The sequence below is a fragment of the Ruegeria sp. CDSC085 genome (assembly GCF_059610465.1).
In genome coordinates this window covers 114,549-213,099 of the sequence record NZ_JBXWNR010000007.1, presented here as the reverse complement: position 1 = coordinate 213,099, position 98,551 = coordinate 114,549, and the positions used below count along the sequence as shown (strand labels likewise).

Annotated in this window: 98 protein-coding genes, 2 pseudogenes and 1 riboswitch (1 of these 101 running past the window's edge); of the genes and pseudogenes, 60 read left to right on the top strand and 40 right to left on the bottom strand. The window is 57.1% G+C overall.

The window, feature by feature from the left end; translation table 11 throughout:
- Both AC2FJB_RS12725 and AC2FJB_RS12720 read right to left on the bottom strand, forming a co-directional pair.
- Positions 1-210, bottom strand: a pseudogene (locus AC2FJB_RS12725) (hypothetical protein); the annotation flags it as partial.
- A gap of 54 nt (positions 211-264) precedes the next feature.
- Positions 265-990, bottom strand: a complete 726-nt coding sequence (locus AC2FJB_RS12720) for a uroporphyrinogen-III synthase (RefSeq protein ID WP_496818426.1) — start codon at positions 988-990, stop codon at positions 265-267.
- A gap of 86 nt (positions 991-1,076) precedes the next feature.
- Here AC2FJB_RS12720 and tsaD point away from each other — a divergent pair, with 86 nt between their 5' ends.
- From tsaD to AC2FJB_RS12695, 5 genes are all read left to right on the top strand, one after another.
- Positions 1,077-2,174, top strand: coding sequence for a tRNA (adenosine(37)-N6)-threonylcarbamoyltransferase complex transferase subunit TsaD (gene tsaD / locus AC2FJB_RS12715; protein WP_496718955.1), 1,098 nt, complete (start codon positions 1,077-1,079; stop codon positions 2,172-2,174).
- Positions 2,171-3,133, top strand: a complete 963-nt coding sequence (locus AC2FJB_RS12710; protein ID WP_496718956.1) for an NAD(P)H-dependent glycerol-3-phosphate dehydrogenase — start codon at positions 2,171-2,173, stop codon at positions 3,131-3,133. The genes tsaD and AC2FJB_RS12710 overlap by 4 nt, the downstream gene beginning before the upstream one ends.
- Before the next feature lies 1 nt (position 3,134).
- The gene (locus AC2FJB_RS12705; protein ID WP_299642010.1) at positions 3,135-3,404 is read left to right on the top strand and encodes a YciI family protein; all 270 of its coding nucleotides are present in this window, start codon (positions 3,135-3,137) and stop codon (positions 3,402-3,404) included.
- Positions 3,404-3,826, top strand: coding sequence for an EVE domain-containing protein (locus AC2FJB_RS12700; protein ID WP_496718958.1), 423 nt, complete (start codon positions 3,404-3,406; stop codon positions 3,824-3,826). Before AC2FJB_RS12705 ends, AC2FJB_RS12700 begins: the two co-directional genes overlap by 1 nt.
- A 310-nt stretch (positions 3,827-4,136) precedes the next feature.
- Positions 4,137-5,291 carry a hypothetical protein gene (locus AC2FJB_RS12695; RefSeq protein WP_496718959.1) on the top strand — a complete coding sequence of 385 codons (1,155 nt, stop codon included), beginning with the start codon at positions 4,137-4,139 and terminating at the stop codon, positions 5,289-5,291.
- A 219-nt stretch (positions 5,292-5,510) separates the two neighbouring features.
- Here the strand turns inward: AC2FJB_RS12695 and AC2FJB_RS12690 are convergent, their stop codons facing one another.
- The 4 genes from AC2FJB_RS12690 to AC2FJB_RS12675 form a co-directional block, all read right to left on the bottom strand.
- Positions 5,511-5,852 carry a DUF2853 family protein gene (locus tag AC2FJB_RS12690; RefSeq protein WP_117871196.1) on the bottom strand — a complete coding sequence of 114 codons (342 nt, stop codon included), beginning with the start codon at positions 5,850-5,852 and terminating at the stop codon, positions 5,511-5,513.
- A 140-nt stretch (positions 5,853-5,992) separates the two neighbouring features.
- On the bottom strand, positions 5,993-6,742 hold the full coding sequence (locus AC2FJB_RS12685; RefSeq protein ID WP_496718960.1) for an extensin-like domain-containing protein: 750 nt from the start codon (positions 6,740-6,742) through the stop codon (positions 5,993-5,995).
- 13 nt (positions 6,743-6,755) lie between these two features.
- A complete protein-coding gene (ahcY, locus tag AC2FJB_RS12680; RefSeq protein ID WP_299899763.1) occupies positions 6,756-8,144 on the bottom strand; it encodes an adenosylhomocysteinase in 1,389 nt (462 codons plus the stop codon).
- Between the two features lie 103 nt (positions 8,145-8,247).
- Positions 8,248-8,562 (bottom strand): hypothetical protein, encoded by a 315-nt coding sequence (locus AC2FJB_RS12675; RefSeq protein WP_117871202.1) that lies wholly within the window; start codon positions 8,560-8,562, stop codon positions 8,248-8,250.
- Positions 8,563-8,768: 206 nt separating this feature from the next.
- Here AC2FJB_RS12675 and AC2FJB_RS12670 point away from each other — a divergent pair, with 206 nt between their 5' ends.
- Entirely contained in the window at positions 8,769-9,362 is a 594-nt protein-coding gene (locus AC2FJB_RS12670) for an HD domain-containing protein (RefSeq protein WP_117871205.1), read from the top strand.
- Between the two features lie 50 nt (positions 9,363-9,412).
- The gene (locus AC2FJB_RS12665; protein WP_117871207.1) at positions 9,413-10,126 is read left to right on the top strand and encodes an SGNH/GDSL hydrolase family protein; all 714 of its coding nucleotides are present in this window, start codon (positions 9,413-9,415) and stop codon (positions 10,124-10,126) included.
- 76 nt (positions 10,127-10,202) lie between these two features.
- Here the strand turns inward: AC2FJB_RS12665 and AC2FJB_RS12660 are convergent, their stop codons facing one another.
- From AC2FJB_RS12660 to AC2FJB_RS12650, 3 genes are all read right to left on the bottom strand, one after another.
- On the bottom strand, positions 10,203-10,574 hold the full coding sequence (locus AC2FJB_RS12660) for a VOC family protein (protein WP_496684811.1): 372 nt from the start codon (positions 10,572-10,574) through the stop codon (positions 10,203-10,205).
- A gap of 101 nt (positions 10,575-10,675) precedes the next feature.
- Entirely contained in the window at positions 10,676-11,230 is a 555-nt protein-coding gene (locus AC2FJB_RS12655) for an ActR/PrrA/RegA family redox response regulator transcription factor (RefSeq protein ID WP_117871212.1), read from the bottom strand.
- Between the two features lie 80 nt (positions 11,231-11,310).
- Positions 11,311-11,940, bottom strand: coding sequence for an SCO family protein (locus AC2FJB_RS12650; protein WP_496718961.1), 630 nt, complete (start codon positions 11,938-11,940; stop codon positions 11,311-11,313).
- Positions 11,941-12,030: 90 nt separating this feature from the next.
- Between AC2FJB_RS12650 and regB the strand changes: the two genes are divergently transcribed.
- The 10 genes and pseudogenes from regB to AC2FJB_RS12600 all read left to right on the top strand — a co-directional run bounded on the left by regB (position 12,031) and on the right by AC2FJB_RS12600 (position 24,637).
- Positions 12,031-13,428 carry a sensor histidine kinase RegB gene (regB, locus tag AC2FJB_RS12645; protein WP_496718963.1) on the top strand — a complete coding sequence of 466 codons (1,398 nt, stop codon included), beginning with the start codon at positions 12,031-12,033 and terminating at the stop codon, positions 13,426-13,428.
- Between the two features lie 66 nt (positions 13,429-13,494).
- Positions 13,495-15,003 carry a PAS-domain containing protein gene (locus AC2FJB_RS12640; protein ID WP_496718964.1) on the top strand — a complete coding sequence of 503 codons (1,509 nt, stop codon included), beginning with the start codon at positions 13,495-13,497 and terminating at the stop codon, positions 15,001-15,003.
- Between the two features lie 41 nt (positions 15,004-15,044).
- Complete coding sequence (tsaE, locus tag AC2FJB_RS12635; protein WP_496718965.1) at positions 15,045-15,518, top strand: tRNA (adenosine(37)-N6)-threonylcarbamoyltransferase complex ATPase subunit type 1 TsaE; 474 nt, start codon at positions 15,045-15,047, stop codon at positions 15,516-15,518.
- The gene (locus AC2FJB_RS12630) at positions 15,515-16,519 is read left to right on the top strand and encodes an aminoglycoside phosphotransferase family protein (protein WP_496718966.1); all 1,005 of its coding nucleotides are present in this window, start codon (positions 15,515-15,517) and stop codon (positions 16,517-16,519) included. Before tsaE ends, AC2FJB_RS12630 begins: the two co-directional genes overlap by 4 nt.
- A complete protein-coding gene (locus AC2FJB_RS12625; protein ID WP_496718967.1) occupies positions 16,516-17,202 on the top strand; it encodes a nucleotidyltransferase family protein in 687 nt (228 codons plus the stop codon). Before AC2FJB_RS12630 ends, AC2FJB_RS12625 begins: the two co-directional genes overlap by 4 nt.
- Positions 17,195-20,119 (top strand): double-strand break repair protein AddB, encoded by a 2,925-nt coding sequence (addB, locus tag AC2FJB_RS12620; RefSeq protein WP_496718968.1) that lies wholly within the window; start codon positions 17,195-17,197, stop codon positions 20,117-20,119. The genes AC2FJB_RS12625 and addB overlap by 8 nt, the downstream gene beginning before the upstream one ends.
- On the top strand, positions 20,116-23,472 hold the full coding sequence (addA, locus tag AC2FJB_RS12615; protein ID WP_496718969.1) for a double-strand break repair helicase AddA: 3,357 nt from the start codon (positions 20,116-20,118) through the stop codon (positions 23,470-23,472). Before addB ends, addA begins: the two co-directional genes overlap by 4 nt.
- Positions 23,473-23,523: 51 nt before the next feature.
- Positions 23,524-23,853: pseudogene (gene trxA, locus AC2FJB_RS12610) on the top strand (thioredoxin); the annotation flags it as partial.
- A gap of 74 nt (positions 23,854-23,927) precedes the next feature.
- The gene (locus tag AC2FJB_RS12605) at positions 23,928-24,278 is read left to right on the top strand and encodes a Lin0512 family protein (RefSeq protein WP_496718970.1); all 351 of its coding nucleotides are present in this window, start codon (positions 23,928-23,930) and stop codon (positions 24,276-24,278) included.
- Positions 24,275-24,637, top strand: a complete 363-nt coding sequence (locus AC2FJB_RS12600) for a Lin0512 family protein (protein ID WP_496718971.1) — start codon at positions 24,275-24,277, stop codon at positions 24,635-24,637. The genes AC2FJB_RS12605 and AC2FJB_RS12600 overlap by 4 nt, the downstream gene beginning before the upstream one ends.
- 62 nt (positions 24,638-24,699) lie before the next feature.
- Here AC2FJB_RS12600 and AC2FJB_RS12595 read toward each other — a convergent pair whose 3' ends face one another.
- Positions 24,700-24,894, bottom strand: a complete 195-nt coding sequence (locus AC2FJB_RS12595; RefSeq protein ID WP_117871234.1) for a DUF1127 domain-containing protein — start codon at positions 24,892-24,894, stop codon at positions 24,700-24,702.
- Between the two features lie 197 nt (positions 24,895-25,091).
- Here AC2FJB_RS12595 and hslV point away from each other — a divergent pair, with 197 nt between their 5' ends.
- Complete coding sequence (hslV, locus tag AC2FJB_RS12590; protein WP_117871236.1) at positions 25,092-25,649, top strand: ATP-dependent protease subunit HslV; 558 nt, start codon at positions 25,092-25,094, stop codon at positions 25,647-25,649.
- Here hslV and AC2FJB_RS12585 read toward each other — a convergent pair.
- Positions 25,641-26,882: an MFS transporter gene (locus tag AC2FJB_RS12585; protein ID WP_496718972.1), complete on the bottom strand. Its 1,242-nt coding sequence runs from the start codon at positions 26,880-26,882 to the stop codon at positions 25,641-25,643. The genes hslV and AC2FJB_RS12585 overlap by 9 nt on opposite strands.
- A 191-nt stretch (positions 26,883-27,073) precedes the next feature.
- Between AC2FJB_RS12585 and hslU the strand changes: the two genes are divergently transcribed.
- The 3 genes from hslU (at position 27,074) to AC2FJB_RS12570 (ending at position 30,797) form a co-directional block, all read left to right on the top strand.
- On the top strand, positions 27,074-28,381 hold the full coding sequence (gene hslU, locus AC2FJB_RS12580; protein ID WP_117871240.1) for an ATP-dependent protease ATPase subunit HslU: 1,308 nt from the start codon (positions 27,074-27,076) through the stop codon (positions 28,379-28,381).
- Between the two features lie 77 nt (positions 28,382-28,458).
- Entirely contained in the window at positions 28,459-29,580 is a 1,122-nt protein-coding gene (locus tag AC2FJB_RS12575) for an alpha/beta hydrolase (protein ID WP_371415312.1), read from the top strand.
- The gene (locus AC2FJB_RS12570) at positions 29,577-30,797 is read left to right on the top strand and encodes an MFS transporter (RefSeq protein ID WP_496718974.1); all 1,221 of its coding nucleotides are present in this window, start codon (positions 29,577-29,579) and stop codon (positions 30,795-30,797) included. The genes AC2FJB_RS12575 and AC2FJB_RS12570 overlap by 4 nt, the downstream gene beginning before the upstream one ends.
- On the opposite strand, the gene AC2FJB_RS12565 is transcribed toward AC2FJB_RS12570, so the two are convergent.
- Genes AC2FJB_RS12565 through AC2FJB_RS12555 form a run of 3 tightly spaced genes read right to left on the bottom strand, consistent with a single transcriptional unit; the run spans position 30,794 to position 33,077 of the window.
- The gene (locus AC2FJB_RS12565) at positions 30,794-31,381 is read right to left on the bottom strand and encodes a Smr/MutS family protein (RefSeq protein WP_496718975.1); all 588 of its coding nucleotides are present in this window, start codon (positions 31,379-31,381) and stop codon (positions 30,794-30,796) included. The genes AC2FJB_RS12570 and AC2FJB_RS12565 overlap by 4 nt on opposite strands.
- Positions 31,381-32,421, bottom strand: a complete 1,041-nt coding sequence (gene mltA / locus AC2FJB_RS12560; RefSeq protein WP_496718977.1) for a murein transglycosylase A — start codon at positions 32,419-32,421, stop codon at positions 31,381-31,383. Before mltA ends, AC2FJB_RS12565 begins: the two co-directional genes overlap by 1 nt.
- Positions 32,418-33,077, bottom strand: a complete 660-nt coding sequence (locus AC2FJB_RS12555; RefSeq protein ID WP_117871246.1) for a Tim44/TimA family putative adaptor protein — start codon at positions 33,075-33,077, stop codon at positions 32,418-32,420. Before AC2FJB_RS12555 ends, mltA begins: the two co-directional genes overlap by 4 nt.
- A 108-nt stretch (positions 33,078-33,185) precedes the next feature.
- Between AC2FJB_RS12555 and AC2FJB_RS12550 the strand changes: the two genes are divergently transcribed.
- Positions 33,186-33,686, top strand: a complete 501-nt coding sequence (locus AC2FJB_RS12550) for an FxsA family protein (protein ID WP_496718978.1) — start codon at positions 33,186-33,188, stop codon at positions 33,684-33,686.
- 54 nt (positions 33,687-33,740) lie between these two features.
- Positions 33,741-34,241, top strand: coding sequence for a protein-export chaperone SecB (gene secB / locus AC2FJB_RS12545; protein ID WP_299643158.1), 501 nt, complete (start codon positions 33,741-33,743; stop codon positions 34,239-34,241).
- A 24-nt stretch (positions 34,242-34,265) separates the two neighbouring features.
- Here secB and dnaQ read toward each other — a convergent pair whose 3' ends face one another.
- Genes dnaQ through AC2FJB_RS12525 form a run of 4 tightly spaced genes read right to left on the bottom strand, consistent with a single transcriptional unit; the run spans position 34,266 to position 37,000 of the window.
- A complete protein-coding gene (gene dnaQ / locus AC2FJB_RS12540; protein ID WP_496718980.1) occupies positions 34,266-34,988 on the bottom strand; it encodes a DNA polymerase III subunit epsilon in 723 nt (240 codons plus the stop codon).
- Positions 34,981-35,574 (bottom strand): dephospho-CoA kinase, encoded by a 594-nt coding sequence (coaE, locus tag AC2FJB_RS12535; RefSeq protein ID WP_496718981.1) that lies wholly within the window; start codon positions 35,572-35,574, stop codon positions 34,981-34,983. Before coaE ends, dnaQ begins: the two co-directional genes overlap by 8 nt.
- The gene (locus tag AC2FJB_RS12530) at positions 35,571-36,404 is read right to left on the bottom strand and encodes a shikimate dehydrogenase (protein WP_117871256.1); all 834 of its coding nucleotides are present in this window, start codon (positions 36,402-36,404) and stop codon (positions 35,571-35,573) included. The genes coaE and AC2FJB_RS12530 overlap by 4 nt, the downstream gene beginning before the upstream one ends.
- Positions 36,401-37,000 (bottom strand): Maf family protein, encoded by a 600-nt coding sequence (locus tag AC2FJB_RS12525; protein ID WP_496718982.1) that lies wholly within the window; start codon positions 36,998-37,000, stop codon positions 36,401-36,403. The genes AC2FJB_RS12530 and AC2FJB_RS12525 overlap by 4 nt, the downstream gene beginning before the upstream one ends.
- 404 nt (positions 37,001-37,404) lie before the next feature.
- On the opposite strand from AC2FJB_RS12525, the gene AC2FJB_RS12520 reads away from it, so the two are divergent.
- The 7 genes from AC2FJB_RS12520 to AC2FJB_RS12490 all read left to right on the top strand — a co-directional run bounded on the left by AC2FJB_RS12520 (position 37,405) and on the right by AC2FJB_RS12490 (position 44,777).
- Positions 37,405-37,854, top strand: coding sequence for a CopD family protein (locus AC2FJB_RS12520; protein ID WP_299899799.1), 450 nt, complete (start codon positions 37,405-37,407; stop codon positions 37,852-37,854).
- A 122-nt stretch (positions 37,855-37,976) separates the two neighbouring features.
- On the top strand, positions 37,977-39,248 hold the full coding sequence (rho, locus tag AC2FJB_RS12515) for a transcription termination factor Rho (protein WP_117871260.1): 1,272 nt from the start codon (positions 37,977-37,979) through the stop codon (positions 39,246-39,248).
- 31 nt (positions 39,249-39,279) lie between these two features.
- Positions 39,280-40,566 carry a tRNA uridine-5-carboxymethylaminomethyl(34) synthesis GTPase MnmE gene (mnmE, locus tag AC2FJB_RS12510; RefSeq protein WP_496718983.1) on the top strand — a complete coding sequence of 429 codons (1,287 nt, stop codon included), beginning with the start codon at positions 39,280-39,282 and terminating at the stop codon, positions 40,564-40,566.
- A 12-nt stretch (positions 40,567-40,578) separates the two neighbouring features.
- On the top strand, positions 40,579-42,447 hold the full coding sequence (mnmG, locus tag AC2FJB_RS12505) for a tRNA uridine-5-carboxymethylaminomethyl(34) synthesis enzyme MnmG (RefSeq protein ID WP_496718985.1): 1,869 nt from the start codon (positions 40,579-40,581) through the stop codon (positions 42,445-42,447).
- Positions 42,447-43,064: a 16S rRNA (guanine(527)-N(7))-methyltransferase RsmG gene (gene rsmG, locus AC2FJB_RS12500; RefSeq protein WP_496719075.1), complete on the top strand. Its 618-nt coding sequence runs from the start codon at positions 42,447-42,449 to the stop codon at positions 43,062-43,064. The genes mnmG and rsmG overlap by 1 nt, the downstream gene beginning before the upstream one ends.
- Positions 43,057-43,860, top strand: coding sequence for a ParA family protein (locus tag AC2FJB_RS12495; protein ID WP_299899808.1), 804 nt, complete (start codon positions 43,057-43,059; stop codon positions 43,858-43,860). Before rsmG ends, AC2FJB_RS12495 begins: the two co-directional genes overlap by 8 nt.
- A 20-nt stretch (positions 43,861-43,880) precedes the next feature.
- A complete protein-coding gene (locus tag AC2FJB_RS12490) occupies positions 43,881-44,777 on the top strand; it encodes a ParB/RepB/Spo0J family partition protein (protein WP_496718986.1) in 897 nt (298 codons plus the stop codon).
- Here the strand turns inward: AC2FJB_RS12490 and AC2FJB_RS12485 are convergent.
- The 4 genes from AC2FJB_RS12485 to rph are packed head-to-tail and all read right to left on the bottom strand — an operon-like array spanning position 44,767 to position 47,591.
- Positions 44,767-45,120, bottom strand: coding sequence for a YbaN family protein (locus AC2FJB_RS12485; RefSeq protein ID WP_117871270.1), 354 nt, complete (start codon positions 45,118-45,120; stop codon positions 44,767-44,769). The genes AC2FJB_RS12490 and AC2FJB_RS12485 overlap by 11 nt on opposite strands.
- Before the next feature lie 2 nt (positions 45,121-45,122).
- A complete protein-coding gene (gene hemW / locus AC2FJB_RS12480; RefSeq protein WP_496718987.1) occupies positions 45,123-46,277 on the bottom strand; it encodes a radical SAM family heme chaperone HemW in 1,155 nt (384 codons plus the stop codon).
- Entirely contained in the window at positions 46,267-46,881 is a 615-nt protein-coding gene (gene rdgB / locus AC2FJB_RS12475) for an RdgB/HAM1 family non-canonical purine NTP pyrophosphatase (protein WP_117871274.1), read from the bottom strand. Before rdgB ends, hemW begins: the two co-directional genes overlap by 11 nt.
- The gene (gene rph, locus AC2FJB_RS12470; RefSeq protein ID WP_117871276.1) at positions 46,878-47,591 is read right to left on the bottom strand and encodes a ribonuclease PH; all 714 of its coding nucleotides are present in this window, start codon (positions 47,589-47,591) and stop codon (positions 46,878-46,880) included. Before rph ends, rdgB begins: the two co-directional genes overlap by 4 nt.
- A 112-nt stretch (positions 47,592-47,703) precedes the next feature.
- Here rph and hrcA point away from each other — a divergent pair, with 112 nt between their 5' ends.
- The gene (hrcA, locus tag AC2FJB_RS12465; protein WP_117871278.1) at positions 47,704-48,768 is read left to right on the top strand and encodes a heat-inducible transcriptional repressor HrcA; all 1,065 of its coding nucleotides are present in this window, start codon (positions 47,704-47,706) and stop codon (positions 48,766-48,768) included.
- A 10-nt stretch (positions 48,769-48,778) separates the two neighbouring features.
- The gene (locus AC2FJB_RS12460) at positions 48,779-49,342 is read left to right on the top strand and encodes a nucleotide exchange factor GrpE (RefSeq protein WP_496718988.1); all 564 of its coding nucleotides are present in this window, start codon (positions 48,779-48,781) and stop codon (positions 49,340-49,342) included.
- 56 nt (positions 49,343-49,398) lie between these two features.
- Here the strand turns inward: AC2FJB_RS12460 and mutS are convergent, their stop codons facing one another.
- Entirely contained in the window at positions 49,399-52,011 is a 2,613-nt protein-coding gene (gene mutS, locus AC2FJB_RS12455) for a DNA mismatch repair protein MutS (RefSeq protein WP_496719076.1), read from the bottom strand.
- 162 nt (positions 52,012-52,173) lie between these two features.
- Between mutS and AC2FJB_RS12450 the strand changes: the two genes are divergently transcribed.
- Both AC2FJB_RS12450 and AC2FJB_RS12445 read left to right on the top strand, forming a co-directional pair.
- On the top strand, positions 52,174-54,429 hold the full coding sequence (locus AC2FJB_RS12450) for an NADP-dependent malic enzyme (protein ID WP_496718989.1): 2,256 nt from the start codon (positions 52,174-52,176) through the stop codon (positions 54,427-54,429).
- Between the two features lie 3 nt (positions 54,430-54,432).
- Positions 54,433-55,305, top strand: coding sequence for a ribokinase (locus tag AC2FJB_RS12445; protein ID WP_117871287.1), 873 nt, complete (start codon positions 54,433-54,435; stop codon positions 55,303-55,305).
- On the opposite strand, the gene msrA is transcribed toward AC2FJB_RS12445, so the two are convergent.
- From msrA to AC2FJB_RS12425, 4 genes are all read right to left on the bottom strand, one after another.
- Positions 55,302-55,973: a peptide-methionine (S)-S-oxide reductase MsrA gene (gene msrA, locus AC2FJB_RS12440; RefSeq protein ID WP_496718990.1), complete on the bottom strand. Its 672-nt coding sequence runs from the start codon at positions 55,971-55,973 to the stop codon at positions 55,302-55,304. The two genes, AC2FJB_RS12445 and msrA, sit on opposite strands and share 4 nt — an antisense overlap.
- Positions 55,974-56,165: 192 nt before the next feature.
- Complete coding sequence (locus AC2FJB_RS12435; RefSeq protein ID WP_117871291.1) at positions 56,166-56,447, bottom strand: SCP2 sterol-binding domain-containing protein; 282 nt, start codon at positions 56,445-56,447, stop codon at positions 56,166-56,168.
- A gap of 79 nt (positions 56,448-56,526) precedes the next feature.
- A complete protein-coding gene (locus AC2FJB_RS12430) occupies positions 56,527-56,931 on the bottom strand; it encodes a DUF1810 domain-containing protein (RefSeq protein WP_117872921.1) in 405 nt (134 codons plus the stop codon).
- Between the two features lie 32 nt (positions 56,932-56,963).
- A complete protein-coding gene (locus AC2FJB_RS12425; RefSeq protein WP_117871293.1) occupies positions 56,964-58,190 on the bottom strand; it encodes an argininosuccinate synthase in 1,227 nt (408 codons plus the stop codon).
- A gap of 141 nt (positions 58,191-58,331) precedes the next feature.
- Between AC2FJB_RS12425 and AC2FJB_RS12420 the strand changes: the two genes are divergently transcribed.
- Both AC2FJB_RS12420 and ilvA read left to right on the top strand, forming a co-directional pair.
- Positions 58,332-59,099 carry a hypothetical protein gene (locus tag AC2FJB_RS12420; RefSeq protein ID WP_496718991.1) on the top strand — a complete coding sequence of 256 codons (768 nt, stop codon included), beginning with the start codon at positions 58,332-58,334 and terminating at the stop codon, positions 59,097-59,099.
- 57 nt (positions 59,100-59,156) lie between these two features.
- Complete coding sequence (gene ilvA / locus AC2FJB_RS12415; RefSeq protein WP_496718992.1) at positions 59,157-60,383, top strand: threonine ammonia-lyase IlvA; 1,227 nt, start codon at positions 59,157-59,159, stop codon at positions 60,381-60,383.
- Here the strand turns inward: ilvA and AC2FJB_RS12410 are convergent.
- A complete protein-coding gene (locus AC2FJB_RS12410) occupies positions 60,380-60,709 on the bottom strand; it encodes an Hpt domain-containing protein (protein ID WP_299639179.1) in 330 nt (109 codons plus the stop codon). The two genes, ilvA and AC2FJB_RS12410, sit on opposite strands and share 4 nt — an antisense overlap.
- 163 nt (positions 60,710-60,872) lie before the next feature.
- Between AC2FJB_RS12410 and AC2FJB_RS12405 the strand changes: the two genes are divergently transcribed.
- Positions 60,873-62,147, top strand: a complete 1,275-nt coding sequence (locus AC2FJB_RS12405; RefSeq protein WP_496718994.1) for a PP2C family protein-serine/threonine phosphatase — start codon at positions 60,873-60,875, stop codon at positions 62,145-62,147.
- On the opposite strand, the gene AC2FJB_RS12400 is transcribed toward AC2FJB_RS12405, so the two are convergent.
- Positions 62,144-62,587: an NUDIX hydrolase gene (locus tag AC2FJB_RS12400; RefSeq protein ID WP_496718995.1), complete on the bottom strand. Its 444-nt coding sequence runs from the start codon at positions 62,585-62,587 to the stop codon at positions 62,144-62,146. The genes AC2FJB_RS12405 and AC2FJB_RS12400 overlap by 4 nt on opposite strands.
- Positions 62,588-62,663: 76 nt before the next feature.
- Between AC2FJB_RS12400 and hslO the strand changes: the two genes are divergently transcribed.
- From hslO to AC2FJB_RS12360, 8 genes are all read left to right on the top strand, one after another.
- A complete protein-coding gene (gene hslO / locus AC2FJB_RS12395) occupies positions 62,664-63,650 on the top strand; it encodes an Hsp33 family molecular chaperone HslO (RefSeq protein ID WP_117871305.1) in 987 nt (328 codons plus the stop codon).
- Complete coding sequence (locus AC2FJB_RS12390; RefSeq protein WP_117871307.1) at positions 63,625-64,239, top strand: CoA pyrophosphatase; 615 nt, start codon at positions 63,625-63,627, stop codon at positions 64,237-64,239. Before hslO ends, AC2FJB_RS12390 begins: the two co-directional genes overlap by 26 nt.
- Positions 64,236-65,390, top strand: coding sequence for a CCA tRNA nucleotidyltransferase (locus AC2FJB_RS12385; protein ID WP_496718997.1), 1,155 nt, complete (start codon positions 64,236-64,238; stop codon positions 65,388-65,390). Before AC2FJB_RS12390 ends, AC2FJB_RS12385 begins: the two co-directional genes overlap by 4 nt.
- A 192-nt stretch (positions 65,391-65,582) precedes the next feature.
- Positions 65,583-67,421: an ABC transporter ATP-binding protein gene (locus AC2FJB_RS12380; protein WP_496718998.1), complete on the top strand. Its 1,839-nt coding sequence runs from the start codon at positions 65,583-65,585 to the stop codon at positions 67,419-67,421.
- Positions 67,418-69,250 (top strand): ABC transporter ATP-binding protein, encoded by a 1,833-nt coding sequence (locus AC2FJB_RS12375; protein WP_496719000.1) that lies wholly within the window; start codon positions 67,418-67,420, stop codon positions 69,248-69,250. Before AC2FJB_RS12380 ends, AC2FJB_RS12375 begins: the two co-directional genes overlap by 4 nt.
- Before the next feature lie 39 nt (positions 69,251-69,289).
- On the top strand, positions 69,290-70,519 hold the full coding sequence (locus AC2FJB_RS12370) for a class I SAM-dependent RNA methyltransferase (RefSeq protein ID WP_496719001.1): 1,230 nt from the start codon (positions 69,290-69,292) through the stop codon (positions 70,517-70,519).
- 21 nt (positions 70,520-70,540) lie between these two features.
- Positions 70,541-71,326 carry an ion transporter gene (locus tag AC2FJB_RS12365; protein WP_496673593.1) on the top strand — a complete coding sequence of 262 codons (786 nt, stop codon included), beginning with the start codon at positions 70,541-70,543 and terminating at the stop codon, positions 71,324-71,326.
- Positions 71,327-71,385: 59 nt separating this feature from the next.
- Complete coding sequence (locus tag AC2FJB_RS12360) at positions 71,386-71,904, top strand: L,D-transpeptidase family protein (RefSeq protein WP_299639158.1); 519 nt, start codon at positions 71,386-71,388, stop codon at positions 71,902-71,904.
- Here the strand turns inward: AC2FJB_RS12360 and AC2FJB_RS12355 are convergent.
- The 7 genes from AC2FJB_RS12355 to cysQ form a co-directional block, all read right to left on the bottom strand.
- Entirely contained in the window at positions 71,901-73,340 is a 1,440-nt protein-coding gene (locus tag AC2FJB_RS12355) for a nodulation protein NodH (protein WP_496719002.1), read from the bottom strand. The two genes, AC2FJB_RS12360 and AC2FJB_RS12355, sit on opposite strands and share 4 nt — an antisense overlap.
- 6 nt (positions 73,341-73,346) lie before the next feature.
- Entirely contained in the window at positions 73,347-75,047 is a 1,701-nt protein-coding gene (locus tag AC2FJB_RS12350) for a DUF5927 domain-containing protein (RefSeq protein ID WP_496719003.1), read from the bottom strand.
- The gene (locus AC2FJB_RS12345) at positions 75,044-76,030 is read right to left on the bottom strand and encodes a glycosyltransferase family 2 protein (RefSeq protein WP_299900053.1); all 987 of its coding nucleotides are present in this window, start codon (positions 76,028-76,030) and stop codon (positions 75,044-75,046) included. The genes AC2FJB_RS12350 and AC2FJB_RS12345 overlap by 4 nt, the downstream gene beginning before the upstream one ends.
- Positions 76,031-76,214: 184 nt before the next feature.
- Positions 76,215-77,258 (bottom strand): glycosyltransferase family 2 protein, encoded by a 1,044-nt coding sequence (locus tag AC2FJB_RS12340; RefSeq protein WP_254683744.1) that lies wholly within the window; start codon positions 77,256-77,258, stop codon positions 76,215-76,217.
- A gap of 7 nt (positions 77,259-77,265) precedes the next feature.
- Positions 77,266-78,249 (bottom strand): UDP-glucose 4-epimerase GalE, encoded by a 984-nt coding sequence (galE, locus tag AC2FJB_RS12335; RefSeq protein WP_299899844.1) that lies wholly within the window; start codon positions 78,247-78,249, stop codon positions 77,266-77,268.
- A gap of 70 nt (positions 78,250-78,319) precedes the next feature.
- A complete protein-coding gene (locus AC2FJB_RS12330) occupies positions 78,320-79,120 on the bottom strand; it encodes a 3-deoxy-manno-octulosonate cytidylyltransferase (RefSeq protein ID WP_496719004.1) in 801 nt (266 codons plus the stop codon).
- A complete protein-coding gene (cysQ, locus tag AC2FJB_RS12325; RefSeq protein WP_496719005.1) occupies positions 79,120-79,917 on the bottom strand; it encodes a 3'(2'),5'-bisphosphate nucleotidase CysQ in 798 nt (265 codons plus the stop codon). Before cysQ ends, AC2FJB_RS12330 begins: the two co-directional genes overlap by 1 nt.
- A 122-nt stretch (positions 79,918-80,039) precedes the next feature.
- On the opposite strand from cysQ, the gene AC2FJB_RS12320 reads away from it, so the two are divergent.
- On the top strand, positions 80,040-80,864 hold the full coding sequence (locus AC2FJB_RS12320; protein ID WP_496673574.1) for an ABC transporter permease: 825 nt from the start codon (positions 80,040-80,042) through the stop codon (positions 80,862-80,864).
- On the opposite strand, the gene AC2FJB_RS12315 is transcribed toward AC2FJB_RS12320, so the two are convergent.
- A complete protein-coding gene (locus AC2FJB_RS12315) occupies positions 80,861-81,463 on the bottom strand; it encodes an alpha-ketoglutarate-dependent dioxygenase AlkB family protein (protein ID WP_496719006.1) in 603 nt (200 codons plus the stop codon). The two genes, AC2FJB_RS12320 and AC2FJB_RS12315, sit on opposite strands and share 4 nt — an antisense overlap.
- 212 nt (positions 81,464-81,675) lie before the next feature.
- On the opposite strand from AC2FJB_RS12315, the gene dnaK reads away from it, so the two are divergent.
- The 14 genes from dnaK (at position 81,676) to radC (ending at position 94,172) form a co-directional block, all read left to right on the top strand.
- A complete protein-coding gene (gene dnaK / locus AC2FJB_RS12310) occupies positions 81,676-83,583 on the top strand; it encodes a molecular chaperone DnaK (protein ID WP_496719008.1) in 1,908 nt (635 codons plus the stop codon).
- Positions 83,584-83,764: 181 nt separating this feature from the next.
- Positions 83,765-84,478 (top strand): FkbM family methyltransferase, encoded by a 714-nt coding sequence (locus AC2FJB_RS12305; RefSeq protein ID WP_496818402.1) that lies wholly within the window; start codon positions 83,765-83,767, stop codon positions 84,476-84,478.
- A gap of 3 nt (positions 84,479-84,481) precedes the next feature.
- On the top strand, positions 84,482-85,630 hold the full coding sequence (dnaJ, locus tag AC2FJB_RS12300; RefSeq protein WP_496719010.1) for a molecular chaperone DnaJ: 1,149 nt from the start codon (positions 84,482-84,484) through the stop codon (positions 85,628-85,630).
- Between the two features lie 240 nt (positions 85,631-85,870).
- Positions 85,871-85,976, top strand: a riboswitch (TPP riboswitch).
- Positions 85,977-86,020: 44 nt separating this feature from the next.
- On the top strand, positions 86,021-86,824 hold the full coding sequence (thiD, locus tag AC2FJB_RS12295; RefSeq protein ID WP_496719011.1) for a bifunctional hydroxymethylpyrimidine kinase/phosphomethylpyrimidine kinase: 804 nt from the start codon (positions 86,021-86,023) through the stop codon (positions 86,822-86,824).
- Complete coding sequence (locus tag AC2FJB_RS12290; RefSeq protein WP_496719012.1) at positions 86,821-87,798, top strand: FAD-dependent oxidoreductase; 978 nt, start codon at positions 86,821-86,823, stop codon at positions 87,796-87,798. Before thiD ends, AC2FJB_RS12290 begins: the two co-directional genes overlap by 4 nt.
- Complete coding sequence (thiS, locus tag AC2FJB_RS12285; RefSeq protein ID WP_117871347.1) at positions 87,782-87,976, top strand: sulfur carrier protein ThiS; 195 nt, start codon at positions 87,782-87,784, stop codon at positions 87,974-87,976. Before AC2FJB_RS12290 ends, thiS begins: the two co-directional genes overlap by 17 nt.
- A gap of 2 nt (positions 87,977-87,978) precedes the next feature.
- The gene (locus AC2FJB_RS12280; protein WP_496719014.1) at positions 87,979-88,743 is read left to right on the top strand and encodes a thiazole synthase; all 765 of its coding nucleotides are present in this window, start codon (positions 87,979-87,981) and stop codon (positions 88,741-88,743) included.
- Positions 88,740-89,336: a thiamine phosphate synthase gene (locus AC2FJB_RS12275; protein WP_496719015.1), complete on the top strand. Its 597-nt coding sequence runs from the start codon at positions 88,740-88,742 to the stop codon at positions 89,334-89,336. Before AC2FJB_RS12280 ends, AC2FJB_RS12275 begins: the two co-directional genes overlap by 4 nt.
- Positions 89,333-90,298 (top strand): HesA/MoeB/ThiF family protein, encoded by a 966-nt coding sequence (locus AC2FJB_RS12270; RefSeq protein WP_496719016.1) that lies wholly within the window; start codon positions 89,333-89,335, stop codon positions 90,296-90,298. Before AC2FJB_RS12275 ends, AC2FJB_RS12270 begins: the two co-directional genes overlap by 4 nt.
- Before the next feature lie 20 nt (positions 90,299-90,318).
- Entirely contained in the window at positions 90,319-91,254 is a 936-nt protein-coding gene (locus AC2FJB_RS12265) for an ABC transporter substrate-binding protein (RefSeq protein WP_496719017.1), read from the top strand.
- Positions 91,251-91,925, top strand: coding sequence for a thiaminase II (tenA, locus tag AC2FJB_RS12260; RefSeq protein WP_496719018.1), 675 nt, complete (start codon positions 91,251-91,253; stop codon positions 91,923-91,925). Before AC2FJB_RS12265 ends, tenA begins: the two co-directional genes overlap by 4 nt.
- A complete protein-coding gene (locus AC2FJB_RS12255; protein WP_299899871.1) occupies positions 91,922-92,650 on the top strand; it encodes an ABC transporter ATP-binding protein in 729 nt (242 codons plus the stop codon). The genes tenA and AC2FJB_RS12255 overlap by 4 nt, the downstream gene beginning before the upstream one ends.
- Positions 92,647-93,381 (top strand): ABC transporter permease, encoded by a 735-nt coding sequence (locus AC2FJB_RS12250; RefSeq protein ID WP_117871362.1) that lies wholly within the window; start codon positions 92,647-92,649, stop codon positions 93,379-93,381. Before AC2FJB_RS12255 ends, AC2FJB_RS12250 begins: the two co-directional genes overlap by 4 nt.
- A gap of 35 nt (positions 93,382-93,416) precedes the next feature.
- On the top strand, positions 93,417-94,172 hold the full coding sequence (radC, locus tag AC2FJB_RS12245) for a RadC family protein (protein ID WP_496719019.1): 756 nt from the start codon (positions 93,417-93,419) through the stop codon (positions 94,170-94,172).
- 3 nt (positions 94,173-94,175) lie between these two features.
- Here radC and AC2FJB_RS12240 read toward each other — a convergent pair whose 3' ends face one another.
- From AC2FJB_RS12240 to secA, 3 genes are all read right to left on the bottom strand, one after another.
- Positions 94,176-95,732, bottom strand: coding sequence for a phosphate ABC transporter substrate-binding/OmpA family protein (locus AC2FJB_RS12240; RefSeq protein WP_496719020.1), 1,557 nt, complete (start codon positions 95,730-95,732; stop codon positions 94,176-94,178).
- Between the two features lie 24 nt (positions 95,733-95,756).
- Positions 95,757-96,674, bottom strand: a complete 918-nt coding sequence (locus AC2FJB_RS12235) for a hypothetical protein (RefSeq protein ID WP_496719021.1) — start codon at positions 96,672-96,674, stop codon at positions 95,757-95,759.
- Positions 96,675-96,773: 99 nt separating this feature from the next.
- On the bottom strand, positions 96,774-98,551 hold the 3' portion of the coding sequence (secA, locus tag AC2FJB_RS12230) for a preprotein translocase subunit SecA (protein WP_496684862.1). 940 nt of this gene lie beyond the right edge of the window; 1,778 of the gene's 2,718 nt are visible here — the last part of the coding sequence; its start codon lies beyond the right edge, outside the window; its stop codon occupies positions 96,774-96,776.

Here is a 98,551-nt window from a genome sequence, read left to right as displayed (position 1 = left end):
TTCGGCTTCGGCTTCGGCTTCGGCTTCGGCTTCGGCTTCGGCTTCGGCTTCGGCTTCGGCTTCGGCTTCGGCTTCGGCTTCGGAAAAGTCTTCTTCTACGTTTTCAGCCGGGTCAACAGGCGCATCGCCCTGTTGCAGTTCGGTTTCGACGACGTCATCCGCCTGAGGGCTTTCCACCGGCTTTTCTTCGGACTTTTTCTTACCAGCCACCGCAATATTCCTCTTATCGAATCCAAATTCAGATGAATAACAGCCCAGGTCAAGTTAATCGGGGACCGCGCCGCCCTCAACCCGCAACGCATGTTTTGCAAGCTTTTTAACAGCCTTACGCATTTTCTTTGGTGTCGGCATCTTCGCGATCTTCAGGCCCGCATAGTCCAACGAATAAAGGGGATCAGCCGTGGCCTGACTGATTGCAGCCAGCCACAATGGCGCTGATCCAGCCCAAATATCGGCAAAATGTCGCGCCGTCCTTGGCGAAAAAAGCGGAGCGATTATCGGCGAATCTCCATCTGCCGCTTCGACCGCCTCGGGTGTTAGCGGCAACAGTCTTTGTTGGTAGACGGGCTGTTCCCGCACGGCCAGACCAGATTCGGTCAGTCGACCGGCAACATCGCCACGCGTGTGCTCACCCCTCAAATGCAACAACGGGCTTTTGGGCCGCCGCTTGAGCAGATGTCCCACCAGCTCCTCTGCCGTGGCCCCGACCATCTCGGCCTGCCAACCGTACCCTTTCGCTGTGCCAGTTGTTGCGGGCCCGACGCAGAACGCAGGCAGGGTGCGGTCAACACCTTTCGCGGCCGCCGCGTTCACGGCATTGGCCGAGGTGAAAATCAATCCCTGCACTCCCTCGGTCTCAACGGCAACCGGCAGAGGCCGGATTTCCATGATCGGGGAATAGATGACCTGAACCCGTGATCTGGTGCGGGTCGGCAACTGCGCAACGAACCTTTCAGAGGCGGCGCGCGGGCGGGTCATCAACAAATACAACGTGTGGCCCCTTGGCCCTTCAGGATTGTTTGCATCCGCGCAGGGTGATACCCCGCCGTAAGATCATGATGCAACGGATCAGGGTGATGGTGCAAACACTTACCGTACTGGGATTGGAAAGCAGCTGTGACGATACGGCCGCAGCCATCGTGCGCCAAATGGCGAGCGCCGAAGCCGAAATCCTGTCATCCGTTGTGCATGGCCAAACCGATCTGCACAGTGCTTATGGCGGCGTCGTGCCCGAGATCGCAGCCCGGGCACATGCAGAAAAGCTGGATGTCTGTGTCGTGCAAGCACTGGAAGCCGCGGGGCTTTCACTGAGGGACATGGACGCCATTGCCGTCACCTCAGGGCCGGGTCTGATCGGAGGGGTCATGTCCGGCGTGATGTGCGCCAAAGGGCTCAGCGCGGCCACCGGTCTGCCGCTGGTGGGTGTCAATCACCTTGCCGGTCATGCGCTGACACCACGCCTGACAGACAACATAGCCTTCCCCTACCTGGTGCTTCTGGTGTCGGGCGGACATTGCCAATACCTGATTGCCCACGGGCCCGAGCAGTTTACCCGCCTTGGCGGTACTATTGACGATGCGCCGGGTGAAGCCTTCGACAAAACCGCCCGCCTGCTGGGCCTGCCGCAACCTGGCGGCCCTTCCGTTGAGGCCGAGGCGCGCGCCGGTGATCCCAACCGCTTCCAGTTTCCAAGGCCGCTTCTCGACCGGCCCGGTTGCGATCTGTCCTTCTCTGGGTTGAAAACTGCGTTGATGCGGATGCGAGATCAAATTGTGGCCGAAAAGGGCGGCCTGACTCGTCGGGACCGCGCAGACCTGTGCGCTGGATTCCAGCAGGCGATTGTGGACACGTTGGCCGAAAAGACCCGACGCGCAATCGATCTGTATCTGGAACACAGCCCGGCCGATCCCGTGATTGCTGTTGCTGGAGGGGTTGCCGCAAATTCGGCCATTCGGTCCAAACTAGAGTCTGTTTGCGCCAAAAATAACACCCGATTTACAGCACCTCCGCTGGCGTTGTGCACGGATAACGCCGCGATGATCGCCTACGCGGGTCTTGAGCGTTTTCGTTCCGGGGCACAGGATGGGCTGGACCTGACCGCCCGACCCCGCTGGCCTCTGGATCAGCGCAGCCCGGCGATGCTGGGCGGCGGCAAGAAAGGGGCCAAGGCATGAGCGTATCCGTTCTGGGTTCCGGTGCGTTTGGCACTGCCTTGGCGATCTCGCTGGCAGGCAACGGGCCGGTGACTCTGTGGTCAAGAAACGCCAGCCAGGCACAGCAGATGCGCGAAATGCGCGAAAACTTAACCCGGCTGCCCAACATAGCCTTGCCCAAGGACATCGCTGTGACCGCGGACATTGCCGATGCGCTCAAAGCCGAAATGCTTTTATTGGCTGTGCCAATGCAGAAATTGCGCAACGCTTTGCAAGATCACGCCCCTGCACTGCGTGGCAAGACTCTGGTGGCCTGCTGCAAGGGAATTGAACTGACCTCGGGGCTTGGACCTGTCGCGGTCATCAAGGAGGTTGTCCGGGATGCCCGCATCGCTTTGCTGACCGGGCCCAGTTTTGCGGATGATATCGCGCACGGCCTGCCCACCGCGTTGACGCTGGCTTGCGAGGATACGGAACTTGGCAAGGCGCTTCAGACCGAACTGACGACGGCGAACCTGCGCCTCTATCGCACCACTGACGCGATCGGCGCTGAACTTGGCGGTGCGCTGAAGAATGTCATGGCCATTGGCTGCGGGGCCGTCATCGGTGCAGGTCTTGGAGACAGCGCCCGGGCAGCCTTGATGACCCGCGGGTTTGCCGAGATGCAACGCTTTGCCGCGATGCGTGGCGCGCGTCCCGACACCCTGATGGGTTTGTCCGGGCTAGGAGATCTTGTGCTGACCTGCTCGTCCGAACTGTCCCGAAACTATAGTTTTGGCCTTAGTTTGGGCCTGAATCAGACCTTCGACAGCCAAACGACGGTCGAAGGCGTCGCCACCGCCCGCGCCATGTCGGACATAGCCGCCAAGGAAGGGCTGGATATGCCCATCAGCGCCACTGTGGCGGATCTGAGCTATGGCGCCTACAGTGTCACCGAGGCCATTCAAAACCTGCTCAATCGACCCCTCAAGGAGGAATAACATGCTGATCGCCCTCATCGCTCGTGACAAACCCGGCGCGTTGCAAACCCGATTGGACAACCGCTCGGCCCACCTGGCCTATATCGAAGAAACCGGCGTCGTGTCACAGGCCGGACCACTGCTGGACGGCGATTCCATGATCGGCTCTTTGATAATCCTCGACGTGGAGGATCTGGCCGCAGCACAGTCTTGGGCCGATAGCGACCCCTACGCGAAGGCTGGTTTGTTCCAATCGGTCGAACTGATCGCGTGGAAAAAGGTGATCGGTTGATGGCCTATTGGTTGTTCAAATCGGAACCGTCGACCTGGAGTTGGGATCAGCAAGTCGCGAAAGGTGATGCGGGCGAGGAATGGGACGGCGTTCGCAACTATCAGGCGCGTAACTTCATGCGTCAGATGGACGTTGGGGACTGGGGGTTCTTCTACCATTCGCAAAAGGACAAATCCGTAGTTGGAATTGTCGAGATCTGCGCCGAGGCCCACCCCGACAGCACCACAGACGACGAACGCTGGGAGTGTGTGGACATCAAGGCCGTGCGGCCTTTTTCCAAACCCGTAACATTGGACCAGATCAAGGCGGACGAGCGTCTGGCGAATATGGTGCTGGTGAAGAACTCTCGCTTATCGGTGCAGCCCGTGACCGAGGATGAATGGCGGATAATTTGCATGCTGGGTGAAACGCAGCCTGACTGAATGGGAACATGTCGTCAGGTGCAGAACTTCTCAAACACCTGACAAGATGCTATGTTTCCATGGGCTTTGCCGAGTGGGGGCATGTCGATCGCGTATACTGCAATCGCGTACACTTGGCAGTGTTCGTATAAAATTCGGTCTCTCTTGAAAGCATGAACCCATGTCTGACGAAGAAGGCGGCAATGGGATATTCGAAGACGCTGTTGCTGCGAAGAATTCAAAAAATTGGGAAGCGCGCCTGAAAGAGGCGCGCGAAAAGCGTGCAAAAGTGCTTAGCGGAGCACAGGACGAAGCGCAGGAAAGGCCCGTTTTGAAACCTTCCGAGACAGAGTATCTGTCCCGGCCGGACGAAACCAAAATCGAAGAGATCGTATCAGACCGGGTCCGTTCCCTGCATTTGGAAGAACCAAAAGTCAGGAAAAGGCCCTTAGTTAGAGCAGGTATTGTTCTGGCCGCCTTGGTTTGCGGCGCAGTCCTGCAATGGGGTGTCACCAATATTGCCGGAATCTGGCGCTCTACAGAAGGAAAGACCCCAGCAAGCCTGGATGCGTCGACGGAGAATCTTCCTGAAATCGAGGAGCTGCTTTCAGACAGGGCGCCGATTGTCAGAAACGCAAGGCCGCCGGACACACTAGACACACAAACAGAAGAGGAACTTACCGATTCAGCGGCTCCGGAGGTCGCGCCCGTTTCCGCCCTCGCAATCGCCGAAGAGACCGGGGATTCGATCACTGACACGCCTCTCGACCAGAACGCCTCGGTTGAGGCAGTTGTGACGCCACCGGTTCCTGCTGAAGACCTATCGGGTACGGACGCGGTGAAACCAGGGCCCCTAGTCCCAGACCAGGAACCGGCCGCATCTTCGTCTCCGCCAGCGATTTTCATACCGGCACAACTCGAGCCAATCTTGGCCGCCGCTTTTTCTGCCGATACTCAAACCTTGTTTCCAGCTCCTGTCGAACCTCCGTGGCGGCACGCTAACCGGTCGAACAAAGACAGCTTTTCACAGGCATCCTTGATACTATATGATCCCGTCCCGCAAGAGATCACGTTGTCAGCGGTCCCGTCTTTTGCAGAGGTAAAACCGCTTTTGCCTGTACAACCCCCCATTGATCTGGAAGTTTCGCTTTTTGTCCCGTCGAGAGTGTCACAAGAAGCCAGCAGCCGGGCTTTCGAATTGCTTACACAGGGTCGTGCTACAGTTGTATCAACGGACCGCGTGGGATTCCGCGTCAGAGAAACACAGGTTCGATTTTATCATCCAAGCGATGCTGAAAATGCGGCGCTGGCGGCTGATGCTCTTGACGGTGTTTTAAGAGACTTCACGAATTCGGGCAACAAAACCCGCCCGGGACGGATAGAGGTTTATCTGGCAGGCAGCGGCGGTGCTTCGCAAGAGGGATCGGACCAGCAGCCTACTGAATTCGATAGCTTCATTGCGCGCATTCTTGGCGAACTCAGATGAGTAATGAGGGAAGGTTCTGACGATACAGAACCTTCCCTACCCCCGCGTGCTCCCTACTCACCACACGCGTATGGAAATATCTGGTTCTGACCGTCCTGGTCACATGTTGAGCTTAGCCCAATCGCCTGCTGCGTTTCAAACGCCGAGTCTCTAAATAACAACTCAAATTAAGTACGCCCGCCGAAATCTGAGCGGGCGTTTTGTGAATTTCCGTCCAGATCAGCTGTAAACGGCTTCTTTTCCGAAATGCTTGGTCAAAATGTAGTACACAACGGCGCGGTACTTGTTGCGCTCGGACTTGCCGTAGGTTTCCATCGCTTTGTTGATCCCTTCCATCAGCTCGGGGCCATCTGCCAGACCCAGCTTTTTGATCAGAAAGTTGTTCTTGACGGTTTCCAGTTCAGAGTCCTGGCTGGCCGCAACAGTCGCCGCATCTGCGTCATAGATCGCCGGACCACAACCGATGGTGACCTTGGTCAGCAGGTCCATATCTGGGTCCATGCCGCATTTGGTTTTCAGGTCTTCTGCGTATTTGGCGATCAGCTCGTCGCGCTTGCCCATATCCTAGTCTCCTTGATCCGTTTACCCGGCACTTTTCACCGATGGTCGGAAGACTAGCCGCGTCTCGGGCTTTTCCAAAAGGAAAAAAAACTGCGATTTCTCCCCCCTGGTCAAAGTCTGTAAGTTTCTTGCTGATAAGCCTAGCGGCAATAGCCCCACCCTGGGCCTTGCAAGTGGAAATGATCCGCGTGCAAGCGATTGAAATCGGGCCCAAGAACCACACGAAACCAACCGCAGGCCTCGCGCCAGATCTGCCGTAAAAAAGCGGCTTCTGGACCGGAGTCCAGCCAGTTGGACAACAAGGTCAGCGTCCGACCATCAACGGTATCCACACCGACAATATCAATCGAATCCGCGCGGGCATGGCTGCTCCATCCGCTGTTTTCACCCTGTGCGGTGCGCATAGGACGGCAATTGTAACTGCCGACGTGGCGCAATCGGGAAACGTTGGTCCCAAGCAGATCGCGTGCGGCGGGCTGCACGACGTGATGTTCCCACATGGTCAGGCGCAAAGCCGTGGCGCAACTGGTTTCAACATCCTTGATCCCTGATGTCACCAATTTGGTCAGAAGACCCCGACCGGCTATGCCGCAGTTCTGATCGACAATCAGATCCTCCATCGCCTCGAAACGAACACCTGCGTCTTCCAGAGCAGCCCGGCACTGTACGTCGCTGGCCAGTGCGCGGTTCAACTGGAACTTTGTGACAGGTGTGACCGGGGCGGTCACTTTCAGATCGCGCAACGGGTTCCAATGTGACGGCACCGGCGTTTCGGGATGCGCCAACACCCACCAGACACCACCGCCCAAAAGGATCACAACTGCCGCCAGCCTGAGAACGAAAGACGCCGCCGAGTACAAATACCGGCGGCGCCCAGATTTCTGCGTCATACCAAGACAGCGATCAGTAGCGGTAATGCTCCGGTTTGTACGGACCTTCCGGTTTGACACCGATATAAGCAGCCTGATCCGCGTCCATCTGGGTCAGCTTCACGCCGATTCGATCCAGATGCAGGCGGGCCACTTTCTCATCCAGATGTTTGGGCAGGATGTAGACCTTGTTCTCGTACTGGTCACCCTTGGTGAACAGTTCGATCTGGGCCAGAACCTGGTTGGTGAACGAGGCCGACATCACAAAGGATGGGTGCCCAGTGGCGTTGCCAAGGTTCAGCAGACGGCCTTCGGACAGCAGAATGATGCGGTTGCCCGAGGGCATCTCGATCATGTCCACCTGCTCCTTGATGTTGGTCCATTTGTGGTTTTTCAGGCTGGCCACCTGAATTTCGTTGTCGAAATGGCCGATGTTGCCAACAATCGCCATGTCCTTCATCGCGCGCATATGCTCGATGCGGATCACGTCCTTGTTGCCGGTGGTTGTGATGAAGATGTCCGCGCTGGCGACTTCGTCTTCCAGCAAGGTCACTTCAAACCCGTCCATCGCAGCCTGCAGTGCACAGATCGGGTCAACTTCGGTGACTTTCACACGGGCTCCCGCGCCGCACAACGACGCCGCCGAGCCTTTGCCCACATCACCGTAACCGCAGACCACGGCAACCTTGCCAGCCATCATCGTGTCGGTAGCGCGACGGATACCGTCGACCAGCGATTCCTTGCAGCCGTATTTGTTGTCGAATTTCGACTTGGTGACGCTGTCATTCACGTTGATCGCCGGGAACGGCAGTTGACCTTCCTTAACCAGCTGATACAGGCGGTTCACACCGGTGGTGGTTTCCTCGGACACACCCTGGATCTGGTCACGCATCTTTGTGAACCAGCCGGGGCTTGCCGCCATACGCTTGGCGATCTGCTTTTTGATCACCTCTTCCTCTTCCGAACCCGGAACAGGGATGATGTCTTCACCCGCTTCGGCACGAGCGCCGAGCAGGATGTAAAGCGTTGCGTCACCGCCATCGTCCAGGATCATGTTCGGGCCGTCTTCGAACAGGAAGGACTTGTCCAGATAATCCCAATGCTCTTCCAGTGTCTGGCCCTTGATCGCAAAAACGGGAATACCAGCTTCGGCAATCGCGGCCGCCGCGTGGTCCTGGGTCGAGAAGATGTTGCACGACGCCCAGCGCACATCCGCGCCCAGCGCCACCAGTGTTTCGATCAGAACGCCCGTCTGGATGGTCATGTGCAGCGAACCTACGATGCGGGCACCCGCCAGAGGTTTGCTTTCGCCGTATTCCGTGCGCAGGGACATCAGGCCCGGCATCTCGGTTTCGGCAATATCCAGCTCTTTGCGGCCAAAGCCAGCCAATGAAATGTCTTTAACGATATAGTCCCCGGCCATCAGGTGCTCCATTTTCCGGTAATTCACAGTCCTGGCTGCCCCTAGCATTCCTTGGGGCAGGTGGCAACTTTGAAGACTGTGATCGGAAACGTTATGGCCAATATTAGCTTGGTGTGCCTTCAATTTCGATCTTCGGTATCGCTTCAAAAAAATCTGTGCCAACGGCAACAATACAACTGATACCGTTCGCATTGGTTACCAAAACGGTATAGCTTCCCGTTTCCTTCGAGGTCCAAACCTCCATCACCGATTGTGCGCCACGTGTTTTTTGCAGACCGCCAAAGGCTAATTCCTCGGCATAGTTCTCCTGCAATTTGGATATGATGTCATTTCGTGCCGCACAATTCTGGGCAAAGGCGGGCGGCGCGGTGGCGGCCATTCCGAAGGTCAGTGCGATTGCGAATAATCGTTTGAACATAGGATGCTCCTTTCGATACGTGTTTCAGTTCGAGAGGGGCACACTGGGAGGAGAATGCACCCCCCTTAGTCCTTAATGTCGGGATCCTACCGCGCCGTTTCAAAGCACGAACGCTCAAGAAAATGTTGGCAGCATGTGATCCAGACAGGTACATCATACCATAAAAACGCGAATTGAACGTGACCCACTTCACAAGGCATGGCAGAATGGCAACACAACCCAGAGCGTGGCAAAGGATGCTGTCGGGTCGCAGACTGGACCTGCTGGACCCGACACCGGTGGATATCGAGATTGAGGATATCGCGCATGGTCTTGCCTTTGTCGCTCGCTGGAACGGTCAGACAAACGGCGATTTCGCCTATTCCGTGGCTGAACACTCCCTACTGGTTGAAGAGATTTTTGGTCGCGTTGCCCCCAAGGCCTCGGTGAAGTGGCGATTGGCCGCCTTGTTACATGACGCGCCCGAATATGTGATCGGCGATATGATTTCCCCTGTGAAGTCCGCCGTTGGTCCGGACTACGGCGCGCTGGATGACCGCCTGGCGGCGGCGATCCACATCCGGTTCGGCCTTCCTGCGCAGGTGCCGAAAACGGTGAAGCGCCAGATCAAGAAGGCCGACAAGATCAGTGCCTGGATGGAGGCCACACAAATCGCTGGGTTTTCCGAGGCCGAAGCCACAAAATTCTTTGGCCGCCCTGACAGGGAGGTCATGGCAGGTCTACAGATCAGGTTGCGCCCTCCGGTCGAGGTGCGGCACGCCTATACAACACGACACGCAGAGCTGATCGCACAGGTCTAAAGGGCGGTTTCAGCATGAGTTGAGTGGTTAAAGGAGATGGTGAATCAGGGATGAAAAAAAGGACCGGGAACCGAATTTTGCTTGTCGCCAACCTCGTTCTGACTCTTGTACTTGCGGCGGTGTTGGTCAAAACCGGGTATCTTTCGAAGACAGTCCGCAAATTCACCGGCGCGCATGTCCCGGTCACGGAAACCGATCACTACAAACTCATGGTCTGGCTGCACGAGCGGCCGATATCTCAGGCATTGGCCTCACCGGATATTCAAATCGCTTTCATCGGTGATTCCATCATCGAGGGGTGGTTGACCAGTAACATCCTACCCAACTCGCTGAACCTTGGGATCAGCCGCGACACCACCCCGGGCCTGATCGCACGGGCAAAACCGGAACTGATCGCTCATGTTCCGACATGGTATCTGGGAATCGGGGTCAATGACGCTCTGGCGGCCACACCTCCGGAGGAGATTGCAGGGTATGTCGCACAGTTGAAGACCATGTTCATGCCCGCCGAAAGGTTGATCTGGCGTGCTGTGTTGCCTGTCACTGATGCAAGCTGGACCGCGGAAATGGAGGCGTTTCGAACTGCCTTCAACACGGCTGCACTACAAGCCTGTCAGGAAATGGCGAACTGCACATTTCTGACCCCGCCGGACGGGTACGACGAGAACATTGTCAACTGGACGTCAGACGGGCTGCATCCTAACTCAATCGGATATCGTCAACTGGCGCAGCAGCTCTGCACAGAAGTCTCGTGCTCACCTTAATACTCCTGCAAGGAGACACTGTTGCACTACCCGGCGAACTGTCTGAAGCTTGGATAGGGTTTGTGATCTCCCTGTTTCAGCCAAAGACGTAAAAGCAAAGCTTATTGCCGTCCGGGTCGCGCACATATGCGCCATAGAATCTGTCGGGGACACGTTGACCGGGTTCGCCTTCGTCCACCGCACCCAGACTGATTGCCTTGTTGTAAAGTTCCATGGCCTCATCCTTGGAGTCGGCTGCAAAGGCGACCATGTTGCCATTTCCAATGGCGCAGGCATCACCGTCGTAGGGCTCGCACACCGCAAGCATCGGCGCGTCGGGTTTGTTGCCAATGAACGCGATCCGGCCTGCGTCTATAACCACTTTCGCACCCTTGTCCGCGAATAGGCTGGTATAGAAGTCCTTAGCGCGCTCCATGTCCGAAACGCCAACGGTTACATATCCGATCATCGAGTGGTCCTGTTCTGACAAAATTTTCCAGATATGCCGAACAATCCCCGACGGGACCCAAGGTTACAAGTCACTAAACCGTCATCGAGCACCCCGCCGACTTAACGAGGGCTGCGTTTCGCCAGTATCCGCTGCAACGTCCGCCGATGCATATTCAACCGCCGCGCGGTTTCGGAGACATTCCGGTCACACAGCTCATAAACGCGCTGGATATGTTCCCAGCGCACACGGTCCGCGCTCATGGGATTTTCAGGCGGCGGGGGCAGCTCGTCGCCCTTCGCCAGCAGCGCGTTCGTGATATCGGTCGCGTCCGCAGGCTTTGACAGATAGTCGGTCGCGCCGATCTTGACCGCCGCCACGGCAGTGGCGATGGCGCCATATCCGGTCAGAACAACAACACGGCTGTCGGGACGTTTTTCCCGCAATACTTCGACTACGTCCAAACCGTTGCCATCCTCAAGTCTCAAATCAACAACAGCATAAGCCGGAGGGCGGGCGGTGGAAATTGCGCGGCCAGCGGCGACGGATCCCGCGGTTTCAACTTCGAAGCCGCGCTTTTCCATAGCCTTGGCCAAACGTCTCAGAAACGGCTCGTCATCATCAACCAAAAGCAGGGATTTATCAGGGCCGATGTCAAGCTGAGAAGTATCTGCCATATGTTGGGTCTTTCGCTATTTCATGCTTTTGGCTCGAACATGAGTAATAGCAGCGCGGGAACAAAGGTCAAACAACCTTGTTACGACGCGCCCTGATCCAGAAAGCATTCAACCCTGTCCGCCATCTGTTCGGCCGTGTCCTCGCGCTTGAAAAACTCCAGAAATCCGTCTTCGGGTGTAACCAGATAGGTAAAGGTGGAATGGTCAACCAGATAGAATTCGTCGCCTTTGTCATGCGCCTTGTAATAGGTTTTGTAGGCCTTGCTGGCAGCCTTGACCTGTTCGGGCGAGCCGGTTAGCGCGATCGTCTTTCCACCGAGGTTGAAGGCATAGTCGGCCATCACTTCGGGCGTATCACGATCCGGGTCAATTGAGATGAACAACGGTGTCACCGACAGTCCGCGCTCGGCAAGAGTATCGACGGCCTCGGCGTTGCGGGACATATCAAACGGGCAAACGTCCGGGCAGAAAGTATATCCGAAATAGACCAGTGTCGGTTCGGTAATCACATCTTTGTCCGTGACCGTCTCGCCCTTGCCATTCACCAGTTCAAATGGCCCGCCAATTGCGGCGGAACCCCCGGCGATCTGGCTGGACCGGCATTGTGCGAACTTGTCATCGGACCCGCCGCCCGACGTTAGAAGCCACATGGCCCCAAGTCCGCTAGCCAGAGCAAGGGTTGCGAGAATTGCGTACAGTAGGCGGGTCATTTCGATTATCCGGTCGCAAGGGGTTGTTGATCGTTCCGGCCGGGACACCTATCAAGATGACCAGCCGATGCAACAGGACATAAGCGACCGATGGCAGAATCCAATCAGACTTTTTGGCGCGGCCAGGGACGCAGCAGCTGGATTCGGCTTCGGACCCTGATCCTTTTGCGATGGGTGGCCATCATCGGTCAGCTCACTGCAATCACGGTGGCGCAGCGATACTATGACGTGCAGCTGGAACTGGGCCTGTGCTACCTGGCCATCGGAATTTCGGTCATGGGCAACCTGACTGCCATTTTGCTGTTTCCGCAAAACAAGCGCCTGACCGAGTTTGAAAACTTCCTGATGGTTCTGTTCGACCTGCTGCAACTGTCAATCCTGCTGTATTTGACAGGCGGGCTGAACAATCCGTTTGCATTGCTTCTGCTGGGTCCGGTCACGATTTCAGCCAATGTCATGAGCACGCGATCGACCCTGATCGTCGGTGCCGTGGCAATCGTTCTGACTACTGTACTGGCAGAATTTCACCTTCCGTTACGGACAAGCCTCGGGCTTGTTCTGGATATCCCGGATATCCTTCTGTTTGGAAACTGGGCCGCAATCATCATCGCCATTGTCTTCATCGGCGCCTATTCCCACCGGGTCAGTTCCGAAGTCCAATCCATGTCAGAAGCACTGGCCGCCACGCATATGGCGCTGGCACGCGAACAAAAACTGACCGATCTGGGGGGCGTCGTTGCCGCTGCCGCGCATGAGCTGGGCACACCTTTGGCGACGATAAAACTGACCAGCGCAGAATTGATCGAAGAACTGGACGATCGCCCGGACCTGAAAGAAGATGCCGCTTTGATCCGCGAGCAGGCAGACCGTTGCCGTGACATTCTGCGCGACATGGGGCGGGCGGGCAAAGATGATCTGCATCTGCGGCAGGCACCGCTTTCGACAGTGGTGAACGAAGCGGCCGAACCACATGTCGGCCGAGGCAAGGCGGTTCATTTTTCCGAAGGCCCGGCGCAGGACGGGGATGTGCAGCAGCCCTCGATCCTGCGAAAACCCGAGATCATTCACGGATTGCGCAACCTGATTCAGAATGCCGTGGATTTTGCCCGCGCAAATGTCTGGGTCGAGGCCGAATGGACCGACGGCCGGATCACCGTCAGCATCATGGATGACGGGCGGGGATACCCGCCCCACATGATCGGACGAATTGGCGATCCCTTTATGCGCCGCCGACGGGCGGAATCCGATCAGAGAACACGCCCGGAATACGAAGGCATGGGCCTGGGATTGTTCATCGCCAAAACCCTGCTGGAACGTAGCGGCGCCGAGCTGGAATTCGCAAATGGTTCTGACCCTTACCAGCATCTGACTGACAACCCGGATCGGCGTGGTGCCATCGTCAAGGTGACTTGGCCTCGCAAATTGATTGACGCCCAAAAAGGCGACACACCCGTCCCTTCCGGTTCCAACACGCGCTTTCAGGTGTGAATTAAGAGACCGTTAACCAATAGCGCGCATAGTCAGCCCGGGTTTTGTTCAGGCTTGGGGGATTTGATGGCCGATTGGATCATTCTGGCCACAATCAGTCTTGTTTCGTGCTGTTTCGCCGTTCTGTGGCTGCTGCCGCGCCGGGCACAGCGCGACAAATCTTTTGACTTATTTTCAAATGCTTCTCTGTTTGACGCCGTATTTCTGTTTGATGGTGACCAACTGATCAGCCATTCTGATTTCGCGCTGGCCGGGTTAGAACATGTTGGAAACTGGCAGGACTTGCGGCGCCTGTTGCAAAGGGATTTCCCCACTTTCCCGGAAACTCCTGACAAAGTGCGCGATCGGGGCAATCTTGTGGTATCTGCCATTGACTGCACGATCGAACGAGAAGTCGTGTGTGAGTGGATTGACGGTGTCGTCCGCGTTCGACTTTGCGAAAGCGCAAAGGCCTCCTCAGCAGGATCGGCCACCCCAAGTGAACCGACCCGTCTGGCAATGGATCTGGCCCCTTATCCGGTATGGTTGGTCGGCAACGACAATCGGGTGCAGTGGTGCAATGCCGCCTATGTCACACTTGTTCAAAAGGCACGTGATCAGGACGCCGATCTGACTGCGCCGCTTTTTGCAAGCCCGGAGGATGCGGCAAGACCTACCGGAAAAACGCGCGTGTCGGTGGATGTGGCGGACACTGATCGCAAGCTTTGGTTCGATTTGACTCGGATCGAACACGAGAACGGTCATCTGTGTTACGCTGTTGACGTCAACGCGATTGTCGAGGCGGAAACCGCCCAGCGCAAATTCGTGCAGACCATGACCAAGACCTTTGCCCAATTGTCCATTGGTCTCGCCATTTTTGACCGCAATCGGCAACTGGCCCTGTTCAACCCGGCCCTGATCGACCTGACCACGTTGCCACCTGATTTCCTCAGTTGCCGCCCCAGCCTAAGCAGTTTTTTCGACCGTTTGCGCGATCAACACATGATGCCGGAACCCAAAAACTACCGCAGCTGGCGCCGTCAGATGAACGACCTTCTCGAAGCAGCAGAAGATGGAAACTATCACGAGACGTGGTCGCTGCCATCCGGGTCGGTCTATTCCGTCAGCGGGCGCCCTCACCCGGATGGTGCAGTGGCCTTTCTGTTCGAGGACATCACCGCGGAAATCACACTGACGCGGCGCTTTCGATCGGAAATGGATCTGATGCAGTCCATTCTGGACAAACTGGCGGACGCAATTGCTGTCTTTGCAGATGACGGCACGCTGGCCTTTACCAACTATGCGTATCAGAAGCTGTGGGGAGACGCGCAAGAGATCGGCTTCCAAAGCGAAACGGTCACCGATGTCACGCGACGCTGGCAAGACCTCTGTGTCGCGACGCCGGTTCTGGGTGAGGTCCGGGATTTTGTCGAAATGCGGGAAAACCGCGCCGAATGGACAGCCGAAATCCAGATGAGGTCCGGCATAACCGTGGATTGTACCGTCACACCGGTTCATAACGGCGCGACAATCGTCCGGTTTACCCAATCCGAGTTTGCCTCGAAATCCACCGCGATGGAACAGACCAGCGCCTGAACCGGGTTGCAGCCGGTCAGGCGCAAGGCCATTGTGGCGGCATGACACAGACCGCCCGATCTCTGACTTTCAAATCGCCCGAAGAAACCGCCGTTTTCGCAGCGCGAATGGGAATGTCACTGTGCCCGGGCGATGTCGTTCTGCTGGAAGGCTCGATCGGCAGCGGCAAAACACATTTCGCGCGCAACCTCATTCAGTCATTGATGGCTGAGCCCGAAGATGTGCCCTCGCCAACTTTCACTTTGGTCCAGGCTTACGACACGCCACCAGGTGAAATATGGCATTGCGACCTGTATCGTCTGAGCGCGGCGGAAGAAGTTGACGAACTGGGCCTGACGGAAGCTTTTGATACAGCAATTTGCCTTGTGGAATGGCCGGACAAGCTGGGAGCTTTGGCACCCGAGACTGCGTTGAAGCTGACGTTTGAAACAGACCCTAACAATACCGAATTCCGCCGTGTGACCCTGTCTTGGACTGCTCCGAAATGGGCGGAAAAACTGGAGAGAACTGCATGACGAACAGGACGGTCCTGGCCGAAGCCCTGATTGCACAAACCCCCTGGGCCGGGGCAAAACGTACGCCGCTGGCAGGCGATGCCTCGAACCGGAGATACGAACGGCTGATCGATCCGCCCGGCGGGCGCACTGCGGTTTTGATGGACGCGCCACCCGAAAAAAGTGACGATGTTGAACCCTTCGTGCGAGTTGCCGAATACCTCCGATCGGTTGGTTTGAGCGCGCCGGAAGTCTACGCAGAAGATACCCGGTACGGTTTTCTGTTGCTGGAAGATCTGGGTGATGATCTTTTTGCGCGTGTCGTGAAAAAAGACCCGGGCAAGGAGCGGAAATTGTACCGGGCCGCCACCGACGTGTTGCTCCACCTGCATCAGGCGCCTTCTCTTTCCTTGCCGTCTTATGATCCGTCCCTCATGACGGAACTGGCTTCATTGGCCTTCACAAAATATGCGGCCGGTATCCTGGGAACATTTGACGAAGACACCCTGGACCGGTTCGAACACAGGTTCGCGGACATCCTGCATCGTGAAACATCCGGTGCGAAGGTGGTCATTCTCAGGGATTATCACGCGGAAAACCTGTTGTGGCTGCCGCAGCGCGAAGGCGTGAAACGTGTCGGGCTGCTGGACTTCCAATTGGCCATGCTGGGGCACCCGGCCTACGATCTGGTGTCTCTGCTACAGGATGTACGCCGAGATGTCTCGGCCGGGATCGAAATGCAGATGATCAACCACTACATCTCTGCGTCAGGTATGGACGACCATGATTTCCGCACGGCCTACAGTGTATTGGGGGCCCAGAGAAACCTGCGTATCCTTGGCGTCTTCGCACGTCTGGCGACGGAATATGGCAAGCCTCACTACGTGGACATGATCCCGGCCGTCTGGGCACATCTGATGCGCGATCTGGATCACCCTGCCCTTGTTTCGGTGGCGCCCCTGCTGCACGAAGCTTTGCCCAGACCCACTCCGGAAAACCTGGCCAGGTTGAGAACGCAATGACCGGATCGCCATTTGCCGTAATGCTGTTCGCAGCCGGGTTCGGCACCCGCATGGGCGCGTTGACCAAAGACCGACCCAAGCCATTGATCGAAGTGTCGGGCCGACCACTGATTGATCATGCGCTTGGCCTTGTCGAAGATCTTGACCCTGTCCGTACTGTCGCCAACCTGCATTATCACGCTGATCAGCTCGCAGCGCATCTCCGTCCCAAGGGTGTTCTGCTGTCTCGGGAGGACTCTGAAATCTTGGAAACAGGCGGCGGATTGCGGGCAGCTTTGCGAATGTTGGGCACCGACCCCGTATTCACGTTGAACACCGACGCGATCTGGTCCGGGCCAAACCCTTTGACCCTTTTACAGAAAGCTTGGGACCCGAGCCGTATGGACGCGCTGCTGATGTGCGTTCCTGTTGGGCGAACTGTTGGTCATATTGGATCAGGTGATTTCACGGCCGAAAAAGGCGGACGGATCACGCGTGGTCCCGGTTTGGTTTATGGTGGGGCACAGATCCTCAAGACCGATGGATTGCATTCGTTCTCGCAAACTACATTTTCGCTCAACCTGCTTTGGAACCAGATGCATGATCGGGGTCGACTTTTTGCGGTCGAATACCCCGGACGCTGGTGTGATGTAGGCCGCCCCGAAGGCATCGCTCTGGCCGAGGGTTTGCTGGCTGATGTTTGAGTCTGGTACCCTGCCCCGAGTTTTTGCCGTGCCCCCCGGTACGGATTTCCCAAAGGCATTGGTCGATGGCCTGCGGCAACGCTGTTCTGGCCCGCCCGAAGCTTTGGCGCGGGTAGAGTTGGTTCTGAACACAAGACGCATGGAGCGGCGCGTCCGCGAACTGTTCAATCAGGGGCCGCCGTGCCTTCTGCCCCGTCTCTCGTTGGTGACGGACCTGGGCGAAAGCGTTGATCTGGCGCAAATTCCACCAGCCATCCCACCCCTGCGGCGGCGTCTTGAATTGACCCAGCTGGTATCCAAGCTGCTGGAACAACAGCCGGATCTGGCCGCCCGATCCTCAGTCTTCGACCTGTCCGACAGTCTGGCCGCACTGATTGACGAAATGCAGGGCGAGGGCGTGTCGCCCGAGGCGATCCGGCAGCTGGATGTCAGCGACATGTCCGGACACTGGGCGCGGGCACAGGCTTTTATCGGCATCGCGGATCATTTCATCGACACCGAGGAGCAGACGATGGATGCACAGGCCCGCCAACGCCGCGTGGTCGAAAGCCTGATCGCACGATGGCAGATTGCCCCCCCTCAACACCCAGTCATTCTGGCGGGCTCTACCGGGTCCCGTGGCACCACCCTGACGTTGATGGAAGCCATCGCGCGCCTGCCACAAGGGGCACTGGTGCTGCCTGGGTTTGATTTCGATCAACCGGATCACGTTTGGCAGGGTTTGGATGATGCGTTGACGTCTGAAGATCACCCACAATACCGTTTCCGCAAGTTGATGCGCGCGCTGGAACTTGCACCGGGTCAGATCACCCCATGGACGGATTTTTCGGCCCCCTCATCCGCTCGTAACCGACTGGTATCCCTGGCTTTACGTCCGGCACCCATCACCGACGCCTGGATGATCGAAGGCCCCAAATTGGCCGATTTGGAAGGCGCGTCCAAAGACCTGACGCTGGTCGAGGCGCAATCACCCCGCGCCGAGGCATTGGCCATCGCCCTGCGACTGCGGCTAGCTGCGGAAAAAGGACAGACCGCTGCTCTGATCACGCCGGATCGCATGTTGACCCGCCAGGTCAGCGCCGCGCTGGATCGGTGGAACATAGTGCCGGACGACAGTGCGGGCCTTCCGCTGCAACTTTCCCCGCCGGGTCGTTTTCTTCGTCATGTGGCCAACCTGTTCACGCGCCGTCTGGAGGGTGAGACGCTGCTGACCCTTTTGAAGCACCCGCTTTGTCATGACAGCGGTGAACGCGGAAACCATTTGCTGCTTACGCGTGATCTGGAGCTTGACCTGCGCCGCCACGGCCCGCCCTTTCCTGACAGCGCAAGCCTCACTGCTTTTGCAGTGCGTAAAGAAGCCCCGGAAAGCTGGGTCAAATGGGTCGTGTATCACTTCTGCGACCAGCAGATCACCAATGAACTGCACCTCGCAGACTGGGTGGAGCGTTTGATGGAACTGGCCGAGGCGATCTCGGCTGGCAGCACGGGTGAAACAGGTACTCTGTGGGAAAAAAACGCAGGCCAAAAGGCGCTGGAGGTAGTGAATTCACTCAGGGCAGAGGCGGAGCATGGCGGCCTGATGACGGCCCATGATTTTTCCGATCTGCTGGGCGCTTTGCTTGCGGGTGAAGAGGTTCGTGACCGGGATGCGCCGCACCCGCACATCATGATCTGGGGCACGCTCGAGGCGCGGGTGCAGGGTGCCGACCTGCTGATCCTTGGTGGGTTGAATGAAGGAAGCTGGCCAGAGGCGCCAACACCTGATCCCTGGCTGAACCGGCAGATGCGTGACAAAGCGGGTTTGTTGCTGCCCGAGCGCCGGATCGGCCTGTCTGCGCATGACTTCCAGCAGGCCATCGGCGCACCAGAAGTGTGGTTGACCCGCGCGACCCGCTCGGATGATGCCGAGACGGTTCCGTCACGTTGGCTGAACCGGCTGACCAACCTATTGCAGGGTTTGCCGGGTCAGGGTGGCCCCGAAGCTCTGGCCAAAATGCGCGCTCAGGGCGAAAAATGGCTGAACTGGTCCGAGGCTCTGGAAGATGCGCCGCCTGTCGACCCCGCACCGCGCCCATCTCCGCGTCCACCGGTCGCCGCACGTCCGCGCCGTCTGTCTGTGACGGAGATAAAAAAGCTGATCCGTGACCCATACGCGATATACGCCAAACATGTGCTTCGTCTGAAACCGCTTGATCCGCTTGTGCAGGCCCCCGATGCCTTGCTGAGAGGGATTGTGATTCACGAAATCCTTGAGCACTTCATCAAGGACAGTGTCCTCGACAGCGCTTTGCTGACGCGGGAAAACTTCCTGAAACGGGCGCACACCCTGTTGGATCAGCATGTCGCCTGGCCGACCGCCAGAAAACTGTGGCTGGCCCGGTTGGAACGGATCGCGGAGGACTTCCTCGGTGCGGAGCTCGCGCGCCGGACTGATGGTGGGCCGGTGGCGTTTGAGGCGGCGATGAAGCAGGTGCTGAACCCTCTGGATTTCACCATTGTCGGGCGCGCGGACAGGATCGATTTCAACCGCCGGGGCGCGTTGCGGATCATCGACTATAAAACCGGCGCACCACCGACGGAAAGCCAGCAATCCAAATTTGACAAGCAGTTGCTGATCGAGGCGGCGATGGCCGAGCAGGGCGGGATTGAGGGCCTTGACCCGACAGGCGTGGCCGAAGCCATCTTCATCGGTATGGGTGGTAGTTACAAGGAGGTTACCGCGCCCTTGGAAAAAGAACCGACCGACAAGGTTCTTGCCGAGCTGAAAGAGTTGATTTCCGCTTATTTAGAGCCTGATCAGGGGTTCTCGTCCCGTCGTATGCTGCACAAGGATTCAGATATCGGCGATTATGATCACCTCGCTCGGTTCGGCGAATGGGACCGTACAGCCGAAACATGCCCTGAGGACCTGACATGAGCCCGCGCAACGATGCAAATGAACGGCAAGTGCAGGCCGCGCGCCCCGATGCCTCGACCTGGCTGGCGGCCAATGCCGGATCGGGCAAGACACGGGTTTTGACGGACCGGGTGGCGCGTTTGCTGCTGGACGGAGTCCAGCCTCAGCACATCCTGTGCCTGACTTACACCAAAGCCGCCGCCAGCGAGATGCAGAACAGGTTGTTCAAGCGCCTTGGTGAGTGGGCAATGCTGGATAACAGCTCTCTGCTGGAACAGCTGACCGACCTCGGTGTACCCGGTGAAATCAGCTCGGACAAGCTGGCGCAAGCACGCACCCTGTTTGCCCGCGCCATCGAGACGCCAGGTGGTCTGAAAATCCAGACCATCCACTCGTTCTGCGCCTCGTTGCTGCGAAGATTCCCGCTCGAGGCTGGTGTCAGTCCGCAATTTTCCGAGATGGAAGACCGCGCAGCAACCTTGTTGCGAGAGGAGATTGTCGAGGATTTCGCCGAAGGCCCTCAGGCCGGGTTGATTGAAGATGTGGCCCGGTTTGTAACGGATACGGGTTTTGACAAACTGACTGCTGCAATCACGCAAAAGCGCAATTTGTTTGCACAGCGACTGGAATGGTCCGACCTGCTGCACCGCTTCGGTTTGCCCGCCGAGTTTGATGAAACAAGTCTGCTTGAGCGGGTTTTTCTTGGTGGCGAAGTCGAGCTGATCCGATCCATGCTGCCCGCTTTGACCGAAAGCGGCGGCAACAACGCCAAGGCCGCCGTGAAACTGGCTGGGTTCAACGAAGCGCGGTTGGCACATCTACCCATGTTGGAAAGCGTGTTTCTGACGGGGAAGGGCGCAAAGGAACCCTTCACGGCCAAACTCAACGCTTTTCCGACCAAACCCCTGCGCGAAGGTGTGCTGGCCGACCGGATGCCGCAGCTCGAGGCCTTCATGCTGCGGATCGAAGCCGCACGAGAACAACGTCTGGCGCTGGTCGCGTCCCAGAAAACTGCTGTATTGCACCGCTTTGCCGCTGCATTCCTGCCGGAATACGAACGGCGCAAGCAACTGCGCGGCTGGCTGGATTTCGACGACTTGATCCTGCGCGCACGGCAGGTGTTGAACGATCCGGCAGTGGCCGAATGGGTGCTGTACCGACTGGACGGGGGCATCGATCATATTCTTGTGGACGAAGCGCAAGACACCAGCCCCGATCAATGGGACGTGATAGAGAAACTGGCACAGGAATTCACCAGCGGGGAAGGGGCCCGATCCGGGGTTGAGCGCACAATCTTCGTCGTCGGCGACAAGAAACAATCGATCTATTCCTTTCAGGGCGCCGATCCACAGGCCTTTGACAGAATGCAGGAAGAGTTTGGCCGGAAACTCGCTGAATCAGGCTCTAAACTGTGGGATTCGACGTTGGAATACTCGTTCCGATCCTCCAGCGCGATCCTGACTCTGGTCGATATCCTGTTTGAAAACCGCTCTGATGCGGGGTTTCGCAAGGACAGTCAACACCGTGCTTTCAAGGCCGATCTGCCAGGTCGTGTTGATCTGTGGCCCGTTGTCGAAAAAGTTGCAGATGCCGAAGACGGGGATTGGACCGATCCGGTTGATCGTCCTGGCGCACGTCATCACACCGTCATTCTGGCCGAGAAGGTTGCACAGTCGATCAAAGACATGATCGAACGGGGCGAGACGATCCCGGAAGATGGCAATCCCGGCCAATTCGTTCGTCGAAAAGTGCAGCCAGGGGATTTTTTGATCCTTGTGCAACGCCGCTCGGACCTGTTTGCCGAGATCATCCGTGCCTGCAAGGCGCTGCACCTGCCCATCGCCGGAGCAGATCGGCTGAAAGTGGGCGCTGAACTGGCGGTCAAGGATCTTGCGGCATTGCTCAGCTTTCTGGCCACGCCCGAAGACAGCCTGTCCCTGGCAACGGTTCTCAAGTCCCCCTTGTTCGGATGGTCCGAGCAGCGGCTTTTCGACCTGGCGCACCGACGAAAAGAGCAGTTCCTTTGGGCCGCACTGCGTAACCGAGCGGAGGAGTTCCCCGAAACACTGTCCGTGCTGAATGATCTGCGTAGCCAGATCGACTTTCTGCGCCCCTATGATCTGATCGAACGTATTTTGACCCGCCACGACGGACGGCGCAAATTACTGGGCCGATTGGGGGCAGAAGCCGAAGACGGCATCAATGCGCTGTTGTCCCAGGCACTGGCCTATGAGCGAACGGATATCCCCAGCCTGACGGGGTTTTTGGTCTGGATGCAAACCGACGATCTGGAAATCAAAAGACAGATGAGCGGTGTCGGCAACATGATCCGCGTGATGACTGTGCACGGATCAAAAGGGCTGGAAGCTCCGATTGTCATCTTGCCCGATACGGGCAGGCGCCAGCCGCCACGTGATTCTGAGATCATGGTGGCCGGAGGAACTCCGCTATGGAAAGTTTCGGCGGATGTTTCGCCAAGCCTGATCACTCAGGCCCGGAACGAGGCGCGCAACCGCGAGGAAAATGAACGGCTACGGCTTCTGTATGTGGCTCTAACGCGGGCCGAAAAATGGCTAATTGTGGCCGCTGCCGGCGAGTTGGGGAAAGACGGCAACAGCTGGTATCAGATGGTCGAGGCGGCCATGGATCAGGCCGGGGCCGCGCAGGTACCGGGTACCGATATCCGCCGCCTGTCCCACGGGGATTGGGAGGCGCCGCCTTTGATCGATCAGCCGAACGCTGACGTTGGGCCAGTCGGTTTGCCGGACATGTTTCACCATCCGGCTCCGGACCCGGTTGCACCTGCAAGCGCGCTCAGCCCTTCGGACTTAGGCGGCCCAAAGGCATTACCCGGTGATGCCGGCCTGGATGAAGAGGCGGCCAAACTGCGTGGAACCTATCTCCACCTTCTGCTGGAACACCTTCCCGTGGCAGAGAAAGACGTTTGGCCAAAGCTTTGCGCCCGGTTGCTACCCGATATGCAGGAAACGGACCGGCAAAAGATTTTGAACGAAGCTGCATGTGTACTGACAGCGGAAAACCTACAGCCCGTATTCGCACCTGACACGCTCGCCGAAGTGCCCATAACTTCCGATCTGAACGGGCAGCGGATGCATGGGGTTGTCGATCGTCTGATCGTATCGGATACCGAAGTGCATGTGATTGATTTTAAATCAAATACCATCGTTCCGAACCTCGCGGAAGAATGCCCCGACGGGCTGTTGCGACAGATGGGGGCATATGCTTATGCGCTGGCTCAGATCTATCCGGACCGCAGCATTCGAACCGCCATTTTGTGGACACGCACGGCAAGCCTGATGTGGTTGCCACACGATCTTGTGACAGATGCACTGGCCCGCACCCAGATATCTTGACCTTACCCGAAGCGGCACCTACGTTCTGTTCCCAAGTTTACCCCATTCAGGAGACAGAATATGTCGACCGTAGCCGTTACCGACGACACCTTTGACGCCGAAGTCAAGAATTCGACCGTTCCCGTGGTCGTGGATTTCTGGGCCGAATGGTGTGGCCCCTGCAAGCAAATTGGCCCCGCGCTGGAAGAACTGGCAGCCGAGTATGGCGACAAGGTAAAGATCGCCAAGGTCGATGTGGACAGCAACCCAAACGCGGCGGCCGCTATGGGCGTGCGCGGCATTCCGGCACTGTTCATCTTCAAGGACGGTCAGGTTGTTTCGAACCGCGCGGGCGCGGCCCCCAAAGCCGCCCTGCAAAGCTGGATCGACGAATCCATCTGATCTGGTCCTAACAGATTTTCTCGAAGGCGCCTCAGATCGGGGCGCCTTTTTTATTGAAGACATCGGAGACACCAATGGCTAAAACGCGGGTCCTTGTAGAATTCGGGATGGGCACATCCCTGCGCCGGATGGACTATACCAAGGCGTCACTGCGGGCGATCAAGGATGCGCTTTGGCACAACTCGGTCAGCATGGCGGAACTGTTCGGGTTCCCGAAAGAGGCGATGATCATTGATGCCGAAATTGGGGTTCAGCAACCGGATCAGGTGGACATCGACGCGCTGAAGGCTGTCTTCCCCTACGGTCAGCCGAACATAACAATCACAAAAGGGGGATTGGACATCGCAAAGCCCCACAGTGACGGGCACACGGTCATTGCCAACGCCGCCCTGATCGTTTCCTTCGACATGGAGCCCGCACAATGAGTGAAAAACGCATCATTCTGGAGATGGGAACGGGAAACGACCTGTACGGCCAGGACTATACCAAGGCAGCCCGCCGCGCGGTGCAGGATGCCTTGCACCATTCCTCCATCACGTTGTTTTCGAAACTGGGGATTGATCATTCCGAAATGCGTGTCAGCGTCACGATCGGCGTGCAGGATCCTGAACAGGTGGATTGCGGCCTGGTAGCTTCTGACCTGCCGCGGGGCAGGGCCGAGGTTCGCGCAGTCAAAGGTGGGCTTGACGTTGTCGATGAAGAAGCGGGTACGCGGCACGTGGTTGCAACCGCGGCGATCGAGGCTTTTCTGCCTGATCTTTCCGGAAAATACGTTCGAAGCTGAACAAAGAAAACGCCGCTCGGAAAACCGGGCGGCTGTCTCGAATGGACGGTCTATTGGAACGATCAGATATCGGCGATATCTGCGCGGCTCAGGCCGATATCGTCCAACTGAGCGTCGCTGAGTTCCGACAGGAGTTTGCGGGTTTTGCGGGATTCTTTCCATTCAACAACGGTGTTGAAGACATTGGTGAACGTGTCCACTACGTGCAGGATGGTAGCTGCTCCGAGCGGCGCATGAATGTTAGCTGTGGTTGCCATGTGCGCAGTCCTTTGTGATGAAACAGCCGACCCGTTGTCGGTTGTGAGCCTCATGTAGTCCCGCGCGCCCGGACTCACAATTGCTGGTCCGGTAACCCCGGATTGCGTTTTTTGCATATCTTTTGGGCAATTGAAGAACGGGTTGCGCCAACCTCTGGCCCGGCCCATATATACCGCCAGCGAAAACGGAGACGATCATGGCAGACAACGACTTTCCCGGTTGGCACGGCACGACGATCATTGGCGTCAAGAAGGGCGGTCAGATCGTCATAGCCGGTGATGGGCAGGTCAGCCTGGGTCAGACCGTGATCAAGGGCACGGCGCGCAAAGTGCGCCGCCTGTCCCCCGGGGGGTCCGAAGTTGTCGCTGGCTTTGCCGGTTCGACGGCCGATGCCTTCACGTTGCTTGAGCGGCTGGAGGCCAAGCTTGAGGCAACACCAGGCCAGCTTGCCCGCGCTTCGGTGGAATTGGCGAAGGACTGGCGCACTGACAAGTACCTGCAAAAGCTTGAAGCAATGCTGATCGTCACGGACGGTAAAGATCTTTTCGTGATCACCGGCGCCGGCGACGTGCTGGAACCTGAACACAACGTGGCCGCCATCGGGTCCGGGGGAAATTTTGCTCTGGCCGCTGCGCGCGCGCTGATGGATAGTGACAAGTCGGCGGAAGAGGTCGCGCGTCAGGCAATGGCCATCGCGGCCGACATCTGCGTCTATACCAACGGCAAACTGACGGTTGAGACAATCTCAGGCTAGCAGCGCCGAGATTTCCTTGCCTTTCCAGCGGCGATGCATGCCGATCAGGCCAATAATCGCTGCGACGATCACGATGTAATAGGGCACGCGGATATCGATGCTCATCAATCCGCCCCCTATCAACGACATGATCCCTCCCGCAAGGCAGAACACCGCGGTGGTCACGCCCATGACCCAGCCCTGATCCGCTTCGCTGACGCTGGAAGAGAAAAGCCCAAGCACGGTAGGGTAAGCGATTCCGAACAAGAAATAGAAGAAAAAGACCGGCACATAACTGAACATGCCACTTGGGCTGAAGGCGAAAGCGAATCCGCAAATCACCATGACGATGAGTGACGTGTAGATAATCGCATACTTGCTGAACTTCTCCTGGGCGGGTCTCACCAGGAACGTGCTGGAAAAGGCCAGCGCGACGCCGATGACGACCATCGCCATACTACCACCGATGACTCCGTATCCGAAGGCACTTGTCAGGAAATTGTCGACAAACACGTAGAAGGTGACGTTGGCGATCATGAAGAACGAATAGACAGGCAGGATCTTCAATACCATCGGGTGACCGCGCACTGCTATCAGGCTGTCAGTTATGTCACGGGGACGGAATACAAAGGGTGCACGATCCGCTCGGGTATCCTGGAAGAAAAACAGGACCAGAAAGATTGCTATCATCACAAGGACAAAAGCGCCATAAAATGGCGTTCTCAGCGTGGCGAAGCCGCCCAGCAGGGCGGCGTCTGATAAGACCGCGCCGATGATCGGCCCACCCACGAGGCCAAAGCTGACGCCCGTCACGATATAGCCCATGTTCCGATCCCGGTCTGTCGCGTCGGTGCTTCCGTCGATCATCGCCGCTTGCGCAATGGGTTGGTTGCCCGCAGTAAACCCGGTGATCGAACGCCCGACGATCAGCAGAAGAAGGCTGTTGAGGTAAAGCGCGGCAATGGTCAGGGCATATCCGGCCAGCGCGCCACCGAGGCACACAAGCAAAGCGTTCTTGCGCCCGATCGAGTCCGATACTTTCGAGACATAGACAACGCCCAGAAACCATGACAGGAAAAAGCATCCGATCACGAGGCCATAGTAAAAATGCCTGCGCCCCTCGGGTGTGTTTTCGGGCAGAAACCCTGATTTCGTTTCCATGATCAGCGAGTTGATGATGGGAAAGACCAGCCCCTGTCCGATCAGATCCACAAATACCACAAACAAAAGGGTAATCTTGGCGATATTTGTCATGTCTCACGCTCCTGGCCTTCAAACCCTCGATATACCGTAGCAGACGGATCCCGCATTCCCCAAGCAAAGCATTTGCAAACCTGAGCCTGCATTGCTAACCACCGCGGCCATGAATACTGGCTTGGTTGTTTTCGCCCGTACCGTGATTACCTAAGCCGCATGACTCAAATGCCGACCGAAAGGACTGCCCTTTGACCGACCTGACCCCGCGCGAGATTGTCTCGGAACTGGATCGCTTCATCATCGGGCAGAAGGATGCCAAGCGTGCCGTGGCCGTCGCCCTGCGCAACCGCTGGCGCCGCAAGCAATTACCGGATGACATCCGGGAAGAGGTCTATCCCAAGAACATCCTGATGATCGGCCCCACCGGCGTCGGCAAGACCGAAATCAGCCGCCGTCTGGCGAAACTGGCCCGCGCGCCGTTTATCAAGGTCGAGGCCACCAAGTTCACCGAGGTTGGATATGTCGGTCGCGATGTGGAGCAGATTGTGCGCGATCTGGCAGACGCTGCCATCCTGCAAACCCGCGAGTTCATGCGCGAAGACGTCAAGGCCAAAGCGCATCAGGCTGCCGAAGACCGCGTGATCGAAGCAATTGCAGGCGCGGATGCGCGCGAAGGCACGCGCGAGATGTTCCGCAAGAAGCTGAAATCGGGCGAGCTGGACGACACGGTGATCGAACTGGAACTGTCCGACACCTCAAGCCCGATGCCGATGTTTGACATTCCGGGGCAGCCTGGCGGTCAGATGGGCATGATGAATCTGGGCGACATTTTCGGCAAGGCCTTTGGCGGACGCACCGTCAAGAAACGCCTGACCGTCGCAGAAAGCTATGATTTGCTGATCGGGGAAGAGGCCGACAAGCTGCTGGATGACGAAACCGTAACCCGCACCGCGCTGGAATCAGTCGAACAGAACGGCATTGTGTTTCTGGATGAGATCGACAAGGTCTGCGCCCGTTCCGACGCACGCGGCGGCGATGTCAGCCGGGAAGGGGTGCAGCGCGACCTTCTGCCGTTGATCGAAGGGACAACCGTCTCGACCAAGCATGGTCCGGTCAAAACGGACCATATCCTGTTCATTGCATCGGGTGCGTTTCACATCGCCAAACCTTCGGATCTGTTGCCGGAATTACAGGGGCGTCTGCCGATCCGGGTCGAACTGCGCGCTCTGACCGAAGAAGACTTCGTGCGCATCCTGACCGAAACCGACAACGCGCTGACCCTGCAATATACTGCTTTGATGGCCACCGAGGAGGTAACAGTCAGCTTTACCGAGGACGGCATCGCGGCACTGGCGAAGATTGCAGCTGACGTGAACCAGAGCATCGAAAACATCGGCGCCCGGCGGCTCTACACTGTTATGGAGCGGGTTTTTGAAGAACTGTCCTTCGCGGCGCCAGACCAAGCCGGTACGGAAATCACTGTTAACGCGCAATTCGTCAGTGACAATCTTGGAGAATTGACCAAGTCCTCTGATCTGAGCCGTTACGTTCTGTAACACGGCCAGCCGTTTTTTGCCGTTGTTCTCGACTTGCCATGCTGGACGTTAGGCAAGAATAGGATAGCGTGTCCACGATTCACCCCGAGGTCTGGCCCGTGCTGCGCTATTTCATCATTCTGTTCGCATCCCTTTCGCTCTGCGCCTGCGTCGACCGGACGGTGTCCGAGGTCGTGCCCGATGCCGTGAACATCGGGACACCTGAAACCATCTTCGCAAGTACGACCCGCGCGCGTGAGGCCGATGGATCCTTTGGATTCCGACGCGGTGAAACACTCAAATTTCTCGAAACTACGGTTTCGATCCCACCAACGCATACTCCGGGTACGCTCCGTTTTTCCTACGCAAACCCGAATCCGCAGAAAGAGTTCGTTCTGGCAGATGTCACCGAGTTGGATGGGCCTGGTGGATTACGCAAACATCTGCGGGGTAAGGATGACGTCACGATCTTTGTGCACGGCTACAACTCGACCCAGACCGAAACGATCTTTCGCGCAGCTCAGCTGACGCATGACATCGGCCTCCCCGGGTCAACGCTGGTGTATTCTTGGCCAAGCCGTGCGACGGGTTATGGGTATGCCTACGATTTGGACAGCATGTTGTTTGCCCGCGACGGTTTGGAACAGACTATCCGCGAGCTGAAAGCCATGGGTGTCAAACGCGTTATTCTGGTGGCGCATTCCATGGGCGGTGCGTTGGCGATGGAAATGATGCGACAAACCGAACTACAAGAACCCGGATGGGCCAACCGAAACATCGATGGGGTCGTGCTGATCTCGCCCGATCTGGATCTCGATCTGTTTCGCTCGCAGATGAAACGTATCGAAAACCCGCCCGATCCTTTCCTGGTAATGGTGTCCCAAAAGGACAAGATCCTGAACATCTCGGGCCGTTTGCGTGGCACTGATGAAGGTAAGCGGTTGGGTAATATCAGCTCGATTGACTCTCTCGAAGAATTCCCGATCAGCGTGATCGACACGACGGCATTCAGCAGTGACGCGGCATCCTCGCATTTCGTTGCCGCAACCTCACCGGCCTTGTTGTCGATCCTCAACTCGTTACGGCGTGTCAACAATACCTTCGGGCGGGAAGACCGGCCGGCAATTGATATTCTGGTGCCACCCAGCGAGCGAAATCCCGACGGTGCCACTGAAATTGTTCTGACAGATACCGGACAGGCACAGGTCAGCTCTCCGTGACGCGGTTTAAGCTGCGTCGGTATCTTCTGGACAATGCCACCTGGCTTGGCGGAGGCGTTCTCCTGACTTTTTTGTCCAGCTTTGGGCAGACATTCTTCATTTCGATCTTTGCCGGTGATATCCGCGCGGAATTCGGTCTCGGCCACGGTGCCTGGGGTGGGCTATACACATTGGGCACAACCCTGTCGGCCATCGTGATGATCTGGGCCGGAGGGCTAACGGACATCTTTCGCGTCCGGGTGCTGGGTCCGGCGGTTCTGACAGGGTTGACCCTGGCCGCCCTTGCCATGGCTCTGAATACCTGGCTGCTGCTGTTGCCAGTGGTGATTTTTTTGCTGCGTCTTCTCGGTCAGGGGATGAGCACGCATCTGGCCGCGGTCGCCATGGCGCGGTGGTTCACGGTCACGCGGGGCAAAGCACTTTCCATTGCATCCATCGGCTATGCCATCGGTGAGGCCTTGCTGCCCCTGATCTTTGTTGCGGCCATGGTTTACCTGGACTGGCGTTGGCTTTGGGTCATCGCGGCGGCGGTGACCGCCTTGGGTATTCCCGTGTTGATGCGGCTATTACGCGAGGAACGAACACCGCAAAGCCTTGCCAGCGAATCCTCTGCCATTGGCATGCAGGGTCGCCATTGGAGCCGTCGCGACGCGCTGTTTAACCCCTTGTTCTGGTTCATGGTGCCCGCCGTGCTTGCGCCTTCTGCATTCATTACCGCGTTTTTCTTCCATCAGATCTATCTGGCTGACGTCAAAGGCTGGCAGCATATTCAACTGGTCGCTCTGTTTCCGATCTTTACCGGAATATCACTGCTATCGATGTTTTCTGCGGGCTGGGCATTGGACAAATGGGGCACTGCGCGCATCATGCCATACTATCAGCTTCCGATGGCGGTTGGGTTTGTGGTTCTGGGCATGACTGAATCAATCAGCGGCGCGACGATTGGGTTGGTTTTTCTGGGCATGACGGTCGGCGCAAACAGTACTTTGCCCAGTGCGTTCTGGGCAGAATTCTATGGGACCCAGCATATCGGAGCCATCAAGGCGATGGCTGCGGCTGTCATGGTGCTGGGGTCAGCCATCGGACCTGGGTTGACCGGCGTTCTGATTGACCTTGGTATTTCTCTGAACACTCAGTTTTTCTGGATTGGAATGTTCTTCGTGCTGGTATGCGTTCTGATTTGGGTCGGTATTTCCCGCGCCCGTCGTGACCTTTAGCGCACGCGCCTGAGATATACGTAATAAGCCCCATCTCCGCCGTGGCTTATATGAGCAGGTGTGACCTGCATCACCGCCTGGGCCAGCGGTGGGATAGACAACCAGTGAGGAACCTGGTTTCGCAGAACACCGCGCGGCGTCGGAATCGGACCGGGCTCGTCCCGATCCTTGCCTTTGCCGGTCACGACCAAAACCAGACGCTTACCCTGTGCCTGCGCGCTCAGGACAAATCGAATCAGCGCCGGATGGGCCGAAGCGACCCGCATACCGTGCAGATCCAGCTTGCCTTCGGGTTTCAGCTTGCCGCGCTTCATCCGGCCAAAGGCCTTATTGTCCATCTGAACCGGTGCTTTGCGCAGCGCATCCGTCACCGAAGGCTTCAGATCATTCGGTTTCGGTTTCACCTGATGGGCCTGTCCAAGTTCGAATGACTCAAACCGGGGTTTCGGCGTTTTCTTGGGCTTGGGTTTCGGCAGGGAAGTCGGATGGACCGTCTGCGGGATTTCCGGATGCAGCCGCTCGGCCTGTTTGGCGACCTTCCGCCACAGCTCGATCTCTTCGCCGGTTAGTTTGCGCCGGGTCATTAGAATTCATCCGGTAGCAGGGCATAGGCACGCTGGATGGGCAGCAACACCACCATCCGGCCCGGATCTTTCAGCTTGCCCGCAGCCTGCCCGGCCTCGTCCCCTGTTCCGAAAAAGATATCGGCCCGTTGTGCGCCCTTGATGGCAGAACCAGTATCCTGCGCAATCATCAGGCGGCGAATCGGTTCGTTACCGTCCTTTTCCACCCAAACCGGCGCGCCCAGCGGCGTATAGGCCGGGTCGGCAGCAATGCTGCGCATGGTCGTTACGGATCGGTTCATGGCACCCAGCGGCCCAAGCTCGGGCGCGACGCGTGAAACTTCGCGGAAAAACACGTATGATGGATTGTGGAGCAGCAATTCCGCACCGGCCTCGGGATTCTTGCGCACCCAGGCGCGGATCATCTGCGCGCTGACCTCATGCGCGCCAAGAATGCCGCGCCGCACCAGTTCCACACCAATTGACCTATAGGGGTGACCATTCGCGCCGCCATATCCGACGCGCAAGGCGCCGCCATCCGGCAATCGAACGCGGCCCGAACCCTGGATTTGCAGAAAAAACAACTCTACGGGGTCATCGACCCAGGCAATCTCAAGCCCGCGGCCTTGCATCACATCACTGGTCAGAATTTCTCGCCGGCTCAGCCAGGACCCCTCAGCGCGGGCCTCGGGCGGCATCTTGTAGATGGGGTACCTGAAACGATCCGTCCGGGTACGCGCACCATCAAGCTCGGGTTCGAAATACCCTGTGAACAAGGCTTCCTCGCCATCTTCAACCAGAACAGGGCGAAAGAAGAGTTCAAAAAACGCCCTTGCCGCTTCCGCATCATAGGTTCTTGCCACACCGCACAGGGCCCGCCAATCGGGATCTTTCAGATCCCCGCAGGTGTTCAGAAAAACCGAAAGGGCTGCACCGTGGTCATCCTCGGCCCAACCACGCAGATCATCGAACGACAGAATGGATCGCGTTGCCTCGGCCCCGGCAGCGCTGGCAATGGTCATTGCACCGACCAGTAAAAGCGACCGGAGCGTGGCAATCATGCGTCCGTGGCAACAAGCAGCCAGTTTGGATCGTCCTTGCCCATCACTCGGGCAAAGGTCCAACTGTCCTTTTGGCGTTTCACGGTATTGGGGCTGCCTTCTACGATATCGCCACCGCGATCCCGCACAACCGAAGTCAGCTCACCCACGAATTTCATGGTGATCTCGGCCTGATTGGTATCCTTGTCGAATTTGACATCCGTCAGGGCTGTTTCTCGGACACCGATAAACTCAGCCTCGATCGTCAGGCCCTGATCTTCTCGTGCAGAGACACCCGCAACGAAGGACTCAAAAACTTCCTCCGACAGGAATGGTTGGATCTCATCCAGATTTCCCTTTTCATACCCCATCAGGATCATTTCATAGGCACCGCGCGCACCCTGAACAAACTCGCTGACGGAAAAACTGGGTTCAACGCGTTTCATCGCTGCCAGTGTTTGCGCCTGTTCGCTGTCTTCCGGGACATGGTCGGTGATGTCATGATCCGGGCCGCCTTCGATCACTTCGAAATCGCGGCGCGATTTATGCGCTTCGGGTTGCTGCTGCACGGGTGGTTTTTCAAAACCTTCACGCGTGCCCAATACGCTCTTGAGGCGCAGGATCAGGAAAACGGCAATTCCGGCCAGGACCAGCAACTGGATCATGGGTTCGTTCATTTCATCCTCTTTTCAGGACCGCGGCTTTGTATACGCGGCCTCATGCCACTATGTAGGTGACCGTAGGTGGCAAGTCCACAGCCCGGCCTAATGGAAAGGATAACGCAAATGTATCTGTTCTTGGCATTTTTGTTGGTGCCCATCATCGAGATCGCGCTGTTTATTCAGGTCGGCGGGTTGATCGGCTTGTGGCCAACCCTTGCCATCGTAGTACTGACAGCGGTTTTGGGCACGGTTTTGGTGCGGACACAAGGTCGCATGGCGTTGGGAAACCTGCAACGGTCGTTTGCCGAACTTGACGACCCGACCGAACCGCTGGCGCATGGTGCAATGATCCTCTTGTCGGGCGCTTTGTTGCTTACGCCGGGATTCTTCACTGATGCCATTGGATTTGCGTTGCTTGTTCCGGGCGTGCGGGTCGCGGTTTTCAGGTACCTGAGATCGAAAGTCACCGTTTCCCAGTTTCAGATGGGTCAGGGCCCCGGTTTTCAGTCACGGGGAAATCCGCTCGATCAGGGTGACATCATAGACGGCGACTTCACCGAAGTTCGCCCGAAAAATGATCCGTCAAAACCGTCTAAATGGGTCGAGGGCCCCCACCGGCATTGAGGTGCCGCCCCCAACTTGATAAGCAGTGGCGAATTTCATTTTTGGAGTAGATCCATGGCCGAAGAAAACGCTGCAGAAAACACTGCGGCCAAAGCCGCCCCGCAAGTTCAGATGCGTGTTCTGGGGCAGTTCATCCGCGACATGTCCTTTGAGAACGTGATGGCCCAGAAGGGTGTTTCCGGTGACGTACAGCCCGAAATCGCGGTTCAGGTGAATCTGGACGCCAAAAAACGCACGGCAGACCACCAGTTCGAAGTGTCCGTCAAGCTGAACCTGACATCCAAAGCCAAAGGCCTGGAAGACGTTCTGTTCCTGTGTGAGCTGGACTATTGCGGCCTGTTCCACGTGGAAGGTGTGCCGGAAGACCAGCTGCACCCGTTCCTGATGATCGAATGCCCGCGGATGCTGTTCCCGTTCCTACGCCGCATTGTCAGCGACATCACCCGTGACGGCGGTTTCCCACCGGTGAATCTGGACAATATCGATTTCGTCGCCCTGTATCGCAACGAAGTGATGCGTCGTCAGGCCGAACAGTCCCAGAAGACAGACGCCTGAGGTTTTGGCCCGTGCCTGACCGGATCAGGCGCGGGTCCACAGGGCGCTGTCGCCCAGTTTTTCCACGAAAGCTTCATGTGCTGCGAGCTCATCCTCGGTAATTCGGGATGGCAGCGGTATGGCACGTGGTGTCGGTCGCCAATCATCACTGCCACCTGCCGCAGAGGATGCAGATGTCGACAGGCCAAAATCGGGCTGTCGTCCTCCGATCAGTTCAAGATAAACCTCTGCCAGGATTTCAGAGTCGAGCAACGCGCCGTGCAGAACACGGTTCGAGTTGTCGATATTGAAGCGGCGGCAAAGCGCGTCCAATGAGGCCGGAGAGCCGGGAAACCGTTTGCGCGCTATCGCCAGCGTATCCAGCGCCTGTTCCATCAGGATGAGCGGGGCACCCATCCATTTCAGCTCGGCATTCAGGAACTTCATGTCGAAAGATGCATTGTGGATCACCAACTGAGCATCGCCAACGAATTCACGAAAAGCGTGACCGATCTTGGCAAAAACCGGTTTGTCTTTCAGCGTCACTTCACCCTTTTCCGGCGGACGCGGGTTTTCCAACAGGTCCGGGCCGATGCCATGCACACCAAATGCCTCTTCCGGCATCGAGCGTTCAGGGTTGATGTAAACGTGATACGTCTCACCCGTTGCGACGTGATTCCACAGTTCAACCGCGCCGATTTCCACGATCCGATCACCGCTTTCGGGATCGAATCCAGTGGTTTCTGTATCGAGTACAATTTCACGCATTTGCCATCCCCGCCCGTATCTGCCTGACCACATCCTGCACCTGCGCGCGAGCGTGGTCCAGAGTGTCAGTCACGATCACGTAATCCGACCGCGCGCATTTCTCGTCATTCGGCATCTGTTTGTCACGGATTTGCTCGAACTGCGTCTCAGTCATTGTACCCCGTTCCATGACGCGCCGCTTTTGCTCGCTGGCCGGGATCGAAACACACGCCACCGCGTCCATTGCCGCGTCACCGCCCGTTTCAAACAGAAGCGGAATATCGAACACCAAAATGTCGTTTGTCGCGTCTTCACGAAATGCTGCGCGGTCAGCAGCGACCAGAGGGTGGACGATAGCTTCGATGGTTTTCAGCGCAGCAGGATCGGCGGCAATAATCCGTTTCAACGCATCCCGGTTGACCGCACCGTCCAGAATGGACGACGGAAACGTTCGTTCCATGGGGCCAACGGCCGCGCCACCCTTGGAGTACAGGCGATGCACCGCCGCATCCGCATCCCACAAGGCACAGCCTTCTTCGACGAACATCTGCGCCGTTGTGCTTTTGCCCATGCCGATGGAACCGGTCAGGCCAAGTGCGAAACTCATGCCATCGCCGCCGCACGCGCATCAGCATCAACTTCGGGGCGCACGCCGAACCAGCGTTCGAAACCGGGTACTGCCTGGTGCAACAACATGCCCAGCCCATCGACTGCGGTGCACCCTGCCTGTTCTGCGGTTTGCAACAGGCGGGTTTTCAAAGGCACATAAACCAGATCTGTCACCACGGCACCGGGCTGCAACCCATCGAGCGGAACCCGCAATTCCGGTTGGCCCTGCATTCCCAACGAGGTCGTGTTTACCACGAGCTCTGCGTTTTCGATGACATTTCCGGCCTGAACCCAATCCACCACGCGGATGCGTTGACCGAATTCCTCTTTCAAATGATCCGCACGGGCGCGGGTTCGGTTGGTCAGCAGGATTTCCGGCACACCAGCGTCAGACAGCGCTTGCAGAACGGCGCGAGCGGCCCCACCGGCCCCGAACACAACAGCCGGCCCGTCCTTTGCATTCCAGTCCGGTGCACCATTGCGAAGATTCTCCATGAACCCGTACCCGTCTGTGTTGTCTGCATGGATTGAGCCATCTTCACGAAACACCAGAGTGTTCGCAGCACCTATCACCGTTGCGCGGTCAGACGCATGATCGGCGATCTTCAAGGCGGCTTCTTTGTGGGGGACCGTGACATTGGCGCCGACGAAACCCGCCTTGGGCAGGGTGCGTAGCACAGCTTCCAGATCGACGGGTGCCACATCCATCGGAATGTAATGACCGGCAAGACCATATGTTTTCAGCCAATGACCATGCAGTTTGGGGGACCGTGAGTGACCAATGGGATGTCCAATAACTCCGGCCAATGGAACCCGATAGTCCGTCATTGATCAATTACCCCTTTGACAGCCAGAAAGTTGAGCAGCTCCAACAGGGGCATACCCAAAACGTTAAAATAGTCGCCGTCAATGGTGGCGAACAGGCGGACACCTTCTTCTTCCAGCTTATAGGCTCCGACAGCATGTCGGATACTGTCCCAGTTTCGCGCAACATAGTCTTTCAGATAGGCGTCAGAACTGGCCCGCATCCGCAACCGCACCTGTCCCACATGCCGCCAGATCGGCTCACCATTCTGATAGATCACGGCTGCGGACAAAAGCATGTGCCGCTTGCCTCGCATGGCTTTCAGCTGGTCCAGCGCCTGTTCGGGGGATTCCGGTTTCGACAGCAACTGGCCGTCAAAATCCAGAACCTGATCGCACCCCAGAACCATAGCTCCGGGATTTTTGTCACTGACCTTCCGCGCTTTCATTTCAGCGAGCGTGTCGGCAATATCCCGTGGTGTTGCGTTTTCAGCCAGCAAGGCGCGTTTGGCCGTCTCTTCATCCACGCGCGCGGTTTGTACCACGAACGGTACACCTGCATTTTCAAGCAGCTGCGCGCGAATAGCGGACCCGGAAGCAAGAAGAATGGGGACAGACATGTGGAAAACCCCGTGCGCAAATCATTGAGAGTTCAGGGGTGCTTTGTATGGTTTTCCGGTTGACACGCAACCCCGGGGATTTCGCGACAGAGATCCCCGAGTCGCTCAAATCCCATCCAGTCCGGACAAGGATAAGTCAGTTTCTCTGGAAAACCTCGATATCCCAAATTCTCCTACCAGTTATCCCCAAGTGGAATAAGGAGCGCCGTGATTAACATGTTGATTTTAATCCATAAAAACATAAATCAACAGAATCGACCGAAAAATGCCGTGTTCTGTCCACTTGGGGAAAACACATGTGTAAAAAAGTAATCCACGGATTTTGCTCACTCTACAAAACCATCATCCTTTTTCTTTTCTTATTTTTTTATTAGGGAGGGTTCCGAGCAATGCCTGGAGCCAATATGACCGATCTTCTTTTCACGCTGTATCCGTGGGTGAAGTCACTCCATATCATGGCCGTGATCTCGTGGATGGCAGGCCTGTTCTATCTGCCCAGATTGTTTGTCTATCACGTTGAGAAAGCTCAGGCCGTCGATGGCGCACAGGAAATTTTCTTTGAAATGGAAGAAAAGCTGCTGCGTGTGATCATGAGCCCGGCGATGATCGTTGCGTGGGTCTGTGGCTTGATCATGGTGTTTACGCCGGGCATCGTGGGATGGGATTGGTCCTGGCCCTGGGTCAAGGGCGCTGCCGTGATTGGTATGACATGGTTTCATCACTGGTTGATGGCGCGACGCAAGGATTTCCTGGAAGGGCGAAACAAGCTCACTGGGCGGCAGTTTCGCATGATGAACGAAGTCCCGACCGTTTTGATGGTTGCCATCGTTCTGGCGGTCGTTCTGAAGTTCTGAAGGCCTGTTTGACTTCGCGCAGCGCTGAGCTTATGTAGGGATCAACGCGCCCGTCCGGGCGGCGTATCTTCCGTTCTGAAATTCCACTTCGTGCCGCAGTCTCAGCGGTGAAGGTTTGTATAATGACAACTGAATCTCTGAATCTGGCCGATCTCAAGGCTAAGAGCCCAAAAGATCTTCTGGCGATGGCCGAAGAACTGGAAATCGAAAACGCCTCGACCATGCGAAAAGGCGAGATGATGTTCCAGATCTTGCGCGAACGCGCGGATGAGGGCTGGACCGTTGGTGGCGATGGCGTGCTTGAGGTTCTTCAGGACGGCTTCGGTTTCCTGCGCTCGCCCGAGGCGAACTATCTGCCGGGTCCGGATGACATCTATGTTTCGCCTGAAATGATCCGCCTGCACTCGCTGCGGACCGGAGATACGGTTGAAGGTGATATCAAGGCACCTGATGAGAACGAGCGTTACTTTGCGCTGACCAAAGTTACCAAGATCAATTTTGAAGAACCGGAAAAAGCCAAGCACAAGATTGCCTTTGACAACCTGACGCCGCTGTATCCGGACGAGCGTTTGAAGATGGAGATCGAGGATCCCACCATCAAGGACAAATCGGCCCGTGTTATTGATCTGGTCTCGCCGATCGGTAAAGGCCAGCGTTCTCTGATCGTGGCACCGCCGCGGACCGGTAAAACGGTGATCCTGCAGAACATCGCGCATTCGATCGAACAGAACCACCCAGAGTGCTATCTGATTGTCCTGCTGATCGACGAACGCCCCGAAGAGGTGACGGACATGCAGCGCTCGGTGAAGGGTGAGGTTGTGTCTTCGACCTTTGATGAACCCGCGACCCGCCACGTGGCCGTGTCAGAAATGGTCATCGAAAAAGCCAAGCGTTTGGTTGAGCACAAACGAGATGTTGTTATTCTTCTCGATTCGATCACAAGACTTGGTAGGGCGTTTAACACCGTGGTGCCATCCTCGGGTAAAGTTCTGACCGGTGGTGTGGATGCGAATGCTCTGCAACGGCCCAAGCGGTTCTTTGGTGCTGCGCGGAATATCGAAGAAGGTGGCTCGCTGACCATCATCGCCACCGCACTGATCGACACCGGCAGTCGGATGGACGAGGTCATCTTCGAAGAATTTAAAGGTACAGGTAACTCGGAAATCGTTCTTGATCGCAAGATTGCGGACAAACGCGTGTTCCCGGCGATCGACATCCTCAAGTCCGGCACGCGGAAAGAGGAACTGCTGGTCGACAAGGGCGATCTGGCCAAGACCTTCGTTCTGCGCCGTATCCTCAACCCGATGGGAACGACTGACGCGATCGAGTTCCTGTTGTCCAAGTTGAAGCAGACCAAGACCAACAGTGAGTTCTTCGATTCGATGAACACCTGACACAGGTCTTAAACTCTAGCGAGGCCTTCGAATGGATACGATATTCGCCTTGGCCAGCGCGCAGGGCAAAGCTGGGGTGGCGGTCATCCGCCTCTCAGGTCCAGACTCGCATTCAGCAGCGGCGCGCCTGACTGGTGGTGCGTTGCCAAGGCGTGGCATGGTCCTGCGCACTCTGATGGATCATGGCGGAGCACGTTTGGACGACGGATTGGTCTTGACGTTCCAGGCCCCGGCTAGCTTTAGCGGTGAGGACGTGGCCGAGCTTCAGATTCATGGAAGCACAGCCTCTGTCAACGCAGTGCTGCGCTGCCTGTCTGATACGGAAGGGTTGCGCATCGCTGAACCGGGTGAGTTTACACGCCGGGCACTGGAAAATGGCAAGATGGACCTGACTCAGGTTGAAGGTCTGGCCGATCTAATCGATGCAGAAACGGAAGCACAACGCAAGCAAGCTCAGACCATTTTGGCGGGCGAGCTGGGCACCTTGGCAGAACGGTGGCGCAGGGATTTGATACGGGCTGCGTCCCTGTTGGAAGCTGTCATCGATTTTGCTGATGAAGAAGTTCCTACTGATGTGACGCCGGAAGTGCGCGCCCTGATCCAAGGTGTCATGTCAGATCTTCACCGTGAGGCAGACGGCGTCAAAATTGCCGAGCGAATACGTACAGGGTTCGAGGTTGCGATCGTCGGCCTTCCAAATGCGGGAAAATCCACTCTTTTAAATGCATTGGCAGGCCGTGAGGCGGCTATTACTTCGGAATACGCCGGAACCACGCGCGATGTGATCGAAGTTCGAATGGATCTGGCTGGTTTACCAGTGACCTTGCTGGATACGGCGGGGCTGCGACAGACTGAAGATCATGTCGAAAACCTGGGCATCGAGCTTGCGCGTAGCAGAGCGGAGGCCGCTGACCTTCGCGTTTTCTTGTCTGAAACACCGGAAATCTTGGGTGTGGAGATGCAAGATGGTGATATTCATGTTCTGCCCAAAGCGGACCTTCGGGGTATTGACGGGCAGGGTGTATCTGGGAAAACAGGCCAGGGAATAGACGCACTTGTAAACCAGATTTCGTGTGTACTGAGTAAGAGAACTACTAGCCATGGTATTGCAACACGGGAACGCCATCGCGTTGCAATCAAAAGTGCATTGGACTCACTCATATCTGCAATCTCGGTTCTGGAATCAGGTCCGGACCTGTATGATATCGCTGCAGAGGAGTTGAGAACTGCAATTCGTGCCCTTGAATCTCTGGTGGGCAGAATAGATGTCGAAACTCTGTTGGATGAAATCTTCTCCAGCTTCTGTTTGGGAAAGTAAGGAGTGTTTCACGTGAAACATTCGAAGTTTGATGTCATCGTCATTGGCGCAGGCCATGCCGGAACCGAGGCCGCTCATGCATCAGCAAGGATGGGCGCAACAACTGCACTGGTGACGTTGTCTGCAACAGACATCGGCGTTATGTCCTGCAATCCGGCGATTGGAGGTTTGGGAAAGGGCCATCTTGTGCGTGAGATTGACGCCTTGGATGGCGTCATGGGTCGTGTGGCGGATCAGGCGGGCATACAGTTTCGTTTGTTGAACCGTCGAAAAGGGCCGGCCGTACAGGGGCCGAGAACGCAGGCAGATCGCGCCCTGTATCGGCTTGCTATGCAACAGGAAACAGAGAAACAGGATAACCTGTCCGTTGTTGTAGGAGAGGTTGTCGATTTTCTAATGATCGGTGAGAAGGTTGCAGGTGTTGCTCTTTCTGATGGATCAGAACTTTCTGCGCGCGCCGTTATCCTGACCTCCGGTACATTTCTAAGGGGTGTCATTCACATAGGTGACGTGTCTCGTCCCGGTGGGAGAATGGGGGATCGACCTTCCGTTAAACTGGCTGAACGGTTGGAAAGATACAATCTTCCCATGGGACGATTGAAAACCGGGACGCCGCCGCGCCTAGATGGTCGGAGCATTGATTGGTCGGATCTTGAAAGGCAGGACGGTGATGATGAGCCAACCCTGTTTTCTTTTATGTCTCAATCCGTTTTCGCGCCCCAGATTTCCTGCGGAATTACACACACAAATGCGCGAACACATGAGATCATCGCTGCGAATCTTTCGAAATCCGCGATGTATGGCGGTCGCATTGATGGAGTAGGCCCGCGCTATTGTCCATCGATTGAAGACAAGATCGTACGATTCGCGGATAAGGAATCGCATCAAATCTTCCTTGAGCCCGAAGGGGTCAATGATCACACGATCTATCCGAACGGTATCTCGACGTCATTGCCGCAAGACGTTCAACTAGACTATGTGCGATCGATTAAGGGATTGGAGAATGCAGATATTCTGCAACCAGGATATGCAATCGAATACGACTATGTTGATCCGCGCGTCCTGAGTGCTTCTTTATCCTTGCCAACTGTTCCCGGACTATATCTAGCGGGCCAGATAAATGGGACCACAGGATATGAGGAAGCCGCAGCTCAGGGCATGGTTGCCGGCCTCAATGCGGCGTTGGAGACCCAAGGGCGAGAACCCATCCATTTTATGCGATCCGACAGTTATATTGGCGTAATGATCGATGATTTGACAACTCGAGGAGTTGCCGAACCCTACCGCATGTTCACGTCGCGTGCGGAATTCCGGCTATCTCTGCGCGCCGACAATGCTGATCAACGGCTGACACAGCTTGGTTTGGAATTGGGGTGCATCGGACAAGAGCGCAAAGTTCAGTTCGAAGATAAAATGCACCAACTTGAAAGCGTGAAGTCAAAGCTGACGGAACGGACTTATACGCCCAAGGAAGTTCTCGCCGCCGGTATAAACGTTAATCAGGATGGAAACCGTAGGGATGGGATGGCAATTCTCGCATTCCCCGACACCTCGTTTGAAGATTTGCTGCCTCTTGTTCCTGATTTGCAGGATGTTGACCTAAAAATCAGGCTCCAGATCGAGCGGGACGCCTTGTATGCCAACTACATTGCCAGACAAAAGCGGGACGTTGAAGCAATGAAGCGGGATGAATCCTATGTCATCCCGCATGAGTTCGACTATTTTGCTTTGGACGGCCTGTCTTCGGAGATGAAACAGAAGCTGTCGCAAGCAAAGCCTGCAAATATCGCTCAGGCAAGCCGTGTCGAGGGGGTCACGCCGGCAGCGCTGACGCTCGTTCTGGCAAAACTGCGCCGGGATCAAAGAGCTCGCCAAGCATGATGGTTGATTATTCGAAGTTTGATGACCTGAATGTTTCACGTGAAACATTCGAACGCCTCACGACTTATGTTGAACTGGTGAAACGTTGGAATCCAAAGATCAACCTCGTGTCGCGGAACAGCCTGGAGTATATCTGGGACCGGCATATTCTGGATTCCGTGCAAGTCTATCGGTGCGCTGACAGTTTTGACACCTGGGCGGATCTGGGAAGTGGAGGCGGGTTCCCGGGTATGGTTTGTGCTATCCTCGCCGCGGAAGAAAATCCAAGCGCCTCATTCAATATGATAGAAAGTGATCAGCGAAAATCAGCTTTCTTGCGCAACGTTGCCCGGGAATGCGGAATAAGATGCGCAGTGACTTCAAAAAGGATTGAGATGGTTGATCCTTTGGCGGTAAACATCGTTTCAGCGCGTGCATTGGCTGACTTGCGTACATTATTATCCTTTTGTGACAGACATTTACACACCAACGGGACAGCATTGTTGCCCAAAGGCGCAAATTGGAAAAAAGAGATGGAAGACGCACGTGAGGAATGGAAATTCGAGGCAGAGGCGATTACAAGTTTAACTGAACCTCAAGCCGTTATCCTTAAGATAAATGGAGTATCACGTGGTTGATTTATCTCGACCTTCAGGGCCTCGGATAGTTGCTGTTGCTAATCAGAAGGGTGGGGTCGGGAAAACAACCACAGCTATTAATCTTGCTGCTGGATTAGCTGAGGCCGGTTGTAGAGTTCTGGTGGTTGATCTCGATCCACAGGGGAACGCTTCAACTGGTTTGGGTGTCGAAGATCGGGACTGGACAACTTATGACCTGATCCTCGACGAGGCGCCACTAGAAGCAGTGGTTCAGGAAACTGAAATTGGAGGCCTTTTCGTAGTACCGGCCACCGTCGACTTGAGTTCCGCCGATATTGAACTGATCTCAAACGAAAAACGCAGTTACCTTTTACATGATGCGCTGCGGCAGACAGCCATAGATGCATTTGAGTTTGATTTTGTTCTAATCGATTGCCCACCGTCCCTAAACTTGCTGACCGTAAATGCAATGGTTGCTGCACACTCGGTACTTGTGCCGTTGCAGAGTGAGTTCTTTGCCCTTGAAGGACTGTCGCAATTGATGCTGACGATTCGAGAGGTTCGCCAAACGGCGAATCCAGATCTGAGAATCGAAGGTGTTGTGTTGACCATGTATGATAACCGCAACAACTTGTCCCGCCAGGTCGAAAAGGACGCACGTGACAATCTGGGTGAGATGGTTTTTAAAACCAAGATACCCAGAAATGTGCGGGTCAGCGAAGCGCCGTCATATGCGTTGCCGGTCTTGCAATATGACTCGGGATCGCTTGGAGCAATGGCGTATCGACATCTTGCTCGCGAGATCATGCACAAGAACAACAAAACCGCAGCCTGAGCGGGAATGAGGAGGGCGACATGAGCGCCAAGAAAGCAAAATCCAGAGGGTTGGGGCGGGGCCTGTCTGCCCTTATGGCAGATGTAAATCCTGAAGCAGAAGGTCGGGCCTCAGTGGATGCGCGCAGGCCTGATCTGAAAGTCCCGATTGAAAAGCTGAAAGCCAACCCGAACCAGCCGCGCCGCACATTCATTCCTGAGCAGCTAGACGAGCTGGCGGCGTCGGTAAAGGAAAAAGGCATCATTCAGCCCCTGATCGTTCGCGCGACAGGTTCAGGAGAATATGAGATTGTCGCAGGCGAACGCCGTTGGCGCGCGGCGCAGATGGCGCAGCTGCACGATGTTCCGGTCATTGTGCGTGAATTCGATGACACGGAAGTGTTGGAAGTTGCGATTATTGAAAACATCCAACGTGCAGATCTGAACGCGGTGGAAGAGGCCGCTGGCTATAAGCAGTTGATGGATCGATTTGGGCACACGCAGGAAAAGCTGGCCGAGGCCCTGGGCAAGAGCCGCAGCCACATTGCGAACCTTTTGCGGCTTCTGTCCTTGCCGATGGATGTACAAGCCCTTGTTATTGAAGGAAAACTATCTGCGGGGCACGCCAGGGCCCTGATTACGGCCGAAAATCCGTCGGAACTTGCGAAACAGATCGTCAAGGATGGCTTATCGGTGCGCGCAACCGAGGCTTTGGTCAAAAAACAGCAGCAAGGCGGCGTTGAGCGATCTGCACCTCGCGCCCGAAATCTGGATGCTGGAAAGGATGCAGACACACGTGCGTTGGAAAAGGACCTATCCGCGATCCTGGCGATGAAAGTGTCGATCAATCACAAGGCCGGAACGGAAACAGGACAAGTCGTTCTGACCTACGAGAACCTGGATCAGCTGGACGATTTGTGCGCTAAGCTCAGCCGTTAGGCCGTGACCAGATAAAGATCATGACGCCGCCCAGCACAACGGCCTGAATGATCAACACAAAAGGCGGTGCGGACAGCATAACAGAGATTCCGAAAACGGCGGCGATCGAGACGGTTGCCGCCCTTTTTGCGACCGGTCGAATGGCGCCGGAACTTTGCCAATCAAGAATCAATGGCCCAAAAAGCTGATGACTCACAAGCCAATTGTGCAGCCGCGAGGATGAGCGGGCGAAGAAAAACGCGGCAAGCAGAAGAAATGGCACTGTTGGAAGAAGGGGTAGAACAACCCCAACAACCGCCATCGCAACGCAAAGCAATCCCAGTCCGGCCCAAAGATACTGCATACTCAGTCCAACAGCTCCCGGATGACTGCGTTCAATACGGCGCGCCCGTCTGATGTGGCTATCAGGCGTCTGTTCCTGCGCTGAACCATGTTGATGTCAGTCAGGTGATCCATGGTTTCGGAGGGAAGAGAGCGACCAGAAAGGGCTTGCCACCTGTCTATATCTAGGCCTTCAGTAAGCCGCATACCCATCATAAGGTATTCATTTGCCTGATCTTCAAGCGACAATACGCTGCGGTCCTTTTCTCCGTTACCTTTTTTGGCGGTATCAAGCCAGCGCTGGGGGTTCAGATAGGTTTCGGTCGCGTATTTCTGACCATTCAGGGTAATCCTCCCATGGGCGCCGGGCCCAATGCCAACATAGTCGCCATACCGCCAGTAAATAAGGTTGTGCTGCGATTCCGCGCCGGGGCGGGCGTGGTTGGAAACTTCGTAGGCCGGCAAGCCATGTGCCTCGCATATTTCCTGCGTCGCCAGATACATATCGGCGGCACTGTCATCTTCTGGCAGGCCGCGTAATCTACCCACCGCATACCGATCCCCAAAGGCCGTCCCGTCTTCGATTGTCAATTGATATAGTGACAGGTGGTCTATAGCCATCGACAGCGCTTCGGTCAGTTCTGTACGCCAGGCTTCCAGCGTTTGGTGTTGGCGCGCATAGATCAGGTCAAAGCTGACACGCTCAAAGCAATTTCGGGCTGTATCAAAGGCGGCCCGGGCCTCGGCCACCGTATGGATCCGCCCCAGCCGCCTCAGATCTTCATCATTCAGGGCCTGAATGCCCATCGATATCCGATTAACCCCAGCATCGCGGTAAGCCGAAAACCGACCGGCTTCAACCGAGCCGGGATTGGCTTCGAGCGTGATTTCCATGTCATTGGCCGGGTGCCAGAGCGCACGCGCCCCATCGATCACAGCTGCAACGGTTTCCGGATCCATCAAAGAAGGCGTGCCGCCACCAAAAAAGATCGTGTTCAGCACCCGATCCGGCGTTTCAGAGGCGGAACGGCGAAGTTCGCTCAGATAGGCATCAACCCATTGTTTTTGATCAATAATTCTGGAAACATGGCTGTTGAAATCGCAATAGGGGCACTTGGCCTCGCAAAAGGGCCAGTGCACATACAGGCCATAGCCCCCGTTGCGCAAATCATCCGCCAAAGCAGCCTTTCACGAACATCGCCACCGCGCGGCCGCGATGGCTGATCTTGTTCTTTTCCCAGCGATCCATTTCAGCAAAGGTAATGTCGTACCCGTCGGGGACAAACATTGGGTCATAGCCAAACCCACCTTCGCCGCGGATCGGCCAGACCAGATGACCGGGTGCAACGCCTTCGAACACTTCGTCGTGCCCGTCGGGCCAGGCCAGAACCAGTGTACTGCGGAATTGGGCGGTGCGGGGGTGAGGTGCATTTTTCGCTTCGAGCTCATCATGGGCGCGGGTCATGGCCATCAGAAAATCACGGCCATTGTCGGTTTCGGCCCAATCGGCGGTGTAAACACCAGGTGCGCCGTTCAGCGCATCGATAGTGATCCCGGAATCGTCCGACAGAGCAGGCAGGCCGGTGGCTTTGGCGGCCGCATGGGCCTTGATCCGCGCATTACCAACAAAGGTGTCCTCGGTCTCTTCGGGTTCCGGCAGGTTCAATTCGCCGGCACCAACAACTGTCACGCCGAAGGGCTCAAGAAGATGCGCCATCTCCTCGAGCTTACCCTTGTTATGGGTGGCGACCAGTAACCTGTCCCCGTCGAATTTGCGGGTCATGCGGTGGCGGCTTTCTGCGCGGCAGCCAGTTCAGAGACGCCTTTTTCCGCCAGATCCATCAGTTGATCCATTTGCGCACGGCTGAAAACAGAGCCTTCAGCGGACATCTGTACTTCGATCAGTTTGCCGGATCCGGTCATGATGAAGTTACCATCTACGCCCGCTTCGCTGTCTTCGGGGTAATCAAGGTCCAGTACCGGCTGACCCGCATAGATGCCGCAAGACACGGCGGCGACTGGATCAACCAGCGGGTCCGAGATCACATCGCCGGTTTTCATCAGCTTGTTCACAGCCAGCCGCAGCGCGACCCAGCCGCCAGTGATCGAGGCGCAGCGGGTGCCACCATCAGCCTGGATCACGTCGCAGTCTACGGTGATCTGACGCTCTCCCAGAGCAACCCGGTCGACACCGGCGCGCAGGGCGCGGCCGATCAGGCGCTGGATTTCGACCGTACGGCCCCCCTGTTTGCCCGAAGCCGCCTCGCGCCGCATCCGTGTATTGGTGGCGCGGGGCAGCATTCCGTATTCGGCTGTGACCCACCCAAGGCCCGATCCCTTGATAAACGGCGGCACGCGATCTTCGATCGTTGCCGTGCACAAAACGTGTGTGTCGCCCATTTTGATCAGGCAGGAACCTTCGGCATGTTTTGTGAACCCCGTCTCGATTGAAACGGCGCGCATTTCGCTTAAATCTCTTCCAGAGGGTCGCATCGGAATTCCTTTGTTTGCTGGGTTGGGGATAACGTCCCCGTGCCTTAGGATGCAACCCCGATTGACCTTTCATTTGCCTGCTATTTAATGACAAGCGAGCAGGGGAACACGCATGAGCGAAGCGAGCAAGATTCTGGACGAGATGAACGACCGGTCACGTGAAGTGTTCCGGCTGATTGTCGAGAGCTATCTGGAAAGCGGAGAGCCCGTTGGCAGTCGTACTTTGGCACGCACGTTGTCTGAAAAAGTCAGCGCCGCAACTGTCCGAAATGTGATGCAGGATCTGGAGTTTCTGGGCCTTCTGGACAGCCCCCATGTCAGCGCTGGTCGAATCCCGACGCAGCAAGGTCTGCGAATGTTTGTGGACGGATTGCTTGAAGTCGGAGACCTGGGCGCCGATGACCGGCAGAAACTGGAACAGACACTAGGCTCTAACACGGGTGATGTTGGCGGAATGCTGGACCGTGTCGGTTCTGCCTTGTCACACGTGACACAAGGGGCGTCACTGGTTTTGACGCCCAAGCATGAATCGGAAATCAAACATATCGAGTTTGTTTCTCTGGGCCATGATCGGGCTTTGGTGGTTCTGGTTTTCTCGGACGGTCATGTGGAAAACCGTTTGTTCACACCGCCACCGGGGCAAACACCCAGTTCAATGCGTGAGGCCGCGAACTTCCTGAACGCGCTCATCGAGGGGCGGACACTCAGCGAAGTGCGGCGGCAGATGCAGACGCAGATCGACGCACGTAAGCAGGAAATCGACATTTTGGCGCGTGAGATGGTTGAAGGCGGGATGGCCGTTTGGGACGGAGACGGAAGCGACTCGGCGCGTTTGATCGTGCGCGGGCGCGCGAATCTTCTCAACGAACCCGGTCAGGCCGAGGAACTTGACCGCATTCGCACCCTGTTTGACGATCTGGAACGCAAGCGAGACATCGCCGAATTCCTTGAATTGACTGAAGACGGTGAGGGTGTGCGCATTTTTATCGGCTCTGAGAACAAACTTTTCTCACTTTCGGGTTCCTCTTTGGTGGTGTCTCCTTATATGAACGCTGATCGAAAGATAATCGGTGCGGTCGGGGTCATCGGGCCCACACGCCTGAATTATGGGCGGATCGTACCGATCGTGGATTATACGGCGCAACTGGTCGGCAAGCTGATATCCGACCGGAGCTAGAGGGTAAGAGATGGCAGAGCCCAAGAACGAAGATTTTCTGGACGATATCGCAACCGCCGAGGCGGAAGAACTGGCCGAAGAGCTGATGGACTTCAGCGAAGAGGAACTGGAGCTGGACGCGCTGCGAGCCGAACGGGACGACTACAAAGACAAGTTCATCCGGGCATTGGCGGATGCCGAAAACATGCGCAAGCGGAGTGACAAGGCACGCCGCGATGCTGAACAGTATGGCGGGTCCAAGCTGGCCCGTGATATGCTGCCCGTATACGACAACATGAAACGCGCCCTTGAAGCCGCGACGGATGAGCAGAAAGAAGTCGCTGCTGGTTTGCTGGAAGGTGTTGAACTGACCATGCGTGCATTGAAGGACGTGTTCCACAAGCATGGTATCGAAGTGATCACGCCCGAAGTGGGCGACCGGTTTGATCCGAACGTGCACGAGGCCATGTTCGAGGCACCGGTTCCCGGAACCAAGGCAGGAGACATCATTCAGGTGTCCGCAGAAGGATTTATGTTGCACGATCGCCTGCTGCGTCCGGCGCAGGTGGGCGTTTCTTCCATGCCTGCAAGCTGATCGGCTTCATAAAAGCCAAACCTCCGGCGCAAGAGCTTTTGAAGGTGCAGGGGCGGTCAGAATCTGGCCGCCTCTTTCAATTTGTAGATCAGGTCAAGTGCCTCTCGTGGCGTAAGCTCGTCCGGCAGGATGTCGTTCAGCATATCGTTGACCGCCGATGCCTTGGGTGCGGGCGGCGGTGGTGGTGCAGCAGAAAACAGTGGCAGATCGTCGATCAGCGCCTTTTGCTTTCCACCTTCGCGCTCTGTTTTCTCCAGTTGGTTCAGTACAATGCGGGCGCGTTCTACCACGGATGCGGGCAGCCCGGCCAGTTGCGCAACCTGCACGCCATATGACCGGTCGGCAGCACCCTTGTGGACTTCGTGCAGGAAGATCACCTCGCCTTCCCATTCCTTCACCGCGACCGTGGCATTCTCGACACCTTCCAGCGTCCCGGCCAGCGCTGTGAGCTCGTGATAATGCGTGGCAAACAAGGCACGACATTTGTTGGCTGCGTGCAGATGCTCCAGAGTCGCCCAGGCAATGGAGAGCCCGTCATAAGTTGCCGTTCCACGCCCGATTTCATCGAGGACCACAAGCGCCCGTTCGTCGGCCTGGTTTAGAATCGCGGCGGTTTCCACCATCTCGACCATGAAAGTCGAGCGGCCCCGCGCCAGATCGTCAGAGGCTCCCACGCGGCTGAACAACTGGCTGACCACACCGACATGGGCCTGCTCGGCCGGGACGAAGCTGCCCATTTGGGCCAGCAGGGCGATCAACGCGTTCTGACGCAGGAAAGTCGATTTACCGGCCATGTTTGGGCCTGTCAGCAACCAGATGGCTGCACCGTCATCGGCACTAAGATCGCAGTCATTGGCGACGAAGGCACCGCCGCTTTGTTGGCGCAGTGCGTGTTCGACAACCGGATGCCGACCGCCCTGTATGTTGAACGCGCGGGACGCGTCCACCTGTGGTCTGCACCAGTTTTCCCCGCGCGCCAGATCGGCGAGGGCAGTGGTCAGGTCCAGTTCAGCCAACCCGCGGGCAGCTTGATTCAGTCGTGCTGCGAGGGACAAAATCTCGTCAGATAGCCTTTGATAGAGCCGTTTTTCGATCTCAAGAGCCAGATTCCCGGCATTCAGGATACGGGTTTCGATCTCGCTGAGTTCAACAGTGGTGAACCGCACTTGGTTGGCGGTGGTCTGGCGGTGGATATAGGTCTCGCTGAAGGGCGGGTTCAGCATCTTGTCGGCATGGGTCGCTGTCGTCTCGATGAAATATCCCAGCACGTTGTTGTGTTTGATCTTCAACGACGTGATGCCGGTATGCTCGGAATATTTTTTCTGGAATCCGGCGATAACGGACCGACCCTCGTCCCGCAGGGTGCGGGCCTCGTCCAGTTCGGCGTCAAAGCCCGGAGCGATGAAACCACCATCACGTGCAAGAAGCGGTGGTTCGGCGACCAGGGTTTCATCCAGTAAATTCAACAGGTCGTCGAAGCCAACAAGGTTTTGAAGCGCGGTTGATAGCAGAATCGGCACATCCTGATCTGCGCAAATCTGGGCAATGGCTGCCGATTGAGTCAGGCCGTTTCGGACGGCTGCAAGATCCCGAGGCCCGCCGCGCTCCAGCGACAAGCGGGACAGGGCGCGGTCCAGATCTGGCGTCTTCCGCAAAGCTTCACGCAGGTCTGACGCAATAAGACTATCTTCGGCCGCAAAGCTCACCGCGTCCAGTCGGGCGTGAATGATTTCCAGATTGCGTGAGGGGCTGGACAGACGTTGCTCAAGCAAACGGGCACCGCCCGGGGTCACGGTTCGGTCGACTACCGAAAGCAGTGAACCGGCACGTCCGCCAGACAAGGACCGGGTCAGCTCCAGATTGCGGCGCGTTGCAGCGTCGATCTGTACAACGCGGTCTTCGGATTCCTTCAGTGGCGTTTGCAACAGGGGCAGTTTGCCCTTCTGTGTAATCTCCAGATAGTCGATCAGCGCACCCATCGCGGACACTTCGGCGCGTCCAAAGCTTCCGAATGCATCCAGCGCACCCACGTGAAATAAACCGCAGATGCGTTTTTCAGCCGCCGTGCTGTCAAAACTGGCCCGCCCGACAGGGGTGATGGAAATACCCAAGTCACGAACCGGCTCATTCAGTTTGTCTTGCACGCCATCGGCGACGATCAGTTCCGACGGTGCCAGTCGTGCGAGTTCGGGGCTGAGGCGCACCGGTGTCAAGGGCATCACGTGAAACGCACCAGTCGAGATGTCGGCCCAGGCCAGCGCGGCCTCATCCCGAACTTCGGCATAGGCCGCCAGAAAGTTGTGGCGACGGGCCTCAAGCAGGGCATCTTCGGTCAGTGTTCCGGGCGTCACCAAGCGTACAACATCACGCTTTACGACTGATTTAGAGCCTCTTTTCTTGGCTTCAGCCGGGCTTTCCATCTGCTCGCAGACAGCCACGCGAAAGCCTTTTCGGATCAGTGTCAGCAAATATCCTTCTGCCGAATGCACCGGCACACCGCACATCGGAATGTCTTCGCCATTGTGTTTGCCGCGTTTTGTCAGGGCGATGTCCAACGCCTCGGCTGCGTTGACGGCGTCCTCAAAAAACATCTCATAGAAATCGCCCATGCGATAAAACAGCAGAGCGTCGGCATGAGCCTCTTTGATTTCGAGGTATTGCGCCATCATCGGCGTGACTGTGGACAAAGCGGCCCCCTTCTGGCGTATTCCGGGCGCGACCTTACAAACCCGGTCCCTGCGACGAAAGGTGAAAACGTATTGTCGTTGAGGCGCGCCTTTGCCTGCGCTATGAGGCAAAAGCCCAACAGATGTAAAGAAACGACATTTCCGATGCCCAAAGCGAAGATTACCAAAGAAGAGGCGCTGGCCTTTCACCTCGACCCCACCCCCGGCAAGTGGGAGGTGCAGGCCACTGTCCCGATGACCACGCAGCGCGATCTTTCGCTTGCCTACAGCCCGGGTGTGGCCGTTCCATGTGAAGCAATCGCCGAGAACCCAGAGACCGCCTATGACTATACCAACAAGGGCAACCTGGTGGCCGTAATCTCGAACGGGACGGCGGTTCTGGGGCTTGGGAATCTTGGCGCGCTGGGCTCGAAACCGGTGATGGAGGGGAAATCCGTCCTGTTCAAAAGGTTTGCGGATGTGAACTCGATTGATATCGAGCTGGATACCGAAGACCCGGATGAGTTCTGCCGCGCGGTGCGTCTGATGGGGCCGACATTCGGCGGCATCAACCTGGAAGACATCAAGGCGCCCGAGTGTTTCATCATTGAGCAGCGCCTGAAGGAAGAGATGGACATCCCCGTCTTTCACGACGACCAGCACGGCACGGCGGTGATCTGCGCGGCGGGGCTGATCAACGCGTTGCATATCTCGGGCAAGAAGATCGAGGATGTGAAGATCGTTCTCAACGGAGCCGGGGCGGCAGGGATTGCGTGTATTGAACTACTCAAATCCATGGGCGCGCGGCACGAGAACTGTATCGTCTGTGATACTAAGGGTGTGATCTACCAAGGCCGGACCGAGGGTATGAACCAGTGGAAGTCGGCCCATGCGATCACCACGGATCTGCGTACTCTGGAAGAGGCCATGAAGGGTGCGGACGTCTTTCTTGGCGTTTCGGTCAAGGGTGCGGTCACGCAGGAGATGGTCGCAAGCATGGCCGATAATCCGGTGATCTTTGCAATGGCCAACCCCGATCCGGAAATCACCCCGGAAGAGGCGCACGAGGTCCGCGTGGATGCCATCGTGGCAACCGGGCGTAGCGACTATCCGAACCAGGTCAACAACGTTTTGGGCTTTCCCTATTTGTTCCGCGGCGCGCTGGACATCCACGCGCGTGCCATCAATGACGAGATGAAGATCGCCTGTGCCCATGCACTGGCCAATCTGGCGCGAGAGGATGTGCCGGATGAGGTCGCGATGGCTTATGGCAAGTCGCTGACCTTCGGACGGGATTATATCATTCCTACGCCGTTTGATCCGCGCTTGATCCACCGCATCCCACCAGCGGTAGCAAGGGCAGGGATGGACACCGGTGCGGCCCGCCGCCCGATCATCGACATGGAGGCTTACGAGCTGAGCCTGAAGTCCCGGATGGACCCGACTGCCAGCATTCTGCGCGGGCTGAACGCCCGGGCGCGACAGGCGCAAAGCCGCATGATTTTTGCCGAGGGCGATGATCCCCGCGTGCTGCGCGCCGCCGTCATGTACCAGCGTTCCGGCTTTGGTAAGGCGCTCGTGGTCGGCCGGGCGGATGATGTCAAAGAAAAACTTGAAGCCACCGGTCTTGGCGATGCAGTGCGGGAGATCGAGGTTGTGAATGCTGCAAACACCACCCACCTCGAGACCTATTCGAATTTCCTCTATGAGCGTTTGCAGCGCAAAGGCTTTGACCGCAAGGATATTCACCGTCTGGCCGCGCGGGACCGCCACGTGTTCTCTTCACTGATGCTGGCCCACGGACACGGAGACGGGCTGGTTAGCGGAGCAACACGAAAATCGGCCCATGTAATCGATCGTATCAATCATGTATTTGATGCCGATGCCGCCCATGGCGCCGCCGGCGTGACAGCACTTCTGCATAAAGGCCGGATTGTCCTGATCGGTGATACACTGGTGCATGAATGGCCGGATGAAAACGATCTGGCCAACATTGCCGAGCGTTCGGCCGCAGTGGCCCGGCACATGGGTCTGGAACCTCGGGTTGCCTTTGTCAGTTTCTCGACTTTTGGCTACCCGATTTCGGAACGTGCCGAGAAAATGCATCGTGCCCCGACTGTTCTGGACCAGCGCGGCGTTGACTTCGAGTATGAAGGCGAGATGACTGTGGATGTGGCGCTGAACGTGGATCAGCAGGCGGCTTACCCGTTTTCACGCCTGACCGGCCCCGCAAACATCCTGATCGTTCCCGCGCGGCACTCAGCGTCGATCTCGACCAAGCTCATGCAGGAAATGGGCGGCGCTACAGTGATCGGGCCGATCCTGGCGGGTGTCGACAAGCCGATTCAGATTTGCTCGACCGTCTCGACAGCGAACGATATTCTGAACATGGCCATTCTGGCCTCGTGCGACATCGGATAAACCATGACGATCTGGAACCTTGGCTCGATCAACGCGGATATGGTTTACGACCTGCCGCATCTGCCTGCGCCAGGGGAAACTCTGGCCGCCCGCGGGCTGGACCGGTTCCTTGGCGGAAAAGGTGCCAATATGTCAGTGGCGGCTGCGCGGGCCGGATCGCGCGTCAGCCATATCGGTGCCGTCGGGCATGATGGGCGCTGGGCGAAGGATCGACTGACGGAATATGGCGTTGACACACGCTATATCTCGGAGGCGGACCTGCCGACGGGGCACGCAATCATTGCGGTGGATGCCGAGGGTGAGAATCTGATCATCCTCTATCCGGGGGCCAACCACGCCTTGGATATCAGCCATCTGGGGCAGGCTCTGTCATCTGCAAACACCGGTGATCTGCTGATCCTGCAGAATGAAACCAACGCACAGGTTGAAGCTGCGCAGTTGGGGCGCAAACTTGGACTGACCGTTTGTTACGCCGCCGCGCCGTTTCAGGCACAGGCGGTTCAGGCGGTTCTGCCCTATCTGGATTTCCTGATCCTGAACGAGGTCGAGGCCGAACAATTGCGGCAAGAGACCGGGATGGGTGCGGCTGACCTTCCCGTTCGGCATGTCATTGTCACGCTGGGTTCAAAAGGCGCTCGGTATTTGCAGCAGGGCAATGACCCGGTGGAATTTGCGGCCCACAAGGTGCAGGCCGTGGATACCACTGGGGCAGGTGATACCTTCACTGGCTACGTACTGGCTGGAATGGATCGCGGAATGCCAATGGAACAGGCTATTCTGCAAGCGAACCGCGCCGCTGCCCTGATGGTCACGCGGCACGGCACGGCCGATGTCATTCCGGATCTGAGAGAAGTGCGCGACGCGTCCTTCGATTAAGACCCGGCAAAAGGCGCATCTGAACCCCAGAGCTGTTTGACGCGCGCGTCACGGCCGCAGGCTTTGCGATATGCCTTATAGGCGCTGTGCTGACGCTTGGGTCCAAAGCGGGTGAAGATCAGCTTGTTCCCTTTGTAGTAATCCTGATGATAGGCCTCGGCTGGATAAAACGAGCCTGCGTTCAGAATCGGGGTGACAACATTCTGACCCAGTGCTCGTTGTGCTTCTTTCTTGGCTTGTTCAGCCAACGCTTTTTCGCCTTTGTTAGAGACGAAAATCGCAGTTCGATAGCTGTCGCCCCGGTCGCAGAACTGACCTCCGGCGTCCGTCGGATCAACCGAGCGGAAGAACATGTTCAGCAGTGTTTCACGTGAGACGCGGGCCGGGTCAAAAGTAATCTGAACTGCTTCATAATGACCGGTGCCACCTTTGGAGACCTGATCATAGGTGGGGTTGGCGGATTTGCCGCCGGTATAGCCCGACACGGCCCCGACAACACCCGGTACAGATTCAAAATCGGACTCGACACACCAGAAACATCCTCCAGCAACCGTCAGCGTTTCGGCACCTGCTGCGGGGGCAGGCAGGGCGCGCAGGATCATCGCAAGTGTGATCAGGGTGAACAGAGTGGCTGTTTTGAAGGCATCCAGATAAGCGGTCCGTGACATGTCGGGTCTCCTTTCGGCACCATGGTGACCCGAACCCGAATGACATTCAATTGCCTGACATCTGATGTCACGGGCTGGTGAGACGAGTTTATCGGCGGCGGACGTCGGTGGAATACCTTACACCGGGCCGTCTTGGCGGTGGGATATGGGCGTCCCGGCAAGGGGGAGGTCCGCGATGAACCTGCCTTCGGCTTAGCCCAGCAACTGCCCCAGTTTCATCGCAACACCCATATTGCCCGAGATTTTAAGCTTGCCTAAAGCGACACCTGTCATCGGGTTCAGTTTTCCGGTCAGAAGCTTGGTCAGGTTGTCCTGCGAGATGCGGATCGTGCAATCCGTTTCCTGGTCCTGAGTCGATGCCTGACTGTCCGCCAGAACAATAACGCCGTCCTCACCACAATCGAATTTCAACGAGCCGTCAAAGGTTTTGCCGTTCAGACCTTTTTGAATTTCGTCGGCGATGTCCTGAAGCATCCGGGTTCCTTTCGCAGTTTCCGAATGCGTAAAGCGTCAGGTATCGAACAGGCAAGGCTGACCCGACTGGAACTTCCCATCACGACGCGCTGAGGCTCTGAACTGTCCGAGCGCAGGGCGCGCCATCATAAAAAGCGTCAAGAACAGCCTGAAACTCGGCCGGAGCATTCGCCACCGAGGAAAACAATGTCATCGAAGAACGAAGCTTTTTTGCATCAACCCCGCCCAGAATATCGCTGGCGTCGCGCCCCTGATGCTGCAGTAACAGCGAGGCCGCATGTGTCAGACGGCGTCGCAGTTCAGGGTGGTTCAGATAGCGTGTCGCTTCATCCAGATCTTCGATGCCGTACAGCTGCGCCATATGGGACTGGCCCAGCTCGGCCAGTTGCGGAAACACGAACCACATCCAGTGACTGGTTTTCTGCCCCTGTTCCAGTTCACGCAGGACATCGGCCCAAACCGTGTCCTGCGCCTCGATGAACATATCGAGCTCGTCGTCGTTGTCGTCCTCGTCAATCACTTGGACAAACGCTTGTCACGTGCGGCCAGCAATTTCAGGCGCAGGGCATTCAACTGGATAAAGCCTGCCGCGTCGGTCTGATCATAGGCTCCGGCGTCTTCCTCGAAGGTCACATGTGCCTCGGAATACAGCGAGTGATCCGACCAGCGGCCCACGGTCGAGGCCAGACCCTTATACAGTTTCACGCGAACGGTGCCGGTGACATGTTCCTGCGATTTGTCGATGGCGGCTTGCAGCATTTCACGCTCGGGCGAGTACCAGAAACCGTTATAGATCAGTTCCGCATATTGCGGCATCAGCTGATCCTTCAGGTGCATCGCGCCACGGTCCATGGTGATGGATTCGATGCCACGGTGTGCTTCCAACAGGATGGTGCCGCCGGGTGTTTCATAGATACCGCGCGATTTCATCCCGACGAACCGGCCTTCGACCAGGTCCAGACGGCCAATGCCGTGCTTGCCGCCATATTCGTTCAGCTTGGTCAGCAGGGTTGCCGGGCTCATCGCCTCGCCATTGATGCTGACCGCGTCGCCTTTTTCAAAGCCGATTTCGATGAACTCCGGCTCGTTCGGGGCATCTTCGGGGTGGACGGTACGCTGGTACACATAATCAGGCGCCATATCCGCAGGGTCTTCCAGAACCTTTCCTTCGGATGAGGTGTGCAGCAGGTTGGCATCGACCGAGAAGGGCGCCTCACCACGCTTGTCCTTGGCGATCGGAATCTGGTTCTGTTCGGCAAACTCCAGCAGCTTGGTGCGGCTGGTCAGATCCCATTCGCGCCATGGTGCGATCACCTTGATGTCGGGGTTCAAAGCATAGGCCGCCAATTCAAACCGAACCTGATCGTTGCCCTTGCCTGTCGCGCCATGGGCGACAGCATCCGCGCCGGTTGCTTCGGCGATCTCAACCAGACGTTTCGAGATCAGCGGCCGCGCGATCGAAGTGCCCAGCAGGTACAGCCCCTCATACTGTGCATTGGCGCGGAACATCGGGAAGACGAAGTCGCGAACGAACTCTTCGCGGATGTCCTCGATATAGATGTTCTCGGGCTTAATTCCCAGCAGTTCGGCCTTCTGGCGCGCGGGCTCCAGCTCTTCTCCCTGACCCAGATCGGCGGTGAAGGTCACGACCTCACACCCATACTCGGTCTGCAGCCATTTCAGAATGATCGAGGTATCAAGGCCACCGGAATAGGCCAGAACAACTTTCTTGGGCGCGGACATCTGACTTCCCCTTATTCGTAAGACGATTGGCCCCTAACGGGTTTTCGACGTGGGGGCAAGTTGTGACGATTGACGCAGGCAAGGAATTGGGGTGAAACAGTTGCGGAGAATAACAAGCATTAGTTGAAGGGGCGGTTTCGGATGTTGGGATGGCAAATATTTGTGCATTCGGTGCGGATGGTGTTTGGGAACCTGAAGCAGGTCCTGCAGATCACGGTTGGCCCTGCTCTGATTGGGACTATCGTTATTGTGGGCGTGTTCTTGGCGCTTGGTATTCCGCTTGAAGCGCTTGATGAAAACGCAGTCGATCTGCCACCGGGCGTAACCGCAGGATCAGTCTTTGTCTTTGTGTTCGTTTTGCTGGCGGTAATGTTCGTCACCATGTTCTGGATCGCGGTGTCTTGGCACCGCTTCATCTTGATGGAAGAGTATCCCACGGGAATACTCCCGACATTCCGTTTCGACAGGATTCTTGCCTATTTCGGTCGCTTTCTGATGTTGGGGATTTTGATGGTGATCGCGTATATCCCCATGGGTCTGCTCGCTGCAGCACTTGGCGAAAGCCTTGCGGGGCTTTCGATCATTCTGATGATTGCATACACCGTTTTTCTGGTCGTATGTTTCTATCGCCTGTCAATTATCCTGCCGGCAGCGGCGATTGGTGATCCCATCTCGCTCAGCGATGCATGGACCAATACTGCGGGGGTCAGCGGTGCAATTTTGTTGCTTCTCGTCGTTGCATTCCTGTTCCAGGTGTTGGTGCAGCTGGCTTTCACTGTCCTGGCAATAATTCCGGTTTTGGGCGTTTTGCTGACCGTGTTCTTTGGCACGCTCATCCTTCCGATGATCAACATCAGTATCTTTACCACAATGTACGGTGTCTTCATCGAAAAGCGCGAGCTGTCGTAAGCCCGTACACATATGTATTCCTTGCCCTTATCGCGATGATGGGGCAGGGAAACGGACATGACTGATTTCGTGACCCGCGCCCGCGCCGCCGAACAGGCGATGCGCTCTGTGTTTCCAGCGACGCCGTTGCAGCGCAATGCTCATCTGTCCGAACGCTATGGGGCCGATATCTGGCTCAAGCGCGAAGACCTCAGCCCGGTGCGGTCGTACAAAATCCGCGGTGCGTTCAACGCGATGCGAAAACAGCAGGGGCAGGACCTGTTCGTCTGTGCCAGCGCGGGCAACCACGCGCAGGGCGTGGCCTTCATGTGCAAGCATCTGGGTGTCAAAGGCGTGATCTTCATGCCGGTGACCACACCGCAGCAGAAAATTCAAAAGACCAGAATCTTCGGCGGCGACAATATCGATATCCACCTGACTGGCGACTATTTCGATGACACTTTGGCCGCCGCGCAAGCATGGTGCGCGCAGCAGGGCGGGTATTTCCTGTCACCCTTCGATGACGCTGATGTCATTGAAGGCCAGGCTTCATTGGCGGTCGAGATCGAAGAGCAAATGGGTGGTATACCGGATCACGTTGTTTTGCCCGTTGGCGGTGGCGGCATGTCTTCGGGCGTGGCCAAATGGTTCGGGGATCGCAGCCATTGTCTGTTTGTCGAACCAGCTGGAGGTGCTTGTCTTCGGGCTGCATTGGCTGCGGGGCATCCTGTGTCGCTGGATCATGTGGATACCTTCGTCGATGGCGCTGCGGTTGGACGGATCGGTGAGAAACCGTTTGAACTGTTGAAATCACGCCATCTGTCGGATGTGCTGGTCCTGTCCGAGGACCGAATCTGCACCACCATGATCGAGATGCTGAATGTCGAAGGCATTGTTCTGGAGCCCGCCGGCGCCCTGGCGATCGAAGCGGTGGGCGATATCCAAAGCTTTGTGCGGGGCAAAACCGTGGTCTGCGTAACATCCGGTGGCAATTTCGATTTCGAACGCCTGCCCGAGGTCAAAGAACGCGCCCAACGCTATTCCGGGGTGAAGAAGTATTTCATCCTTCGCCTGCCGCAGCGCCCGGGCGCATTGAAAGAGTTTCTGGGCATCCTGGGCCCCGAGGATGACATTGCCCGCTTTGAATACATGAAAAAATCAGCCCGCAATTTCGGTTCGGTCCTGATCGGGATCGAAACCCGCAAGCCTGAAAATTTCATGCGTCTGTTTGCGCATCTGGATGAGGCAGGGTTCACCTACACCGACATAACCGAAGACGAAACGCTGGCGCAGTTCGTGATTTAATCCAGGTTCTGGCGCAGCTCAGCCTCGAATTTCTGTTTCGAGCTGTCAAATACGGCCAGAATAGCGGGCAGATCGACATCCCCGCCCTGACCTGCGGCCGCCTGCCGTTCGCCGTCCTGACAGAGTTTCGAGAACTGGTCGAATCCAAGACTGAGCGCGCTGCCCTTCAGGAAATGCAGATTCTGTTCCAGTTCGGACCGGCTTGTATCCTGATGCAGGCGGGCGATGACCTCCTGTACTTCTTCCAGAAAGATGTCGACCACTTCATCAAACTCATCCGGGCCAACTTCGTCCCGCAATTGCCTGACTCTGCCCCAGTGGATCATACTGCGTCACCTGCCGTTGAACATGCGTTTTCAGGAATAGGCAACACCAGTAAACACCAGGTTAACCGCCAAGCGGGATTGCAGCCTTCGGTCTTCACCGGATGTTAAAACCGTCGCCACTAGGATCGCCGTGTGTGAATGAACGCATCAGATCAGAGGGTAAATGGTGCCAAGGACGAGTCTTGAGGAAACCAGATCAGATCTGGATTTCGGCGCGATCCGTAAGGTGCTGGTGGTGGATGACAGCCGTCTGCAGCGGCGCATCCTGGTCGCATCGCTCAGAAAATGGGGCTTTGAGGTGGTTGAGGCCGAGACGGGCGATGCCGCTTTGGCGCATTGTCTGGATGATCCACCCGACCTTGTTCTCAGCGATTGGGTCATGCCGGGGATGAGCGGGCTTGAGTTTTGCAATGCGTTTCGCGCCCTGGATACCGATCAATACTGTTATTTCATCCTGCTGACTTCAAAAAGTGAAAAGCAGGAGGTTGCACGCGGGCTGGATGCCGGGGCAGACGATTTTCTGATCAAACCCCTTGAGGCGGATGAGTTGCGGGCACGCATATCCGCAGGTGCGCGCATTCTGGACATGCAGCGCGAGCTTTCGCAGAAAAACCGCCTGATTGAGTCCGCGCTGGAGGAACTCAGGCTGGCTCATGACGCGATCGACAAGGACCTCATACAGGCCCGTAAAATCCAGGAATCGCTGGTTCCGGAATTTACGCGGAGCTTTGGAAAATCCCGGGTCAGCCTGTTGTTGAAACCCTGTGGCCATATCGGTGGAGACCTTGTTGGCATGTTCTCGCCCGGGGTCAATCGGCTGGGGTTCTACAGCATCGATGTATCCGGACATGGCATCACCTCGGCCATGATGACGGCGCGTCTGGGCGGTTATCTTTCAAGCAAACACTTTGATCAAAATGTCGCAATGGAAAAGAGGTTCAACAAATTCTACGCACTGCTGCCTCCGGAAGACGTCGCCAGTATGCTCAATTCCCGATTGATGGCGGATGAAGGGATCGAGGAATACTTCACGATGGTCTACGCCATTGTGGATCTTCGAAACGGGCATCTCAAAATGGTACAGGCCGGGCATCCGCATCCGCTCCTGCTGCGGCAGGATGGCAGTACTGAATATCTGGGTGATGGCGGGTTGCCGATCGGGCTGATCGAAGACGCGAGCTTTCAGCAGATCGAGACTCGCATGAAACCCGGCGACAAGCTGTTGGTGTACTCGGACGGGTTTACCGAATGTCAGATCGCTGAAGGTGGTTTGCTGGAAGAAGACGGTTTGCGAGAGATGGCCCAGCAGTGCATTTCTGCAAAGGGCGGGTCGGAGTTTCTGGACGACATGTTCTGGCGATTGACGCAAGAGATTTCGCCCAAAGATAGCATTGGGGATGACGTATCCGCCGTTTTCTTCGAATATAACGGGCCTTAAAGCGAACTGAGATGCATTTCCGCAAAGTGCCGGTCACCGTCATTGCCCAGCAATCCAACGGCATCGGTGGCTTCCATCCACAAAGCTTCGTGGAACGCTTCGCTTGGAGGGCCTTTGCGGCGTACGGGACGGGCGCGGTAGATCAGGCAGACTTTTTCAGCCCACAGATCGTATTCGGGCATATAGGTGAACCGACGAAAAGCTCCGACACGACGCGGGTTGGCGACGTGCCACCCGGTTTCTTCATAGACTTCGCGATGCAAGGCTGAAATCGGTGATTCGCCTGGATCGATGCCTCCACCCGGCAATTGCAGATCCGGGCCCGGCTCTGTCTGACAGGTCAACAGCAATTGCCTGCCACGTGGCAAAAGGGCATAGACGCCAACCCTCCGGGTATATTTCCGCCCCGTCTCGGGGGTTTCACCGAACCGCCTGATCATGTATGGCCCCTTACAACCCAATCTGTACGACCTATATGGTGCCGGTATGCCAACCCGTGGCGTGTAAGGAAACCCCATGTCTCTTGGAACAAAAATCGCGTGGGACGATACCGTCCTGCCCTTTCAACTTGATGCATCCGACATGCGCGGCCGCGTGGCCCGTCTGGATGGCGTGCTGGATGGTATCCTGAAACAGCATGACTATCCCAAGCAGGTCGAGGCGCTGGTGGCCGAGATGGCCTTGCTGACCGCGTTGATCGGCCAGACAGTTGCGCTGCGCTGGAAATTGTCGTTGCAAGTGCAGTCCAAAGGGGCGGTCCGCATGATCGCCACCGACTATTATGCGCCGCAGGAAGAGGGTCAGTCCGCTCAGATTCGGGCTTATGCCAGCTTTGACCGGGACCGGTTGACCAATTCCGCGCCTTTCGATCAGGTGGGCGAAGGGTATTTTGCCATCATGATCGATCAGGGTGAGGGCACACAGCCGTACCAAGGCATCACTCCGCTGTCCGGTGGATCGCTGAGTGAATGTGCCGAGGCTTATTTTGCGCAATCCGAACAGCTGCCGACACGGTTTTCGTTGAGCTTCGGCAGATCGACCGAGCCGGGCGTGGGCGAGCATTGGCGTGCAGGCGGCATCATGCTGCAGCACATGCCCAAAGCGTCACCCTTTGCAGCGTCGGGTGAAGGAACGGGTGAAATCCTGACCGCTACCGATCTGGTCGATGGCGAAGAAGGTGAAAACTGGGGTCGCGTCAATATCCTGCTGGATACTGTCGAGGATTTGGAAATGATCGGCCCCTCTGTTGCGCCGACCGACCTTCTGGTTCGCCTGTTTCACGAGGAACAGCCGCGTGTTTATGATGCGCAATCTGTGCAATTTGGCTGCACCTGTTCCGAGGATCGTGTGCGACAGAGCCTGTCAATCTATTCGGCCAAGGATATCGAAAAGATGACCACACCCGAGGGCGAGGTCACCGCGGATTGTCAGTTCTGCGGGGCTCATTATGTGTTGGACCCGGCAACTGTCGGGTTCGATGCCGAAGACACCAAAGGTGAATGACCCAGTTGAAAAGATCCGGGCGGCCCTGCGCCGCCCAGGTCACGGGTCCAGCGATTTTGACCTGAACCCGGATACCGTTCTGCCGCCCGGGCGCCGGTTACGGCCCGCCGGTGTTCTGGTGGCAATTTCTCTGGCTGAAGATACACCGCAGGTCATCCTGACCAAGCGCTCATCCGCGCTGAAGCATCACCCGGGCCAGATCGCCTTTCCCGGTGGCAAGCAGGACGAAGCCGATGCTGATGTTACAGCAGCGGCTTTGCGGGAAGCTCAGGAAGAGATCGGCCTGCCCCCGGAAATGCCAGAGATCCTCGGGTTTCTGCCGACGCATGAAACCGTGACCTCGTTCACCGTAACACCTGTGGTCGCTGTATTGCGGGACAGGTTCCAACCCGTGCCTGAGCCCGGCGAAGTGGACGAAGTTTTCTCGACCCCCCTTGCCCATCTTTTGAATCCTGAGAATTATCTGGTTGAGTCGCGCCGATGGCGCGGCCAGAGACGCAGATACTACGCAGTTCCGTACGGCCCGTATTACATTTGGGGCGCGACCGCCCGCATATTGCGCGGGCTTGCAGCACGGGTGAATGAATGATGCAGATTGACGAGCCCTGGATCAGTGAGCCAGCAACCCAAAAAGTCTGTTCGGCCCTGACCTCATCCGGGGCTCAGGCGCTTTTTGTGGGTGGCTGCGTGCGCAATGCGCTGCTTGGCGCGCCGGTTTCGGATATCGACATCGCCACCGACGCAAAACCCGAGCGGGTCATCGAAATGGCGCAGGCTTCCGGGCTCAAGGCCATTCCAACCGGCATCGAGCATGGTACGATCACAGTGGTCAGCGCAAGTATCCCGCACGAGGTCACGACCTTCCGCCGTGACGTGGAAACCGACGGTCGTCGTGCTGTCGTGGCATTTTCCGATCACGTCGAAGAAGACGCGGCGCGACGTGATTTCACAATGAACGCGATTTACGCACAGCCCGATGGCACTGTTTTAGACCCGCTTGGGGGCCTTCCCGACCTTGAGGCCCGGTTGGTGCGGTTTATCGGAACAGCCGAGAATCGTATACGTGAAGACTATCTCCGCTCGCTTCGTTACTTTCGTTTTCACGCCTGGTACGGGGATCCGGATGCCGGTTTTGATCCCGATGCGCTGGCCGCCATCGGTGCCAATCTTGACGGGCTGGAATCGCTGTCGCGCGAGAGGGTCGGGGCAGAACTGTTGAAATTGCTGGCATCGCCTGATCCAGCCCCCGCCGTTGCGACCATGCGCAGTACAGGTGTTTTGGCCCGGGTGTTACCGGGTGCGGACGATCGGTCTTTGGCCCCTTTGATCGCGCTGGAACGGGTGGCTGGTGCCGATCCCGATCCGGTGCGTCGCTTGGCTGCGATTGCTACGCCCGACAATGCCGCCACATTGCGGTTGAGCCGTTCGCAGTTGCAGCGCCTGATCAGGATGCGCGAAGAGGCACAGGCCGCAACCAGTATTGCTGAACTGGGATATCGCTATGGCGACGAAGGTGGTTTGCACGAGACGCTTTTGCGCTGCGCTTTTCTGGAACAACCCTGGTCCGAAGATTTGCGGCGCGATCTGCACGCCGGGGCAGCAGCGCGTTTCCCCGTCCAGGCCAGGGATCTGATCCCCAACTTCACCGGCCCGGCGCTGGGCAAGAAGCTGGCCGAGCTGGAAAAACGCTGGATCGCATCCGGTTTTGCGCTGTCTCGCGAGGAGTTGCTGGCACACTAGTACGAAGTCTCAAAAAGGGATGACAACATTGATCCTTTGTGTTTAGGTGCGCCAGTCACATGGATGGAGGAATGCGAATGTATTACGGGATCTGGTTCGGCTAAAGCCGGGACACTTGCCCCGTAAAGGGTGGTGTTCAGGCGCCATCTTTCTTCGCACGTCTTTAGTTTCTGCTCAATCGGAGCACTCTCCATGTTTCGCTATTTCGAAAACCTTGTTGACCCTTTTGTTGCCTACCGCGAGGCTGACATACCGCCGACGCGCTTGTGGCCCTTCATGCTGGACTATTCGCGACCGTTCTTTCGGGTATTTGTCTGGGCGGCGCTGATTTCCATTGTCGTCGCGGGCGTTGAAATCGGACTGATCTATTACATGGGTCGCGTTGTGGATATGTTGGGCGGTACGCCGTCAGAGGTCTGGCAAAACCACGGAACGGAATTGCTTTTGATGGCGGCCTTTGTGTTGCTATTTCGACCGCTTCTGCATCTGGTCGATGTACTAATTCTGAACAATACGATCTTGCCAAACTTTGGCACATTGATCCGCTGGCGTGCGCACAAACATGTTTTGCGTCAATCAGTTGGCTGGTTCGAAAACGACTTTGCCGGACGGATTGCAAACCGGATCATGCAGACACCGCCTGCGGCCGGAGAAGTGGTCTTTCAGGTTTTTGACGCGATTTCCTTTTCGTTGGCCTATTTGATCGGTGCGGCATTCCTGCTGTATGCGGCGGATCCGCGATTATTGATCCCGCTGTTGATCTGGTTTGCGTTCTATGCGGCACTGGTGCGATGGACTGTTCAGCGTGTCGGTCCGGCGTCAAAGGCGGCATCGGACGCGCGTTCGACGGTCACGGGACGGGTCGTGGACAGCTATACGAACATCCATTCGGTCAAAATGTTTGCCCATGGCCCGCAAGAGCTGGACTATGCCCGTGAAGCGATCGAGGAAACCCGCCGGACATTTCAGATCGAAATGCGAATATTCACTATCATGGATGCCGTTCTGGTCACATTGAACGGCATGCTGATCGTGGGCGTTGTGGGCTGGGCGATCGCGTTGTGGATGCAGGGCAGCGCTTCGGTCGGAGTTGTTGCAGCGGCCACGGCGCTGACTCTGCGCCTGAACGCCATGACCGGATGGATCATGTGGGCCCTGACCAGCTTTTTCCGCCAACTTGGTATCGTGGCCGAGGGGATGGAGACCATTGCCCAGCCCATCGATTTGATCGACGCACCTGATGCAAAACCCTTGCGGCTCGGCAAGGGAGAGATCCAGATCCGTGACCTCTCGCATCACTATGGTCGCGAGGCCGGCGGCTTGGACCATATCAATCTGACCATCCAACCGGGTGAAAAGATTGGCCTGATCGGTCGCTCCGGCGCTGGCAAATCGACCTTGGTAAAGTTGCTGCTGCGGTTCTACGACGTTGAGCGCGGTGCGATTTTAATTGATGGTCAGAACATTGCGAACGTTACCCAGGGCAGCCTGCGCAGTCATATCGGAATGGTTCAACAAGACAGCGCCTTGCTGCACCGCTCTGTACGCGACAACATCCTTTATGGCCGGCCGGATGCGTCCGAGGCGCAGATGATCGCCGCCGCCAAGCAGGCCGAAGCGCATGAGTTTATCCTCGACTTGCAAGATCCGCAGGGTCGGACCGGGTACGACGCACATGTCGGCGAACGGGGGGTGAAGCTAAGCGGTGGACAGCGGCAGCGCGTGACGCTGGCGCGGGTGATCCTGAAGGATGCGCCGATCTTGTTGTTGGATGAGGCGACATCCGCGCTAGATTCCGAGGTCGAAGCGTCAATTCAGGAAACCCTCTACGGCATGATGCAAGGAAAGACCGTGATCGCCATCGCCCACCGGCTCAGTACCATCGCGCAGATGGATCGGATTCTGGTTATGGATGCTGGCCGTATCGTTGAGGAAGGCACGCATTCCGACCTTCTGGCGCAGGGCAGCCTTTACGCCCAATTCTGGGCGCGGCAATCTGGTGGTTTCATGAACCCGGAGGCCGTTGAATGAGGGTTGCCGACCTCATCTATCCGTTCAGGAACATCGAAACGCCCCCGCCGCAGACTTTGGGGGCGTTCATTCGCTGGAGCCTGTCCGGCGCGTGGCCGATGTTGTTTGTTGCGGCAATCTTCTCGGCCACTGCAGGTGCGATGGAGGCGGGGACAGCGTGGATTCTGGGCCGTGTGATTGATGTGGCGATATCAAGCGGGCCCGAGAATTTTCTGACCCCGGCGAATATGTGGATGATCTTCGGTGCGGTCGCCTTCTTTATGTTGCTTCGCCCGATCCTGTTTGGCCTGTCATCTTTGTCGAACAATTACATTGTCATGCCAAACATCACACCTTTGGTGCTGGCCAAGCTGAACCGTTGGACGCTGGGCCAATCGGTGACGTATTTCGATGACGACTTTGCCGGCCGGATCGCTCAGAAACAGATGCAGACATCGAACGCCATGGCGTCGGTCGTGTCGGAAACCATCAGCGCGATTGTGTTTGCCCTGGCGTCTCTGGTGGGGTCTTTGCTTTTGTTAGGGTCTATACATCCTTTGGTGATGTTGCCCTTTGCCGCGTGGCTGGTGATCTACTTCCTGCTTGTGCGCTGGTATTTGCCGCGCATCCGAGTGCGGTCGGCGGCGCGGGCCGGGGCGCGGGCGATGGTGTCCGGGCAGGTGGTTGATACGATCACCAACATCAAGACTGTAAAGCTTTTCGCCCATTCCGCTTTTGAAGATCAGGCCGCGCGTGAATCGATGGTGGATCTGCGTGAAAAATCTCTGGATTTTGGCAAGTTGTCGGCCAGTTTCCGGTTCATCCTCATGACGCTGGCTGGAGTCCTGCCCGTCTTGCTACTGGGCGCAACCTTGTGGCTGTGGCAGGGCGACATGGCGACCGCCGGGGATATCGTGGCTGCCGGGGCCGTTTCGATCCGTATAGCTCAGATGACCGGTTGGGTCAGTTTCACGTTGATGGGGCTGTATGCCAATGTCGGTGAAATTGAAAACGGGATGAAAACGCTGGCCAAGCGTGACCGGATTGAAGATATGCGCGGCGCGAAGGACCTTGATGTGACCGAAGGATCGATTACCTTCGAAGGCGTCAGCTTTGCCTATGGTCGCGATATCGGTGGGGTCATGGATTTGACCCTGACCATCGATCCGAGTGAAAAATTGGGCATCGTCGGTGCCTCGGGGGCGGGGAAATCCACGCTCGTTTCGCTGTTGCTCAGGCTCTATGACAAGGAAAATGGCGCTATTCGTATCGATGGCCAGGCCGTATCGCAGGTAACGCAAGACAGTCTGCGCCGGCAGATCGGTATGGTCACGCAGGAAACGGCGATGTTCAACCGATCCGCTCGTGAGAATATTTTGTATGGTCGGCCGGACGCGTCAGAGGCCGAGATGATCGAGGCCGCAAAGAAGGCCGAAGCGCATGACTTCATCCTGAGTCTTGAAGATGCTCATGGTCGTAAGGGCTATGATGCTCATCTGGGGGAGCGTGGCGTAAAGCTCAGCGGCGGACAGCGGCAACGGATCGCTCTGGCGCGGGCCATTCTGAAAGATGCCCCAATTTTGGTTCTCGACGAAGCGACATCGGCGCTGGACTCCGAGGTTGAAGCGTCGATTCAGACTGCGCTGCATCGGGTGATGCAGGGTAAAACCGTGCTGGCCATAGCGCACCGTCTGTCCACGCTCAGCGAAATGGACCGCATCGTTGTTCTTGATCAGGGACGGATCGTGGAAACCGGAACCCATGAGGCGTTGCTGGACCTGGGCGGGCTGTATGCACGGTTCTGGCACCGGCAGTCGGGCGGCTTCATTCAGGCAGAAGCTGCGGAATAAGGGTTTTGTTGCTGTGAAAGCCCGGCTATCAGGCCTCCCATGACGCAGCAATTCACAATCACACGGCTTGGACATCAGGGCGACGGCATTGCCGATGGCCCCATCTACGCCCCACGCACCCTTCCGGGCGAAATCGTCAGCGGCACCCTTGTTGGCCAGCAATTGACCGATATCCGGGTCGACACACCGTCCGAACATCGTGTCAAAGCTCCTTGCCGCCACTACAAAGCGTGCGGTGGCTGCCAGCTGCAGCACGCATCTGATGCATTTGTGACCGATTGGAAGCTGCAAGTCGTCAACAACGCGCTGACGGCGCAAGGTCTCGAAGCGCCACTGCGTCCAATACACACATCGTCCGAACAGTCGCGGCGGCGCGCTACGATTGCCGTAAGGCGCACGAAGAGGGGCACGTTGGCGGGGTTTCACGGTCGTGCATCGGGCACGATCACAGAGATACCCGACTGCCGGTTGCTTGAGCCGGAATTGATCGCGGCTATTCCGGTGGCCGAGGCGCTGGCTGTTCTGGGAGGAAGCCGCAAGGGCGCTTTGGCCGTCACGCTCACATTGTCCGAAGGTGGTCTGGACGTGGCCGTCAAAGGCGGCAAACCTCTGGACGGCCGCTTGGAACTGGCGTTGGCGCAGGCGACTGAGAAGCATGGTCTGGCCCGGCTCAGCTGGGATGGTGAGGTTATTGCCATGCGGCATGCGCCGGTTCAGCGTTTTGGGACAGCCAGCGTCACGCCGCCTCCCGGAGGTTTTTTGCAGGCAACAAAGGATGGCGAACAGGCTCTATTACAGGCGGTTTTCGAAGCAACACAAGGTGCGAAGCGTATCGTTGACCTGTTTTCGGGCAGCGGAACGTTCTCACTGCCATTGGCGGAAAACGCCGAAGTTCACGCGGTTGAAGGCGAAGATGCCATGATTCAGGCACTCGATCAGGGCTGGCGCCGGACACAGGGGTTGAAACGTGTAACGACCGAGGTCCGCGACCTGTTCCGCCGCCCGCTGATGCCGGACGAGCTGAAATCTTTCGACGCGATAGTACTGGACCCGCCCCGCGCCGGTGCCGAAGCGCAGGTAGATGAGATTGCACAGTCGCAACGCCCGGTGATTGCCTATGTATCGTGCAGTCCTGTCACCTTTGCGCGCGATGCGAAAACGCTGGTTAACGCGGGTTACACCCTTGAATGGGTACAGGTCGTTGACCAATTTCGATGGTCTTCACATACGGAACTCGCTGGGCGGTTTGTCCTGAGCGCCGCAACTTGATCAGGCAGGGGAATGCGACTCATGGGGATTAAACAGCAGTTGCTGAACATTATCGAAGCGCCGGTATTCGGTCGCTTTATTACTGCTGTCATAATCTTCAATGCCATTCTTTTGGGGATGGAGACATCGCCAACCCTGATGGAGTTAGCAGGTCCGCTGATCGTCGCGCTGGATAGACTTTGCCTGACGATCTTCGTGGTCGAAATTACCATGAAGCTGATCGCCACCGGGCGCAGGTTCTTTACCAATGGCTGGAACATTTTCGATTTCCTGATCGTAGGCATCGCCCTGGTTCCCAGTGCCGGAGGTTTGTCGGTGCTGCGTGCCCTGCGAATTTTGCGGGTGTTGCGCGTGATTTCCGTCGCGCCTCGCCTGCGTCGCGTGGTCGAGGGGTTCATCTCCGCCCTTCCCGGAATGGCCAGCGTGTTTCTGCTGATGGCAATTCTGTTCTATATCGGGGCGGTTATCTCGACCAAGTTGTTCTCGACATCGTTCCCGGGTTGGTTCGGCGATCTGGGCCTGTCTGCTTATACGCTATTCCAGATCATGACATTGGAAAGCTGGTCGATGGGCATCGTGCGCCCGGTGATGGAGATCTATCCCTATGCCTGGGTCTTCTTTGTTCCATTCATCATGGTCACCACATTTGCCGTGGTGAACCTCTTGGTGGGTCTGATCGTGAATTCGATGCAGGATGCCCACCACGCCGAGGATGAAGTTAAAACCGACGCCTATCGAGATGAGGTTCTGGAACGGCTGGAAAGCATTGAACGTCGACTGGCCGAGCAGTCGAACATCAAAAAGTGATTTCAGTTTTTTCCTTTTTTGGCATAATGATCAAAAAAAAGCAGAGCAGGCAGTGAAACATGGATCGTCGAGTATTCGGATTGGGGGCGTTGGCAACGCTGAGCCTTTCGGCTTGTGCCTCTGGCAGCCCAAGATTTCTGACTTATAACGGACCCGAGGTGACATCGTTGGTGGTCAACAAGAGCACGCGTAAGCTTTACTTGTTGCACCACGAAAGAATCCTCAAGGAATATGATGTCGAATTGGGGTTTGCGCCGAATGGAACAAAGAACCAGCGCGGCGACGGCCGGACGCCCGAGGGCACTTATCTGATCGACCGTCGCAACCCCAGAAGCCGATATCATCTGTCCATAGGCATATCCTATCCCAACTCGCAGGATGTCGCCAAAGCCAAGGCCGCGGGCGTTGATCCGGGTGGAGATATATTCATCCACGGAGAACCCAATCTGCGCTCAGAGCGGAAACGCGCAAAAAAGACGCGGGATTGGACGGCAGGATGCATCGCGGTCAAGAATGACGAAATCGAAGAGATCTATTCGATGGTTAACAAAGGTACGCTGATCACCCTGCGTCCTTAGGCTGTTTTCGGCAGCCAGTCACTGAACCCGAAGGTTTCATAGTCGCGCTGGTACGCTGCAACTGCCTGCGCCTCGAGGTTTTCGTCGTAGATCTGATCCAGAGCGTATGGTTCATCCGGCGCGCAGTGACCTGGTGGAGGCGGATCTGAATGCCCCAGGTTGCGTGCCAGATCCGGCAAAGCCGTCATCAGGTCCTCTTCTCTCAGAATCAGATCCGGCATGGTGAAGGATGCGATTCCCTCCAGTGTTCTGGACTGGCTGCACCACGTACCGTCTACGCGGATCGGCGTCTGCCCGTTCAGGTTGAGGCGCAAAAAGCCCAGAAAACCCGAAAATGCTTCACGGTGTTGTTCGACAGAATAATTGGTGTCCCGTACTTGCCCCGGGATTGGCAGTTTGAGCCGGTTACGAAGATAGTTCCGCACCATCTTGTAGCTGCCTGGCCCCGTACTCAGAATGTGTTGACAAAACACCGTATGTGCCCGGGCCAGAGGGTGCCGCAGAACCGTGAATTGCCGATGACCGGGATGGTTCTGCTTCCAGGAACGGACCTGTTTGCGGTTCTGGTCCGTGATCAGTTTGTCCTTCGGGCATCCGTCCAGATCAGCCAGCCACTGCTCAATAACAGGCTCTATTCCACCGCGAATAGGCAAATACATCAATGGAGACCGGGCGGCGGCAACGTAAAGCGGCACAGCCGCCCCGCGCTGCGGTTCAAAGCTTGTTGACCGATGCAATCCGAACCGATCCTGGTCGCACAGGGCTTGCTTCATCTCTTCAGGATTGGTGACCTTGGACAAAGCCGGTGACGGGTTTTGTGGCTTCAGGGAACCATCCAGCCTGGTCAGCCGCGCCTCGACGCCCAACCATGCAGCCAGACCGTTTATGACCTCCAACTCGGTCAGGTCGTCATAGTTAATGAAGAACCCTGTTTGGCCTGTTTTTTGCAAGTGCCGTTGCACCATAAGCCGATGGCCTTGCACCTGGTTCAGATAATCCGAAAACTCGTCGGCGTCGAAGACAACCTGCGCGTCGACGCGACGTTTGACATTCTTCAGCAGCCACTGCTGCGTTTTCCGCGCGATTTTCAGCGACAGATAGCTGTCCAATGGATTGCGGGTCAGAAGGATCTTGGCACAGCACGGGTCGTTCAGCATGGGTTTCAGGATACGTGGGTCATGGTCTTCGAAATAACGAAAGCCATTGATGTCGCCCGGCGCTGATCGGATGGCTTTGAGCATTCGCATCGGATCCGCATCCCGGTCTTCCAGCGACAGGCCGAGCAGGTGGTCGGATTTCAGGCTGCCGACGAAATGCGGGTTGAATGCCTCTCCGTGACAGGTAATCCCATCCATCGCATTCAGGTTGGCTTCGAGCAGGTTCGAACCTGTTCGCATGGCGGCCAAAATCACGAAGTAGTCAAAACTGGCTGACATGGGCAATCACTGCACCAGATATGGTTTTCGGTAGGGTTTTGCCTGACGGCCGAATACGTCGTCCGCCGGGAAGTCGCCCATCAGATAAGGGTGCATTCCCTGATTCTTGAGGTTTTGCAGGAACTTCCCGAATCCGGACAGATCGACCATGGTTGGCACTTCGGTCAGGTGGCTGGTCGGTTGCATGCCTATTTCTTCAAGCACTGCCTGCAATGCATCCATCGGAGATTCAATGAAATCTGCCAGCGTCCAACTGCGCATCCGCGCTTTGGTCCAGACCGATGTCAGCACCTCAAGCTGCTTGGTTTCAATTCGTTGCAGGCGCGCCGCCTCACACCGGATTTCCGAGAAGTTCATATTGGATCGGAACAGTGGAATTGCCCACGCGCCAGTGATGACCGAAATCTGAGCGTTTTTGTCCCGCGCCAGAAACCAGTTGATCTCCTGGGTGTCCCGCGGGCTGAACTGGAAACACTGGCGCTCGCCCCGCGTATTCCAGATCAGGTTCGACAAAAAGGCGGTTGGGTTGTAGTCCCGCAGCGCTGCACTGTCGCTGAGAGCCCCATTTGTTATAGCTTCCCCTTGCGAAAAACCGACGCGCCCCGGCCCGAAAAGATGCCCGTGGACTCTGGTTTCCGTGGTCGCGGCCAGCCATGGTTCAAAATCCTCGAACAGTTCTGAAAAGCCTTGAAATACGGAATACTGCGACGATGTCAGACCGTTTTCACTGCCATGCCGGGGAAACCGGCTTTGCATGTACAGCCCGTCGCGTCCACGAGTTCGCCGCTCCACAGCTTTGGAGAATACACGGTCGATCTTGCCCGGATTGGGTTCCGCCGGTTTCATTGCTCCGGTCTGATCTGTCAGGAATGCCTGGTACAACCGTTCCGCGCGAGGCCAGATTTTTCGGGCCACAAAACAATCTGATCGGCGCAGCAATTGCAGATGATCGTCATAGAAGATGTGTGGACGGCCCTGATAATCGAATTTGGACAGGGTCAGAGACCGGCTTTCTATATGCGTGGAATACAACCGCGCCAACGTCTGAAAATAGCTTTCATCCGGAATCCAGACATGGCGGAAGTACTTGTCATATAGCTTGCGTCTGGGGTCCTGAAGGATTGCGGACAGCGTTTGACGGGTCAGGCACCACCACTGACTGCCCATATGCGGAACCAGGCCGTCGGGGATTTGCCTGCGAAATCCTACGGCGCGCTGAAGTTTTACATATGCGTCGAATAATTTGCGATGCTTGCGCCAGGAAAACGGAAACCGCAGGGTGAACCGTTCATGATCCAGCCCGCCGATGGTCCAGCTGACATCAGACGTGGTCGCGCTTTCGATGAAATCGACGCGCGGCCTGTCTGACAGGTAATCGATCAGTTCCTCGACCGGTCGCAAGGGCAAGCAGGCCCCCGAGGCCAGAAACACATGGCGAACTTCTGGGAATTGCTCCAACATCAACTCGGAGGCGCTTTGCGAGGCGGCAACAATGCCCCAGCCACCCCAGTCGCACCGATGTCGATCTGAAAACACGATCGCGGGATTGTTGGAACAGGACGCTACAAATCGGGAATAGACATCGTCTGACACCTTGCGATCCACGTGGATGACCACCGGGCATCCTGCTGCCGTCCAGTGGCGTGCGACCTGTTCGGCACGGTCCAGCGAGGTATGAACCAACATGACAATACCCAGACCGCTCATGCCCAGTTTCCTTTCGACATGAGGCCAAGGATCTCAAGCTGCCGCCAGTTGATATAGGCCTCGGACCACTCGCACCAGAAAACGGGCTTGTCCTCAAGCTGTGTCGCATAGGCCCTGTATTCGCCGGAGCCGCGGTAATGCTGGCCACGCTCCAGTTCTTCGCGGGCTTTGTCGCCAAGAATATTGATCAACTTGGCATGAAGCAGCGACCCGCTGGCCTTCTCGCCGCCCCATTCGTCATAAACCTGATTGAGCCCGCGCGGCAAAAGCGAATGGGTCGAGCTGACATAAACATAGCGCCGGTCCCATTTTACCAGCGGAATCTTGTTCAGCGCCGGTGCCTTGGAGGGGTTGTCCCGAAAGAACACACGCGCCCGTGGACCCCCTTGTATCCAAAGATTTTTGTATTCGGGGTTTTTGGTAATCATATAGTTGCCGGGATCGAACCAACGCGCAATTTCGAACGGGTTCTGACCTTCGGCATAAGGTTCGGCGTCCACCGCCCCCTCAGGGTACATGTCGATCAGCATCGTGCCAAAACTGCGTACGGCACTGCCATCCAGCCAGTCGGTCAAAGCACGGATCGGGCGAGTGTCGCAGAACGGATAGATGAAGAATTCATCCGGATCGACGCTCAGCACCCAATGTCCATGCGCATATCTGTGCAGCAGATAGTTTGACCAGTCCAGACCATAGCTTGCGCGTTTGTAACTGGTTGTCGTCCGCCAGACCGAAACATCGGCCTGTTCTTTCAAAAACTCAAAACTGCCATCATCGCTGTCGTTGTCGACAAACAAAAAATGATTGATGCCCAGTTTGCGATAGTATTCGAGGAAGAAGGGCAGGCGAATTTTCTCGTTCCGAACAACGCTCATCAACAGGATATCATCACGGCGGATTGCTTGTGTGTTGTTGCTGACCGGCCTGAGTTCGCGGCGACGTTTGAGGCAACGCAGAATACGGCGCTTGCGCCGCAACCTCATCTTGTAAGACTCAAACAGGCTCACGTGACTGCCCAACCTTTTTATGACGCGAGCTTTCCCCAAACCCGTCGCGACCGTTAACACGACATGGCGTTGCAGGTTTATGCCACTTTTGCATCTTCAGAGGCAACGACTTTAAAACCCGTAAATTGTAAACGTGCGGTTGATGCCCTTGTTTTCGTTTTCAATCCCAGCCTCCGCCACTCATCAGACCCAACTGTTCCAGCTGGCTCCATCCGGTGAAGCGCACCGATTGCGAGGTCCACATATCCGGCTGGTTGATTATTCCATCGTAGTATGGCCCGAATTGGTCCGGATCATGAAAATGCTGGCGTCGCTGCTTTTCGGTATTGGATTTCTCGATAACGTCCGGCAGGAACTTCGTGTGCAGCAACACGCCCGACGGGGCATCACCGCCCGGCCCATCATAGGTTTCGTTCAGATGGCGCGGCAGGGCGGAATGACAAGAGTTCACATAAGCATAGCGCCGCGACCAGCGCATCAGCGGGATCTTGTTCAGCGTTGGGGATCTTTGCCGTGTCTGCGTAAAGAACATCCGTTCCCGCGCGCCGCCCTGCACCCAAAGATTGCCCATCGGGCTTTGCCGTTGCGTACGATACGGTCCTGAATCGAACCAGCACAGCAGATTTGTGGGGTCGGTGTCCGGGTCATAAGCATTGTCGCCCAAAGGACCCTGGGGATAGAGGTCCAGCATCAGCGCCCCGAACCCGATCTGCCCGCGCCGGTCCAGCCAAGCTGTCAGGTCATGCAGGGACCGGGTGTCACAGTGGGCATAGACCAGCAGTTCATCCGCATCCACCATAAGGCACCAGTGGCGGTGGCCATAGCGCATCTGCAACCAGGTTAACCAGTCCAGGCCAAACCGCGATCCACGATAGCTGGTATGGGTTTTCCACACAGAGACATCCGGTTGATCCTGCAGATACTCGGACGATCCATCGTCACTGCCGTTGTCGACGATCAGAAAATGATCGACACCCAAAGCGCGATAGTGACGAAAGAACCACGGCAGGCGGATGATTTCATTGCGTAGGGTGACCAAAGCCAACACGTCACCGCCCTTGATCTCGGCCGTCCGATCCTTCTGGCAGGTCAATTGATGTCGGCTGCGCAGCGACCTCCAGAGCAGCCGCCGGCGTTTCCAGCGCAACCTGTACTGCCGTGCCCATCCGATCCGGGGAAGTGTCAAAGCAGTGCTGGATGTCACCGGGTCCTCATTTCTCGTAGTGGCCGTTCTGATGCCAGCGCCAGGCATCTGCGACCATCGTCTCTAACGTAGATCTTTTGGGCTTCCATCCCAGTTCGTTTTCAGCCCGCACAGAGCCGGATACCAGCTTGGTGCAATCTCCTGCCCGTCGAGGGCCCACAGTATATGGCACGGAACGGTTGGTGACGGACTTGGATTGCTCGATCACCTCAAGGACGGAAAACCCGGACCCGGTGCCCAGATTGAAGACTCGGCTGTCTTTGCTCTGTTCCAGCCAGCCCAGCCCCAGAATATGTGCATCTACCAGGTCACAAACATGTACATAGTCGCGGATACATGTGCCGTCGGGCGTGTCGTAATCCGTCCCAAAGACGGTAAGACCTTCCCGCTTGCCGTCAATCGCGTCCAACATCAGCGGAATCAGATGGGTTTCGGGTCGGTGAAACTCGCCCACATCCCCTTCAGGATCAGCGCCTGCAACGTTGAAATAGCGGAAGATGACATGGCGCAGCCCATGAGCCGCCTCGAAATCCTTGAGGATATCTTCGATCGCGCGTTTCGATGCTCCGTAGGCGTTCAGGGGATACTGCGCCGTGGATTCATCGAGTACCACATTGTCATGCTCACCATATGTGGCACATGTGGACGAAAACACGAAATCCAGACACCCGGCTGCAACCGCTGCTTCAATAAGCGTCAGCGAGCCTGTGACATTGTTCGACCAATACAGTCCGGGTTGACGCATGGCATCGCCAACCTGGCTGAGCGCCGCAAAATGCATCACTGCATCTGGTTTGTGTTTCGCGAAAACCTCATCCAGGCGGTCCCGATCCAAAAGGTCGCCCTGTTCAAAAGGGCCAAACTGTACCGCATCCTGCCAACCCGTGATCAGATTGTCGTAGGTCACAGGAAGATAGCCTGCCTGCGCAAGCGCCTTGCAGGCATGTGAGCCGATATACCCGGCACCACCGGTGACAAGAATTGTCTTCATGGCATATCCATCGGGGTTGGTTGAGGAACAGTTTCGGCAAGGGCGCCGTCAGAGTCATGGGGAAAAGACGTCACTCCAGCCCCATGGCTGCCATCATCTCTTCGATTTTGGGTACGTCCTGCGGGTTGTTCAGTTCCCAGAACTGACGGCCCCTTGCCTCGACCTCGACGCACAGAACCTTGCGCCCGTTTTCCATGAACCTGAGCTGTTCCAGGCCTTCCAGCTGTTCCAAAGGGCCGATTGGCCAACCCGGATACGCCGCCAGTGCATCGGGACGATAGGCGTAAACGCCGACATGGTGAAAAACGGGTGTCGCTTCATCGCCGGCGTATGTCTGGGACGTAAAGGGTACGACCTCTTTCGAGAAGTACATCGCACTGTGATCGCGTCCGAATACTGCCGTCGTGCCACCCACACGGTCATGCTTACGGTCGTTCAGAAGACTGTTCAACGCATTACCATCGCAGCGCAAAACAGGGGTCGCAACACCGGCATCCGGGGCCGCGCGCAGGCTGGACACCAGATCTTCGACAAACCAATGCGGTGTCAGCGGAGCGTCTCCTTGCAGGTTGACGACGATTTCATACCCGCCGCCCAGAACCTCATGCGCTTCGGCGCATCGTTCGGTGCCGTTTTGACAGCTTTCCGAGGTCATCACGACCTCGGCCCCAAAGCCCTCGGACACTTCACGAATTCGGTCATCATCCGTCGCAACAACTACGCGATCGACACCAGAGACCGACTTGGCTGCACGCCAGGACCGTTCGATCAATGTCATGGAATCGCCCTTCGCGCCGGTCAGAGGAACCAGAGGTTTGCCGGGATAGCGGGTCGAGGCGTAGCGGGCGGGGATGGCAATCAGAACAGACATCAGGCTTCCTTCAGTTCAACACCCGGAGCGTAGGCAATAAAGAACGGATTTGCATAGCCATCTTTGCCATAAACCAACGGGGTATGGTCGTCAAAACGCACAACCCGGCCACCGGCTCCGGCCAGTACTGCATGGCCCGCTGCCGTATCCCATTCCATCGTGCGTCCGACGCGCGGGTAAATATCCGCTTCGCCCGTGGCAACCAAACAGAACTTGAGTGACGAACCCGCGCTTTTGCTGTCCTTCACATGATATTTATTGATGTAGTCCTCGGTGGCCTGATCCCTGTGGGACTTCGACGCCACAACCAACAGCCCTGAATTGTCCGGTTCAGAGACTGATATGGGCGTCAAAGGACCTGTTACGTTTTTGTCGAAAGCGCCTGTTTCCTCTACCGCACGGCCATCAGCCAGCGTGAAGAACATACGACCCCGCGCCGGGGCATAGACGACACCCCGGGTCGGCACTCCGTTTTCGACAAGTGCGATGTTGACGGTAAAATCACCGCGACGGTTGATGAACTCCTTGGTGCCGTCCAGCGGGTCAACAATGAGAAAAGTGTCGCCTTTTTCAGAGTGCGAAGCGGCCTGTTCTTCGGTGACCAGAAGAATATCCGGGAATGCCGCAAGCAACCCTGCCGAAATCAATGCGTCAGCAGCTTCGTCTGCCTCGGTCACAGGGCTGGAGTCGGATTTGACTTTGACATCGAAATCATCCGCCTCGTAGATTTCCATGATCTTGTCGCCTGCCTCCAGAGCCAGTCGCCGGATGACGGGAATAAGCGCGTCGTAGGTCACAAAAAAGTTCCGTTCCTGTGGTTTGTTGATCCAAGCTCGCGATCGACTTATGATGCGGCGGTTACGGAACGGCAAGATATTCATGCCAGTTTAGAGGCGACGAAGCAGAAAAGACCCTTTGAATGTTCTATTTCAAGCGTAACCAAACGCTGCTGGGCAGCGCTTTCACGACGGCTGAGCTGGTGTTCCATGCCACCGTACGAAAGGTGCGCTCGCAACATCCGAATGCGATCGTCGCCATCCTGATAAATGTCCTGCAACTTGTGGTGATGGGAACCACTTTCTACCTGCTCATGTCACTGATGGGCCGGGGCGGAATTCCAAAGATCAGGGGCGAATTTCTGCTGTATGTTCTGTCCGGCGTGTTCCCCTTCATGCTGCATATCCAGTCAATAGGTGCGATTTCAGGGGTGGGGTCCGCGAACAATCCGATGATGCTCCATTCACCTATGAATGTGATGGTGACGATCCTGTCTGCGGCGCTCGGTATTCTTTACAAGCAATTGCTGGCCATGTTTGTGATCCTGTTCATCTACAGCGTCGCGGTCGCCCCGATCGAGGTGCAGGATCCCGGCGGTGCATTCGCGATGCTGATATTGGCCTGGTTTACCGGATGCGCCGTGGGCTTGGTGTTCATGGCGATGAAACCCTGGTTTCCGACAACCGTGGGAATGCTCACCAGTATCTATCGTCGCCTGAACATGGTGTTTTCGGGAAAGATGTTCGTTGCAAACACACTGGGAGGCGGATTGTTGATGATGTTCGCCTGGAACCCGCTGTTTCATATTATCGACCAGTGTCGGGGCTTCATTTTCCGAAACTATTTTCCACGAAACACAAGCTGGGAGTACGCATTGTGGGTTGGAATCGCCCTGCTGATGATCGGACTGATGGGTGAGTTTTTTACACGCCAGCATGTTTCACAGAGTTGGAACGCGCGGCGCTAACGTGCGACCCGCAGCGTCAAGTTGATCCGTCCGCCTTTTGGCAACAGCCGGGATGACCCGTATCTGATCCGGTCGACCCCGTGATAGGCCAGCCGTGCCGGGCCGCCCATGATCACCACGTCGCCCGAGCCCAGCCAGATCGACTCGGTCTTGCCGCCACGGGTCGTATTGCCGATCCGGAACAGGGCGTCATCGCCTAAGGAAACCGACAGAACCGGCCAGGAAAAATCTGCTTCGTCCTTGTCCTGATGCAGGCCCATTTTGGCGCCTTCCCCATAGTAGTTGATCAAACAGCAATCCGGTGCGCGCTCGGTGCCGACCAGGTCACGCCAGATATCAAGAATGGCGAGGGGAATTTCAGGCCAGACCCCGCCTTTCGGATGCTCGCCCTGATAGCGATAGCCCGCCTTGTCGGTCACCCATCCCAGATCCCCGGCCGAGGTCATTCGCACCGACATCTCTTTACCCGACGGCGTGACGGGTCGAAACAAGGGCGCAGCTTTCAGAATCGGTCGCAGGGCTGCGATCACCTGTGTCTGGGCGGTGGGAGCAAGATAGCCTTTTCTGATTTCGAACCCTCGCAAAATCACCCGCGTCATTCCGGAAACCCCAAACCTTTCCAATTCATTGCCAAAAAAGACATCAAATTCCCGAAAACCTGCGTTCTACGGTGCTTGCAGGCCCCTTGTCTCGCCCTTATATACGCCGGGACGCGCGATGGTAGTGCTGTCGCGCACATCAGATCGGGGGTGGGATGCCATAACGGGTCCGATCCTCGGGACATCGCCTTGAAGAGAAAGGGATTGCAAAAATGGGAAAAGTAATCGGGATTGACCTCGGAACCACAAACTCCTGTGTGGCCATCATGGAAGGCTCGCAGCCGAAGGTCATCGAAAACGCCGAAGGGGCGCGGACCACGCCTTCGATCGTCGCCTTCACCGAAGATGAGCGACTGGTCGGTCAGCCTGCAAAACGTCAGGCGGTCACCAACCCCGACAACACGATCTTTGGCGTCAAGCGTCTGATCGGTCGTCGTGTGGATGATGCAGAAGTCCAGAAGGACAAGAAAATGGTGCCGTACGCCATCGTGGATGGCGGCAACGGTGACGCGTGGGTGGAAGCCCGCGGTGAAAAATACTCCCCAAGCCAGATTTCGGCCTTCACTCTGGGCAAGATGAAGGAAACCGCCGAGAGCTATCTGGGTGAAGAAGTCACGCAGGCGGTCATCACCGTTCCCGCGTATTTCAATGACGCCCAGCGTCAGGCCACCAAAGACGCAGGCAAAATCGCCGGTCTGGAAGTGCTGCGGATCATCAACGAACCGACAGCCGCCGCGCTGGCCTATGGTCTGGACAAAGAAGAAACCCAAACCATCGCGGTTTACGACCTTGGTGGTGGTACGTTCGACGTGACCATTCTGGAAATCGACGACGGGCTGTTCGAGGTCAAATCGACCAATGGCGACACCTTCTTGGGTGGTGAAGACTTTGACATGCGCATCGTCAACTACCTGGCGGATGAGTTCAAAAAGGAACACGGTGTCGATCTGTCCAGCGACAAGATGGCCCTGCAGCGTCTGAAAGAAGCCGCTGAAAAAGCCAAGATCGAACTGTCCTCGACCTCGCAGACCGAGATCAACCAGCCGTTCATCTCGATGGGCGCCAACGGTCAGCCGCTGCACATGGTCATGAAACTGACCCGTGCCAAGCTGGAATCGCTGGTCGGCGATCTGATCAAGAAGTCGATGAAACCCTGTCAGGCAGCATTGAAAGACGCCGGCCTGTCGGCGGGCGACATTGATGAGGTTGTTCTGGTCGGCGGTATGACCCGCATGCCCAAGGTGATCGAAGAGGTCACCAAATTCTTCGGTAAAGAGCCCCACAAAGGCGTGAACCCGGACGAAGTTGTTGCCATGGGCGCCGCCATTCAGGCCGGTGTTCTGCAGGGCGACGTCAAAGACGTGGTGCTGCTGGACGTAACCCCGCTTTCGCTGGGTATCGAGACGCTGGGTGGCGTGTTCACCCGCCTGATCGACCGCAACACCACGATCCCGACGAAAAAGTCTCAGGTCTTCTCGACCGCCGAGGACAATCAGAACGCCGTGACCATCCGCTGTTTCCAGGGTGAGCGCGAAATGGCTGCGGACAACAAGATCCTGGGTCAGTTCAACCTTGAAGATATCCCGCCCGCACCGCGCGGAATGCCTCAGATCGAGGTGACTTTTGACATCGACGCCAACGGCATTGTCTCGGTTTCGGCCAAGGACAAAGGCACCGGTAAAGAGCAGAAGATCACCATCCAGGCATCGGGTGGTCTGTCGGACGAAGATATCGACAAGATGGTCAAGGACGCCGAAGAGAACGCCGAGGCGGACAAGGAACGCCGCGAGCTGATCGAGGCGAAGAACCAGGCGGAAAGCCTCATCCACTCGACCGAGAAGTCGATGGAAGAGCATGCCGACAAGGTCGACCCGACCACGATCGAAGCCATCGAGCTGGCGATCGCCGCGCTGAAGGACGAGCTGGAAACCGAAAATGCCGACAAGATCAAGTCGGGTATCCAGAACGTCACCGAAGCAGCCATGAAGCTGGGCGAAGCCATCTATAAGGCGCAGGCCGAAGAAGGCGAAGAGGAACCTGCTGCCGCTGACGCCACACCAGGTGACGATGACATCGTCGACGCCGAGTTCGAAGATCTCGACGACAACAAGCGCGCCTGACCAGTTGCTCGGTTTCCGGCGGGCCCATTCAGGGCCCGCCGGAACGGTCTTCACCATGCAGCACGCGTCTCCGAAACCTCCATCTGGCACCTACGCTCTCTCAACTCGGGTGGAAAGATTGCGCCGGTGGTCTGAAGGCATGCCGCGTCAATGGATGTCGTCCGGAATTCGAATGGTATTGATGGCTTCTCAGCGAGAGCCTTACGATGTTGAGGTGTTCGGCGGGCAGAAATGCCGATTGTACCCTTCAGACAACTGGGCCGAACGTCGAGTCATAACCGGATCGCAATTCTTTGATCTGGATGAGCGTCAATCACTGGCCAACCATATATCGCAGGGCTCTGGTGATTATGTCTTTGTCGACGCTGGTGCGAATGTCGGGCTTTACACCCTGTGGGTCAGATCAGTTGCGCAGAAGTTTGGGCGCAACCTAAGGGCTCTGGCTGTTGAGCCGGATCCGGTCAACAAGGCCCGTCTCGGTACCAATCAAGCCAGTGAAGTCACTCATTGCGATAAAGCACTGTCTGACAAACCGGGTAAGGTGTGGTTCGAGTCTGCGAATCTCGGTGACAGGGGGCACGCCAAAGTTGCCGAGTCGGGCGATCTGTGCGTTCAGGCGGTTCCGTTGCTGGACGCCATACGCGATGCCCGGCTGACCAGGGTTGATGCGATGAAAATGGATATTGAAGGCCAGGAAACCCGCGTATTGCGCGCTTTTTTTGAAGATGCCCCGCGGGAGATCTGGCCTGAAGTGCTGCTGATAGAAATCAAGCATTCGGACGATGGGCTTGACCAGATCTTGAATAAGGCAGGTTACGTGGCCAGTTTTGCAAACAACACCAACGGCGTGTACAGACTCAATGAAAGCACCGCGTCCGGCGGCACGAAGGAATAACAAATGTCAAAGCGCGACTACTATGAAGTGCTCGGCGTGTCCAAGGGCGCTTCGGCGGACGAGATCAAGAAGGGTTTTCGCAGGAAAGCCAAAGAGCTGCATCCTGACCGCAACAAGGACAACCCGGATGCTGAGGCGCAGTTCAAGGAAGCCAACGAGGCTTACGATGTTCTGCGTGATGCCGAAAAAAAGGCTGCTTATGATCGCTTTGGTCATGCTGCTTTTGAAAACGGCATGGGCGGAGGTGGTCGCCCAGGTGGCGGCTTTGGCGGGCAAGGCGATTTCTCCAGTGCATTCTCGGATGTGTTTGACGACCTATTCGGTGATTTCATGGGTAGTCAACGGGGTGGCGGCGGGCGTCGCGCCGCGCGCGGCTCGGACCTGCGCTTCAACCTGCGTGTGACGCTGGAAGAGGCATTCTCTGGCCTGCAAAAAACCGTAAATGTGCCAACGGCTGTGGCGTGTTCGTCTTGCGACGGCACGGGGGCCGAAGGTGGCGTTGAGCCCACTTCCTGCCCCACCTGTTCAGGCATGGGGAAAGTACGGGCACAACAGGGCTTCTTTACGGTGGAACGAACCTGCCCGACCTGTTCGGGACTGGGTCAGATCATCAAGAACCCTTGTAAATCCTGTCAGGGGGCTGGCCGGGTCGAAAAAGACCGTGCTTTGTCGGTGAACATCCCTGCTGGTGTCGAAACCGGAACGCGCATTCGCCTGGCGGGCGAAGGTGAGGCCGGACTGCGTGGTGGTCCTCCGGGCGATCTGTACATTTTCGTGGAAGTATCCGAGCACAAACTGTTCGAACGTGACAGCGTCAATCTCTATTGCCGCGTGCCGGTCAGCATGGCAAAGGCGGCGTTGGGCGGATCGATCGAGGTTCCGACCATCGATGGCGGCCGCGGCCGCGTTCAGATTCCAGCCGGAAGCCAGTCGGGTCGGCAAATGCGCCTGCGCGGAAAAGGCATGCCAGCGCTGCGCGGCGGTGGCGTTGGCGACATGTTCATTGAACTGGCCGTGGAAACCCCGGTCAACCTGACCAGCCGCCAGAAAGAGCTGCTGCGCGAGTTTGATGATCTGGGCGAAGACAACCATCCGGAATCAAAAAGCTTTTTCTCATCCGTCAAATCCTTCTGGGACGGAATGAAAGGCTGAGATCGTGCACTGATGGGGGCTCTGCCCCCACAGCCTTAGGGCGATTCCCCCGGGGATATTGATGGCCAGATGAAGCAAGGGACCCGTTCTTCATCTGGCTAAAAATATCCCGGAGCGCGAGGGGGAGCCTCGCTGGACACTTTTATTCTCATAATGTTTTGGCCTTAGCAGAAAGCTGAAAGTGGCAATACGTCTTGGAAATTGAGTCTTGATTCTGATCCTCGACCCTGAGATTGTCCGCCTCAACCGTTGGGGTGCCCTGTAACAGGGCTGAGAGGCGCAATCGCGTTAACCCATCGAACCTGATCCGGGCAATTCCGGCGTAGGGAACGGTCTCTTGAACACAGACGTTTTCCTTACCCCGTTGCCCAAAGAAGATGGAGCAACGACATGGCGGCAATTGCCCTGACCATAGCAGGATCTGATAGCGGCGGTGGCGCGGGCATTCAGGCCGACCTAAAGGCTATGTCAGCGCTGGGTGTTTTTGGGGCGAGTGTCATCACCGCCGTGACCGCGCAGAACACGCAAGCTGTCACCGCGGTGCATGGGATTCCACTGGACGTAATTGCTGCCCAAATTGAGACGGTTCTGAGTGATCTGGACGTCAGGGCCGTCAAAATCGGCATGCTCGCGACACCTGAGATCATTCATACAGTCGCCAGGGGTTTAGCGGGGTTTGAAGGTCCTGTCGTTCTTGATCCGGTTATGATCGCCAAATCCGGCGATGCCCTGCTGGCGAAAGAGGCGGTCCGGACGCTACGCGATGTGTTGTTGCCAATGGCGACGGTTCTCACGCCAAATCTGCCTGAGGCGGCGTGTCTGCTGAACACGCAATCGGCGGAAACCCCGGAAGAGATGGCCGAACAGGGCCAGGCATTGTGCGCCTTGGGTGCGGATGCAGTAGTTATGAAAGGCGGACACGGGTCGGGTGATATCTGCCACGATATGCTGATTGATCCTTCGGGTACCGTGGCCGAGTTTCAGGCCCCGCGTCAGGATACGAAAAACACCCATGGGACAGGGTGTACTTTGTCGTCGTCCATCACGGCCGGTTTGGCTAATGGGTTGGCCCTGAGGGACGCGGTTGCGCAGGCGCATGACTATCTGCAAGGGGCCATCGCGCGCGCGGATGAGTTGAATGTCGGCGCTGGGCACGGCCCGGTGCATCATTTCCACCGGGTTTGGCCCTCGTGACGCTTTGGTCTGTCATAGGAGCAGGGGTTGCCGGTCTTGCCGTTGCCAGCGAACTGGCGTCGCGCGGTGCGAAAGTGCAGATATTCGACCCCGGCGGGCCACCGGGCCCGCATGGCTGTTCGTGGTGGGCCGGGGGAATGCTGGCACCGTGGTGCGAATATGAAAACGCGGAAGAACCGGTGCTGCGCCTGGGGCAGTCTGCGATCGAATGGTGGGCCCAACGCACCAAGGTGACCCAGCGGGGAACGCTTGTTGTCGCGAGCGCCCGTGATGTGCCGGACCTGCACCGCTTCGCGCGTCGAACAAAAGAGTTCACAATGGTCAAACGGGCAAAAATATCCGAATTAGAGCCTGATCTGGCGGGGTTTGGCCAGGGCCTGTTCTTCGAACACGAAGCCCATGTCGATCCGCGCCAGGCGCTGCGCGATCTGCATCGTCAATTGCTAAGCCAGGGCGTGGAGCTCCACCGGAAACTGGCACCTGCCCAGTTGGAAAATGCCATTGACTGCCGTGGTCTTCACGCGCGCGAATACCTGCATGATCTGCGCGGCGTGAAGGGCGAGATGTTGGTTATTCGATGCCCTGACGTGGAACTGACACGCCCGGTTCGATTGCTGCACCCGCGGATGCCGCTCTATATCGTTCCGCGCGGCGACGGCGTCTATATGTTGGGTGCGACCATGATCGAATCCGAGGATAGCGGTCGTATCACCGCCCGTTCGATGCTGGAACTGCTCAGCGCAGCCTATGCCGTGAACCCGGCTTTTGGCGAAGCTGAAGTTTTGGAGATAGGCGTCGATCTGCGCCCCGCCTTCCCTGACAACTTGCCGCGTATCCGACGTTTGGGCCGGACGATCTATGCCAACGGGCTCTATCGCCACGGGTATCTGCTGGCACCGGCACTGGCGCGGGGCGTTGCGGATCTGGCGCTGGACAACACACATTCGGAGATGGTCGATGAAGATCGTGCTTAACGGCGAGGCGCGCGAGGTGCACGCCGAAACCCTGTCGGAATTGTTGGAAGAATGCGGTTTCTCGGGTCGTGTGGCGACCGCCGTGAACGAAGATTTCGTGCCCTCAAGCCTGCGCATCGCTCACAAACTGGCTGAAGGCGACCGGGTTGAAGTTGTCGCTCCGATGCAGGGGGGCTGAAGATGAAGACGTTTTACGGCACTGAACTGCCCAACCCGCTGATGCTGGGCACGGCGCAATATCCAAGCCCGGCCATTCTGGAAAACGCCTTCCGCGAAAGCGGCGCAGGCGTTGCGACGGTTTCCCTTCGGCGCGAAGCGGGTGCGGGCCAGACCTTTTGGAACATGATCCGCGACTTGGGTGTACGCATCCTGCCCAACACCGCCGGTTGCCATACGGTGAAAGAGGCCGTGACGACCGCCCATATGGCCCGCGAAGTGTTTGAGACCCGATGGATCAAGCTGGAACTCATCGGACACACGGACAGCCTGCAACCAGACGTCTTCCAACTGGTCGAAGCCGCGCGCATTCTGACCGAGGACGGGTTTCAGGTTTTTCCATACACCACCGATGACCTGATCGTGGGGGAACGCCTGCTTGAAGCGGGGTGCGAGGTGCTGATGCCCTGGGGTGCGCCTATCGGGTCCGGGCGTGGTTTGAACAACGAATATGCCCTACGCGCGATGCGGGCCGAGTTTTCTGACATACCCCTGGTCGTGGATGCCGGTATCGGCTTGCCCAGCCACGCGGCCCACGCGATGGAACTGGGCTATGACGCGGTTCTGCTCAACACCGCTGTGGCCCGCGCCGGAGATCCTGTTGTGATGGCCAGAGCGATGGCGCAGGCAACCCTTGCCGGGCAGTTGGCCCATCAGGCAGACCCGATCGAGGCGCGCGATATGGCTGAACCTTCCACTCCCGTTGTTGGAAAGGCATTCCTGTCATGACGCTGGACCGTTTCTATCCAATCTTTGATCACTCGGACTGGCTGCGGCGGATGCTGCCGCTGGGCGTGAAACTGGTGCAGCTGCGCGTCAAGGATCAGCCATACGATGTGGTGCGCGACCAGATTGCAGTCTCCCGCGATCTGTGCCGCGACCATGGGGCGGTTCTGGTTATCAATGACTATTGGCAGCACGCGATCGATCTGGGTTGCGACTGGATTCATCTGGGACAGGAAGATCTGGACGATGCAGACCTGAAAGCCATTCGAAAAGCGGGTCTGAAACTGGGTGTTTCCACCCATGACGATGATGAGCTTGAGCGTGTACTGGCCATGGATCCCGACTACGTGGCCCTGGGTCCAGTCTACCCCACCATTCTGAAGAGGATGAAATGGCATCAGCAGGGCCTGCCCCGCGTAACGGAATGGAAGGTGCGGGTCGGTGGTATTCCTTTGGTTGGTATTGGTGGGATGAGTGTTGAGCGCGCGGCAGGTGTGCTGGAGGCCGGGGCGGACATTGTCTCGGCGGTCACGGACATCACACTGAATGCCGACCCCGAAGCCCGGCTGCGTGCGTGGATCGAGGTCACACGATGAGCCGATATGCCCGCCAGACGCTTCTGCCAGAAGTTGGGGCGCAAGGGCAGGCACGTCTGTCAGCGGCCCGTGTTCTGGTCGTCGGTGCGGGCGGCCTTGCTGCACCGGTTCTGCCGCTTTTGGCGGGGGCCGGGGTCGGACAAGTAACGATACTGGATGGTGACACCGTCGATCTGTCGAACCTGCACCGTCAAACGTTTTTCTCCGAGGCCGATTGCGGGCAATCCAAGGCGGAAACCGCCGCCGCCCGTTGTCGCGCGCTGAATGGTGAAACTGATGTCACCGGTTTGAATCAGGTTCTGACTGGCGAGAACGCGCCTGAAATGGTCTCGCGAGCTGATATCATCCTGGATTGCGCTGACAGCTACGCGGCCAGCTACATCCTGTCGGATACTTGTCAGGCGCAAGGCAAGCCTTTGATCAGTGCCTCGGTTCTGGGGCTTTCGGGTTATGTGGGTGGGTTCTGCGGTGGGGGCCCGTCCCTGCGCGCTGTCTTTCCCGATGCGCCGGACAGTGGCGCCAGCTGCGCCACTGCGGGGGTTCTGGGCCCCGTGGTTGGCGTGATCGGGGCGATGCAAGCGCAGATGGCGCTTAACGTGATCATTGGGCTTGATCCCTCGCCCCTTGGGCAGTTGGTTCAATATGACGCAAGAACCCTGCGTAGCACCGGGTTTCGCTTTGATGATGCACCCGAGCCCGACAGCTGCTTTCGCTTTCTGTCCACAAGCCAGCTGAAGGACACGGATCAAATATTCGAGCTACGCAGTTCGCAGGAAGCGCCCGTACCCGCCCATTCGAACGCGACGCGCATATCACCGGATAACTTACATGAAATAGACCCTAACAAAGGAAAACGGCTGGTGATTTGCTGTGCCACTGGTCTGCGTGCATGGCGCGCCGCCGAACAGATTAAACCAGATTGGCCGGGCGAGATTGTCCTCGTCGCGGCTTCAACCTCATGAAGAAAAAGGAAACGCGAGACATGAAAAAGCTGATGACAGCCATCGCCCTTCTGGCCGCCGCGCCAGCATGGGCCGAAGACCAGATGACCGTCCTGCTGGACTGGTTCATCAACCCTGACCATGGTCCCATCATTGTGGCGCAGGAAAACGGCTATTTTGCCGAACAGGGGCTTGAGGTCGAGATCGTTCCGCCCGCCGACCCGTCCGCCCCGCCACGCTTGGTGGCTGCCGGTCAGGCTGATCTGGCAGTGTCTTACCAACCGCAATTGCACCTGCAGATTCACGAGGGTTTGCCCTTGAAGCGCGTTGGAACACTGGTCGCAACACCACTGAACTGTCTTCTGGTGCTGGAAGACGGGCCAATCAAGTCGCCGGCCGACCTCAAGGGTAAAAAAATCGGGTTCTCGGTTGCAGGGGTGGAAGAAGCCATCCTTGGTACCGTTCTGGGCAAATATGGTGTTGCTCTGGACGATGTTGAACTGATCAACGTCAACTTTTCCCTCTCGCCGTCGCTGATGACCGGTCAGGTGGATGCGGTCATTGGCGCATATCGCAACTTCGAGCTAAACCAGATGGATATCGAAGGTCGTCCCGGCACCTGCTTCTACATCGAGGAAGAGGGCGTTCCGTCTTATGACGAACTGATCTATGTCGCCAACCCGGATACGATGGACAAGGACAAGATTGCCAGGTTCCTCGCCGCGACAGAAAAAGCGACTCAATATATCGTCAACAATCCGGAGAAAAGCTGGGAGCTCTTTGCGGCCACCTCGCCCGAACTTCAGGACGAGCTGAATGCCCGCGCCTGGGTTGATACACTGCCGCGCTTTGCACTGCGTCCGGCAGGTTTTGATGCCGGTCGTTATGCTCAGTTCGAAACCTTCCTGAACGAAAGCGGGATGATCGACAGCGTCCTTCCGGTCAGTGACATCACCATCGACGTGACCGCGCAATGAGCAACTATGGCAAAGCCTTTGCGCTGATGCGTGATGCTGCGGCGGGGCCGTGGCGGGATTATACCCGCCACGCCTTCGTGGAGGGCATGAAAGATGGAACGCTGCCGCGCGAGGCGTTTCTGCACTACCTGCGGCAGGATTATGTGTTCCTTATCCACTTCAGCCGCGCGTGGGCCTTGGCGGTGGTGAAATCGGAAACGCATGAAGAAATGCTTGCCGCATCGCGAACCGTGAACGGTTTGATCAGCGAAGAGATGAAACTGCATATCGGTATCTGCGCGGCAGAAGGCATCTCGCAGGCTGAGCTGTTTGCCACACCGGAGCGTCACGAGAATCTGGCCTATACCCGTTATGTCCTGGAAGCAGGCTACAGCGGAGACCTTCTGGATCTGCTGGCGGCGCTTGTTCCTTGCGTCATGGGATATGGTGAGATCGGTACGCGTCTGTCCGCTGAAGCAACTTCGGGGACATATCGCGGCTGGATCGACACTTATGCTGGCGAAGACTACCAAGACGCATGTGCGGCGGTCGGCGAGTTGCTGGATCAGGCTCTAACAAGACGCATTGGGGCAGATTTTCAGGATTCGCCACGCTGGGATCGACTGTGCCAGACCTTCCGCAAGGCGACAGAGCTTGAGGTTGACTTCTGGCAGATGGGTTTGACGCCATGACCCCTGCGCCCGATCTGACCATCAGCGGTACCGCCACGATCGACGGCGCGACCCTGTTTGCGCCGCTGTCCCTGACCCTTGGGGCCGGGGCGTGGACGTGCCTGCTGGGCGGTTCGGGCGTGGGAAAAACCACAATTCTGCGGTTGATTGCCGGGCTCGAGACCGGGGCGGTTTTTGCTGGTCGAATCACGGCCAGTGATGGCTTTCCGGTATCTGGGCGTGTCTCATACATGGCTCAGGATGATCTTCTGTTGCCCTGGGCAACCGTCGCGCAGAATGTCTCTCTGGGCGCGCGTTTGCGTGGTGAAACCGTTGATCTTGATCGACGCGACCGCCTTATCGAACGTATGCGGCTGCAGGATCACATGAACAAGAAGCCCAACGCGTTGTCCGGTGGGCAACGCCAGCGTGTCGCTTTGGCCCGGACCTTGATGGAAGATCGCCCCGTTGTTTTGCTGGACGAGCCCTTTTCGGCGCTCGATGCCCGCACCCGCGCTGACATGCAGGAACTGGCCGCCGAAGCTTTGAACGGCCGCACCGTACTTCTTGTGACACATGATCCGGCGGAAGCTGCGCGTTTGGGGCAATCCATCGTAGTGATGACGGAACACGGATTGACGCCCTGCGATCCGCCGCACGCCCCGGCCCCGCGCAGCGTGGACGACTTGGAGACATTGGAAACCCAAGGTGCCTTGCTGCGTCTTCTCCGTGAGGGCGCGGCATGAAGTATTTTTCTGCATTGGCCGCAACTTTGTTTGCTTTGTTGATCTGGCAGGGCATCGTGACCCTGACCGGATTGCCAAAATTCATCCTGCCTGGGCCTGCCGTGGTGGCCGAGACCTGGTGGCAGAACCGCTGGGTGATAGCGGAACATACCTGGATCACGGCGATCGAAGTGGTTATCGGTATGGCGTGCGGGACGCTGCTGGGTGTAGTCACCGCGTTGCAGTTGGCAAACTCTCGGGCGGCGCGGGTGCTGGTACAGCCGATGCTCGTGTTTACGCAGGCTCTGCCGGTTTTCGCATTGGCGCCGTTGCTGACACTGTGGCTGGGCTACGGGCTCTGGTCCAAGGTCGCCATGGCAGTGCTGATCATCTATTTCCCGATCACCTCGTCTTTCTTCGACGGGCTTATGCGCACCCCTTCGGGGTATCTGGATCTGGCCCGAACGATGCAGGCCAGCAAGCGCGCCGTATTGTGGCATATCCGTATTCCGGCCGCTCTGCCGTCGCTGGCGTCGGGGATGCGGCTGGCGGCGGTGTATGCTCCGATTGGGGCAGTGATCGGTGAATGGGTCGGCTCGTCGCAGGGGCTGGGCTATCTGATGCTGCTGGCCAATGGGCGGGCCAAGACCGATCTCATGTTTGCCGCGATGCTGACGCTGGGTGTGTTCTCGATCCTTCTGCACATGATTGTCCGCCGGGCCACGGCACGCATGGCAGGTGAGATGCGTTAACCAATCAGAAACCGATTCTGGGTCAGGGTGAGGTTATGACACAGGACGCCTTTGCCGAAGCCCCGATGCTGTTTGATACGGACGAAGCGCCGGCGCAGCCGCTGCCCTCTGGTCGTTTACCCTCCTACATCAAAGACCACCGCAGGCGACTGCGTGAACGGTTCATGGCGGGTGGGTCGGCCGCAATGCCGGATTATGAGCTGCTGGAGCTGGTCCTGTTCCGGTCCATTCCCCGGCAGGATGTGAAGCCACTGGCACGGGCGTTGATGGATACCTTTGGTGATTTCAATCGTGTCCTGACCGCGCCCGAGGAACGGCTGCGTCAGATCAAGGGCGTTGGGGATACTATAATCACAGACTTGAAGATCCTTGAGGCCTGTGCCCACCGGATGGCCCGCGCCCGAGTGATGCAGCGGCATGTGATCTCGGGCTGGGACGCGCTGCTGGATTACTGTCACACCACGATGGCGCATCGTGAGATCGAACAGTTCCGCGTGTTCTATCTGGATCGCAAGAACGTAATGATCGCGGATGAGGAACAGGCCAAGGGCACTGTGGATCATGTGCCGGTGTACCCGCGCGAGGTCGCGAAAAGGGCGCTCGAGCTGAATGCCTCGGCCCTGATTCTGGTGCACAACCACCCGTCGGGTGATCCGACGCCCTCGCAATCGGATATCGACATGACCAACCGTATTCAGGATGCCTGTTCGGCGTTGGGCCTGACCCTGCACGACCACCTGATCATAGGAAAATCGACCGAGTTGAGCTTTCGTGCGGAAGGGTATTTGTAACGGCTACTGAACCCAGATCTCGACCCGGCGGTTGACCTTGCGCCCCCATTCGGTGTCGTCACAGGCCATCGGCATTGCTTCGCCAAATCCTTCGGCGGATACCTCGATACTGTCTGATATTGATGTCTCAGCTGCGGCCAGAACCGCGTTTCGCACGGTTTGTGCACGCCGCAGGGCAATGCGGGCGTTGGCGGCGGCCCCGCCATCCCCGTCGCTGAAGCCAGCAAACACCAGCTTGCGTGCCTTCAGTGTTCCGGCATCAAGCATATGCGCCAACTGCTGAATGTTGGAGCGTGACTGTGCGTCCGGGCGGGACGACCCCGGCTCGAACCGGACCGATAGGGACAGGCGCGACAGGGGACGCAGTGTTTTGATCATGCGCTGAAGCTCGTCCAGCCCAACCTCTGGCCCTCCGGTGGCGATGGCGTTGGCCAGCCGGCCGCCTTGTACGTCAATCGGCAAGATTTCGGGCGATTGATCCACGTAACCTGCGTCACGAATGGCCATCTGGGCACCGGGGCTTAGGCTATAGGCCAGAAACTGTCGCGCGATCCGCGGCAGGCGGCGTTCGGGCAGATATAGGAACATCGGCAGATTCAGCGGATAATCCTCGGTCTTGATCGATTGACGGGTTGCTGCCAGCGGATGCCCACAACCTCCGGTCAGCGGCAGGGCTCGGACGTTGTCGGCTGTCGCCTTGCTGGCGATTCCGATGGAAAACGGATCTTTGGCCACAGCCCTGATCAGATCGCGTGCGCGCGCATGGCGGATCGCACTTTCAGACATTTCCACACCGGCCGTTTTCAGGACCTGATCCTCGACGGCCTGCGCCAGCCCTGATCCCGGATCCGGCACATGCAAGGCGATCGGTGCATCCGGCCCGCCAAGGTCCACCCAGTTCTTCACTTCACCAGACAGAACGCGCGCCAAATCGGCCAGCGATATCTGACGCATCACACTATCGGGTGCCACCACCGGAACCATGGCGTCCAATGCAACAACCCTGGATCGTCGGGCCCGTTTCAGATCACCCAGCCCTGCGGATTCTGCTGCATCCCGTTCCACCTCGCGTACTTCGCGCAGGGCCATCACGATATCTGTCTGATCCTCGATCAGCTTGGCAAACCCGCGATCCGTGGTCCCGACGTCAAAGTAGAACCGCGCCAGCGGGGCCTGACGGCCTGCCTGAAAAAGCTCATAGACGAAGGTGTCCGATTCCACACGGGCAGGCGTTGCGGTCAGGTCTTCCTGCCGCGCAAACCCGATGATCAGCGCGGGCAAGACCGTTTCGGCCATTACCGATGATCCGGAAAACCGCAACTCGGCTACGAAATCCGTCAGGCTGGGGCACGCAGGTCCGTCGCATGTGACGCCCGAACCATCAACGGTCAACTCACCGAACTGCGTGTCAACGCGGTAGAATTCGCCGTCAAAGCCCAGCAGGTTGCCTGTTACTTCGACCTTGCCGTCACGAGACGTCAGCGTGATGTCCTGCGCCACGGCACAGGTCGCACTTGCAACGAAAAACAGCGCGGTCACCGCCGCACGAAAGAAAGTCATAAGAGAGCCGAGCCTGCCTGCGGATTACTTTGCCGCAATTGTCAGGTCTGAGAGCAGATTATTCAACACCAGAAACTCACCGGCTTGTGAACAATCAGGCAGGGTCAGGGACATGTCGCGCGACCGCAGGCGGCGGTCCGAAAGAAGTTCCAGCGCCTGCACATTCAACGTGTGCCCGCAATTGGCTTCGGTCACTTCAGCTTCGACTGTCAGGTCGATGGTGCCGGACCGATCCGTTGTGCCTGCCGGAAAGGAATACACTTGAACATTCTTAGTATCACCCAGACCCGCCTGTCCCAGGCGCAGAACTTCTCCTGCGCCTTTTGCCGATGCATCATCCCATACATGGCCGCTGCTGCCATAGCTTGCCCCAAATTCCAGCGCGTGAATCTGCAACTCAGTATCACCCTGCCATTGTAGGGCGACGCGGTCATATTCGGCAATATCGGTAACGTGAGTGGTGGCGACAGTGCCCGCTTCATTTTCAAATGAAATCAGAAAAATCGCATATTCCGAAAGTGCCGGGATTGTCATGTCCAGAGCACCGGATTCGTTGGTTTTCTGGCTGACCGTCAGGCCGCTATGGTGGACTTCAACCCGCTCGTTCTTGTGGCACGGCGCTTTGAGGGACAGGCGCGCCATCGCGCCGGGAACTGCAAGAGCGCGTGCACTTATACTGCAATCAGAAGGCCTGGAAGGCGCCGGAACTGCACGGGATACAGGCGTGGCGTTGCCCGGAATCGCGTCAGAGACAGTAGCCGAAGTCTGTACGATACCATCCAGCCCCGACAGAACCGAAGACTGCTCGGATGCCGACGCGACGTCGACCCCTTGCTGCGCACCGGCAGGCTGCGCAGGTGATCCGTTTTGCATCAGGTAGCCAATGCCCAATGCACAAGCGACCGTTCCGCACATGGTTACGTAGTTTCGAACTACAAACAAGACACCCTCCCCAGTTGAAGGAGCAAATCGCACTTTCGCCACGAATCGCGGCCAATTTGTGGCCGCGAGACGAACACATTGTGGATTTGACGGGTGACGTTAGGTCAGGCGGCCGTGGCAGTGTTTGAACTTCTTGCCTGACCCGCAGGGACATGGGTCATTGCGGGATGGGTTGCCCCAGGTTGAGGGATCGTTTTCGTCGAAGCCCGGCAGCGCGTCACCGGAAGCCGCAGCTTCGGCTTTTGCTTCGGCCTGATTCGTGGCTTTGTCCACAGCCTGCTGCGCCTGAGCCTGCTGTCCGGCCATCTGTGCCAGCATTTCTTTCTGTTCTTCCTCGGTCAGCGGGCGCACGCGCGACAATTGCTGAGTCACGGTTTCGCGTAGGGAATCGAGCATGCTTTCGAACAGTTGGAAGCTTTCGTTCTTGTATTCGTTCAGCGGATCGCGCTGGGCGTACCCGCGGAAGCCGACGACCGAACGCAGGTGTTCCAGTGTCAGCAGGTGCTCGCGCCACTTGCTGTCAATAGTCTGCAGCAGAACCTGCTTCTCGATGTTGCGCATATTTTCAGGGCCAAAGGCGACGGCCTTCTGGGCCATCATCTCATCGGCGGCCTTGATCAGACGCTCGCGCACTTGCTCGTCATCCACGCCTTCCTCGGCCGCCCAGTCCTGAACCGGGGCGTCGATGGACAGCTTGTCCTTGATCGCCTCGTGCAGACCCTCCGTATCCCACTGATCTGCATAGGATTTCGGCGGCATGTATTCGTCAATCAGGTCGTCGATCACCTGTTCTCGCATATCCGAGACGATCTCGGACAGGTCGTTCGCCGACATGATTTCGCGGCGCTGGCTGAAGATCACCTTCCGCTGGTCGTTCATCACGTCGTCAAACTTGAGAACGTTCTTGCGCATATCAAAGTTGCGGCCTTCGACCTTGGATTGTGCGCGTTCCAGCGACTTGTTCACCCAGGGATGGACGATCGCCTCGCCTTCTTTCATGCCTAGCGTGGTCAGGACCTTGTCCAGCCGTTCCGAGCCAAAGATGCGCATCAGGTCATCCTCGAGGCTCAGGTAGAATACCGTGCGACCCGGGTCGCCCTGACGGCCCGAACGACCTCGAAGCTGGTTGTCGATACGGCGGCTTTCGTGGCGTTCAGACGCAATGACGTAAAGGCCACCAGCAGCCAGCACCTTTTCTTTTTCCTCGGCGTGGCGTGCTTCTTCTGTGGCCCGCAGCTCGGACGGGTCAGCGTCAGGATTTTCGGCAAGCGCTTTCAGCACCTTCATCTCGACATTGCCGCCAAGCTGAATGTCGGTGCCGCGACCGGCCATGTTGGTGGCGATGGTTACCGCACCCAGACGACCGGCATCAGCGACGATCTCAGCCTCTTGTTCATGCTGACGGGCGTTCAGAACGTTGTGCTCGATTCCTTCCTTCGCCAGCATCTGGCTCAGCAGTTCGGATTTTTCGATCGATGTGGTCCCCAGCAGAACAGGCTGGCCCTTTTCCTGTGCCTTTTTCGTCTGGGCGATCATCGCATTGTATTTTTCGGCGGCTGTACGATAGACCTGATCATCTTCGTCGATACGGGCAATCGGCAGGTTGGTCGGAACTTCGACCACGCCCAGACCGTAAATCTCGGCAAATTCTTCGGCTTCGGTCAGCGCGGTGCCGGTCATGCCGCTCAGTTTGTCGTACAGGCGGAAATAGTTCTGGAATGTCACGCTGGCCAATGTGACATTTTCCGGCTGGATCTGAACCTTTTCCTTGGCTTCGATCGCCTGATGCAGACCTTCGGACAGGCGACGACCCGGCATCATGCGGCCGGTGAATTCATCGATCAGAACAACATTGCCGTCGCGCACAATGTAATCCT

Bases quoted from the DNA above. Each gene is read 5' to 3' on its own strand.
- AC2FJB_RS12670 (WP_117871205.1), top strand. From the start codon at position 8,769: ATGGCAACACAACCCAGAGCGTGGCAAAGGATGCTGTCGGGTCGCAGA.
- AC2FJB_RS12360 (WP_299639158.1), top strand. From the start codon at position 71,386: ATGGATCGTCGAGTATTCGGATTGGGGGCGTTGGCAACGCTGAGCCTT.
- mltA (WP_496718977.1), bottom strand. From the start codon at position 32,421: ATGATTGCCACGCTCCGGTCGCTTTTACTGGTCGGTGCAATGACCATT.
- AC2FJB_RS12555 (WP_117871246.1), bottom strand. From the start codon at position 33,077: ATGAACGAACCCATGATCCAGTTGCTGGTCCTGGCCGGAATTGCCGTT.
- AC2FJB_RS12410 (WP_299639179.1), bottom strand. From the start codon at position 60,709: ATGATCCACTGGGGCAGAGTCAGGCAATTGCGGGACGAAGTTGGCCCG.
- AC2FJB_RS12405 (WP_496718994.1), top strand. From the start codon at position 60,873: ATGGTGCCAAGGACGAGTCTTGAGGAAACCAGATCAGATCTGGATTTC.
- mnmE (WP_496718983.1), top strand. From the start codon at position 39,280: ATGGATACGATATTCGCCTTGGCCAGCGCGCAGGGCAAAGCTGGGGTG.
- AC2FJB_RS12520 (WP_299899799.1), top strand. From the start codon at position 37,405: ATGACCGATCTTCTTTTCACGCTGTATCCGTGGGTGAAGTCACTCCAT.
- AC2FJB_RS12385 (WP_496718997.1), top strand. From the start codon at position 64,236: ATGATGCAGATTGACGAGCCCTGGATCAGTGAGCCAGCAACCCAAAAA.
- AC2FJB_RS12485 (WP_117871270.1), bottom strand. From the start codon at position 45,120: ATGCAGTATCTTTGGGCCGGACTGGGATTGCTTTGCGTTGCGATGGCG.
- ilvA (WP_496718992.1), top strand. From the start codon at position 59,157: ATGACTGATTTCGTGACCCGCGCCCGCGCCGCCGAACAGGCGATGCGC.
- AC2FJB_RS12280 (WP_496719014.1), top strand. From the start codon at position 87,979: ATGAAGACGTTTTACGGCACTGAACTGCCCAACCCGCTGATGCTGGGC.
- AC2FJB_RS12595 (WP_117871234.1), bottom strand. From the start codon at position 24,894: ATGGCAACCACAGCTAACATTCATGCGCCGCTCGGAGCAGCTACCATC.
- radC (WP_496719019.1), top strand. From the start codon at position 93,417: ATGACACAGGACGCCTTTGCCGAAGCCCCGATGCTGTTTGATACGGAC.
- AC2FJB_RS12265 (WP_496719017.1), top strand. From the start codon at position 90,319: ATGAAAAAGCTGATGACAGCCATCGCCCTTCTGGCCGCCGCGCCAGCA.
- hslV (WP_117871236.1), top strand. From the start codon at position 25,092: ATGGCAGACAACGACTTTCCCGGTTGGCACGGCACGACGATCATTGGC.
- AC2FJB_RS12430 (WP_117872921.1), bottom strand. From the start codon at position 56,931: ATGTTCATCGAGGCGCAGGACACGGTTTGGGCCGATGTCCTGCGTGAA.
- AC2FJB_RS12700 (WP_496718958.1), top strand. From the start codon at position 3,404: ATGGCCTATTGGTTGTTCAAATCGGAACCGTCGACCTGGAGTTGGGAT.
- AC2FJB_RS12375 (WP_496719000.1), top strand. From the start codon at position 67,418: ATGAGGGTTGCCGACCTCATCTATCCGTTCAGGAACATCGAAACGCCC.
- AC2FJB_RS12380 (WP_496718998.1), top strand. From the start codon at position 65,583: ATGTTTCGCTATTTCGAAAACCTTGTTGACCCTTTTGTTGCCTACCGC.
- addB (WP_496718968.1), top strand. From the start codon at position 17,195: ATGTTTGAGTCTGGTACCCTGCCCCGAGTTTTTGCCGTGCCCCCCGGT.
- AC2FJB_RS12705 (WP_299642010.1), top strand. From the start codon at position 3,135: ATGCTGATCGCCCTCATCGCTCGTGACAAACCCGGCGCGTTGCAAACC.
- AC2FJB_RS12565 (WP_496718975.1), bottom strand. From the start codon at position 31,381: ATGACCCGGCGCAAACTAACCGGCGAAGAGATCGAGCTGTGGCGGAAG.
- addA (WP_496718969.1), top strand. From the start codon at position 20,116: ATGAGCCCGCGCAACGATGCAAATGAACGGCAAGTGCAGGCCGCGCGC.
- AC2FJB_RS12625 (WP_496718967.1), top strand. From the start codon at position 16,516: ATGACCGGATCGCCATTTGCCGTAATGCTGTTCGCAGCCGGGTTCGGC.
- AC2FJB_RS12435 (WP_117871291.1), bottom strand. From the start codon at position 56,447: ATGCTTCAGGACATCGCCGACGAAATTCAAAAAGGTCTGAACGGCAAA.
- AC2FJB_RS12370 (WP_496719001.1), top strand. From the start codon at position 69,290: ATGACGCAGCAATTCACAATCACACGGCTTGGACATCAGGGCGACGGC.
- AC2FJB_RS12710 (WP_496718956.1), top strand. From the start codon at position 2,171: ATGAGCGTATCCGTTCTGGGTTCCGGTGCGTTTGGCACTGCCTTGGCG.
- msrA (WP_496718990.1), bottom strand. From the start codon at position 55,973: ATGTCACGGACCGCTTATCTGGATGCCTTCAAAACAGCCACTCTGTTC.
- galE (WP_299899844.1), bottom strand. From the start codon at position 78,249: ATGAAGACAATTCTTGTCACCGGTGGTGCCGGGTATATCGGCTCACAT.
- AC2FJB_RS12315 (WP_496719006.1), bottom strand. From the start codon at position 81,463: ATGACGCGGGTGATTTTGCGAGGGTTCGAAATCAGAAAAGGCTATCTT.
- rdgB (WP_117871274.1), bottom strand. From the start codon at position 46,881: ATGACCCGCAAATTCGACGGGGACAGGTTACTGGTCGCCACCCATAAC.
- AC2FJB_RS12420 (WP_496718991.1), top strand. From the start codon at position 58,332: ATGTTGGGATGGCAAATATTTGTGCATTCGGTGCGGATGGTGTTTGGG.
- hslO (WP_117871305.1), top strand. From the start codon at position 62,664: ATGTCTCTTGGAACAAAAATCGCGTGGGACGATACCGTCCTGCCCTTT.
- AC2FJB_RS12685 (WP_496718960.1), bottom strand. From the start codon at position 6,742: ATGACGCAGAAATCTGGGCGCCGCCGGTATTTGTACTCGGCGGCGTCT.
- AC2FJB_RS12530 (WP_117871256.1), bottom strand. From the start codon at position 36,404: ATGACGGACTATCGGGTTCCATTGGCCGGAGTTATTGGACATCCCATT.
- AC2FJB_RS12275 (WP_496719015.1), top strand. From the start codon at position 88,740: ATGACGCTGGACCGTTTCTATCCAATCTTTGATCACTCGGACTGGCTG.
- AC2FJB_RS12250 (WP_117871362.1), top strand. From the start codon at position 92,647: ATGAAGTATTTTTCTGCATTGGCCGCAACTTTGTTTGCTTTGTTGATC.
- AC2FJB_RS12400 (WP_496718995.1), bottom strand. From the start codon at position 62,587: ATGATCAGGCGGTTCGGTGAAACCCCCGAGACGGGGCGGAAATATACC.
- AC2FJB_RS12585 (WP_496718972.1), bottom strand. From the start codon at position 26,882: ATGACAAATATCGCCAAGATTACCCTTTTGTTTGTGGTATTTGTGGAT.
- AC2FJB_RS12600 (WP_496718971.1), top strand. From the start codon at position 24,275: ATGAGTGAAAAACGCATCATTCTGGAGATGGGAACGGGAAACGACCTG.
- AC2FJB_RS12640 (WP_496718964.1), top strand. From the start codon at position 13,495: ATGGCCGATTGGATCATTCTGGCCACAATCAGTCTTGTTTCGTGCTGT.
- AC2FJB_RS12425 (WP_117871293.1), bottom strand. From the start codon at position 58,190: ATGTCCGCGCCCAAGAAAGTTGTTCTGGCCTATTCCGGTGGCCTTGAT.
- AC2FJB_RS12690 (WP_117871196.1), bottom strand. From the start codon at position 5,852: ATGGGCAAGCGCGACGAGCTGATCGCCAAATACGCAGAAGACCTGAAA.
- AC2FJB_RS12605 (WP_496718970.1), top strand. From the start codon at position 23,928: ATGGCTAAAACGCGGGTCCTTGTAGAATTCGGGATGGGCACATCCCTG.
- rho (WP_117871260.1), top strand. From the start codon at position 37,977: ATGACAACTGAATCTCTGAATCTGGCCGATCTCAAGGCTAAGAGCCCA.
- AC2FJB_RS12320 (WP_496673574.1), top strand. From the start codon at position 80,040: ATGTTCTATTTCAAGCGTAACCAAACGCTGCTGGGCAGCGCTTTCACG.
- AC2FJB_RS12240 (WP_496719020.1), bottom strand. From the start codon at position 95,732: ATGACTTTCTTTCGTGCGGCGGTGACCGCGCTGTTTTTCGTTGCAAGT.
- thiD (WP_496719011.1), top strand. From the start codon at position 86,021: ATGGCGGCAATTGCCCTGACCATAGCAGGATCTGATAGCGGCGGTGGC.
- dnaK (WP_496719008.1), top strand. From the start codon at position 81,676: ATGGGAAAAGTAATCGGGATTGACCTCGGAACCACAAACTCCTGTGTG.
- thiS (WP_117871347.1), top strand. From the start codon at position 87,782: ATGAAGATCGTGCTTAACGGCGAGGCGCGCGAGGTGCACGCCGAAACC.
- AC2FJB_RS12460 (WP_496718988.1), top strand. From the start codon at position 48,779: ATGGCAGAGCCCAAGAACGAAGATTTTCTGGACGATATCGCAACCGCC.
- tenA (WP_496719018.1), top strand. From the start codon at position 91,251: ATGAGCAACTATGGCAAAGCCTTTGCGCTGATGCGTGATGCTGCGGCG.
- AC2FJB_RS12665 (WP_117871207.1), top strand. From the start codon at position 9,413: ATGAAAAAAAGGACCGGGAACCGAATTTTGCTTGTCGCCAACCTCGTT.
- hrcA (WP_117871278.1), top strand. From the start codon at position 47,704: ATGAGCGAAGCGAGCAAGATTCTGGACGAGATGAACGACCGGTCACGT.
- coaE (WP_496718981.1), bottom strand. From the start codon at position 35,574: ATGAGTTTCGCACTTGGCCTGACCGGTTCCATCGGCATGGGCAAAAGC.
- AC2FJB_RS12355 (WP_496719002.1), bottom strand. From the start codon at position 73,340: ATGTCAGCCAGTTTTGACTACTTCGTGATTTTGGCCGCCATGCGAACA.
- secB (WP_299643158.1), top strand. From the start codon at position 33,741: ATGGCCGAAGAAAACGCTGCAGAAAACACTGCGGCCAAAGCCGCCCCG.
- AC2FJB_RS12350 (WP_496719003.1), bottom strand. From the start codon at position 75,047: ATGAGCGGTCTGGGTATTGTCATGTTGGTTCATACCTCGCTGGACCGT.
- AC2FJB_RS12255 (WP_299899871.1), top strand. From the start codon at position 91,922: ATGACCCCTGCGCCCGATCTGACCATCAGCGGTACCGCCACGATCGAC.
- AC2FJB_RS12445 (WP_117871287.1), top strand. From the start codon at position 54,433: ATGACGATCTGGAACCTTGGCTCGATCAACGCGGATATGGTTTACGAC.
- mutS (WP_496719076.1), bottom strand. From the start codon at position 52,011: ATGATGGCGCAATACCTCGAAATCAAAGAGGCTCATGCCGACGCTCTG.
- AC2FJB_RS12345 (WP_299900053.1), bottom strand. From the start codon at position 76,030: ATGAGGTTGCGGCGCAAGCGCCGTATTCTGCGTTGCCTCAAACGTCGC.
- AC2FJB_RS12525 (WP_496718982.1), bottom strand. From the start codon at position 37,000: ATGTCTGTCCCCATTCTTCTTGCTTCCGGGTCCGCTATTCGCGCGCAG.
- dnaQ (WP_496718980.1), bottom strand. From the start codon at position 34,988: ATGCGTGAAATTGTACTCGATACAGAAACCACTGGATTCGATCCCGAA.
- tsaE (WP_496718965.1), top strand. From the start codon at position 15,045: ATGACACAGACCGCCCGATCTCTGACTTTCAAATCGCCCGAAGAAACC.
- AC2FJB_RS12650 (WP_496718961.1), bottom strand. From the start codon at position 11,940: ATGACCCGCCTACTGTACGCAATTCTCGCAACCCTTGCTCTGGCTAGC.
- ahcY (WP_299899763.1), bottom strand. From the start codon at position 8,144: ATGGCCGGGGACTATATCGTTAAAGACATTTCATTGGCTGGCTTTGGC.
- AC2FJB_RS12305 (WP_496818402.1), top strand. From the start codon at position 83,765: ATGGCTTCTCAGCGAGAGCCTTACGATGTTGAGGTGTTCGGCGGGCAG.
- dnaJ (WP_496719010.1), top strand. From the start codon at position 84,482: ATGTCAAAGCGCGACTACTATGAAGTGCTCGGCGTGTCCAAGGGCGCT.
- AC2FJB_RS12450 (WP_496718989.1), top strand. From the start codon at position 52,174: ATGCCCAAAGCGAAGATTACCAAAGAAGAGGCGCTGGCCTTTCACCTC.
- AC2FJB_RS12270 (WP_496719016.1), top strand. From the start codon at position 89,333: ATGAGCCGATATGCCCGCCAGACGCTTCTGCCAGAAGTTGGGGCGCAA.
- AC2FJB_RS12490 (WP_496718986.1), top strand. From the start codon at position 43,881: ATGAGCGCCAAGAAAGCAAAATCCAGAGGGTTGGGGCGGGGCCTGTCT.
- AC2FJB_RS12630 (WP_496718966.1), top strand. From the start codon at position 15,515: ATGACGAACAGGACGGTCCTGGCCGAAGCCCTGATTGCACAAACCCCC.
- rph (WP_117871276.1), bottom strand. From the start codon at position 47,591: ATGCGACCCTCTGGAAGAGATTTAAGCGAAATGCGCGCCGTTTCAATC.
- AC2FJB_RS12365 (WP_496673593.1), top strand. From the start codon at position 70,541: ATGGGGATTAAACAGCAGTTGCTGAACATTATCGAAGCGCCGGTATTC.
- AC2FJB_RS12660 (WP_496684811.1), bottom strand. From the start codon at position 10,574: ATGATCGGATATGTAACCGTTGGCGTTTCGGACATGGAGCGCGCTAAG.
- rsmG (WP_496719075.1), top strand. From the start codon at position 42,447: ATGGTTGATTATTCGAAGTTTGATGACCTGAATGTTTCACGTGAAACA.
- AC2FJB_RS12330 (WP_496719004.1), bottom strand. From the start codon at position 79,120: ATGTCTGTTCTGATTGCCATCCCCGCCCGCTACGCCTCGACCCGCTAT.
- AC2FJB_RS12675 (WP_117871202.1), bottom strand. From the start codon at position 8,562: ATGTTCAAACGATTATTCGCAATCGCACTGACCTTCGGAATGGCCGCC.
- AC2FJB_RS12390 (WP_117871307.1), top strand. From the start codon at position 63,625: ATGCCGAAGACACCAAAGGTGAATGACCCAGTTGAAAAGATCCGGGCG.
- regB (WP_496718963.1), top strand. From the start codon at position 12,031: ATGGCAGAATCCAATCAGACTTTTTGGCGCGGCCAGGGACGCAGCAGC.
- tsaD (WP_496718955.1), top strand. From the start codon at position 1,077: ATGGTGCAAACACTTACCGTACTGGGATTGGAAAGCAGCTGTGACGAT.
- AC2FJB_RS12655 (WP_117871212.1), bottom strand. From the start codon at position 11,230: ATGGCAGATACTTCTCAGCTTGACATCGGCCCTGATAAATCCCTGCTT.
- AC2FJB_RS12550 (WP_496718978.1), top strand. From the start codon at position 33,186: ATGTATCTGTTCTTGGCATTTTTGTTGGTGCCCATCATCGAGATCGCG.